This is a genomic window from Pseudonocardia adelaidensis (genome assembly GCF_039543345.1).
Lineage (GTDB): Bacteria > Actinomycetota > Actinomycetes > Mycobacteriales > Pseudonocardiaceae > Pseudonocardia > Pseudonocardia adelaidensis.
This window is the reverse complement of sequence record NZ_BAABJO010000019.1, coordinates 1-114,834: the sequence shown is the minus strand read 5'-3', so window position 1 is coordinate 114,834 and position 114,834 is coordinate 1. Positions and strand designations below refer to the sequence as shown.

Below are 114,834 nucleotides of genomic sequence, written 5' to 3'. Positions count from 1 at the left end.
GCGACCTCCCGGTACAGCGGCGCCCGCGCGTCGAGGAGCGCCTTGAACGTGGCGCGCGGGTTGACGCCCGCCAGCAGCGGCCGTGCCGTGGACATGCCGGTGCGCCGCAGGCCGTCGGCGAGCCCGACGGAGAGGTGCACGACCCGGTGTGCGCGCAACAGCGCGCGGGTCTCGGCGGCGAGCACGGCGCCGCCCCCGAGCGCGAGCACCCCGTCGTGGCTCGCCAGCGCTTCCGCGACGACCTCGCGCTCGATGCTCCGGAACCCGTCCTCGCCGTCCTGGAGGAACAGGTCGGCGATCGGCTTGCCGGTGCGCTCCACGATCATCGCGTCGACGTCGGCGAACGCGACGCCGAGCCGCCGCGCCAGCACCCGACCGACCGTGGTCTTCCCGGCCCCCGGCGGGCCGACGACGACCAGCGTGGGGCGACTCTCGACAGGCACCCGCCCAGCGTAGTGACCGGGGCAGCGGGCCGGCGCAGGCACGTACGGGTGGTCCGCACCCGCTCCCGTCGGCGGCCCGATCGGAGATCAGATATCGTGCGCACGGACCGCGATTCCGCACGATCGGAGCAGCCGTGACCCACCGCGAGAGCGAGCGGCGCAGCGAGGGCGATCGGTGACCCACCCCGACGACATGCCCCTGCCGCCGGACGGGCCCACGCCCGCCCGCGAGCAGCTCCCGCTCCCCCGCCGCCGGCGTCAGTCGCACCTCGAACCGCAGCTGCGCACCCCGGGCGGCACCGGGGCCGGCACGCCGTTCACCGCGTTCGTCGCCGACGGCGACGCCGAGCCCACCGCGACCATCCCGTCCGATCGCCGCGAACGCGGCAGGCCGTCCGGCCGCGCCGCCGCCTTCCACGCGGGAGCCCACCGCGGCCGCGGCACCGCACCCGGCCACGCCGAACCCTGACCGCCGCGCCGGGCGGAGCGCGCATGGCGCCCCGCCGGCTCGGCCTTCGCCGTCTCAGTTCGCGGTGTCGCCCGCGGTGTCGAGGTAGCCGCGCAGGTTGCGACGGGTCTCGGCGAGCGAGTCGCCGCCGAACTTCTCCAGCGCGGCATCGGCCAGCACCAGCGCGACCATCGCCTCCGCCACCACGCCGGCCGCAGGCACGGCGCAGACGTCCGAACGCTGGTGGATCGCCTGGGCGGCCTCGCCGGTGGCGACGTCGACGGTGCGCAGCGCCCGCGGGACCGTGGAGATCGGCTTCATCGCCACCCGGACCCGCACCGGCTCACCGTTGGTCATGCCGCCCTCGATGCCGCCTGCCCGGTTGGACAGGCGCTGCACCGGCTCGCCGGGCACCATCTCGTCGTGCGCCGCGCTGCCCCGTCGCCTGGCCGTGCGGAAGCCGTCGCCGATCTCGACACCCTTCATCGCCTGGATGCCCATGAGCGCGCCGGCGAGCCGCGCGTCGAGCCTGCGGTCGCTCTGCACGTACGAGCCGATGCCCACGGGGAGGCCGTAGGCGATGACCTCGACCACGCCGCCGAGCGTGTCGCCGTCCTTCTGGGCGGCGTCGATCTCCGCGACCATCGCGGCGGTGGCCGCGTCCGTCCAGGCCCGCACCGGGCTCGCGTCGACCCGCTCCAGGTCGCCAGGGCCGGGAACCTCGTCCTCGGGCGCCTCCGCGGCGCCGAGGGCGACCACGTGCGACACGATCGCGACGTCGAAGGCCTGGGCGAGGAACGCCTTCGCCACGGTGCCCAGCACGACCCTCGCCGCGGTCTCGCGGGCGCTGGCGCGCTCCAGGACCGGCCGTGCGTCGTCGAAGCCGTACTTCGTCATGCCGGCGAGGTCAGCGTGACCGGGACGGGGCCGGGTGAGCGGCGCGTTGCGGGCCCGGCCGGCGATCAGCTCGGTATCGACCGGATCGGCCGCCATCACCGTCTCCCACTTCGGCCACTCGGTGTTGCCGATGCGGACCGCGACCGGCCCGCCCTGGGTGACGCCGTGCCGGATCCCGCCGATGACCTCGAGCTCGTCGGCCTCGAACTTCATCCGCGCGCCCCGGCCGTGGCCCAGGCGGCGGCGGGCCAGCTCGGCGGCGAGCTCCTTGGTGGTGATCCCGACCCCGGCGACCATGCCCTCCAGCACGGCGACCAGTGCAGGACCGTGGGACTCCCCGGCGGTGATCCAGCGCAGCACGAGCGCGATTCTCTCACCTCCCCGGACCGCCCGGCCCGACGCCCAGGGCCAGCAGCACGACCGTGACCAGCCAGGTGGCCAGCAGCATCGACGGCCCGTGCGGCACCGCCCGCCCCGTGCGGCGCCACCGCCCCGGCGGTCCGGGCCCTGCGGGGCCCGGACCCGCCCCGGCACGCGCCCGTGCGCACGGGGCGACCGCGGCGAGCACGGTGGTCACCGCGGCGGCCGACGCGGCGTACGCCGCGGTGAACGACGCGGCCGCCACCGCCGCCAGCACGAGTGCGGGCCACGCCACCGCCGCCAGCACCGCGCCCAGCGGGGCGGAGAGCTTCACGTCGCCCGCACCGACCGCCCGGCGGTCGACGAGGTGGAGCGCGACGAGCACCGCGGCGGCCACCGCCGCACCGACCGCGCCACGGACGACCGCTGCCGGGCCCACCGGTAGCAGGAGCAGCAGCGCGACCGGGAACGCGGGCACCGTGAGCGCGTTCGGCAACCGCCGGTGCCGCAGGTCGACCGCTCCGGCCGCGACCGCGAGCCACCCCAGCCCGAGGACGGCGGGCACCCACTCCCCCGGCAAGCCGCCGGCGGCCCACACCGCTCCCGTGGCCGCCCACAGCGCCGCCACCGCGAGCTCGCACCACGGCGGCGGGATCCGCGTACCCCGGCGCAGCCGGCGCAACAACACCCGGGCACCGGCGCCCGCCCACACCCCGGCCCCGGCGGACATCACCACCGGCAACGCGACACCCACCGGCGCCCTACCCGGCAGCGCCTCCTGCAGCAGCGCCTCCTGCAGCAGCGCCTCCTGCAGCACCGCCGCCACCTGCACCGTCGCCTGCACCATCCCGTCCCGCCCTTCCGCGTCCGCTGCCTGCCGTCGATGCTCGGCGTCCGGGCGGCCGCGGCCAAGCGGCGCCGCGGATCTGTGGACGGCCCGACCGCGAGGTGGACAACCGGTGCGCCGCGTGGGCAGGACCGTCGGACCGATGTGCATCCCGCCGGAAGGCAGCGCAGGCGGCGGCAGGGCAGGATCGGGGGGTGCAACGGCGGGAGCTGCGGATGGCGCGGGCGGTCGTCACCGCCGAGGTGGATCACGGCAGGGCCGAGCTCATCGGCGACCCGGACCGGCCCCAGGGCTGGACCCTGCTGCTCGACGGCACGGCGCAGTCGCACGTCGACCTCGACGACCCGACGCACCTCGAGTTCGAGTACGTCCGGCGGCTCGCCCACGTCGCCGACCTCGCGGCCCCGCCCACCGCGCCGCTCCGCACGCTGCACCTCGGTGGCGGTGCGTGGACGCTCGCCCGTTACGTCGCCGCCACCCGCCCCCGGTCTCCCCAGCGGGTGGTCGAGCTGGACGCGGGCCTCGTCGAGCTCGTCTCCTCCCGGCTGCCCGCGGACGACACCGGCATCGAGATCACCGTCGGCGACGCGAGGGCCGCGCTCGCCGGCATGCCCACGGGGTCGGTCGACCTGCTGGTGCTGGACGTGTTCGCCGGCGCTCGCACCCCGGCGCACCTCACCTCGGTGGAGTTCGTGCGCACAGCCGCCGCGGCACTCGCCGGGGGCGGGGTCTACGCCGCGAACGTCGCCGACGGCGGGTCGCTCTCGTTCGCCCGCACGCAGGTCGCGGCGGCCGCCGCGGTGTTCGCCGACGTCGCCGTGCTGGCGGTGCCGCAGCTGCTGCACGGGCGCAGGTTCGGCAACATCGTCCTCGTCGCGTCCGCGAGGCCGTTACCGGTGGGCGAGCTCGCCCGCCGGGCCGCGGGCGACCCGTTCCCGGCCCGGGTGCTCGCGGGCCCCGAGCTGCGCCGGTTCGCGCGCGGGGCCGCCGTGCCCGTGGACGCGGCCGCGACGCCGTCGCCGCTCCCCCCGCCCGGCTTCTTCGGCAGGCCGGCGGACTGAGGCCCCCCGGAACCGGGCGCCTCACACCGAGCGCCTCAGAAGGCGCCGTTCTGCCGCGCCGCCCGCACGTTGGCGTTGTGCTCCTCGATCGTCGCCCCGAAGCACGACGTGCCGTCGGTCTGGCAGCGCACGAAGTACAGCCACGGCCCGGGGGTGGGTTCCAGCGCCGCGGCGATCGCCTCCTTGCCGGGCGCGGCGATCGGCGTGGGCGGGAGGCCTGCGATCGTGTAGCTGTTGTACGGGCCCGGCCGCGCCCGATCGTCCGCCGTGGTGCGCAGCGCCTGCAGGTCCAGCGGGTAGTTGACCATCGAGTCCAGCTCGAGCCGCCGCCCGGCGCCGAGCCGGTTGTAGATCACCCGGGCCACCTTCGGCATGTCCGGGTTGATCGCCTCCTTCTCCACCAGCGAGGCGATCGTGAGCACCTGGTAAGGGCTGGTGCCGATGCTCTGCGCGCCGACGACGAGGCCTGCCGCCTCGAGCCGCGCCCCGGACGTGGCGAGCAGCCCGCGCAGGACGTCGACGGCGGTCTCGCCCGGCGCAACGTCGTACCGCCCGGGCACGAGCAGGCCTTCCAGCCTGCGCCGGGGCTCCGCGGCCGACACGCCCTCCAGCGCCCATTCGGGCACGCCCAGGTCGGCCGGGTCGGTGTCGGTCATGGCCGCGCGCAGCTCGTCCACCGAGACGCACCGCTCCTCGCCGTCCAGTCGGGCGCAGGTGGCCTTCGAGATGAGGCTCAGCACGCCCGGCGCGATCGAGCCGTCGGGCGCCCGCGTGTCGTCGAGCTGCACACCGCCGCGGATGTCCAGCTCGCCGACGCGGGCGGCCGGGTCCAGCAGCATCGCCACGGCCGCTGCCCCCGACATCTGCCGGTGCATCTGGTAGAAGCCCGGCTGCACGGAGCGGATGCGGTCCTCGTCCTCGGCGGCCCGGATGAACGACTCGGGGGCGGCCACCACGCCGTTCTGGGCGAGAACGGCGCCGATCTGCCTGGTGGAGTCGCCGTCCTCCACCTCGATCACGAGGTCGCCCGTGCCGTTCCCCTCGAAGTCGGGCACGGCGAACCAGGTGACGAACGAGTACACGCCGGCTGCCGCGACGCCACCGAGCAGGAGCACCGCGAGCAGGAGCACCGTGGTGCGCCGGCGCTTCTTCCGCCGCGGCTTCGGGGGCGACGTCGGGGGCGCGTCGTCCTGCTCGGGTGCGCGGGGCTCGGGTACGGCCTCGGGGCGCGGGCCGGGCGGGGGCACCTCCCGGCGGGCCGCCCGCGGGCGCTGGGCGGCGTCCGGGGGCCCGGGCGGGCGCAGGCTGCGCGGCCCGACCACCGGCACCGGCTCGGTGGTGGGGCCGGAGTCGTCGACCGCGGCGGGGCGCATCGCCGGGTCCGAACCGTTCCGCGGCATCGGCGGCATCGGCGGCCCTGCCTGCGGCCGCGCCGGCGGGACGGGTCGATGCCCGCGCCGCTCGCCGGTACCCGGGGGGCGGGGCGGCCGTCGGTGGTCCCATCCGTCCGGGTTCACGACACCGGAGAGTAGCCATGGGTCGTCCGGTCGGGCGTCACGGCCCCCGGGCCGCCCCGTGGTCAGCCGCGCGGGTGCGCGTCCAGCCAGCCCTGCAGGATCGCGACGGCGGCGGCCTGGTCCACCACGGCCCGCTGTTTGCGGCCCTTCACGCCCCGCTCGCGCAGCTGCCGGGTGGCCACGACGGTGGTGAACCGCTCGTCGGACAGCTCGACGGGCACGTCCAGCACGCCGCTGAGCGCATCGGCGAAGGCACGAGCGGCCTCCGCGGCCGGCCCGTCGCGCCCGGCGAGGGTGCGGGGCAGCCCGACGACGACCCCGACGGCCTCGTGCTCGGCCACGAGCCCGGCGATCGCCCGCAGGTCGGAGCCGCCGTCGACGTCCCGCGGGACCGTGACGAGCGGGGTGGCCAGCACGCCGTCCGGGTCGCAGACGGCGACCCCGACCCGGACGGCGCCGACGTCGATACCGAGACGGCGTCCGCGGTTCACCTGCGCAGCGCGCGGCGCAGCGCCGTCACGGCCTCGGGGATGCCCGCGGCGTTCGTCCCGCCGCCCTGGGCGAGGTCCGGCTTGCCGCCGCCACGCCCGCCCACGGCGGGGGCGAACGCCGGGATCAGCTTCCCGGCGGCGAGGCCCCGGTCGCGGGCCGCGGCCGTGGTGGCGACCACGAACGACACCTTGCCCCCGTCGGCCGAGAAGAGCGCCACGACGCCGGGGCGGGAGCCCAGCCGACCGCGGACGTCGGAGGCGAGCGCGCGCAGGTCGTTGCCGCCCACGCCGTCCGGGGCGGCGACCGCCACGAGCGCGACCCCGTCGACCTCCTCGGCGCCGTCGGCGAGCGCGCCGGCCGAGGCGAGCACCGCGTCGGCGCGGACCTTCTCCAGCTCCCGTTCGGCCTGCCGCAGCCGCTCGACGACCCCGCCGATGCGCTCGGGCAGCTCCTCCGGCCGGGCCTTGAACTGCTCGGCCAGCTGGGAGACGAGCACGTGCTCCTTGGCGAGGAACCGGAACGCATCGAGTCCGACGAGGGCCTCCACGCGCCGCACCCCGGACCCGATCGAGGCCTCGGACAGCAGCTTGACCAGGCCGAGCTGGCCGGAGCGGTGCACGTGCGTGCCGCCGCAGAGCTCGCGGGAGTAGTCGCCGATCTCGACGATGCGCACCCGGTCGCCGTACTTCTCGCCGAACAGCGCGAGCGCCCCGAGCTTGCGGGCCTCGTCCTGGGAGGTCACGAACCAGCGGACCTCCTCGTCGTTCTGCAGGACGGCGTTCACCTCGTCCTCGACGTCGGTGAGCACGGACGCCGGCACGGCCCCGCCGGGCGAGGTGAAGTCGAAGCGCAGCCGACCGGGCGCGTTGAGCGAACCGGCCTGGGCGGCGGCGTCGCCGAGGTGCTTGCGCATCCCCGCGTGCACGAGGTGCGTGGCCGAGTGCGACCGCGACACCGCGCCGCGACGGGTGGTGTCGACCTCGGCCTGCACGGTCGCGTCGACGCGGGCCTCACCCGCGGTGACGGTGCCCCGGTGCACGATCAGGCCGGTGACCGGCGACTGCACGTCGTCGACGTCGACGGTGAACCCGTCGCCGCGGATCCAGCCGGTGTCGGCCAGCTGCCCGCCGCCCTCGGCGTAGAACGGCGTGCGGTCGAGCACCACCTCCACCTTCGTGCCCGCGCCCGCGGCGGGAACGCCCACCCCGTCGACGACGAGCCCGACGACGCGGGCCTCGGAGGTGAGGTCGGTGTAGCCGAGGAACTCGCTGCCGCCCGCGGCGTCGAGCACGGCCCGGTAGACCGAGGCGTCACCGTGCCCCACCTTGTGCTTGGCGGCGTCGGCCTTGGCGCGGGCGCGCTGCTCCTCCATGAGCGTGCGGAAGCCCTGCTCGTCGACGGCCAGCCCGGCCTCGGAGGCCATCTCGAGCGTGAGGTCGATCGGGAAGCCGTACGTGTCGTGCAGCTGGAACGCCTTGTCGCCGGGCAGCTGGGCGCCCCCGGCCTGCTTCGTGGCGGCCACCGCGGTGTCGAAGATCCGCGAGCCGGCCGTGAGCGTGGCGAGGAAGGCCTCCTCCTCGGCGCGGACCACCGCGGAGATCCGCTCGAAGTCGGTGACCAGCTCCGGGTAGGCCGGGGCCATCGCGTCGCGGACCACCTCGGCGAACGACTGCAGCACGGGCTCGTGCACGCCCAGCAGCCGGGCCGAGCGCACGATGCGGCGCAGCAGGCGCCGCAGCACGTAGCCGCGGCCCTCGTTGGACGGGGTGACCCCGTCCCCGATGATCATCACGCCGGATCGGGCGTGGTCGGCGATCACCCGGAACCGGACGTCGTCGGTGTGGTCGGCGCCGTAGCGGCGGCCCGAGAACTCCTCGGCGCGCGCGATCACCGGCCGGACGAGGTCGGTCTCGTAGACGTTGTCGACGCCCTGCAGCAGGTAGGCGACCCGCTCGACGCCCATACCGGTGTCGATGTTCTTCTTCGGAAGGCTGCCGATCGGCGGGTGCCCCTTCTTCGGGGAGAGCTCACCGCGCTCGTCCTGCATGAAGACGAGGTTCCAGATCTCCAGGTAGCGGTCCTCGTCGGCGACCGGGCCACCCTCGCGCCCGTGCCCGGGCCCGCGATCGAAGTAGATCTCCGAGCACGGGCCACCGGGACCGGGCACTCCCATGTCCCAGTAGTTGTCCTCGCCGCCGCGGCGCTGGATCCGCTCCTCCGGCAGCCCGGCGATGCGGCGCCACAGCGCGATCGCCTCGTCGTCGTCCTGGTAGACGGTGACCCAGATCCGGTCCGGGTCGAAGCCGTAGCCGCCGGCGTCCTGGCTGCCCGTGACCAGGTTCCAGGCGTGCTCGATCGCGCCTTCCTTGAAGTAGTCGCCGAAGGAGAAGTTCCCGGCCATCTGGAAGAACGTGTTGTGGCGGGTGGTCTTGCCGACCTCGTCGATGTCCCCGGTGCGCACGCACTTCTGGATCGACGTGGCTCGCGGGTAGGGCGGCGGTACCTGCCCGAGGAAGTACGGCTTGAACTGCACCATCCCCGCGTTGACGAAGAGCAGGTTGGGGTCGTCGAGGATCAGCGAGGCGCTGGGCACGCGGGTGTGCCCGGCGTCGACGAAGTGGTCGGTGAACCGACGGGTGATCTCGTGGGTCTGCACGGTTGGCTTCCAAGGGTCGAACGGGAGACGGGCGTCCTTGAGGCGGCGCGGCCCAGTCTCCCGCAGCGAACGGGACGCGGAACGGCAGGGGGACGGCGCGCGGTGCGCGGTCAGGCCCCTGCCCTCCGCGCTCGCGCGCGGGGGGACGGCCGGTGCCCGGGCGCCGGCTCCACGAACGCGTCGGCCACCGCCGGCAGCGGGGCTCCGGTGCGGCGTTCCACGAGGTCGGTGAGCTCCCGCTCCCGCTCCGTCATCCCGGCGCGCACCTCCGCACCGAACGCCCCCAGCCCGGCGCCCAGCTCCCGCAGACCGTCGGCGAGGTTGGCGCCGACGCCGGCCGGGGTGAGCGCATGGGCGGCCTCCGACGCCCGCCGCGTGGCGTACACGCCGACGGCGAGCCCCACCCCGAGCCAGAAGAGGCGCTTCACTTCCTCCGCCCCCTCCGGCGGCCGGCGCGGGAGTGGGCACCGGCGTCGCGCCCGGCGCGCCGGGCCTTGATCGCCTTGTTCAGGCCGTAGCTGAACGCCGCGGCCCGGACCAGCGGGCCGCCGAGGGTGGCGGTGAACAGGGACGTGAGCACCGAGACGTTGCTCGACACGGTGCGCGCGCTGGACGTGATGCCGTCGACCCGCTCCAGCTGCGTGTTCACCTGGTGCAGCGTGGTCTGGGCGTCCCGCAGCAGCGGGTCGCCGCCCTCGTGCGCCTTGCGGATGGCGATGGTGGCCTCGTCGAGGGTGCGGCCGAGCTTCAGCAGCGGAACGGCCAGCAGCAGCACGAGGACCACGAAGGCCCCCGCGGCGACGAGCGCCGCGATCTGGCCAGCCGACACGAAGCCTCCCCGGATCCCGCACGGCGCGTCCGTGAGCGCCGCTCTTGATCTCCTCAGGTTACTCCCCGCCCGCAGGCCGTCACCGTCAGGGCTCGCCGGCGCATCCGGTCGGTGACCCGGTGTTTTCTTACTCGTCGTCCGCCTCGGCGCCGTCGTCGACGGCGGCCGCGACGAGCTTGCGCCGCAGCCGGTTGAGCGCCCGGTGCTGGGTGACGCGCACCGCGCCCGGCGTGGAACCGACCGCCAGCGCGGTCTCCTCGGCCGAGAGCCCGACCGCGATGCGCAGCACGAGCACCTCCCGCTGCCGCGGGGTGAGCAGGTGCAGCAGGTCCCCGAGCCGCTCGGTGAGCTCGACCTGCAGCAGGTGGTGCTCCGGCCCGTCGAGGACGAGCGGGGTGTCCGGGATGTCGGCCACGGGCTCGGACCGGTTGCGGCCGATCGCCCGGAACGCGTCGGTGACCTTGTGCGCGGCGATCCCGTAGACGAACGCGCGGAACGACAGCCCGCGCAGCGTGTAAGCGGGCAGCGCGTTGACGACGGCGAGGCAGACCTCCTGCGCGACGTCGTCGGCCGAGCCCATCAGGGTCTCCTGGCGCCCCAGCCGGGCCCGGCAGTAGCGCAGCACGAGCGGGTGGATCTCGGCGAGCAGCCGCTCACGGGCCCGCGGCTCGCCCGCGACGGCGGCCCGGAGCAGGCCCTCCAGCAGCGGCGGGTCGGACTCCGCCACGGTGCCGAGCACCCGCACGGCGAGGTCCGGCAGCGGCGGCGCGACCGGGTCGGCTGCCCGGCCGACCTGCTCGACGGCCACCACGACGTCCGGGACCACGACGTCCGGCACCACGACGTCCGAGGACTCCACGTCGGCGGACACCAGGTCGGCGGCCACCACGCCGGAGGACACCGCGGGGGCGCTCATCGCCCGACTGCCGTGACGAGCGAGGTGGTGCCGGACGTTGCCCCGCGCCGCCGGCGGAAACGGTCGAACAACGGATCGAACGCGTTCATCGGGTTCCCCTCCCCTGCACCTGCGGTCACACCGCGGGCGACGTGCACACCCCCGGTCCACCGGGCGGCGCTACTGCCTTCGTGCGGAGTCGTACTCGGTGTTACTGATCAGCTGCGGCGCTGACCTGCGGTGCTACTGATCTGTGGTGCCCGTGCTGGAGGAGCGGCCGGGGCGGCCGGTGATACCTGCGTCATCCCCCGACTGCAGGCGCCTGCCCGTTCCGGTCCCCTCCGTCCGACCACCGCCGTGCCCTGCGGTGATCGGGTCGTTCGACGTTCAAGCACGGAGTTTGGGTCCAACCCAAGTTGGAGTCAAGAGCAATTCGACCCGAAAGCGGTTACGCTGCGCTCAATGGCAGCCTCCATCGCCGCTGAACCGGACGATCCGCGCGCCCGGGCGGCCCAGACCAAGCGCGACCGCACGCGACGGGCGCTGCTCGATGCCGCCGACGCCACGTTCGGCAGCCGGGGATGGGCGGACACCCGCATGGAGGACATCGCGGCCGCCGCCGGGGTGAGCGCCGCGACGGCCTACAACCACTTCCCGTCGAAGCACGTGCTCGTGGGCTGCGTGTACGAACCGCTGGTGCGTCCGCTGCTCTCCGAGGCCGAGCACGACATCGCCACCGGCCGCCCCGTGGTGGACGCGCTCACCGACCAGATCAGGGCCCTCGCCCGGATCAGCCAGCGGAACCGCAGGCTCACGGCCGCCTTCTGGTCGGCCGTGGAGGAGTACACGATCAAGGTGTCCGGCCCGCCGGACCCGGCCGACGACGTCGACCCGCGCACGCTCGCGCCCGTGCCGACCCCGCTGCGCAAGCTGATCGAGCACGGCCAGCGCACGGGCGAGCTGCGGCCCTTCCCGAGCGCGCTCGACGTGAGCGGGATGATCGTCAACCTGCTGCTGCTGCGCAGCATCAACCGGCAGGACGAGCCCGCGGAGCTCACGGCCGAGCTGCTGCTGACCGCGCTCTTCGGGATGCTGCGCCCCGAACTGCTCGCGGACGCCGGTACCGACGGGCGCCCGTTCCGCCGGTAGAGATCAGGCGCGGTTGCGCTTGCGCCCGGTGATCTGGTTGTAGGCGACCAGCACGATCACCGCACCGATGATCGACCCGATCCACCCGGAGGGCTCGAAGCCGCGCAGCCCACCCGTCAGCAGCCCGAAGATCAGCCCACCGACGACCGACCCGAGGCAGCCGAGGATGATCGTGCGGAGGATCCCGATGTCGTCCTTGCCGGGCACGATGGCGCGCGCGATGAAGCCCGCGATCAACCCGAACACGATCCAGCCCACGATCGTCCAGAACATCCCGGTGCTCCCCTCTCGGCCGTTGCGCCGCCGAGACTACCCGTGAAGATCAGCGGGCGGCGAGCTCGGCCAGTGACTCGGCCAGCGCGCCCACCGCGAAGGCGATCTCCTCCTCGGTCACCACGAGCGGCGGGGACAACCGGACCGTCGAACCGTGGGTGTCCTTCACCAGCACGCCCCGGCGGGCCAGCGCCTCGCTCACGTCCCGGCCGGTGCCCAGGCGCGGGTCGACGTCGACGCCCGCCCAGAGGCCCGCGCAGCGCACCGCCACGACGCCGCGGCCCACGAGGTCGGTCGACCGGGCCTGCAGCACCGCCCCCAGCCGCCGCGCGGCCGCCACCATGCCCTGCGGCCCGTCGTCGGCGAGCAGACGCAGCACCGCACGGCCGACGGCGCACGCGAGGGGATTGCCGCCGAACGTGCTGCCGTGCTGGCCGGGCCGCAGCACCCCGAGCACCTCGTCGTCGGCCACCACCGCCGAGAGCGGCAGGATCCCGCCGCCGAGCGCCTTGCCCAGCAGGTACACGTCCGCGTCGGTCCCCGCACCGCGCGTCGCGAGGACGTGGCCGGTGCGGCCCAGCCCGGACTGCACCTCGTCGGCCACGAACAGCACGCGGGCGGAGTCGCAGATCGCCCGGACGCCTGCCAGGTAGCCCTCGGGCGGCACGACCACGCCCGCCTCCCCCTGCACTGGCTCGAGCAGCACCGCCACGGTGTCGGGGGTGACGGCCGCAGCGAGCGCGTCCAGGTCGCCGTGGGGCACGACGTCGAAGCCGGGGGTGAACGGCCCGAACCCGCCGCGGGCCTCCGGGTCGGTGGAGAAGCCGACGATGCTGATCGTGCGGCCGTGGAAGCCGCCCGCCGCCACGATGATCCGCGCCCGGTCCTCCCGCACGCCCTTGACCTCGTAGCCCCACTTGCGAGCGACCTTGAGCCCGCTCTCGACGGCCTCCGCGCCGGTGTTCATCGGCAGCACCCGCTGCTTGCCGACCAGTGCCGCGAGCTCCGCGCAGAACGGGCCGAGCTGGTCGTTGCCGAACGCGCGGCTGGTGAGCGTGAGGCGGTCGAGCTGGCGGTGCGCCGCCGCGACGAGGTCGGGGTGGCGGTGGCCGAAGTTGAGCGCGGAGTAGCCGGCGAGGCAGTCGAGGTAGTGGCGGCCCTCGACGTCGGTGACCCAGGCGCCGCTGCCCTCGGCCACCACGACGGGCAGCGGGTGGTAGTTGTGCGCGGAGTGCTCGTGGACGAGCTCCTCGTGCACGACCGTCGCCGACTGCATGAGCGTCATGGGCGCACCTCCAACGTGCAGCACTTCGGTCCGCCGCCCCCTCTGAGCAGCTCGGACAGGTCGACGGGCACGGGTGTGTACCCGCGCTCGGACAGCGCGGCGGCGAGGCCCGTGGCCTGCGCCGGGAGCACGACGTGCCGGCCGTCGCTCACGGCGTTGAGGCCGAGCACCGCGGCGTCGGCCGGGTGGGCGACCACCGCGTCCGGGAAGCGCGCCCGCAGCACGTCCTGCGACGCGGCGTCGAAGGCGGCGGGCAGCCAGGCGATGGTCGCGTCGTCGAGCACGGCGACGGCGGTGTCGAGGTGGTAGAAGCGCGGGTCGACCAGCCTGAGCGGAACGACCTCGCGGCCGAGCACGGCGGCGACCTCGGCGTGGGCGCGCGGGTCGGTGCGGAACCCGTACCCCGCCAGCAGGACGTCCCCGACGACGAGGAGGTCGCCCTCCCCCTCGTTCACGAACTCCGGCTCGACGACCGGGTAGCCGGCCGCGGTGAACCAGGCGCCGTACTCGGCCGCCTCCGCCCGGCGCTCGGCGTGGCGGAACCGGGCTCCCAGCACCGTGCCGCCGACGACCGTGGCGCCGTTGGCGGCGTACACCATGTCGGGCAGGCCGGGGACGGGGTCGATCAGGTCGACGCGGTGGCCAAGGTCCAGGTAGGTCTGCCGCAGCGCCTCCCACTGGGCGAGGGCGCGCCCGCGGTCGACGGGCTCGCCGGGGCGCATCCACGGGTTGATGGCGTAGCGGACCTCGAAGTGCGCAGGCCGGCACATCAGGTAGTGCCGGGGACGGGCGACGGGTTCGGGGGCCGCAGCCGGCCGCGGCAGGACGCTGGTCACGTTGATCACGGTAGGAAGCGGCCGGGCGCCCGACAATCGCGAAGTACTGCCCTGTCACGCACGATCGTTGCGTGTTCGGCCCGTCTCCCGCTCGATCCGAGCGCAGTACGCCGAGCGAGGGATCAGGGCAGCGCCGCCGTGCACCCCACGCCGCCGTCGGCGCTGCTCACGAACCGGCCGGCCGGAACCGGCGGGCGCCGTCCCCGCGGACCGTGCCGTCCCAGCGGTAGCGCAGCAGCGTGAACGTCTCCCCGACCAGCCCCGCTGCGGGCGGCGCGGCGGTATCCGGCAGGGCCAGCACGCCCGAGGTCGCGATCGGGTCGTCGTCCGGCACGCGGAACTCGCGGCCGTCCTCGGCCCCACCGACCAGTACGACCAGGACGCTCACGACCCGAGCGTCCCACGCCCGGCCCGCGGTCAGTGCGGCGCCGTCGGGGACGCGCGGCGCAGCAGCGGCGAGAGCACCAGCACCGACTTCGTCCTCGCCACGAACGGCTGGGCCCCGATCTGCTCGAGCACCTGCTCGAAGTGGCGCATGTCGGTGGCGAGGATCCGCAGCACGGCGTCCGCCTCGCCGGAGACGGTGCTGGCGTCGACGACCTCGGGGAAGCGGTCCACGGCCGACCGGATCACGCCCGGGGCGGTGCTGTTGCGGCAGTACAGCTCGACGTAGCCCTCGACCGCCCAGCCCAGCGCGCCGGGGTCGAGCCGCACGGTGAACCCGGTGATCGCGCCGCCCGCCCGCAGCCGGTCGACCCGCCGCTTCACCGCCGACGCGGACAGGCCGACCCGTGCGCCCAGCTCGGCGTAGCTGCGGCGGGCGTCCTCGACCAGCAGCGCGATGATGTCGGAGTCCAGGCGGTCCAGCTGCACGGCGCCCATCGTCCCCCCAGGGTGGCGCCCCGACGCGGCAGGATGGCGGCCATGTACCGCGTGGACTCCGAGGTGGGCGTGCTGCGTCAGGTGATCCTGCACCGGCCTGGCCTGGAGCTGAAACGGCTCACGCCGGGCAACAAGGACCGCCTGCTCTTCGACGACGTGCTGTGGGTGGCGCGAGCGCAGGAGGAGCACGACCACTTCGCGGCGCTGCTGCGGGAGCGGGGCGTCACCGTGCACCTGTTCGGCGAGCTCCTGCGCACCACGCTGGACATCCCGGAGGCGCGCAAGTACGTGCTGGACCGGATCTTCGACGACCGGGTGTACGGGCCGCTCGCCATCGACGCGCTGCGCAACTGCTTCGATGCGATGGACCCCGACACGCTCACCGACCACCTGGTCGGGGGGATCACCAAGCGGGAGGTGCTCGACCGGATCCCGGAGCCGCGCTCGATCGCCTTCCACGTGCTCGAACCCGACGACTTCGTGCTCGAGCCGCTCCCCAACCACCTCTACACCCGCGACACGTCGGCGTGGATCTACGGCGGCGTCGCGGTCAACAGCATGCGCAAGAAGGCCCGCATGCGCGAGACCGTGCACTACGAGGCCGTCTACCGCTGGCACCCGCTGTTCGCGGGCGCGGGCTACGCGGTCTGGTCCGCCGGCGCGGCGAACGGGCCTGCCACCACCGAGGGCGGCGACATGCTCGTTCTCGGCGAGGGAGCGGTGCTGATCGGCCTGTCCGAGCGCACCACCCCGCAGGGGGTGGAGCGGCTCGCGCGGCGCCTGTTCGCCGGCGGCGAGGTGGACCGCATCGTGGCGCTGCGGATGCCGCAGGCACGGGCGTTCATGCACCTCGACACGGTGCTCACGATGGTGGACCCGGAGACCTTCACGCAGTACGCGGGGCTCGGGATGCTGCCCGCGTACACGATCCGGCCCGGCGACACCGAGAAGGAGCTGGACCTGGTCGACCACCCGCCCGAGGACATGCACCGCGCGATCGCCGACGTGCTCGGGCTCCCGGCGATCCGCGTGCTCACCCCGGTGCAGGACGTGCACTCCGCGGAACGCGAGCAGTGGGACGACGGGTGCAACACGCTCGCCGTCGCCCCCGGGATCGTGGTCACCTACGAGCGCACCGTCACCACGAACCGCTTCCTGCGCCGGGCCGGCATCGAGGTGGTCGACATCCCCGGGGGAGAGCTCGGCCGTGGCCGCGGCGGGCCCCGGTGCATGAGCTGCCCGGTCCTGCGGGATCCCGCGTGACACCCTGACGGGTGATCATCCACCACCCGGGCGCGGCACGGACCGGCCGAACCGGCGCGGACGCGCGCCGTGTCGCGCAGGATGCGGAGCGTGATCTCCTGGTGTGCAGCCGCCCTCGCCGCGTTCGTCGCCACGTCGATCCCCACCGTGGCGGGTCCCGTCGCACCCGCGGCCTCGACCGCGCAGGCCGACGGGCCCGGGCGGATCGCCCTGGCGGCCGACGGGAACCAGCACGACGAGGACGACTGGGCGTCGTCGGCGATGACCCTGGCGATCATCGCCCAGCGGGGGCTGCAGAAGAACGTCGTGAACTACATCTACGACAACCACATCTGGGACTCCGACCCCGAGCACCGCGAGAACATGACCGAGAGCGTCCTCGGCGCGGGTGAGCGGTTCGGCTTCGACACCTCCCGCTTCTACGACGGCGCCGACCCGGAGGGGCTGGCCAGGGGCGTCGCCGCCCTGACCGCCGAGATCAACGCCTCCGGCCCCGGCAACGAGCTGACGATCGTGCTCGCCGGGCCGATGGAGACCACGTGGATGGCCCTCGACAAGGCGTCGCCGCAGGCCCGGCGGCACGTCAGGTGCGTGTCCCACGGCAAGGGGAGCTTCAACCAGACCCACGGCAAGTCCGACCACGGCGGCCACGACTACGACGACGTGATCGGCCTGGGCTGCCAGCGCGTCCAGATCCCCGACCAGAACGGCAACCTCGGTCCCACCGACCTGTCCGACTGGGACTACCTGAAGAAGCTCGGCCCGGACATGCAGTGGCTGTACTCCCGGCTCGAGCTGGCGGAGAAGGGGGACGTGTCCGACGCGGGCATGGCCTACTTCGTGATCACCGGGGAGAAGCAGGTCTCGCGGTCGGAGCTGCGGAAGTTCCTCTCGACCCCGCGCGTCCCCTCCGGAGCCGTGGCGGTGTAGCAAGCGGGGCATGGTCGCAGAAGCCGCCGCCCTGCCCGACGACGTCCCGGAGCTCGACGGCTCCCTCCACGTCGACCCCGAGACCCGGCGGCGGTACGCCGTCGACGCCGGCCGGATCGGCTCCGGGCTGCCGGCCGCCGTGCTGCGGCCCGGCTCGGCGGCGGACGTGGCGCGCGTGGTCCGGTACTGCCGGCGCCACGGCGTCCCGGTCGCGGCCCGCGGCCTGGGCAACACCACGGGCGGTCAGTCGCTCGTGGCCGGTGGTGTCGTCGTCGACGCGACGGCGCTGACCGGCATCCGCATCGGCACGGACCGGGCCACGGTCGGGGCCGGGACCACCTGGCTCGAGCTGGCCCGCGCCGCCGCGACGCACGGCCTAGCGATCCCGGCCGCCACCGGCTACCTCGGCCTCACCGTCGGCGGCACGCTGTCGGTGGGCGGCATCCCGCCCGCCGTCGCGGCCGGCGCCCAGGTCGACCACGTCCACGAGCTGGAGGTCGTCACCGGCGAGGGCGAGCTGCGCCGCTGCTCACCGGCGGCGGACCGCGAGCTGTTCGACGCCGTGCTCGCCGGGCTGGGCCAGTTGGGGATCATCACGGAGGCCACGGTCGGGCTCGTGCCCGCGCCGGCGGCGGTGCACGGCTGGTCGCTGCCGTACACCGATCCGGCTGCCTTCTTCGCCGGCCTGCGCGCGCTCGTACGCGGCGGCGAGGCGACCGAGGTGTTCGGCGACTGGTGGCGACCGGGCGAGGCGGGCGAGCTGCACCACATCAACGCCTTCGCGTTCGACCGCCGCCTCGCCCCTCCCCCGGGCGCCGAGGTGTACGAGGCCGGCTACCTGGAGCACGTCACCCGCATCGACGAGGCCGTGGCCGACCTGCGGACCGCGATCGGCTGGGACGCGCTGCCCAAGCCGTGGCTCACGGTGTGGCTGCCCGACTCGCGGGTCGAGGAGGTCGTCGGCGCGACGCTCGCCGAGCTGACGCCCGCGGACGTCGGCGTCGGCGGGTTCGTGCTGCTCTACACCCACCACCGGGCGGCCCTCACGCGTCCCTCGCTGCGGCTGCCCGCCCCGGACGGCAGCGACCTGGTGCACCTGTTCACCCTCATGACCGCGGGACCGCCGGATCCGGGCCCCGGTTTCGGCGCCGCGATGCTCCGGCGCAACCGCCGCCTCCTCGACCGCGTCCTCGCCGCGGGCGGCGTGCGCTACCCGATCGGCACCGTGGCGAGCACCCCCGCCGACTGGCGCGTCCACTACGGCGACCGCTGGCCCCACCTCCTCGAGCTGAGACGCCGGTACGACCCGGCGGGGATCCTGACCCCGGGTCATCCGGTCTTCCGCGGGTGAAAATCACGGCGGCACCGCGTCCAGCCAGCTATCGTCACCCGGTGACTTCCGTCGCGGAACAAATTCCGCCCGCCGCCGACTGGAGCGCGCTCGACGGCAGCCACCAGCGCGTCGCCGTCGAGGTCCTGCGGTTCGGCCCGCTCCCACGGGCGCGGCTCGCCCACCGGCTCGGTCTCTCCCCCGGCTCGCTCACCCGCCTCACCCGCCCGCTGGTGGACTCGGGCCTGCTCGTCGAGAGCAGTTCCGAACACGAGGCGCGCACCGGCCGGCCGTCGCTCCCGCTGGACGTGGGGCCGTCGACGCGCCGGTTCCTCGGCATGAAGATCACCGGCGACACGCTGTTCGCCGTCGTCACCGACCTGCGCGCGCAGGTGCTCGCCGAGCACACCCGCCCGCTGCCCGGCACGGACCCGGCCGCCGTGGCCGGGGCGGTCGCGGAGGTCACCGGGCTGCTGCGGGCCGACCACGCGGACGTCGCCGGGCTCGGGGTCGGGATCGGCGGCCTCGTGGTCGAGCGCCGCGACGTCGCCCGCGCCCACTTCCTGGGCTGGCACGAGCCCGTCCCGCTCGCCGACATGCTGCAGGAGGCCACCGGGCTGCCCGCCGTCGTCGACAACGACGTCCGCGCGCTCACCGCCGCCGAGCACTGGTTCGGGGCAGGCCGCGGGCTGGCGTCGCTGCTCGTGATCACCATCGGGGCCGGCGTCGGGTGCGGGATCGTGGCCCACGACCGCGTGATCGAGGGCGCGCACGGCGGCGGCGGGTCGATCGGGCACCGGCCGGTCGTGAGCTCGGTGGTGTGCGAGGACGGCCACCGCGGCTGCGCGCAGGGCCTCGTCTCGTCCCGCGCGATCACCGGGGCCGTGGCGCAGGCGCTCGGCAGGCCCGTGGACTACGCCGAGGCGCTGCGCCTCGCGGCGGAGGGACACCCGGCGGCCCGCCGGGTGGTCGACGAGGCGGCAGGCGCGCTGGGTGTGCTCGTGGCCGACATCGCCAACCTGATCGACCCCGAGCTCGTGATCCTCACCGGCGACGGCATCGGCCTCGCCGACGTCGCCCGGCCCGCGCTGGACGCGGCGCTGGAGGAGAACCGGAAGGCCCCGCTCGCCCCGGTGCGGCTCGACGTGCGGCCGTTCCCGTTCACGGAGTGGGCGCGCGGCGCCGCGGCGGTGGCGGTGCAGGCCCACGTGCTCGGCCGACGGCCGAGGCGCTGACACACCAACTCCGGTGCCGGCACACCAACTGCAGTTCGTGTGTGAGCACCGAAGTTGGTGTGCGAGCGTCCGGGGCGTGCCGCTCACCCCTGCGTGAACAGGGCGTTGACCTCCTGGTTGGCCGCGGTGAACGAGGACGGGTCGGCGCTGCCGGACATCACCCGCTCCATCGCCGTCTCCATGATCGAGTCGACGTCGGCGGCGTGCTGGGCGGCCGGGTACGGGAACGCCGTGCCCTCGTGCAGCTGGCGGGTGAACGGCGTGATGTCGAGGCCCTGGGCGCCGATGGCCCCCTCGGCGGTGGCGACCACCGACGAGACCGCGGGGACCACCACCCCACCCTGCGCCACCACCGACTGGCACTCCGGCGAGGCCAGGTACCGCACCCACTTCCAGGCGGCGCCCTTGTTCGGCGAGGCGGCCGCGATCGAGTCGGCGAGCGAGTTGGTCATCGTGGCTCGCGTGCCCCGCGGCCCGATCGGCGTGGGGGCGGTGGCCATCTCCACGCCGCCGAGCTTCGCGAACGTGCTGATGTTCCAGGAACCCTCGGTGACCACCGCGATCCGGCCGGCCTGCATGAGCTGCGACGGCTTGTTGCCGACCGCCAGCTCCAGCGGGGGCATGTAGCCCTTGTCGACCAGGCTGCGCCACCAGGCGATCGTCGCCTGGAAGCGGGGATCGTCGTAGTTGAAGTGCGTGCCCCACAGCGGCTTCTCGGTGTGGCTCCACCCCAGCGTTCCGCTGAGGAACGACCACTGGGTCTGACCCGAACCGCCGCCCGGGGGGTAGGCGATCCCCAGCCCGTAGGTGGCGACGTGGTGCGGGTCGAAGCCGGGCTCGTCGCCGCGGACCCCGTTGACGTCGACGGACAGGCGGGCGAGCACCTTCTCGTAGGTGCCGCCGTCCTGCGGGTTCCAGGTGAGGTTCTGCATCTGCTCCGGCGTGATCCCGGCGTCCCGGGCCATCGTCGCGTTGTAGAACAGGCCGATGGCGTCGAAGTCCTTCGGCAGGCCGTAGCGCCTGCCGTCGTCGCCGACCCACAGGTCGGGCGTTCCCTCCACGAACTGCGACAGGTCGGGCCCGTCGCGCGCGATCAGGTCGTCGAGCGGATCGATCAGCCCGCGCGAGGTGTAGTCGCCGTACTTGGACGTGTGGTCCACGAACACGTCCGGTGCCGCGTTCGCGACGAACGCCGCGAACAGCCGTCCCCAGTAGTAGTCCCAGCCGACCTGCTCGATCGCGATGTCGATGTCCGGGTTGCGGGCCTCGAAGTCGTCCGCGCACTCCTGGTAGGCGGGCAGCTGGTTGGCGTCCCACATCCAGTAGGTGACCTCGCCGGTGTCGTTCCACCCACCCGACTCGGCGGGCGGGCGCTCGGCGGCGCAGGCCGGGACCGCCGCGATGACGACGGCGCTGGCGAGGGCGGCGAGCAGGCGGGTGCGCATCACTTGATCCCCGAGAAGCCGATGGAGTCGACGATCCGGCGCCCGAAGGCGATGAACAGCAGGAGCACCGGGAGCGCGGCGATCAGCGTGGCCGCCATCAGCCCGGGCCAGTCCGGGTTGCCCTGAGGGGTCTGCGCGCGGAACACGCCGAGCGCGACGGTCAGGGTGCGCACGCTGCGCTCGCTGCCCACGAGCAGGGGCCAGAAGTACTCGTTCCACGCCTGCACGTACTGCAGCAGGGCGAGCGTGGTGATCGGCCCCCAGCTCATCGGCACGATGATCCGGAAGAACGTCCGGACGTGGCCCGCGCCGTCCAGCCGGGCCGCCTCCTCGATCTCGCGGGAGATGCCGAGGAAGAACTGGCGGAGGAAGAACACCGCGAACGGCGTCATGAAGAAGAACGGCAGCACGAGCGCCGCGTAGGTGTTGACGAGCCCGAGGTCGCGCATCAGCAGGAAGTTCGGCAGCTGCGTGAAGATCGGCGGCACCATCAGGGCGGTGAGCAGCACGAAGAACACCGCGTCGCGTCCCGGCCACCGCATGCGGGCGAACGCGTACGCGGCGAGCGCCCCGAAGAACACCTGCCCGGCCGTGATCAGCGCCGCCACCAGCACCGAGTTGCGCAGGTAGACCCAGAAGTCGACGGCGGAGCCGGTGCCGCCCTCGGCCTGCGCCTCCTCCAGCGTGGCGAGCCCGAGTACGCGCCGGAACGCGCCCCACGTGAAGTCGACCGGGAGCCACGAGCTGCCGGCCGTGGCGAGCGTGGTGCCGTTGGACAGCGCCGTGCGCAGCATCCAGTAGAACGGGAACAGGGTGATCAGGATGATCACGACGAGGCAGGCCCACGCCACGATCCGGCCGGGCGTCGCGCGACCGGCCTCCCGGGCGGGAATGCGGCCGGCCGGGGCGGCGACATCGACGGTGACCATCGTCAGCTCCTCACGCGAGGTCCGACTCGTCCGCCCGCATCAGCCGCAGCTGCACGAAGGCGATGACGGACAGGATCACGAGCAGCACGACCGACACGGCCGAGGCGTAGCCGTAGTCCAGGCGCTCGAAGGCGAGGTCGTAGATGTAGTACTGGATCACGCGGGAGGCGTCGGCCGGTCCGCCCATCGTGGTGACCGCCACCGTGTCGAACACCTGGAACGAGCCGACCACGGTGATCACCAGCACGAGCGCGAGCACCGGGCGCAGCAGCGGCAGGGTGATCCGCCGGAACATCTGCCACTCGCTCGCGCCGTCCACGCGCCCGGCCTCGTAGAGCGTCCGCGGGATCATCACCAGCCCCGCGAAGATCAGCAGCGCGGTGTAGCCGAGGTGGCGCCACGTGTTGACGAACGCGATCGTCGGGATCGCCCACGACTCGCTGCCGAAGAACGAGATCGGGCCGAGCCCGAACCAGGACAGGACCTGGTTCACGATCCCGATCTGCGCGTCGAGCATCCAGAACCACAGCAGCGCGACCACGACGTTGGCCACCAGGTAGGGCAGCAGCACGAGGCCGCGGACCACGACCGAGCGGGTGAGCCGGTGCAGCAGCACCGCGAGCAGGACGGCCAGCACGGTCTGGAAGCCGATGTTGAGCACGACGTACTCGACCGTCACGAGCATCGCGTTCCAGAACGTCTCGTCACCGAGGAGGCGCTGGTAGTTGGCGAGCCCGACGAACGACGTCTCGGAGAAGAACTGGTAGTCGGTGAGGCTGAGGCCCAGCCCGCGCAGCGACGGCCACAGGTAGAACACGACGAACCCGAAGGCCGTCGGCAGGACGAACCCGATGGCCACCCAGGTCTCGCGCCGGTTCCGGCGGGTGCGCCGGGCCAGGGCGGGCGCGCGCACCGCGGGCACGGCCACCGTGGACGTCACGACGCCACCTCCGTCGCCCGCAGGAGCAGCAGCTGCTCGGGGTTCAGCGCCGGTGCGCGCAGCCCGGCGCCGGCGAGGACGCGGCCGGGCAGCTCGACCCCGCGCGTGAGCCAGCCCGGGGCCTGTCGCTGGCGCAGCACGGGGCGGTCCCCCGGCGGCTGGGTGGTGACGCGGTAGCGGCGGTCCGGGTCGAGACCGGGCAGGCGCAGCTGCCCCGGCACCGACGTGAGCGGCGTCGCCAGCTGCACCAGCGCGTAGAGGGCGTCGGAACGGTCCGGGGCGACGGCGCCGTGCAGCGCGAACGACGGGTCGTGCTGGTCGGCCCGGACCACCGTGCCGGTGTGGATCAGCCCGCGCACGTCCTTGTAGAGCTGCACCCAGGCCGCGAGCTCCTTGCGCTCCCCCGGCCCGGTGGTCGTGACGTCCCACTCGATGCCGAACGAGCCGAAGAGCGCGGTGCCGGCGCGGAACGACAGGTCGTGGGTGCGCGCGGTCGAGTGGGAGCGCGGGGCGGCGACGTGGGAACCGACCAGCTCCGGCGGGAGCAGCTGCGTGGTCCAGCGCTGGATCTGCTGGCGCTCGAGCGGGTCGGTCATGTCGCTGCCCCAGATCCGGTCGGTGCGCTCCAGGATCTCCAGGTCGACGCGCAGCCCGCCGGACGAGCAGGACTCGATCTCGACGCCGGGGTGGCGGGCGCGCAGCTCGTCGATCAGGCGGTAGACGGCGAGGGTCTGGGCGTGCACGCCGGGCACGCCCTCGGGGCCGTGGCCCGCATCGACGAGGTCGCGGTTGTGGTCCCACTTGAGATAGCTGATCGGGTACTCGCCGAGCAGCGCGTCGAGCCGTTCCAGGATGAACGCGTAGGCGTCCGGGTGGGCGAGGTCGAGCACCTGCTGGTGCCGGGACGGGATCGGCAGCCGGCCGCCGGTGCGCAGGATCCAGTCGGGGTGGGCGCGGGCGAGGTCGGAGTCGGGGTTCACCATCTCCGGCTCCACCCACAGCCCGAACTCCATGCCCCGCCGCCGCACCTCGCGGACCAGCGGGTGCAGGCCATCGGGCCAGACCTCCTCGTCGACGTACCAGTCGCCCAGGCCTGCGGTGTCGTCACGGCGGTGGCGGAACCAGCCGTCGTCGAGCACGTAGCGCTCGACGCCGACGTCGGCCCCGACCCGGGCGAGCTCGACGAGCCGGTCGAGGTCGTGGTCGAAGTAGACGGCCTCCCACGTGTTCAGCACGACGGGGCGCGGCTGCGCGGGGTGGTGCGGGCGGGAGCGCAGCATCCTGTGGAACCGGGCGGCGATGCCGTCCAGGCCGTCGGTGGCGTGGGCCGCGTAGACCCAGGGGCCGGTGTAGGACTCACCCGGCCGCAGGCGCACCTCGCCGGGCAGCAGCAGCTCGCCGCCGCCCAGCACGGCGGCGCCGGTCGAGAGGCGCTCGGCGTACGTCACGTGGTTGCCGCTCCAGGCGACGTGGACCGCCCAGACCTCGCCGGAGGAGTTGCCGAAACCGGGCGAGCCGGCGGCGAGGATCAGCGGGGCGTCCGGGCCGGTGCGGCCGCGGCGGTTCTCCCGCGAGTGGATGCCGACGACGAACGGCGCCCGCTGCGGCGCGCGCTCGCGTCCCCAGCGGCCGGCCAGGTCGAACAGCTCGGTGGCGACCGGGGGCACCGCCAACGTCAGTACGAGCCCGTCGACGACGAACGGCTCCGCATCCGCCTCGGCCGGAACCGCGACGGTGGCCCGCTGGCGCAGCACGCCCGACGGGAGCAACTCCAGCTCCAGCCGCACGTCGAGGCCGGCCTCGGCGTCCCGGCCGGTCGCCCGCACGCGGCCCCCGCCGTCCGCGGAGTGCTCGACGGCGAGGTCGGCGAGCGTGAAGAGCGGCGACCACGCCCGGCCCGCGCGCTGCCCCGCGAGCCCCGGCCTGCCGTTCCAGCCCGCGGCGTGCTCGGCGAGGATCCCGGCGCGGGTGACCTGGTCGAGGTCGTTCGGGACGGTGGCGGGCTCGCCGGCGCCGGCGAGCTCGGTGAGATCCGCCGCGGTCAGCTCGCCGAGGTCGGCGCCCCAGTGCAGCACCGCGGGCAACCGACCGCCGTCGGCCACGAGGACCACGCTCACCCCGGCCGCCCGCAGGTGGATCGGCTCCGCGGCGGGCTGGGGCTGGGTCATCGGCGCGCTCCGTTCACGTCGTCCCGTTCACGTCGTCGTGGCGGGCTAAGTTCTACGGCAGAACTTATCCGGCGTCAACGGCGGATCTCAACGCTCCCGAACCGCGTCCGCGAGCCGTTCGAGCACGGCGACGAAGGTGGTGCGTTCGCCCGGATCGAGGTCGCCGAGGAACTCCGCCTCCATCTCCCGGATGGCCGCCCGGCACGACCCGACCAGCTCCCGGCCCTCCGGGGTGAGCGCGACGACCCGGTTGCGCCGATCGGCGGGGTCGGGGGTGCGCCGGACCAGTCCGCGGGCCTCGAGGCGGTCGAGGATCGGGATGAGCCGCGTCTTGTCCCGGCCCGACGCCGCAGCGAGCTCCGACTGGGTCGGCGCCGGCCCCCGCTCGAGCGTCGCGAGCACGGCGTAGTCCCACATCTCGACGTCGTGCGCGCGCAGGAGCGGCTCCTCCGCCTTGATCAGCGCACGGGCGAGCCAGAAGAAGGCCGCGCCGAGGTCGTGCCGCCGCTCGCTCACGATTCGACGGTATCCCTTGACCAATCGTCTACGGCGGTAGACCATCTACTCATGGATAACATCGTCGAGCTGCACCGGCGGGCCGTCGCCGGCATCCGCCCCGTCCTCGCCCGGGTCACACCCGCCGACCTCGGTCGCCCCACCCCCTGCGCGGCCTGGGACCTGCGCGCCCTCCTGGAACACATGACGGGCCAGGACCGGGGGTTCGCCGCGGCCGTCCGGGCGGCGCGTGCGGGCGACGAGGTGGGCGTGTCGGCGTTCGAACCGCACCCGCTCGGCCCGTCCCCCACCACCACCCTCGTGGCGGGGCTCGACGAGGTGGTCGCCGCGTTCGCCGCCGGGGCCGACGGCCCCGTCCTGCTGGCCGAGTTCGACCGCAGGCTGCCGCTGGAGGTCGTCGCCCAGATGCACCTGATCGACACGCTCGTGCACGGCTGGGACGTCGCCGCGACGCTCGGCGTGCAGGACGGCTACGTCGCCGAGCTGGACGCCGAGGTCGTCGGCGCGGCGCTCGCCATGTGCGAGCAGATCCCCGACGACGTGTCGCGGGAGACGATCGGCGCGTCGTTCGCCCCGTCCCTCCCGGCGCCGGCCGACGCGGACCCCTGGACCCGCGTCCTCACCTTGCTGGGACGTGACCCGGCGTGGCAGCCGCGCCCGGTGCGCGCCTGACGCCCCCTTGCCGGCGGGCGCGGCCGGTCGACGGGTCGCGCCGGGGAGACGGGTCGCGCGGACCGGAGGGGTGTGCGCGCGTCCCGTTCCGCCCGCGCTACCCGTTACCGCTCACGCGCCCGGTCGACTGGCGGCGCCGGCAGCGAACGGGAGCGTCAGCGCAGGCGGGGTGCGTGGGCGACGGTCAGGGCTCGCCGCGCACGGCGCGGCGCAGCTTCGGCACGCGGTCGGCCAGCACCCGCTCGGCGCCGCGGGTGGTGGGGCGGTAGTAGTCGCGGCCGACGAGCCCGTCGGGCGGGTACTGCTGCGCCAGCACGCCGTCGGGGGTGTTGTGCGGGTAGCGGTAGCCCACCGCGTTGCCCAGCTTCTGCGCACCGGCGTAGTGGCCGTCGCGCAGGTGCGGGGGCACCGCGCCGGTGGCCCCGGCCCGCACGTCGCCCATCGCCTCGTCGATGCCGGTGATCACGGCGTTGGACTTGGGTGCCGTGGCGAGGTGGACCGTGGCCTGGGCGAGGGCGAGCCGGCACTCCGGCAGCCCCACCAGCTGCACGACCTGCGCCGCGGCCACGGCGGCCTGCAGGGCGGTGGGGTCGGCGAGGCCGACATCCTCGCTCGCGTGCACCATCAGGCGCCGGGCGATGAAGCGCGGGTCCTCCCCCGCCACCAGCATGCGGGCGAGGTAGTGCAGCGCGGCGTCCGGGTCGGAGCCGCGGATCGACTTGATGAACGCGCTGATCACGTCGTAGTGCTGGTCGCCCTGGCGGTCGTAGCGCACGGTGGCCTCGGTGACCGCGCGCTCGACCGCGGGGACGTCGACCTCGGTGTCACCCGTTCCCGCGACGCCGTCGGCGGCCGCCTCCAGCGCCGTGAGCGCGCGCCGGGCGTCCCCTCCCGCCAACCGGACCAGTGCGTCCTCGGCGTCCGGGGTGAGTGCGACGGCGCCGTCGAGCCCGCGCGGGTCGGCGACGGCGCGGCGCAGCAGCGAGCGCACGTCGTCGTCGGTGAGCGACTGCAGCTGCAGCACCAGCGACCGCGACAGCAGCGGTGACACCACCGAGAACGACGGGTTCTCCGTGGTGGCCGCGACGAGCAGCACGAGCCGGTCCTCGACGGCGCCCAGCAGCGCGTCCTGCTGGGTCTTGGAGAACCGGTGCACCTCGTCGATGAACAGCACCGTCTGCTGGTCGAGCCGGTCGCGCCGGCGCCGGGCGTCGTCGATGACGGCGCGCAGCTCCTTCACCCCGGACGACAGCGCCGACAGCGCGACGAAGTGCCTGCTGCCCACGCCCGCCAGCAACCGCGCGATCGTGGTCTTCCCCGTGCCGGGCGGGCCGTAGAGCAGCACCGACGCCGCAGCGCCGCCCTCGACCAGGCGGCGCAGCGGGGCGCCGGGGCGCAGCAGGTGGGCCTGCCCGACCACCTCGTCGAGCGTGCGCGGGCGCATCCGGACGGCGAGCGGCGCCGTGGCCCGCGCCCCGGCCTCGTCGACCGGCGGCAGCGAGTCCGGCTCGTCCAGCTCGAACAGCCCGTCCGCGTCGGTACTCATCCCCTCCAGCCTGCCACTCGGGTCCGACAGTCCCCACACGTGCCCGCGGCGCTCGCCCTCGACCCGCAGCCCTCGCTCCGCCATCGGTACAGCCGTCGACCACTGCTGCCTATCGTTCCGGTGTGCGGAAACCGGAGCGGGGGGCGATCAGCTCGGCGGCCGCCGTCCTCGCGCTCGTCCGGCTGCTCGCGCGGCGCGGCTCGGTGACGGTCACCGAGGTGTCGCGCGAGCTGGACGTGGCCGTCTCCACCGCGCACCGGCTGCTCGCCACCTGCGTGCGCGAGGGGTTCGCGCGGCAGGACCACGCGGGCGGGCCCTACACCGTCGGACCGGCACTGCACGAGCTCACCCTCGTCGTCGGGTCCAACGCCGTCTCGCTGCGCGACGCGGGCGCCGAGGTGCTCGCCGGGCTGCGGGAAGAGCTCGGCGAGACCGTCAGCCTGGCGATCCTCGAGGGCCGCCACAGCCGCTTCGTGCAGTCCCTCGAAGGTCCGCGGTCGGTCCGGGTGAGCTCGCGGCTCGGGCTCCTGCTCCCGGCGCACAGCACCTCCGGCGGCAAGGCGATGCTGGCTGCCCTCACCCCCGCCACCCTGCGGGAGCGCTACCCGAGCCACCACCTGGAGGCCACGACCGACCGCTCGATCGCCGACTGGGACGGTCTGCAGCGCGAGCTCGCCCGGACCCGCAGGCGCGGGTGGGCCACGAACCTCGGCGAGACCGACCCCTCCGTCGCGGCGTTGGCGGCCGCGGTGCTGCTCGGCACCGGCGAACCGGTGGCGGCCGTGTGCGTCGCCGCGCCGATGTCGCGGCTCGGCACCGCCGCGCGGCTGCGCGCGCTCGCACCCGCGGTGATCGCCGCCGCGTCGCTGATCCAGCAACGGATGCGCGGGAGCGGACGGCCGCAGTAGGAGGGCCACCAGGACCGGGTCCGGTGATCGGGAGCGACCGTGATCGCCGCTGTCGGACCGGTCCGCGCGGGGGCGTCCCGCGAGCGCAGGGTCTTCCACATCGAGGAAAGGTCGTCGCGCGGGCTTGTCGGCGTCGCGTAGACCCGGCTGTGGTGGGGTCACCGCACCACGAGGGGGTCGACGATGACGAGGTTCCCGCAGCGGGAGGGTGCGCCGGCGTTCGAGGCACCGATGCGCGTGGAGGCCGACATCGCCGGCCTCGAGGTGGTGCAGGGCGAGGTGCCCGAGCACCTGTCCGGCACCTACTACCGCGTGGTCACCGACCGGCAGTGGCCGCCGGCCGTGCTCCCGGACGTGCCGACGTTCAACGACGACGGCATGGCGATGTACTTCCGCTTCCACGGCGGCCGGGTCGACTTCCGCAGCCGCTACGTGCGCACGCCGCGCTACGAGGCGGAGGCGAAGGCCGGGCGGGCGCTCTTCGGGGCCTACCGCAACCCGCTGACCGACGACCCGTCCGTCGCCGGCATCTCCCGCGGACTGGGCAACACCAACGTCTTCTACCACGGCGGGAAGCTGTACGCGTCCAAGGAGGACAGCGCTCCCGTCCTGCTCGACCCGATGACCCTCGAGACGATCGGCGAGTACACCTTCGAGGGCACGCTCACCTCGCAGACCTGCACGGCGCACCCGAAGATGGACCCGCGCACCGGCGAGATGGTGTTCTTCGGCTACGCCGCCAAGGGCGAGACGACCCCGGACATCGCCTACTACGAGGCCGACCCGGACGGCCGGATCACCCACGAGGCCTGGATCCGCGCGCCGTACTCGAGCATGGTGCACGACTGGGCCGTCACCCAGAACTTCGTGGTCTTCCCGATCATCCCGATGCGCAGCGAGTGGGAGTGGCTCGAGAAGCGGCAGCCGCATTTCCAGTGGGACCCGGACCGCGAGGTGTACCTCGGCGTCCTGCCGCGCAAGGGCAGCGCGGACCAGGTGCGCTGGCTGCGCGGGTCCAACCGGTTCGCCAGCCACGTCCTCGGCGCGTGGGACGACGGGCGCCGCATCCACATCGAGACCCCCGTCGGGCAGAGCAACTTCTTCCCGTTCTTCCCCGACGTCACCGGCGCGCCGTACGACCCGGTGCGGGCCCGCGGCCACCTGTCCCGCTGGACGATCGACATGGGATCCGACGCCGCGACGTTCACCGAGCAGCGGCTCACCGAGGTCGCGGGCGAGTTCCCCCGCATGGACGACCGGTTCGAGACGCTGCCCTACCGGCGTGGCTTCCTCGCCCTCAACCACGTGCCCGGCGAGCAACGGCCGGGCGCCGGCTTCCGGTGGGTCGGGGCCTTCGACACCTCCGGTGCGACGGCGCCCCAGATCTACTACCCCGGCGACGACTGCTCGGTCGCCGAGCCGCTGTTCGTCCCCGGGAACGACGACGCGCCCGAGGGCCAGGGGTACGTGTTCGTGGTGGTCGGGCGCCACCAGGAGATGCGCAGCGACCTGGTGATCCTCGACGCCCAGCGCCTCGACGCCCCGCCCGTCGCGACGGTGGCGCTGCCCATCCGCATCCGCCGTGGCCTGCACGGCAACTGGGTGAGCAGCGCCGAGCTCGCCGCCCGCACTACCTGAGAACGAAGGAGTTCCCGAAGGATGTCCACCACCGAAGCATCGACCGACCTGGAAGAGCTGCGGCGCACCGTCGACGACCTCGAGCGCCGCCTCGCCGTCGCCGAGGCGCGCCACGAGGTCCGCACGCTGCACCACAAGTACGGCTACTACCTCGACAAGTGCCTCTACCAGGAGGTCGTGGACCTGTTCTCCCGCGACGGCGAGGTCGTGTTCATCGGTGGGCGCTACCGCGGACGCGCCGGGGTGGAGCGGCTCTACCTGCAGCGCTTCCGGGAGCGCTTCACCCGCGGGCACAACGGCCCGCTCCCCGGGTTCCTCCTCGACCACCCGATGATGCAGGACGTCGTGACGGTGGCACCGGACGCGCGGTCGGCCAAGGCCCGGATCCGTGCGCTCATGCAGGCCGGCGTGCACCACTCGGTACCCGAGCTGGCCGGGCGCACCTCGTTCGAGCAGTGGTGGGAGGGCGGCGTCTACGAGAACAGCTACGTCGTCGAGGACGGCGTCTGGAAGATCCGGGAGCTGCACTACACCCCGTTCTGGCACGCCGACTACGACAAGGGCTGGGCGCGCACCGAGCCGATGAGCCACCTGATCCCGACGACCACGTTCCCGGACGACCCCGCCGGCCCCGACGAGCTGCTACCCGACTTCGCGTTCTTCCCGGCCACGGACGTGGTCCCGTTCCACTACCCGCACCCGGTGACGGGGCAGGCGTGGGAATGACCTACCGGCGGATCGCCACCGAGGAGGCCTTCGCCCCGCCCGAGCTGCTGGAGCTCTACCGCGGGCTGCTGCACGACGGGGAGGGCGACAAGGGGTTCCAGAGCCTCTGGGGCTTCTACCTCGGTAGTGCGGCGGAGCGGCCGCGCGCCGTCATCCGCAGGCTGGCCGACCTGGGCGCCGAACGCATCGCCGACATGGACGCCGCGGGCATCGACCACCAGGTGCTCGCGCTCACCGCGCCCGGCACGAACGTCCTCGACACCGCGACCGCCCGCACGATGGCGACGCTCGCCAACGACGTGGCCGCGCAGGCCGTGCGCGACCACCCGGACCGGTTCACGGCGCTCGCCGCCGTCGCGTGGCAGGACCCGGACGCGGCCGTCGCCGAGCTGGAGCGCGCCGTCAGCCGCCTCGGGATGTGCGGGGTCATCGCCAACTCGCACGTACGGGGCGACTACCTGGACGACCAGCGGTTCTGGCCGGTGCTGGAGGCCGCGGAGCGCCTCGACGTGCCCGTCTACCTGCACCCCAACACCCCGAACGACCGGATGGTCGACCCGCTCTACGAGGCCGGCCTCGACGGGGCGATCTACGGGTTCGCCGTGGAGACCGGGATGCACCTGCTGCGGATCGTCACCTCGGGGGTGTTCGACCGGTTCCCGCGGCTGCGGCTCGTGGTGGGGCACCTCGGCGAGGCCCTGCCGTTCTGGCTGCCGCGCATCGACCACTTCCACGCCGCGCAGGTCGCGTCCGGCCGCTACCCGGCGATGAAGGCGCTGCAGCTGCGCCCGAGCGAGTACCTGCGCCGCAACGTCTGGTACACGACGAGCGGGATGGCCTGGCAGCCGGGGATCATGTTCGTCCGCGACGTCATGGGGCCCGACCGCGTGCTCTACGCGATGGACTACCCCTACCAGTACGTGGCGGACGAGGTCCGCCACCAGGACGAGCTCCCGCTCGACGCGGTCGCGCTCCGTGAGTTCTTCGAGGGCATCGCCACCCGCCTCTTCCACCTGACCGTCTGAGCCGATTCCCCAGCAGCGGGCCGGCGCGCGCCGGCCCGCCGACCCGTCGTGGAGCCAGCCATGAGCACTGCCGAGACGGGCGCGCCGGCGTCGAGCGCCCCCGAGGAGCCCGGCCTGCGGCCGTTGGCGCTGGTCGCGTTCGTCGTGGCCAACCTGTGCGCGTGGTCGGCGATCCTCACGCCGGCCGCGATCACCCTCGCACTGCGCGTGCGCGAGATCGACCCGGCCGGCGCGAGCGCCACGCTCTCGCTGGTCGCCGCGGTCGGCGCGGTGTTCGGGATCATCGGGAACCCGCTGTTCGGGCGCCTGTCCGACCGCACCCGCTCCCGGTTCGGCATGCGCAGGCCGTGGATGCTCGGCGGGGTCGCGGCGGGAGCGCTGGGGCTGTCCGTGGTGGCCCTCGCGCCGTCGGTGCCGGTGCTCGTGCTCGGGTGGGCGATGACGCAGCTGGGCATCCAGGCCCTGCTGGCCGCGATCACCGCGGTGCTGCCCGACCAGGTGCCGAACCGGCTGCGGGGGCGGATCGGCGGCCTCATCGGCATGGGTCAGAGCGCCGCGACGACGCTCGGGACCGGCCTGCTCACGCTGAACGTGACCTCCCTGACGTGGGGCCTGCTCGCCCCGGTGTGCCTCGCCGCGATCACCGTCGGGTTGCTGTGCCTCGTGCTGCCCGACCGCGTGCACGACGGCGGCCCGCTCCCGCCGCTGTCGGTGCGCGAGGTCGCGTCGAGCTTCTGGTCCAGCCCGCGCCGCTACCCCGACTTCGCCTGGACCTGGGTGAGCAGGCTGCTGGTCTTCATGGGCATCACGATCCTGATCGTCTACCAGACCTACTTCCTGCTGGCCCGCATCGGCGTGCCGCCCGCGTCGATCGCCGCGGTGATGTTCGGCGTGCTGCTGCTCGAGAACGGGGTGAGCATCGCGGCGAACCTGGTCTCGGGCCACCTGTCCGACCGGGCAAGCCGCCGCAAGGTCTTCGTCGCCACCGCGGCGGGCCTCGGGGCGCTCGGCTTCGCCGTGGCGGGCATGTCGCAGACGCTGCCGGTGTTCCTGGTGGGCGTCGCGCTCCTCGGCGCGGCCAAGGGCGTCTACGTCGCCGTCGACCTCGCGATGGCCACCGACCTGCTCCCGGCAGGCCGCGCCGAGGCGGCCAAGAACATGGGCCTCTTCACGATCGCGAGCCTGTTCCCCAACCTCCTCGCCCCGATGCTCGCCCCGCTCGTACTCGGGATCGGCGCGGGCGCCGTCACCCCGGGCGCGCCGAGCGGGAACTACCCACTGCTGTTCCTCACTGGTGGGATGTTCATGTTGGTCGGCGCGCTGGCGGTGCGGCCGATCCGGGGAGTGCGCTAGTCGGGAAGTTGCGCCGGCGCACCCGGTGTCGCCCGTCGCGAACGTGCGACGGGCCGCGGGGGCGGAAAGGGGGTGCGCGAGCGGACGCCACGGCGGGCTGGTCGTTGCGGGCAGTACCTCACGGTTGCCGGGTCCGCCCTGAGGTACCGCTCGTGGCGATCAACCGGGATTGATCGATCTGCGCAGCACGCCGGCGCGGCATGCACCGCGCCGTCGTGCACCTACCGGTGCCGCCGTCGGACCTCCGGACCTACCGCTCGACGCATCTCCCAGCGCCAGGGTCGTAGACGAACCCGTCGTCACACTTCGATTGCGTGCCGGCTCGTCCGGCACCCTTCCTGGCCCGCTCCCGCTCGGCCTGCGCAGCCTCCCGCTTCCGCTCGGCCTGCGCAGCCGCCTTCTTCCGCTCGGCTTCTTTCCTCAGCTTGGCCTGCTCGGCTTCTTCCTTACGCTCAGCCTCGGCAGCCGCCTTCTCCCGCTCGGCTTCCTTCTTCCGCTCGGCCTCCGCAGCTGCCTTCTCCCGCTCGGCCGCCTTCTCCCGCTCGGCCTCCGCAGCTGCCTTCTCCCGCTCGGCCTCCGCAGCTGCCTTCTCCCGCTCCGCCTCCGCAGCTGCCTTCTCCCGCTCGGCCTCCGCAGCTGCCTTCTCCCGCTCCGCCTCCGCGGCCGCCTTCTCCCGCTCGGCCGCCTTCTCCCGCTCGGCCTCCGCAGCCGCCTTCTCCCGCTCCGCCTCCGCAGCTGCCTTCTCCCGCTCCGCCTCCGCAGCTGCCTTCTCCCGCTCCGCCTCCGCAGCCGCCTTCTCCCGCTCGGCCGCCTTCTCCCGCTCGGCCTCCGCAGCCGCCTTCTCCCGCTCGGCCGCCTTCTCCCGCTCGGCCTGCTCGGCGTCCTTCTCCTCGGCCTGCTCGGCCTCCCGCTTCCGCTCAGCCTCGGCAGCCGCCTTCTCCCGCTCGGCCGCTGCGGCCGCCTTCTCCCGCTCGGCCTGCTCGGCATCCCTCTTCCGCCCGGCCTCCGCGGCCACCTTCTCCCGCTCCGCCTGCGCGGTCTCCTGTTTCCACTCAGCCTGGGCAACATCAGGCGCTGCGCAGCCGCTGTACGGCCCGTTCGACAGAGCGACTCGGACCATGCCCGAAGGGCAGGAATCCGGGTTGCTCTCCCCCACGCTCGAACCGTTCGGAAGCCGCGGCTCAGCCGCCGCTGCGACCGGGGGCGGGACGAGGCCCGGCCCGGGGCGCGGGGCCGCTACGGAGGAGGCGATCACCGCACCGCTGCTGCTGGCGACGGCGACGCCAACGAGAGTGGCGATGACCCTCCGACCGGCCTTCGTGCCGTGCCCCGTGGTCCAGCTCGGCCGGTACTCGGTGCCTCGGTCCTGGTACCACCGCGGCGGTATCTGCATCACGCCCCCCAAAGTCATGCTGGTCGACGGCACGACCGGAAGTCGGCGAGCGGCCGACCGGCGGGCACCGATCTCACGAGAGGCGAGCAGCGCTCCTCCCGCACGACGCGACCGCAAGCGCCGAACGCGCCGGCCGAGGACCGGCCGTCCAGCAACCGTTCGCCGACGCGATCCGCGCCGCCGTTCCCAGTGTGCTGCAGGTCCCGCACGAATGTCACCCGTTGGAGCGAGCCGCGGGCTCGGGGGCTGCGCGGCGGAGTGGTCCGCGCCGTGCGAGCCCGGGCCGCCTTCGACGCAGCGAGGTAGATCGTGCACGGCCAGGCCAAGAAGCCCTGCTGGCCGCCGACTGTGCAGGTCCGGCAATGACCCCGGCCGTCATCGACATGCTGGACCAGTAGCCGACCGATCGCCGTCGGCTGATCCGTCCTCCTGCCGGCCGGACGCCCGCGGGCCGCAGTCCCCACCGAGCCCGTAGACCCGGCCCGGCCCGGACCACGGCGTGCGCGCGTCAGTCGAAACGGACGTGCCGCAGGCTGACGGCGTAGCGGCGCAGCCGCCGCCGCACCGGGCCGTCGAGGTTCGGCTCGATCGCCAGCCCCGCGACGTGGGCGATGCGGGTCGCGACGTCGGGGACGGGGAGGTGGTCGGTGCGGATGTGCTCGGCGAACTCCGGCGCCCGGAGGCGGTCCAGGCACTCGTCGAGCTTCGCCACGGCAAAGCTGTCCCACCGCACCCCGCGCCCCCACCCGCGCTCGCGCAGCCTCCCCAGCACCGTGGCGCGCTCGGCGAGCAGCGCGAAGTGCCGCACCTCGTGCCCGTCCTCGCGCAGCCGCCCGACCACCTCGTCGAAGTAGCCGGCGTTCACCAGCGTCATCGGCGCGATCACCGGGCCGCCGTGCTTGCGGAGCACCAGGTCGAGCACCTCCCGCACCCCGTGCCGCCACGCCGCGAGGTCCTGGAAATCGCCGCGCAGCGGGCGGGGGGTCATGCGGTGCAGCCCGAAGCCGACGTGCTCCGGGTCGCACACGACGCTCCCCGGCAGTCGCCGGTGCAGCTCGTACGCGGTCTGGGTCTTCCCGCCGCCGAACGGTCCGTTGATCCACACCAGCACCGGGCGGAGCCTAGGGGATCTCAAAATCCGGGATTCTGTTCCGCATCCCAGGATCCTTGAGGCATCCTCTGCGTGCGGGCGCCACCCGGCCCGCCACCCCGCTCGCCCTGCCGACCCAGGACGACCGTCCCTCCTGGATCGACGACGCGAAGGCCACCGGCATGTCCCTCACCCTCTCCACCCGGCTGCGCGACGTGCGCGGCTCGGCCATCCGCGACCTGCTCGCGCTGACCGCCCGGCCCGAGGTCGTCTCGCTCGCCGGCGGCCTGCCCGGCATCGACCTGCTCCCCCGCGAGCGGATCGCCGCCGCCCTCGGCGCGGCCGTCGCCGACCCGGCCGCCGTGCAGTACGGCGAGACCGCGGGCCTGCGGCCGCTGCGCTCGGTACTGGCGGCGCACGAGTCCGAGCGGATCGGGCGCTCCGTCGCCCCCGCCGACGTCGTCGTGACCAGCGGCTCGCAACAGGCCCTCGACCTCGTCGCGCGCGCTCCTCGACCCCGGCGACCCGGTGGTCGTCGAGGACCCCGTGTACGTCGGCGCCCTGCAGGTCTTCCAGGCCGCGGGCGCGGCGCTGCACCCGGTGCCCGTCGACGCCGACGGGATGGCGGTCGACGTGCTCGCCGACCGGCTGGCCGCCGGCCTGCGCCCGCGACTCGTGCACACCGTGTCGAACTTCCACAACCCGCGCGGCGCCACGCTCAGCGCGCAGCGCCGGGTGCTCCTCGCAGAGCTCGCCGAGCGGTACGGCTTCCTCGTGGTCGAGGACGACCCGTACGGGCTCCTCGTGTTCGACGGCCCGCCGCCCGTGCCGGTGGCCGCGCACGGCGAGCGGGTGGTGCGGCTCGGCAGCGCGTCGAAGGTGCTCGCCCCGGCGCTGCGGGTCGGCTGGCTGACCGGACCAGCGCCGCTCTGCGCCGCCGTCGAGCGGCTCAAGCAGAGCACCGACCTGTGCACGTCCAGCCTCACCCAGCTCGTCACGCCCGAACTGCTGGCCGATCGGGCCTGGTTCGCCGGGCACCTCGACCGGCTCCGCACGGCCCTGCGCGAGCGGGCCGCCGCCCTCACCGGCGCGGTCGCCGCCGTCTTCGGCGACGCCGTCACCCGCTCGGTCCCCACCGGTGGCATGTTCTGCTGGCTGGAGTTCGCCGACGGCACCCGTCCGGCCGACCTGTTGCCCGCGGCCCTCGAGTACGGCGTCGGGTACGTGCCGGGCACGGCGTTCGCCGTCGGGCAGGACCTCTCGGCCGCGGCGCGGCTCTGCTTCGCGTCCAACCCGCCCGCGGAGCTCCACACGGCCGTGGAACGGCTCGGCGCCGCCTGGCGGGCTCGCGCGACGTAGGGTTTCCCGGGTGCGCGAGATCCTCGAACTGCTGGAGCGCGACGCCCAGCTCTCCCACGACACGATCGCGACGATGACCGGCCTCCCGGTCGCCGAGGTCAGCGAGGCGATCGCGACGTGGGAGGCATCCGGGGCGATCCGCCGCTACAAGGCCGTGATCGACTGGGACGCCGTCGACGAGGACCCGACCAGGGAGACCGTCACGGCGTTCATCGACGTCTCCCTCGCACCGGCCCGCGGCGTCGGGTTCGACGACGTCGCGGCCCGGATCGCGCGGTTCGACGAGGTCCGCAGCGTGTACCTCGTCTCGGGCAGCCACGACCTGCGCTGCACGGTGATCGCCCGCACGATCCGCGCGGTCTCGGACTTCGTGTCCCAGAAGCTGTCGACGATCGAGCGGGTGCAGTCGACGACCACGCACTTCGTGCTGAAGACCTACAAGCGCGACGGCGACGCGTTCACACCGCCGGAAGCCGACCACCGACTGCCGGTCACGCCGTGAGGCCGCTCAACAGCGTGATCGCCGCGTGCCCCCCGTCGGGCATCCGGCGCTTCTTCGACATCGCCGCGGAGATGGACGACGTGATCTCCCTCGGCGTCGGCGAGCCCGACTTCGTGACGCCGTGGCGGGTGCGCGAGGCCGGCATCTACGCCCTCGAGCAGGGCTACACGACCTACACGTCCAACGCGGGCCTGCCGCGGCTGCGCGAGCTGATCTGCGCCGATCTCGCGAAGCGCTACGGCGCCGGCTACGACCCCGGCACCGAGTGCCTGATCACCACCGGCGTCTCGGAGGGCCTCGACCTCGCGCTGCGGGTGCTGCTCAACCCGGGCGACGAGGTGATCGTCCCCGAGCCCTGCTACGTGGCCTACGAGCCCTGCGTCGCGTTCGCGGGCGGCACCACGGTGCGGGTCCCGACGCGGTGGGAGGACGGGTTCGCCGTCGACGCCGAGGCCGTCGCGGCCGCGATCACGCCGCGCACGAAGGCGATCCTCATCGGGTCCCCCGCCAACCCGACCGGCGCGGTGCAGCCGCGTGCCGCGCTGGAGGCCCTCGTCGCGCTCGCCGAGCAGCACGACCTCTACCTGGTCTCCGACGAGATCTACGACCGGCTCACCTACACCGGCTGCCACACCTGCCTCGGCACCCTGCCCGGCGCCCGTGACCGGACGGTGCTGCTCGGCGGCTTCTCGAAGGCGCACGCGATGACGGGGTGGCGGGTCGGCTGGATCTGCGCGCCCGCCCCGGTCGCGGAGCTCGCGGTGCGGGTGCACCAGTACACGATGCTCTGCGCGCCGCACGTCTCCCAGCTCGCGGCCGTGGAGGCGCTCTCGGCGCCGGACGACGAGGTCGACGCCATGGTCGCCGACTACGACCGGCGCAGGCGCGTGTTCGTGAAGGGCCTGCGCGAGACCGGCCTCGACTGCCCCGAGCCCGGGGGCGCCTTCTACGCGTTCCCGTCGATCCGCTCGTCCGGGCTGGACTCGGAGACGTTCGCGGAACGCCTGCTGCACGCCGAGCACGTGGCCGTGGTGCCCGGCAGCGTCTTCGGCCCGTCCGGCGAGGGGCACGTCCGCTGCTCGTACGCCACGGCGCTGCCCCTCCTGGAGGAGGCGCTGGTGCGCATCGACCGCTTCCTGCGCGGCAGCCGGCGAAACGCCCCGCGCTGATCACGCGGCGGCGCCCTCGTCGTCCTCCGCGCGCGGGAAGAACGGCAGCTCGACGCGCACCCGGTCGGCGGCGGCGAGGATCGCGTCGGCGTCGTCGACCGGCGGGTGGATCGCCAGGTTGATCCGCCTCTTGATCTCCCCGCCGTCGGCGCCGGACGCCATCACCCTCCGGTCCCAGCCCCGCGTGAAGATCCCGCCCGCCCCCCCGAGGTCCAGGCAGGTGACGTACGGGCCCGGGGTGAACTCGCGCGGCACGATCCCGAGCAGGTCGGCCGCCGCGTTGTACCCGGCGACCTTGCCGAGCGGCGTGGCGTGCTGGCAGGCCTGCATGACGGTGTGCTCGGCGTCGAGGGCCGCCGCGGCCGTGTCCCCGGCGACGAACACCTCGGGCCGGGCACGCAGGTGGCGATCCACCGGCACCCGGCCGAGGTGGTCAAGCTCGTCGGCGATCTGCCGGGTGAGGTCGCTGGCCCGCAGCCCCACGGACCACACGACGGCGTCCGCGTCCACCCTGCTGCCGTCGGACAGCACGGCGTAGCCGTCGCCGACCTCCGTCACGGTCGTCCCGAGCCGGCGTTCGATGCCCAGCTCGTCCAGCGCCGACTCGATCTCCGCGCGCGGGCCGGGACCGAGCTGGTGCCCGACCACGTCCGCCCGGTCCACCAGCAGGACCCGGCCCCGATCCGCCAGCGCGGTCGCCGCCTCCAGGCCGACGAACCCGGCGCCGGCGACCACGACCGAGTAGCCCTCGCGACCGCGCAGGTGCTCGGTGAGCCGGCGGGCCCCGTCCAGGGTGTCGATGTCGAAGAGCCGCTCGGCGCCGGGCAGGCCCTCGGGCCGGACGAGCCTGCTGCCCGCGGCCAGCACGAGGCGGTCGTAGCCGATCTCCCTGCCGTCCGCCACCACCACGCGGTGCTCGGTGTCGATGGTGCTCACGGTGGCCCGCACGTGCTCGACGCCGATCGGCTCGAGGATCCTGCGCAGCTCGACCGTGGCCAGGTCCGGCTCCGGCTCGTACAGGCGCGGCCGCAGCACCAGGTGCTCGTTCGGCGCGACGAGCGTGATGCGCAGGTCCGCGTCCCCGCGGGCCAGCGCCGCACCCGCCGCGCTCCACACGCCCGCGAAACCGCCTCCGATGATCACAATGCGCGGCATCGTGTCGTCCTCCCATGCTCGGCCCCCGCCGTCCCGGGGGTGTCGGCAGGGAGTCAAGACAGCGCGCTCATGTGTGACCGAGGCGCGCGAGCTTCTCGGGGTTGGCCAGCCTCCGGAACGCCGTGATCCGCCCGTCGGCGACGTCGACGGTGTCGAGCCAGACCAGCGCGCCGCCGCGGTACGTCGCCAGGGCCGGGTGGCCGTTGACCTCGACGATCCGCAGCGCGTGCGGGCGCCGGATCGCGATCTGCCGGGACACCAGCAGGGCGATCCGCGCGGCGCCGAGGACCGGCACGCGCGCGGCCGGGACCTTGCCGCCGCCGTCGCCGACGTACACGGCCTCGGGGTCGAGCAGCTCGACCAGCCCGGCCATGTCCCCCGCCTCGGCGGCCGCCTTGAACGCCCTGAGCACGCGTTCGGTCTCGGCCCTGGACGCCCGCGGGCGCTCCTGGACCGCGGCCACCCGCGCCCGCGCCCGGGACGCGAGCTTGCGGCTGGCGGCGGGCGTGGTGCCGAGCACCTCGGCGATCTCGCCGAACGGGAGGTCGAACACGTCGTGCAGCACCAGCGCGACACGTTCGGCGGGGCCGAGCGTCTCCATCACGACGAGCATCGCGGTGCTCACCGACTCGTCCACGAGCACCTGGGCGCCGGCGTCCGGCCCCGTGAGCAGGGGTTCGGGCAGCCACGGCCCCACGTAGGACTCGCGCCGGACGCGCGCGGACTTGAGCACGTTGTAGGACGTCCGCGCGGCGACGGTCACCAGCCAGGCCCGCAGGTCCCGCACCTCGGACAGGTCGGCGGCCGCGGCGCGCAGCCAGACCTCCTGGGTCACGTCCTCGGCCTCGGCCACGCTGCCGAGGATCCGGTAGGCCGCCCCGAAGACCGCGGCGCGATGCGCCTCCCACTCGGCCTCGGCAAGCGTGCCGCTCCGCCCCACCCTCGAGCCCCCTCGTCGTCGCCCTGCCGGACAGGGCCATACTGCCCCGGTAGACGAGCGAGGACCTCCAGTAGTCGGACATCCACGCAGCGTAACCTTTATCCTCGGTTCACCGGACCGCAATGCGGGCCCGGGAGGCTCGGGTGTCATGAACAGAACCGCATGCCCGCTCTGCGCCCTGGAGCGCACCCCGGCCGACGCCGCCGGGCTCGCCTGGAGCAGCCAGCACGAGCCGGACGGGTCGATCACCTGGATCTGTCCCACCTGCACCCGGGCCCAGCTGTGGCGGATCGAGGCGCTGCTCGCGATCGCCACGCCCACCGCGCCCGCGGCTCCGGTGCCGGCGCGCCGGGCCGCCTGACAAGTCGGCGGCCCCTCCACGCCGCGCGAAGCTCGCCCGCGAGCCCCTGCACGATCACCGGGCCGAGGTCCCGGCCGCGCCGCACCAGCCACGGCACGCCCTTGAACACCAGCCACGCGGCCCGGTGCAGGACCGTCACCTCCCGTCCGCCGCCGCACCGCAGGCTCACCGGGCCCGGCACCGCGAAACCGGCATCGGCGACGAGCGTGGCGAGCCCGGCGGCGAGGATCCGGTGCCCCAGCTCGGAGGGGTGCAGCCGGTCGATCGCCCACGCCGCGGGCTCGTACCCGCCGGGCAGCGCGTCCAGGTCCAGGACGCCGATCCCGCCGCCCGCGGCGACCACCCCGTCGGCCGCCCCGTCGACCGCCCCGTCGACCACTGCGTCGACGGCCGCGTTGAGCGCCACCACCCGCCGCCACAGGGCGCGCCGCAGCGGCGCCGGCAGCGGGAAGACCCGCGTGTGGTCGTGGTAGCGCATCAGCACGACGTGCGCTCCGGCCGACCGCAGGGCACCCACCGTCGCCGCGAGGTCGGCCCGCATCCGGGCCGGGTCGAAGTCCGAGCGCAGGGTGTCGTTCATGCCGACGAAGACCACCGCGACGTCCGGCTCCGCGGCGAGCGCCACCGGCAGCTGGTCGCGCCGGACGTCGGCCACACGGGCCCCGGTGACCGCGGGGTTCACCAGCCGCGCACCGAGCGCCTCGGCCAGCAGCACCGGGAAGCCGCGCCACCCGCCTCCCGGCATCGGGTCGCCGAGCCCGGCGGCCGTGGAGTCGCCGAGCGTCACCAGGGTGTGGACGCGCGGCGCGACGAGGGAGAGTCGGGGCCGGTGGGGTTCGGGCGGTGGCACGATCGCCGGCTGCACGCTCACACCGACACGATCATCGACGTCGGCTCACCCGGGGTGTGCGCGGGATGACGCGCCGAGGGCAGGTGGGCGAACGCTCGGCGCGCCGCGGTCCGACGTTGCTCGCACACCACGCTCGTCGCTCGCACAGCAACTGCAGTCGGTGTGCCGGCGCCGGAGTCGGTGTGGGATCAGGCGACCGAGCGGAACGCGGGGTAGACCGGCAGCGTGCCGGGCGCATCCGGGAACCGCTTGCCGAGCGCATCGGCCACCGCGTCGCCGAGCTCGGCGGTCGCCGGCAGGCCGCCGGTCTCGGCGGCCCTGGCCATCTGGCGCCAGTAGTGCCCGAGCGCGCTGCTGATCCGGGGAGAGCGGGTGGCGTCGGGGCCGATCGGGCGGTCCCGTTCCCGGATCCGGGGCAGGAGCCACCACGTGGTGAGCCACACCCACAACAGCTGCGCGTGCAGCAGCCTCCGTTCGAGCACTGCCGGTTCGTCGAGGTCCGGCCAGACCGCGGCGATCTCGTTGCGCCAGGCCTCCAGCATCGTGTCGGACAGGCCGGGCGGCAGCGCGAAGCTCGCCTCGCAGCCGGGGAACGGCACGCGGAGGTACGCGGCGTCGAGGGCGACGTCGCGGAAGCACCCCCACTCGAAGTCCACGAACCGCACGCCCCTGCTGGTGACGAGGTTGTTGTCCGGGCAGGTGTCGGACGGGCTGAACGCCCGGTACCGGGTGCCGCCGAGCAGGCGGGCGGTCTCGTGCGCCTCCAGCACCGCGGCGGACGATGCGTCGACCCCCAGCTCCCGGGCCAGCAGGGCCGGCCCCTTGGCGAGCGCCACGCGCGCGTCCTCGGCCACCGGATCACGCCATGCCCGCTCCCCCAGCCTGCGCAGCAGCGCGCCGAAGTCGCCCTCGCGCCCCGCCGTCGCGGCCTGCATCCGGCCCAGCGCCCGCGCCCAGCTGAGCATGTTGCGCCGTGCGGCGGCCGGGTCGGGCCCGAAGAGCTTGTCGGCCAGCGTGGAGCTGCGCCCCAGGTCCTCCAGCACCAGCAGCCGGGTCTGCGGGTCGTGCGCGATCAGCACGGGGCTGGGGCGGGCATCGGCCGGGAGCGCGGTGAACAGCTGGCAGCTGGCCACCTCGTAGTGGAACGGGTCCGGCCGGTCCGGATCGGGCTCGCCGAGGTAGTGCTTGACGACGATCGTGCGCGGCAGCGAGAACGGGTTGCGCGCCAGCCGGGCCCGCGCCACCACCGACCGCTCGCTCCCCCCGAGGTCCTCGGGATCGGCGAGCACGACACCGGCGCCGGACCGGCGGGTGAGCAGTCGCTCGGCGGCAGCCAGCGCGGCCAGCACCGGCCTGGGGAAGCCGCCCAGGTCGCGAACCATTGGTCAGACCCTACCCCGCGGACAGCTTCCGGCTGCCCCGCTGCGAACGGCTGCGGGCGAGCAGGAGAACGGCGGCGGCCGCGACGACGATACCGATCAGGTTGATCGCCAGCTGCAACCCGGACTGCATCGCCTGCGTGTAGCGGCCCTCGACGAGCGCCACCGAGGCGAACGCGGCGGCCGGCACCGTGGTGACCGAGATGAACACCCCCACCAGCGACCCCGACTTCGCCGACGTCAGCGCGAGCATCCCGGCGGCGCCTGCGAGCAGGGCGACGATCAGCGAGAACGGTCCGACCTCGAAGATGAACGCCACCTGGCTGAGGTCGGCCAGTGCGGCCGTGGACAGCAGCCCCGTCGCGTCGAGCACCACGGACCCGAGCGCCGTCACGGCCATCGCCAGCGGGAACCCGGCGGCCAGCGCCAACGCCCCGCGGCGCAGCAGGTCACCGCGGCGCAGGGCGAGCCCCACGGCCACGGCCGCGAGCGGGCCGAACTCCGGCCCCAGCACCATCGCCCCGACCACCGTGACCGGCGAATCGGTGATCGCGCCGATCGCGGCCAGCAGGCACGCGATGGTCAGGAAGGCCTGGAAGCTCAGTGAGAACCGGGACTCCTCGCCCGTGCGCGCCACCACCTCGTCCCAGATGACCGCGTCCTGCGGATCACCGGGGGCGGCCTCCTCGGCGGCGTCGGCCGCGTCGGAGAGGCTGGTGTCGATCAGCTCGAGCGTCACGCCGCCCGACCGGTCGATGCCCAGCGCGCAGAGCTGCCCGAGCAGCCCGTCGGTGGCCTCGCGGGCGACGTCGGCCTCGACCACGTCCCCGGCCGGCTGCACGGCGGCGCCCGGGAGCACCGTGACGTGGGTGGCGCCCGGCTCGGCCACGAGCAGATCCCGCACCGCGTCCGAGCGGTCCGCCGGCGCGATCACCCTCATGTGCAGCACGGGGCGCTCACTCCCGCGGCTGCACCGCTCACAGCTTCGTCGGCGGCTCGTCGGCTGCCGGCGACGCCGCTGCAGGCGCAGGCGGCGGCACCGCGTCCACGCCCGCCTCCTTGCGCTGCTCGGCCGTGATCGGCGCGGGCGCGGCGGTGAGCGGGTCGTAGCCGCCACCGGTCTTCGGGAACGCGATCACGTCGCGGATCGAGTCGCCGCCCGCGAGCAGCATGCAGGTGCGGTCCCAGCCGAACGCGATGCCGCCGTGCGGCGGCGGCCCGTAGGCGAACGCGTCGAGCAGGAAGCCGAACTTCTCCCGCTGCTCGGCCTCGTCCATGCCGAGCAGGGCGAACACCCGCTCCTGCACGTCCGAGCGGTGGATACGGATGGACCCGCCACCGATCTCGTTGCCGTTGCAGACGATGTCGTAGGCGTAGGCCAGCGCCTGGTCCGGCGCCTCCTCGAAGCGGTCGGTCCAGTCCGGGTTGGGTGAGGTGAACGGGTGGTGGACGGCGGTCCAGCCCAGCTCGTTGCCCTTGTCGTCCCGGACCCGCTCGAACAGCGGCGCGTCCACCACCCACACGAACGACCACGCGCTCTCGTCGACCAGCCCGCAGCGGCGGGCGACCTCGCCGCGGGCGGCACCGAGGAGGTCGCGGGCGTCGGACGGGTGGCCGGCGGCGAAGAAGATCGCGTCGCCCGGCGCGGCGCCGACGGCCTTCGGCAGGCCCTCCCGCTCCGCCTCGGACAGGTTCTTCACCACCGGGCCGCGGTCGCTGACCGCGCCGTCGTCGTCGACGAGCACGTAGGCGAGGCCACGGGCCCCACGCTGCTTGGCCCACTCCTGCCAGGCGTCGAGCTGCTTGCGCGGCTGCGAGGCCCCGCCGGGCATCACGACGGCCCCGACGTAGGGCGCCTGGAACACCCGGAACGACGTGTCGGAGAAGTACTCGGTGAGGTCGGTGAGCTCCACGCCGAAGCGCAGGTCCGGCTTGTCCGAGCCGTAGCGGGCCATGGCATCGGCGTAGGTGAGGCGCGGGATCGGGCGTGGGATCTCGTAGCCCGCGAGCTCCGACCACAGCGCCGCGACGATCGCCTCGCCGAGCTCGATCACGTCGTCCTGGTCGACGAAGCTCATCTCGATGTCGAGCTGCGTGAACTCGGGCTGCCGGTCGGCGCGGAAGTCCTCGTCGCGGTAGCAGCGCGCGATCTGGTAATAGCGCTCGGTGCCGGCCACCATCAGCAACTGCTTGAACAGCTGCGGGCTCTGCGGCAGCGCGTACCAGGACCCGGGACGCAGCCGGGCGGGCACGAGGAAGTCGCGGGCACCCTCGGGCGTGGACCGCGTGAGCGTGGGCGTCTCGACCTCGACGAACTGCCGCTCGTGCAGCACGGTGCGCGCGATCCGGTTGGCCTCGCTGCGCAGCCGCAGCGCCGCGGCGGGCCCGCTGCGACGCAGGTCGAGGTAGCGGTGCTTGAGCCGGATCTCCTCGTTCGCGTCACCGTGCTCGTCGACCGGGAACGGCAGCGGCGCCGACTCCGAGAGCACCGTGAGCCCGGTGGCGGTGAGCTCGATCTCGCCGGTGGCGAGATCGGGGTTCTCGTTGCCCGCCGGGCGGCGCACGACCTCGCCGGTGACCTGCACGCAGAACTCGGCGCGCAGCCGGTGGGCGCGCTCGGCCATCTCACCCTCGCGGAACACGACCTGCGCCGAGCCGGACGCGTCCCGGAGGTCGATGAAGATCACACCGCCGTGATCCCGGCGGCGCGCCACCCACCCGGCGAGGGTCACGGACTGTCCGGCGTGGTCGGCACGGAGCGTGCCGGCGGGGTGGCTGCGCATCACGACGAAAGAGGCTATCCGGCGAAGGTGGAAGGGCTACCTGCACCCCACGCCCGACTCCGCACACCCAGCGCGCACTTCGCACAGCGCCCGCCTTGTGTGACGTGCCTACTCGATGTGCGAAGTGCGGCTACAGGAGCGTCAGCTGCTCGGCGGGGGGCGTGCTCGGGGCCTCCTGAGCTCGACCGCGGGGCATCCCCACGCCGCGGTCCAGGCCGTGCTCGCGCAGCAGCGGGCGGACGCGCTCCGCCAAAGCGCGCCGGTAGTCCGCGTCGACGTAGGAGCCGCGTCGGTAGAGCCGGGCATAGGGCTCGACGAGGCGCGGATACTCGCGGGCGAGCCAGCCCCGGAACCACTCGCGGGCGCCCGGACGCAGGTGCAGGGCGATGACGCTGGCACCGACCGCACCCGCCGCCCTGATCTGCGCGAAGAGGGCATCGAGGGCATCGGTGGAATCGGTGAGCAGTGGCAGCACCGGCGCCACCATCACGCCGCAGTCGAAACCCGCATCGGTGATGCGGCGAACCAGATCCAGGCGGGCCGCGGGCGACGGCGTGCCCGGCTCGAGGCGGGACTGCAGCGACCGGTCCACGAGGGCTATGGACACTCCGAGCGACACCGGCACGTCGGCGGCCGCCGCGGCGAGCTGCGGCAGGTCGCGGGCGAGCACCGTGCCCTTCGTGAGCACCGAGAACGGGGTGCCCGAGCGCGCCAGCGCCCCCACGATCCCCGGCATCAGCCGGTAGCGGCCCTCCGCGCGTTGGTAGGGGTCGGTGTTGGTGCCCATCGCCACCGGCTCCCGCTGCCACCGTGGCGACCGCAGCTCGCGCTCCAGCACCCGCGCCACGTTGACCTTGACGACGATCTGGCTGTCGAAGTCGGCACCCGCGTCGAAGTCGAGGTAGGTGTGCGTATTGCGAGCGAAGCAGTAGGAGCACCCGTGGGTGCATCCCCGGTACGGGTTGACCGTCCAGGTGAACGGCATCCGCGAGGCGCCCGGGACGCGGTTCAGCGCCGACTTCGCCTCCACCTCGTGGAACACCGTGCCCGCGAACTCCGGGGTGCGCACCGATCGGAGCAGCCCGCGCATCCCCGGCAGCGCGGCCGCGGCCCCGACCGCCTCGTCGAGCACCTGCTGCCCGCTCCACCGGAACTCGGAAGCCATACCGGTATCGAACACGCGTTCGAGTCGATGTGCAAGCGCATTGCCCGCCGATGCGCGAAGCTGCCACCATGACCGACACCTCGACGACCAACACCACGACGACTCACACCGTGGTGGTGATGGGCGTGTCCGGGGTCGGGAAGTCCTCGGTCGCCGCCGAGATCGTCGGGCGCACCGGATGGTCCTTCGTCGAGGGCGACGACCTGCACCCCGAGGCCAACCGGGCGAAGATGGCGGCCGGCACCCCGCTCGACGACGCCGACCGCTGGCCGTGGCTGCGCCGCATCGCGGCCTGGATCGGCGAGCAGGAGGCCGCGGGCCGCGACGCCGTGGTCACGTGCTCCGCGCTCAAGCGCAGCTACCGCGACGTACTGCGCGACGGGCACCCCTCGGTGCGCTTCGTGCACCTCCTCGCCACGCGCGAGCTCCTCCAGAGGAGGGTCGACAACCGCCGCGACCACTTCATGCCGCCTTCGCTCCTGGGCAGCCAGCTCGCCACGCTCGAACCGCTCGAGGCCGACGAGCCCGGCTTCGGCGTCGACACCGACGCTGCCGCGGCCGCCATCGCCGACGACGTCCTCGCCCACCTCATCGGCGACCGGACCAGCCCCGATGCGCCGAGCGGACGCCAGGCGCACTGACGATCGCACGCACAACCGTTTACCCCCAGGTGAAGGGCCGGTGGCCGCGCGGCACCCACCGGCGAACGGACGGGACGAGAAGCCGGCGGCACGCGTTGACAGGATGGGAACGTGGCCGCTGACCATCCGGACCAGACCACCGGTGCGGTGCGTGGCAGACGCGCATCCGGCCGACACCGCACCGACCGCCCCGCCGAGCCGCCGCAGACGCCCGAGGTCGGCTTCCCCGCCGTCCACCAGCCCGACCGCCCGCGCCACGCGCGGGGCGCGGAGCCGCCCGCGGACAGCGCGTACGACCGCCGGTACGGCGGCACCCCGAACGGCACCCCGAACGGCGGTGCCAACGGCCGCGCGAACGGCCGCGCGAACGGCGGTGCCAACGGCCGCGCGAACGGCGGCGGCCGCAGCGGCACCCGCGACCGCGGGCCGTGGCACGACGACTGGACCGACGGCGGCTGGACCGACGAGGGCTGGACCGACGAGGGCTGGACCGGCGGGGGGTGGGCCGGCGAGGGCTGGACCGCGGTCGACCGGCCCGACGACCAGTCCCGGTCGGCCACGCGGGCGGGGCCCGATCGCGGAGCCGGACGTCGCGCCGACGGCCATCGGGACGCTCCCCACCCCGGCGACCGGTACGCAGACGCGTCCACCCCCGACCCGTACGCGGCCCCCGGCGACCGCTACCCCGCGGATGGACCACCCGCCCGCTACACCGCCACGCCCGACCCCTACGTCGACCACCCCGCGGCCCCCGCCGCGAGCAGCTCGGCGACCTCGGTCCCGGGCGAGCGCGACCGCGTCGAGCCCGCCGGGCCACCTCGCCGCAGGCCCGCCGCCGGGATCGCGCCCGAGATCGACGACGAGTACGACCACGAATCCGACCACGAATCCGACCACGAATTCGACCACGAGTTCGAGGCCGAGTTCGAGGCCGGCCCCGAGCCCCCGGGCCGAGGGCCCGCCCGCCCCCGGGTCCGCGGCCTGCCCCGCCGCCCGGGCCGGGGCCCGGTCGGCCCGGCCGCACCAGCCCCCATGCCCAGCCGCCGCCCGGGTGACCCGCCCGGCGCGCCCGCCGAGCTCTTCGTCGAGACCACCATGGAGACGCCCGCGCTGACCCCGGAGCTGCTGGGCCGCCACGACGCGGCGCGCGCGGCCGCGGAGTCCGACGCCGAGGCGGTCCCGGACGGCCCGCCCGGCCGCCCGCGGGTGCTCGGCCTCGCTCTGCCGTTCGGGCTTCCCGCCTGGGCCGGCCGGTTCCGGCGGCCCACGCAGGACGCCGCCACACCGGGTGGGCACGGCCACGGACACGGACACGGGCCGGCCCGTCCCGCCGGGCGGCGGGTGCGGATCCTCATCGCCGCCCTGCTGGTCCCGTGCGCGCTCGCCACGCTCGTCGGGCTCGTCCTGCTCCGGCCCACCGGCGGCCCGCCCGACACGGCCCGCCCGGGCAACCAGCAGCCGGTGCGGGCCCAGGTCACGGCGACCACGGCGGCCGACTGCTCGCCCGGCTCCGGCACCGGCGGCTGCGTCGCGCTGGTCGTGCACATGGCGGACGGGCCGCGGCCGGGCCGGGACCTCGTGCAGGTGGTGCCGCTCGAGCCGGGCACGCCGACGTTCGCGGTCGGTGACCGGGTCGTGCTGAGCTGGTCCGGCGCCGACGCCGACGACGCGGGGTCCTACCAGGTCGTGGACTTCCAGCGGGACAGCCCGCTGATCTGGCTCGCGGGCCTGTTCGCGGTGGCGGTGCTCGTGCTGGGCCGGTGGCGCGGTCTCGCGGCGCTCATCGCGCTCGGCCTCAGCTTCGTGGTGCTGCTCTTCTTCGTGGTCCCGGCGATCCTCGCCGGCCGCGACCCCCTCGCCGTCGCGGTGGTCGGCGCCTGTCTGATCATGTTCGCGGTGCTGTACCTGACGCACGGCCCGTCCGCCCGCACCTCCACGGCCGTGCTCGGCACGCTGCTGTCCCTCGCGCTCATCGGCGCGCTCGGCGCCGGGTTCTCCGTCGCGGCGCGGCTCACCGGCCTCGACGACCAGACGAGCAACCTCATCGCCACGCTCGGCACCGGCGTCGACGCCCGCGGCCTCCTGCTCGCCGGGGTCGTGATCGGTGCGCTCGGTGTGCTCGACGACGTGACCGTCACGCAGACGAGCGCGGTGTGGGAGCTCCGTCACGCCAACCCGGAGCTGAGCGCCCGCCGCCTGTTCACGGCGGCGATGCGGATCGGGCGGGACCACGTCGCGTCCGCCGTGAACACCCTCGTGCTCGCGTACGCCGGTGCGGCGCTGCCGCTGCTGTTGCTGTTCTCCCTGTCCGGCCGCGGGTTCGGCGACATCGTCACGTCGCAGGACGTGGCCACCGAGATCGTGCGGACCCTGGTGGGCAGCATCGGGCTCGTCGCGTCGGTGCCGATCACCACGGCGCTCGCGGCCGCGGTGGCGGCGCGGGAGACCGTGCCCGCTGCCGGGAAGGCGGGCTAGTGTCCGTCACCTGGGACAGCGCTTGCCCCGGACGCCCGCCAGCGGTGATCCTCGAGTCGTGACTCCCCTCTCCGTTCAGCTCTACACCGTCCGCGAGCTGCTGGCCGAGGACCTCCCCGGCACCCTCGACCGCCTCGCCGGGCTGGGCCTCGCGCACGTCGAGCCCTTCCGCCTCACCGACTACGCCGCGCAGCTCGGGCCGGCGCTCGCGGCGAGCGGGCTCACGGCACCCACGGCGCACCAGCACGTCGTCGGCGTCGACGGAGCGGACGAGATCTTCGCCACGGCCGCGGCGCTCGAGGTGGGCACCGTCTTCGACCCGCGGATCGACCGGGAGCGCTTCGAGAGCGCCGACGGGGTGGCCGCGGTCGCCGACGACCTCAACGCCGCGGCCGCCGTCGCCGCGAAGCACGGGGTGCGCCTCGGCTACCACAACCACGCCCAGGAGCTCGAGATCGTCCTTCACCCCACTGAGGGCATGCCTCGGGACGGCACGCCGGCCCTCGAGGTGCTCGCGGGGCACCTCGACGAGGCGGTGGTGCTGGAGGTCGACACGTACTGGGCGGCGGTCGGCGGGCAGGACCCGGTGGCGCTGCTGAAGCGGCTCGGGGAGCGGGTCACCGCCGTGCACGTCAAGGACGGGCCCGCCACGCCGGACCCGATCGACCAGGTGCCGGTCGGGCAGGGCGGGCTCGCGGTGCGGGAGATCCTCGCCGCCGCCCCGGACGCCCTGCGGGTGGTCGAGCTCGACGACACGAGGGGCGACCGGTTCCAGGCCGTCGCCGACAGCGTCGCGTGGCTGCGGGCCGAAGGCCTGGCATGAGCGGCACCAACGGCTCGGGGCCGGTCCGGGTCGGCGTCATCGGCGCCGGGGTGATCAGCACGGAGTACTTGCGCAACCTCACCGCCCTGCCCGACCTCGACGTCCGCGTCGTGGGCGACCTCGACGCCGAGCGGGCCCGCGCGCAGGCCGCCGCGTTCGGTGTGGCCCGCGGTGGACCGGTGGCCGATGTGCTGGACGACGACGACGTCGAGCTCGTCGTCAACCTGACGGTGCCGCAGGCGCACGTCGACGTCGCGTTGCAGGCGCTCGCCGCCGGCAAGCACGTGTGGAACGAGAAGCCGATCGGCCTCGACCGCGCCAGCACCCGCACGCTGCTCGACACCGCGCGCGCGAGCGGGTTGCGGGTGGCGACGGCGCCGGACACGTTCCTGGGGCCCGGCATCCAGACCGCGCGCCGGCTCGTCGAGTCCGGGGCGATCGGCACGCCGCTCACGGCCCTGACGCTCCTGCAGAGCCCGGGGCCGGAGTCGTGGCACCCCAACCCGGACTTCCTGTTCCAGGAGGGTGCGGGCCCGCTGTTCGACCTCGGGCCGTACTACCTCACGGCGCTCGTCCAGCTGCTCGGGCCGGTCTCACAGGTCTCGGCGGTCACCTCGCGGGCGCGGGCCGTGCGCACGATCGGCTCGGGACCGCGCGCCGGGCAGACGTTCGACGTCACCGTGCCCACCCACGTCGCCGCGATCTACCGGTTCGCCGGCGGGGCGAGCGCCCAGAGCACCTTCAGCTTCGACTCGGCGGTGAAGCGGCGGATGCTCGAGATCTCCGGGACGGAGGGCACGATCGCCGTGCCGGACCCGAACACGTTCGCCGGCGAGATCGTCGTGCACCGCATGGACGGTGACGTGGTCACCACGCCGGCCGTCCCCGCTCCGGCCACCCGCGGCACGGGGGTGCTCGAGCTGGCGCGGGCGGTGCGGGCCGGGCGGCCCGCGCGCGCGTCCGGCGAGCTGGGCGAGCACGTGCTGGACGTCATGATCTCCACAGCCGAGGCGGCCGAGCGCGGGGCGCCGGTCGAGCTCGCGAGCACGGTCGAGGTCGGCCCGGCCCTGCCGGAGGACTGGGACCCGACGGCACCGACACTTGTCCGATGAGCGAGCTTGCGAGCGAACCGATGTCACAGCCCCCGCGCGAAGCGCCGGCCGAGCGCAGCGAGGCCGAGCGATGAGCTCCCCCACAGCACCGTCGGGTCGCCGGATCGCGATCGCCAGCTTCGTCGGCACGGCGATCGAGTTCTACGACTTCTACATCTACGGCACGGCGGCGGCGCTCGTGTTCGGCGCCGTGTTCTTCCCGTCGTTCTCCCCGCTCGCCGGCACGCTCGCATCGCTCGCGACGTTCGCCGTCGGGTTCGTCGCCCGGCCGCTCGGCGCGATCCTGTTCGGCCACTTCGGTGACCGGATCGGGCGCAAGCGGATGCTCATCGTCTCGCTGGTTCTGATGGGCGGGGCGACGGTCGCGGTCGGCCTGATCCCGTCGTACGACACCATCGGGGTGCTCGCCCCGGTCCTGCTGGTGATCGCCCGCTTCCTGCAGGGCATCGGCCTGGGCGGCGAGTGGGGCGGCGCGGTGCTGCTCGCCACCGAGTACGCGCCGCCGGGCAAGCGCGGTCTCTACTCGGCGTTCCCGCAGCTGGGTCCGGCGGTGGGGTTCGTGCTCGGGAACGCGCTCTTCCTGCTGCTGGACGCGACGATGTCCGACGAGACGTTCCGCGCGGTCGGCTGGCGCATCCCGTTCCTCGCCTCGGCCGTGCTGCTCGTCGTGGGCTACTACATCCGGATGCGGATCGCCGAGACCCCGGTGTTCCAGGCCGCGATGGACCAGCAGGAGCGCTCCCGCGTGCCGTTCGCGGACCTGCTGCGCAGCCAGCCGCTGGTGCTGCTGCTCGCGACGCTGTCGTTCATCCTGGCGCACACGCTGTTCTACACGGTCACCACATTCGTGCTGTCGTACGGAACCAGCACCCTGCACGTGGACCGCACCACGATGCTGCTCGCCGCGATGGTGGCCGTGGCCGTCATGGGCGTGGCGACGCTCTGGTTCGCCGTGCAGTCCGACCGCATCGGGCGCAAGCGGCTCTGCCTCGCGTCGGCCGTGCTCGCGGCGGTGTGGGCGTTCCCGCTCTTCTGGCTGGTCGACACCGGGCAGCCGCTGCTGATCACGCTCGCGATGACCGGCGGGCTGCTCTGCTTCGCGATGCTGTACGGCCCGATGGGGGCGTTCCTGCCGGAGCTGTTCCGGGTGCGCTACCGGTACTCGGGCGCCTCCTTCGCCTACAGCGCGAGCGGGATCGTCGGGGGCGGGATCAGCCCGCTCGTGGCCACCGACCTGCTCGCCAAGACCGGGTCGAGCGCCGCGGTGTCGGCGTACGTCCTGGTGATCGCCGTGATCTGCATCGTCAGCCTGGCCCCGCTGCGCGAGACCAAGGACGCCGACTTCACCGACGGCCTGGCACCGACGCGGGCCCGCTGACCCGGGCCACCAGGCTCGCCTCGCCCGCGCGCTCGACGTGGTGGAGCACCTCGAGCGCGCCGAACGCCGCCCGCAGCTCGCCCGCTGCCGCGCGGAACGGGCCCGGTCCCTCGTCCACCTCGGACAGCACGGTGATCACGAGCAGCCCGCCCGGCGCGAGCAGGGCGGGCAGCTCCGGGTACCGGGCGGGGTCACGGAACCGCTGGCAGACGACCACGTCGTGGGCGCCGCAGCTGTCGGGCTCCGAGGCCGGCAGCCCGGCGTCGAGGTCGTGGAGCACCCACCGCACGGTCACGCCTTCCCGCGCGGCGAGCTCGCGCCCGGCGTCCAGCGCGACCGGGGACACGTCCACGGCGTCCACCGCGAACCCGCGCGCCGCCAGCCAGACGGCCACGGCGCCGCGGCCGCACGCCACGTCGAGGGCGCGGCCGCCGGCCGGGAGCAGCTCCGTCCGGCCACGCAGCGCGTCGGGCGGGGCGGGTGCCCCGGCGTCGGCGGCCACGTCGACGGCGTGGCGGGCGTCCCAGCGCTCCCGGTCGGCAGAATGTGTGTGAGAAGCCCGCATGTGGGCCGCAGACTCCGGTGATCCATCAGGTCCCGGCTGCCCCGGGCGGCCCGCTCCGCGCTTCTCGAACACATTCTCGGTCACGCGACGACCTCAAGACACCTCGTCATCAAGACACCTCGTCATCCAGAAGATCCTCGATCGTGATCGGGAGGTGCCGGACGCGGATGCCCGTGGCGTTGTGGATGGCGTTGGCGACGGCCGCGGCCATGCCGACCGTGCCGATCTCGCCGACGCCCCGCGCGCCCACCGGGTTGTGCAGCGTGTCCGGGTGTTGCACGAAGTGCACGTCGACCTCGGGGATGTCGGCGTTGACCGGGAGGAGGTACCCGGCCAGGTCGGCGTTGGCGAGCCGGCCGTTCCCCTCGATCTCCAGCCCCTCGTGCAGCGCCGCGGAGACACCCCAGATCATCCCGCCCATCAGCTGGCTGCGGGCGGCCTTCTCGTTGATGATCCGGCCGGCGTCGAACACCCCGAGCATGCGCGACACCCGTGCCTCCCGGGTCCAGCGGTGCACGCGGACCTCGCAGAACTGGGCGCCGAAGGAGCTGAACGAGTGCTTGGTCAGCTCCTCGCCGGGGGCGGAGGAACCGGTCGCCGAGACCGACTCGCGGCCCAGCGCCGTCAGCAGCTCGCCGAACGTCATCGACCGGCCGCCTGCGAGCACCCGCCCGTCCGCGTAGGTCACGTCCTGGCCCTCGAACGGCCCGCCCGGCGCGCTCGCCAGCGCCTGCAGGTCGTCGATCACCGCCGACGCGGCGACCATGATCGCCGAGCCCACGCTGGCCGTGGCGGTCGACCCGCCGGACAGCCCGCCGGGCGGGTACGCGGAGCGACCCAGCCGCGGCGTGATCCGCTCCACGGCGATGTCCAGCGACTCGGCTCCGATCAGCGACATCACGGTCAGCAACCCGGTACCCGGGTCCGCGCCGCCGACCGAGACCACCGCCGTGTCGTCGGCCCGCAGCGTGATCTCGGTGGTGGCCGGGAACCGCAGGGCCGGGAAGAACGCCGACGCCATGCCCATCCCGACCAGCCAGTCGCCGTCCTCCCGGCCGGTGGCCGAGCGCTGGGACCAGCCGAAGCGCTCGGCGCCGATCCGGTAGCAGTCGTCGAGGTACTTGCTCGACCACTGCAGGTCGCTGCCGACCGGGCCGGTGGAGCTGTTGCGCATCCGCAGCTCGATCGGGTCCATGTCCAGCGCGACGGCCAGCTCGTCCATCGCGCTCTCCAGCGCGAACGAGCCGGGTGCCTCGCCCGGCGCCCGCATGAACGTGGTCCGCGGGATGGTGAGCGGCACCACCTTCTGGGTGGTGGCCAGGTTGCGGGTGGCGTACCACTCCCCCGACGTGGTGTGCGACGTCTGCTCCACGAACGACCGGTCCAGTGCCGCGCTGCACCACGAGTCGTGGCGCACCGCGATCAGCGTGCCGTCCCGGTCGGCACCGAGCGCGACCTTCTGCAGCGTCTCCGCGCGGTTCGCGGTGGCGGTGAACACCTGCTCCCGGCTCAGCGCCGCCTTCACCGGCCGGCCCAGGGCCCGGGCCGCGGCCGCCGCCAGGAACGCCGGGACCGACGTGCTGCCCTTCCCGCCGAACGCGCCGCCCACGAACGGGTTGATCGTGTGCACCGACGACGGCTCGACCTCGAGCGCGGCGGCCATGTCCTCCTGCTGGAAGCTCGCGCCCTGGTTGCCGCTGTAGATCGTCAGGCCGTTGTTGGTGTCATCGTCGTCGTTGGCATCGTTGTCGTTGGCATCGTTGTCGTTGGCATCGTTGTCGTTGGCATCGTTGTCGTTGGCATCGTCGTCCCAGACCGCGACCGCGGAGTGCGGTTCCATCGCCGCGTGGTTCTGGGTCGCCGTGGAGTAGGTGCCCTCCACCACGACCGGGCTCGCCGCCAGCGCGTCCTCGATGGACTCCACGCCCGGCGCGAGCACGGCGTGCGTCGGCGGGGTGCCGTCCATGGCGGGCGGCCCGTCCTCGGCCAGGTCGAGGTTGTCCACGAGCGACGTGCGGGCGGGCCGCTCCGCGTAGGACACCTCGACGAGCATGGCGGCGTCCCTGGCCTGCTCGTAGGTCTGCGCCACGACGAAGCCGACGGGCTGCCCGTAGTAGGCGACGTCCCGGTCCTGCAGCGGCACCCACGTCTCGCCCAGCATCGGGCTGTTCGGCCTGCGCAGCGTCAGCGGGTCGAACGGCGAGTAGACGGCGACCACGCCGGGAGCGCTCTTGGCGGCGGTCACGTCCATCGCGACGATCTCGCCGTTCGCGATCGTGCTCGTGACCACGTAGCCGTACAGCATGCCCGGGAAGTTGTGGTCCAACCCGTACTGCGCGCGGCCGGTGACCTTCAGCGGACCGTCGATCCGGTTCGTCATGCCCGGCTCCCTTCCGTCAGTTCCCGCAGCGCCCGCACGATCGTCCGCCGCAGCAGCGGCAGCTTGAAGCCGTTCCCGGACAGCGGTGCGGCGCCCTCGGTCGCGACGGCGGCGGCGCTCTCGAAGGCCTCCTGGGACACCGGCGCACCGCGCAGGGCCGCCTCCACCGGACGCAGGCGCCACGGCACCGTCGCCACGCCGCCGACGGCCACCCGGGCGTCGACGATGCGCGCGTCGCGCACGTCCAGCGCGACCGCGGCGGAGCACAGCGCGAACTCGTACGACTGGCGGTCGCGCACCTTGACGTAGGTGGAGTTGGCCGCCCAGTCGAGCCGCGGCACCACGACCTCGGTGATCAGCTCGCCGGGACGAAGGTCGTTCTCCACCTGCGGGGTGTCGCCGGGCAGCCGGTAGAAGTCCGCCAGCTCCACGGTCCGGGTTCCGCCGGCACCGGCCAGCGTGACCCGCGCGTCCAGCGCGATGAGGGCGACCGCGACGTCGCTGGCGTGCGTCGCCACGCACGAGTCGCTCGTACCGAGTACGGCGTGCATCCGGTTGGCGCCCGAGCGGGCCGGGCAGCCGCTGCCCGGGTCCCGCCTGTTGCACGGCATCGCCACGTCGCGGAAGTAGGTGCACCGCGTGCGCTGCAGGAGGTTGCCGCCGATGCTGGCCATGTTGCGCAGCTGCTGGGATGCGCTCTGCAGCAGGGCGCGCGACACGGCGGGGTAGACGCCGGGGTGCCGCGCGATGTCGCCCATCCGCTCCAGCGCGCCCAGCCGCAGCCCGTCGCTCGTGTCGATACCGCGCAGGGGCAGCGCGTTGATGTCCAACACGTGCTGCGGTGTGAGCACGTTGAGCTTCATCAGGTCGACCAGGGTGGTGCCGCCTGCGAGGAACGTGCCCGGCTCGGCGAGGGCGTCCTCGACGGTGGCGGGGGCGGTGAGCTCAAACGGACGCATCGGCCCGCCTCACCTGGTCGATCGCCGCCACGATGTTCGGGTAGGCGGCGCAGCGGCAGACGTTGCCGGACATGAACTCCCGCACGTCCGCCACGTCCTGTTCCACCGCGGCGACGGCGGACATGATCTGGCCGGACGTGCAGAACCCGCACTGGAGCGCGTCCTGCTCGACGAACGCCTGCTGCACCGGGTGCAGCCGGCCGTCGGCGGCGAGCCCCTCCACGGTGGTCACGGGCCCCCGCACGGTGGCGGCGAGCGTCAGGCACGACAGCACGGGGCGCCCGCCCACGTGCACCGTGCACGCACCGCACTGGCCGCGGTCGCATCCCTTCTTGGGGCCGGTGACGTCCAGCCGCTCACGCAGTGCGTCGAGCAGCGTGACACCGGGTTCGACGTCGAGGTTCTCGGTACTGCCATTGACTTCGATGGAGATCTGCACGGGACTTCTTCCCGGTCGGCTTCGTGTGGTGGTGGCTCGTCGAGCTCGTACGCTGGAACCGGATGAGCATCCGGTCGACGCCGCCACGCTAGCGGATAGTTATCCGTTCGGCAACGTTCCCGCTGAGCGGGCCGTCGATTACCGTGCGGGGGACCGTCCGGGAGGTGACGACGATGACGACGGGATCGGTGAGCCCGAGGCGTGCGGACACCCGGCGCAACAACGAGCGCATCCTCGGCGCGGCGGCGGCGTCGCTGACCTGCTCGGGCGAGCTCTCGTTCAACGCCATCGCCAAGGCGGCGGGCGTCGGCGTCGGCACCGTCTACCGGCATTTCCCCACGCCGGAGGCGCTCGTGCTGGCCGTCTACCGGCGGGAGGTGCAGCACCTGGTCGACCTCGTCCCCACCCTCCTGCGCGACCTGTCGCCGGAGGAGGCGTTCCGGGTGTGGACCACCGACCACCTCGCCCGGTACATGATGACCAAGCGCGGCCTGGCCGAAGCCCTGCGCGCCGCCACGGCCTCCCACGAGGACGTCGCGGGCAAGGCCTACGAGGCGATCGCCGGCGCGGTGGCCACGCTGTTGGCGGCCAACGTCGAGGCGGGCACCGTGCGCCCCGACCTGGAGCCGGAGACCGTGCTGCGCGGCCTCTCCGGCCTCCTCCATCTCGACCGGAGCGGCGACTGGCGCCACCAGGCCGAGGCCCTCACCGACCTGCTCTGGCACGGCATGTGCCACCGACGAACCTGAAACCGCCAGGGCGCGTCACACACCAACTTCGGTGCTCACACACGAACCGCAGTTGCTGTGCGAGCACCACGGTTCGTGTGTGACGCCGTTGCGTCGGCGCCGCGGCCCCCATCAGGCGAGGGCCGCGACCACCGTGTCGACGACCGCGTCGAGGGCCACCGACTGCTGGTCGCCGGTCGCCAGGTCCTTCACCCCGATCGTGCCGGCCTCCAGGTCGCGCTCCCCCAGCACGAGGGCGAGGCGGGCGCCGGAGCGGTCGGCGGCCTTCATGGCGCCCTTGAGACCCCGGCCGCCGTAGGCGAGGTCCACCCGGACGCCTGCCCGGCGCAGCCGCGCCGCGAGCCCGACGAGCCGGCGCTTCGCGGCATCGCCCATCGGCACGCCGAACACCTCGCAGCGGGCCTCCGACCAGGGCGCCACGCCCTCCACCCTGCAGGCCAGCAGCGTGCGGTCGACGCCGAGCCCGAACCCGACGCCCGACAGCGGCTTCCCGCCCAGCGTGGCCATGAGGCCGTCGTAGCGGCCGCCGCCACCGATGCCGGACTGCGCGCCGAGCCCGTCGTGCACGAACTCGAACGTGGTCTTCGTGTAGTAGTCCAGGCCGCGCACCATCCGCGGGTTCTCGGTGTAGCGCACGCCCAGGTCGTCGAGGTGCTGCCTCACCGCGGCGTGGTGCTCGGCCGAGGCCGCCGACAGGTGGTCGATCAGCAGGGGCGCGTCGGTGAGCAGCTCCCGCACCTCCGGCCGCTTGTCGTCGAGCACCCGCAGCGGGTTGAGCTGAGCGCGGGCCCGGGTGGGCTCGTCGAGCGGCAGCCCGGCCAGGAACTCGCGCAGCATCCGCCCGTACTCGGGGCGGCACTCGGCGTCGCCCAGGGAGGTGATCTCCAACCGGTAGCCGGTGAGCCCCAGCGCGCGGAACCCCTCGTCGGCGACCGCGATCACCTCGGCGTCCAGCGCCGGGTCGTCCACACCGATCGCCTCGACGCCCACCTGCTGCAGCTGCCGGTAGCGCCCGGCCTGCGGGCGCTCGTAGCGGAAGAACGGGCCCGCGTACCGCAGCTTCACCGGCAGGCCGTGCCGGTCCAGGCCGTGCTCGATCACCGCCCGGACGACGCCGGCGGTGCCCTCCGGCCGGAGCGTGACCGACCGGTCGCCGCGGTCGGCGAACGTGTACATCTCCTTGCTCACGACGTCGGTGGACTCCCCGACGCCGCGGGCGTAGAGCGCGGTGTCCTCGAAGACCGGCAGCTCCAGCAGGCCGTACCCGGCGTGCTCCGCCGCCGACTCGAGCGTGGCGCGCACATGGGCGAACCCGGCCGACTCCGGCGGGTAGTACTCCGGGATGCCCTTTGGCGCCGCGAAGGCCGACTTCTCCGCCACCTTCTCCTCCAGCGCGGTCACAGGCCTCGTCCCTTCACCGGCGCCGTGATGCCCTGCAGGAACGGGTTGCCCACCCGCTCGCGCCCCACCGTGGTGGTGGGGCCGTGGCCGGGAAGCACGACGGTGTCGTCGGACCTGGTCAGCAGCTTGTCGCGCAGGCTCGCGAGCATCTGCTCGTGGTCGCCGCCGGGCAGGTCGGTGCGCCCGATCGACCCGGCGAACAGCGTGTCACCGGCCAGCACGACCTCGACGCCCTCCTCGGTGGGGGTGGTGAACACGACGGAACCGGGCGTGTGGCCCGGGGTGTGGTCGACGCGCAACGTGAGCCCGGCGAGGTCGAGCGCGGCGCCGTCGTCGAGCGCGCGGACCTCCCGGGGCTCCCGCAGCTCCAGCCGCCCGCCGAAGAACGCGGCCGCATCGGCCGAGACGCCCTTCAGCGGGTCGGCCAGCAGATCCCGGTCGTCCGGGTGGATCCACGCCGGGACGTCGTGCCCGTCGCAGACGGGGGCGACGCTGAAGGTGTGGTCGAAGTGGCCGTGGGTCAGCAGGACCGCCACCGGGGTGAGCCGATGCTCGGCGAGCAGCGCGTCCAGGGGCTCGACGGCGTCCTGGCCGGGGTCGACCACGACGCACGCCTCGCCCGGACCCGCTGCCACCACGTAGCAGTTGGTCTGGAACGAACCGGCGGGAAATCCTGCAACGAGCACGTCACCAGGGTAGAGGGACGTGACCTCACCGAATCCTCTCAGGGTCGCTCGCTATCCTGCCGCCGTTCGGCGGAAGTGAGGGAGTTGTCGGTGGCGACCAACCAGATGCGGCGTGAAGCGGCCAAGCGCAAGCTGGAGAACCAGCAGAAGCGACGGGCCGAGCGGGCGCGCCGCCGGCAGCGCACCGCGATCATCACATCGGCGTCCGTGGTCGTCGTGGTCGTCGTGGCCGTCGTGCTGCTCTCCACCGTCGGCCTGCCCGGCGGCGGCAACGACACCGCCGCTCCGCCCGCCGACGCCCCCACGCCGTCGGCCGCCCCGGCGGCGCTCGGCGACTGCACGTTCACGCCGACGCCGGACGAGCCCGCCGCGAAGCCCGCGCCGGTCCCGAGCGTCACGACCGCGAGCACCAGCGGCACGGCCGCGGTCTCCCTGCAGACGAACCGGGGTCCCATCCCGCTCACCCTCGACCGCACCACCGGCCCGTGCGCGGTGGAGAGCTTCCTGAGCCTGGTGCACGCCGGCTACTTCAACGACACCCCCTGCCACCGCCTCACCACGGGCGAGGGTCTCAAGGTGCTGCAGTGCGGCGACCCGACCGGCCAGGGCACGGGCGGCCCGGGCTACACGATCAACGACGAGCCGCCCACCAACCTCGCGCCGGCCGCCAACGGGTCGGTCGTCTACCCGCGCGGCACCCTCGCCATGGCGAAGACGTCGGCCCCCAACTCCGGTGGGAGCCAGTTCTTCCTCGTCTACGCCGACTCCACGCTCCCGCCGGACTACACGGTGTTCGGAACCGTCGATCCGGAGGGCCTGGCCACGCTCGACGCGATCGCCCAAGGCGGATCGGACGACAAGAACGGCCCCGGTGACGGCGCCCCGCGCAGCCCGGTGACCATCCAGACCGCGACCGCCGCCTGAGCGGGGTGATCTGGGCGCGCGTCGCCGTCGCGCTCTGCGTGCTCGCTCTTCTCACCGGCTGCACGACTGCGGGTACCGCTGCACCGACGGCCCCGCTCGGCGAGCTCGTCGCCGTCGACCAGGGCGAGCTGCTCGGCACCACCGACGGGCCGGTGCTGCGCTACCGGGGCATCCCGTACGCGGCGGCGCCGGTGGGCGAGCGGCGCTTCGCGCCCCCGGCCCCGCCGCCTCCGTGGAGCGGCACCCGCCCGGCCACGGATCCGGGAGCGCGGTGCGCGCAGCTGCCGGCCACGCCCGGCACCCCGCACGCGACCGCAGGCAGCGACACCGAGGACTGCCTCACGCTCGACATCACGGTGCCGGCGGGCACGGCCGCCGACGCGCGGCTGCCGGTGCTGGTCTGGGTCCACGGCGGCGGGTTCAACGCGGGTGCGGGCACCGACACCGATCCGCGTCGCCTCGCCGAGGTGGGCCCGCTCGTCGTCGTCACCGTCAACTACCGGCTCGGCATCTTCGGGTTCTTCGGCCTCCCGGGCCTGGAGGGGTCGGGCTCGTTCGGCCTGCTCGACCAGCGGGCCGCCCTGGTCTGGATCCAGCACAACATCGCGGCGTTCGGCGGCGACCCGGACAGCGTGACGCTCGCCGGCCAGTCCGCCGGGGCCGACAGCGTCTGCGCGCACCTCACCTCGCCGGCGTCCACCGGGCTGTTCCACCGGGTGATCATGCAGAGCGGCGAGTGCGGCGCGACCGAGCTCGTCGACGTGATCCACCCCGGCGCAGGCCCCGCGGGTGACACGTGGAAGCCGCTCCCCCTGCTCGAGGCGGCGGGCGTCGCGGCGGCGGGCACCCTCGGCTGTCCCGCACCCGCCGACGGCCGGGACATGGCCGACGTGATCACATGCCTGCGCGCGCTGCCGACGGCGACGCTCGTCGGGGGCACCGGCTACTACTGGAGCCCGGCCACCGGCACGTCGACGCTGCCGCGCCGGCCGTCCGACGTGCTGGTGGGCCGGGACGTCCGCCCGGGCATCCCCGTCCTCGCCGGCACCACCCGCGACGAGGGCACCCTGTTCACGGTCGCGTTCTTCGACCGCGCCGGCGCCCCCATCACCGACGCCGGGTTCCGCGACCTGGTCGCGGCCGCCACGGGCGCCCGGGCCGCGGAAGCGGGCGCGGCCTACCGCACCGCGGACCGCTCCCCCGGCCGGGCGTGGTCGGACATCATCACCGACCGCGCGTACGCCTGCACCGGCCTCGGGAACTACCGGGCCCTGGCCGACCGGGGTCCGGTCTACGCCTACGAGCTCGCGGAGCCGGCCGCGCCGTCACCGTACGTCGCGCTGCCACCCGACCTCGCAGGCGGCTCTCCGCACGGTGCGGAGATGCCCTACCTGTTCGACCTCGTGCCCGGCGGGCCCGACCTCACGCCCGGCCAGGAGGCCCTCGCGGCCGAGCTCGTGGGCCGGTGGGCGCGCTTCGCGACGACCGGCGACCCCAACGGCGGCCCGGGTCCCGGCACCGCGTGGCCGCCGTGGTCCGGCGAGGGCCTGCTGCTCACGATCGCCGGTCCGGGCACGGCCACGACCGTCACCCCGGCCGCGGAGTTCGCCGCGGCGCACCGGTGCGCGCGGTGGGGTGTCCGCTAGCCGGCCGCACCCGTCAGATCCCGGTCGACCCGGCGGTGGTAGCGCATCCCGGCGAGACCGCCGAGCACCGCACCCACCAGCGTCACCACCAGCACGCCGACGGCGAGTGCCGCGGCACCGGCGGACAGCACGCCCCCGCTCATCGGGAGCCGGACCAGGTCGTAGAGGCTCGGGACCGGGACGGCACCGGTCACCACCGTGGTGATCACCGCCCCGATCACCGCCAGGAACAACGTCCACAGCCACACCGCCACGCCCTGCCGCGCGCCGGCGAACCGTGCCATCCGCCCGGCGACGTAGCCGCCGCAGTAGTAGGCGACGAAGATGGCTGCCAGCAGGACGAGCGCGCCCACCACACCGATGGTCCGGCTCGTGGCGGCGGGATCCACGGCCATGGGGTTCACCAGCCCCAGTGCGGCGCCTGCTGCCGCCGCGAGGGCACCCAGCAGCGCCGCCATGCCCGTGGCCGTCACCCAGCCGAAGAAGGCCGAGCCCCACCGGATGCCGCCGAACCGGCGTGCCTGCTCGGACGTCAGGGGGTTGCGTGCCCGCGTGAAGGTGGGGAAGGGTTGCGTGCGTTCCGCGTCGGGGACCGTACTCATGGGTTCTCCTCCCTCTGTGGGAAGGAGGTACCCCGATCGAGTGTGCGGCACTCAGCTCGCGCTGGTCACCCGGTACACGTCGTAGACGCCCTCCACGTTGCGCACCGCGCGCAGCACGTGCCCGAGGTGCTTCGGGTCGCCCATCTCGAAGGTGAACCGGGAGACCGCGACCCGGTCGCGGGAGGTCTGGACGGACGCGGAGAGGATGTTGACGCGCTCGTCGGCGAGCACCTTGGTGACGTCGGACAGCAGCCGGTGCCGGTCGAGCGCCTCCACCTGGATGGCCACGAGGAACACCGAGCCCGGCTGCACCGACCACGCGACCTCGACGAGCCGCTCCGAGCGGGCCTGCAGGTCCTTGGCGTTGGTGCAGTCGGTGCGATGCACGCTGATGCCGCCGCCGCGGGTGACGAACCCCAGGATGTCGTCGCCCGGCACCGGGGTACAGCAGCGGGCGAGCTTGGTGTACATGTCGCCGACGTCCCCGTCGGGGCCGCGCACCACGACGCCGGCGTCGCCACTGGTGCGCCGCAGCCGCACGATGGACGGGGTGGCGCGCTCGGCGAGGTCCTCCTCGGCCTGGTCCTCCCCACCGAGCAGCGCGACCAGCCGCTGCACGACGTGCCGGGCGCTGGCGTGGCCCTCCCCGACCGCCGCGTACAGGCCGGAGACGTCGGGGAAGTGCATCTCCCGGGCGAGCGCGGACATCGCGTCGGCCGAGACGAGCCGCTGCAGCGGGAACGAGGTGCGGCGGGCCTCGCGGGCGATCGACTCCTTGCCCGCCTCGATGGCCTCCTCGCGGCGCTCCTTGGCGAACCACTGCTTGACCTTCGTCTTCGCCCGCGGGGACGCGACGAACGTGAGCCAGTCGCGGCTCGGCCCGGCGCTCTCCGCCTTGGACGTGAAGATCTCGACGACGTCGCCGGACTCGAGCTTGCGTTCCAGCGCCACGAGCTTGCCGTTGACGCGGGAGCCGATGCAGCGGTTGCCGACCTCGGTGTGCACGGCGTAGGCGAGGTCGACCGGGGTGGACCCGGCCGGCAGCGTGACGACGTCGCCCTTGGGCGTGAAGACGAAGATCTGCTGCGCACCGAGCTCGTTGCGCAGCGACTCCAGGAAGTCTCCGGGGTCGGCGGCCTCCCGCTGCCAGTCGAGCAGCTGGCGCATCCACGCCATCTGCTCCACCTCGACGGCCTGGCCGCTGTGGGAGCCGCGGGTCTCCTTGTACCGCCAGTGCGCCGCGATGCCGAACTCGGCCGTGTTGTGCATCTCGCGGGTGCGGATCTGCACCTCGAGGGGCTTGCCGTCCGGCCCGATCACGGTGGTGTGCAGCGACTGGTACACGCCGAACCGGGGCTGGGCGATGTAGTCCTTGAACCGGCCCGGCATCGGCTGCCACAGGGCGTGGACCATGCCCATCGCCGCGTAGCAGTCGCGCACCTCGTCGACGAGCACGCGGACGCCGACGAGGTCGTGGATGTCGTCGAAGTCGCGGCCCTTGACGATCATCTTGCGGTAGATCGAGTAGTAGTGCTTGGGCCTGCCCTCGACCGTGGCCTGGATCCGGGCCGAGTCGAGCTGCTGCATGACCTCGTCGATGACCTGCTTGAGGTACGTGTCGCGGGACGGTGCGCGTGTGGCGACCAGCCGCACGATCTCGGAGTACTTCTTCGGGTGCAGGATCGCGAAGGACAGGTCCTCCAGCTCCCACTTGATGGTGGCCATCCCGAGCCGGTGGGCCAGCGGGGCCAGCACCTCGAGGGTCTCGCGGGCCTTCTTGGCCTGCTTCTCGGGCGGCAGGAAGCGCATCGTGCGCATGTTGTGCAGCCGGTCCGACAGCTTGATCACCAGCACCCGGGGGTCGCGGGCCATCGCGACGATCATCTTGCGGATCGTCTCGGCCTCGGCGGCGGTGCCCAGCTCGACCTTGTCCAGCTTGGTGACGCCGTCGACGAGGTGGGCCACCTCCTCGCCGAAGTCCTTGCGCAGCCGGTCGAGCGAGTAGTCGGTGTCCTCGACCGTGTCGTGCAGCAGCGCCGCGACGAGCGTGGTGGTGTCCATGCCCAGCTCCGCCAGGATGCTGGCCACGGCGAGCGGGTGGGTGATGTACGGGTCGCCGGACTTGCGCTTCTGGCCGGCGTGCTTGGCCTCGGCCACGTCGTAGGCGCGCTGCAGGAGGCCCAGGTCGGCCTTCGGGTGCAGGGTGCGGTGCACGCTGGCGAGCGGTTCGAGCACCGGGGCGACGACGGCCACCCGCTGCGGCGTCATGCGCCGCGCGATGCGGGCGCGCACCCGGCGCGTGGCGGACGGCCGGGCCGCGTTGCCGCTCGGGTCGGGAGGGGCCGGGCTCGCGGCCGGGGGCGCGGGCTGTTGCAGCTCCGTCATCCCGTCGCGCCTTCCACCCGCACCAGTCTAGGCGCCCCCGATCAGACCGCCAGCAGGGCGTGCACCGGGAGGCCATCCAATCGTGACCGGCCGTTCAGCGCGGTGAGCTCCAGCAACGCGCCGAACCCGACGACAGTGGCGCCGACCTCGCGCAGCAGGTCGGCGGACGCCGCGGCGGTGCCGCCCGTGGCGAGCACGTCGTCGACGAGGAAGACGCGGGCCCCTGGGGAGACCGTGTCGGCGGGCAGCTCCAGGGTGGCGCTGCCGTACTCCAGGTCGTAGCGGCGCGACGCCGCGACGCGGGGCAGCTTGCCCGCCTTGCGGACGGGGACGACGCCCGTGCCCGCCACCACCGCGACCGCGGCGCCCAGCAGGAACCCGCGCGCCTCGATGCCCGCCACCAGGTCGGCCTCTCCCACCAGCGCCGCGAGCTCGGTGGTGACCACCGTGAACGCCTCGGCGTCGGCGAGTACCGGCGTGACGTCACGGAACAGGATGCCCGGGGACGGGTAGTCGGGAACGTCGCGGACCAGGCCGGCCACCCGCTCCAGGTCGGGCCCCGACCCGGTGTCGGCGCCCGCCACGGTGACGGGGCCGCTCACCGGTGACGCTTGCCGGACGGACGGCCCGACTTGCCGGACGGCCGCGCCGCCCGCTGCTGGCCGCGGGCGTGCCGCGCCGGCACGGTGCCGGCCGCGGCCATGGCGCGCTCCTTGCGCAGCTCCCCCGCGAGCACGGTGTCGTCGGCGAGGTCCGGGTCGACGTCGGGCGCGGCACCCCCCGCGGCCTGAGCGGCGGCGCTCGCCGCCTTCTGCCGCCGCGCCCTGACGCGCTCCGCCTGCTGCTGGTACCGCGGGTCGCGCATCTTGAGGTCGACGAGGATCGGCGCGGCCAGCAGCAGCGACGACAGCGCGCCGGCGATGATGCCGACCATCTGCACGAGCGCCAGGTCGGCGAGGGTGCCGACCCCGAGCACGCCGACCCCGATCACCATCAGCGCCATGACCGGCAGCACCGCGAAGAGCGACGTGTTGAGCGACCGGATGAGCGTCTGGTTGAGCGCGAGGTTGGCCGTCTCGGCGTACGTGCGGCGGGTGAGCCCGAGCAGCCCGCGGGTGTTCTCCTTGACCTTGTCGAACACGACGACCGTGTCGTACAGGGAGAACCCGAGGATCGTCAGCAGGCCGATCACCGTGGACGGGGTGACCTCGAACCCGATGAGCGAGTAGATGCCCGCGGTGACGACCACGTCGTGCAGCAGCGCGACGAGCGCGGCGAGCGCCATGGCGCGTTCGAAGTAGAACGCCAGGAAGATCGTGACGAGCACGAGGAACACGGCCAGCGCGATGAGCGCCTGCCGGGTGATCTGCCCGCCCCAGCTGCCGCTCACCGCACTGTCGCTGATGGCCTCCGGCGCCGGTGTGCCACCCGTGCCGATCGGCTGGAACGTGTCGAACAGCGCCTGCTTGAGCGGCACGAGCTGGGCCGGTCCGAGCGGCTCCGACCGGATCAGGATCGATGCCGAGTCACCCGTGCCGGCGGCCTGCACGGCCTCCGGCTCGTTGCCGATCACCCGCTCGTACACCGCCCGCACCGACTCGACGTCGGCCGGCGCGGCCGCGCTCTTGGCCGGGAACTGGATCTGGGTGCCGCCGGTGAAGTCGATGCCGAGGTTGAAGCCGCGGAACACGATCGACCCGATGCACACCAGCACCAGCACCGAGAACGCGATGTACCAGACGCGCTTGCGTCCGACGATGTCGAACGCGCCCGTGCCCGTGTAGAGCCTGTTGAGGACCCCGGCCACGTCAGGCTCCCTTCGATCGGCCGGATGCGGCGGCGAGCGCGCGCCTGCGCTCGGCACCCGTGCGGGCGGCCTCGCCCAGCCCGGACAGTCCGGGGTTGCTGAACACGCGCGACTTGGCCACCAGCGCCACCAGCGGGTGCGTCACCAGGAACACGACGATCAGGTCGAGCACGGTGGACAGGCCGAGGGTGAAGGCGAAGCCCTTCACCTGCCCGACGGCCAGCAGGTAGAGCACCGCGGAGCACAGGAAGCTCACGGCGTCGGCGGACAGGATCGTGCGCCGCGCCCGCACCCATCCGCGCGGCACGGCCGAACGGAACGTGCGCCCGTCGCGCATCTCGTCCTTCAACCGTTCGAAGAAGATGATGAACGAGTCGGCCGTGATGCCGATGGCGAGGATGAAGCCGGCCACGCCCGCGAGGTCGAGGGTGAACCCGATCCAGCGTCCGAGCAGCACCAGCACCGGGTAGACGATCGCCGCGGACAGCGCCAGCGACAGGATCAGGAGTATCCCGAGGACCCGGTAGTAGAACAGGCCGTAGATGAACACGAGCCCCAGCCCGATCAGGCCGGCGATCAGCCCGGCCTCCAGGGACGCGAGCCCGAGCGTCGCGGACACCGTCTGCGCCTCCGACGACTCGAACGACAGCGGCAGCGAGCCGTAGCGCAGGACGCCGGCCAGCTGCTCGGCCTCCTTCTGGCTGAACTGGCCCTCGATCTGGGTGGCCCCGAAGATCGGCTGGTTGATCTTGGGCGCGGACACGACCTCGCCGTCGAGCGTGAACGCCGTCAGCTTGCCGACGTTGTTGGTGGTGTAGTCGCCCCACACCTGCTGGCCGTGGGCCTCGAACGTCAGGCTGACGACCCAGCCGACGCCGGTGGTGTTCTGCTGCGCCTGCGCGCTGGCGATCTCGGTGCCCTCGAGGAACGACGGGCCGAGGATGTACTTCTCGGTGCCGTCCTCGTTGCACGCCACCAGGGGCTTGGTCGGGTCGTCGTAGCCGCGCAGCGGGTCCCGCGCGTGGCAGTCGAGCGTGAGCAACGCGGTCTGCTGCACCGTGGGGTCGGTGCTCTGCCGCATCTGACGCACGGCGTCGACCTCGGCGGCGAGCCGGGGGTCGGCGGGCGCGGCCGGGGCCGCGGCCGGCGGCGGGGGCGCGGGCGGCGGCGTCGGGTCCTGCAGCGGACGGCTGAAGGCGGCCGGGGCGACATCGCGTTCGACGGCGTCACCCGAGGCACCCATCCCCTGCGGCTGCCCCGTGGGCGGGGCCTGCCCCGCATCCGGCGCCGGTTGCGCGGGGTCGGCCGGCGGTGCCCCCGGATCCGCGGGTGGGGCGCCCGGCTGCTGCTGTGGCTGCTGCTGCGCGGCGTACGGCCCGCCGATGACCTCGCGGAACCGCAGCTGGGCCGTCTGGCCGAGCGAGCGCGCCTGGTCGCCCTCCTGGCCGGGCACGGTGATCGTCAGGTTGCTGCCGTCGATCACCACCTCGGCACCGCTCACGCCGAGGCCGTTGACGCGCTCCTCGATGATCGCCTGTGCCTGCTGCAACTGCTCACGCGGCGGCTCGGCACCGGTCTCGGTGCGGGGCTGCAGCGTGACGCGCGTGCCGCCCTGCAGGTCGATGCCCAGCTTCGGCGTCGGGCTGCCGCCGCCGGTGAAGAACACCAGCGCGTACAGCGCGGCGACGACGGCGACGAACGCCGCCAGGTGACGCCAGGGGCGGATCTGCCCCGGGGTGGATGCCACTGCTCGCGATCTCTTCCTTCTCAGGTGCGGCCCGCCCGGCGCAACGGCCGCGCGGGCGCCGTCAGCTGCGGGCCGTGCCGTTCGTCGACTCGTCCTTCTCCACGGTCGACTTCTCGAGCGACGGGGCCGCCGGGTCCTCGGACTTCTCCTCGGTGGCCGCGGCCGGGGTGGTGGCCGGGTCGACGGCCGGCGTCTCCTCCACGGGGGTCTCGTCCTCGGTGGCGACCGGGTTGACCTTCTCCCGGACCGCACCTCGCACCCAGGTGGTGACGACGCCGTCGGCGATCTCGATGTCGAGCGTGTCCTCGTAGGAGGCGTCGACGATGGTGCCGCGCAGGCCCGACGTGGTGATCACGACGTCTCCGGCCTCGAGGGCCGCCTGCATCTTCTGCATCTCCTGCATCTGACGCCGCTGCTTGCGCCCCGATAGGAAGATCGGGATGAACAGCAGCAGGATCAACAGGGGGAACAGCAGTTCCATGGTTTCGGTCTCCGAATCTCCGCACGTCGTGGAGCCACCAGAGTCTGCCAGCCCCCGGTTCAGAACAACGCGGGAGGGCCACCCGGAGTGACGTCGGGTGGCGCAGCGATGCCCAGATGTGACCAGGCGGCTGCGGTGGCAACCCGGCCCCGTGGCGTGCGCGCCAGCATGCCGGCCCGCACCAGGAAGGGCTCGCAGACCTCCTCGACGGTACCCGGTTCCTCCCCCACCGCCACTGCCAGCGTCGATACGCCCACCGGGCCGCCGCCGAACGACTTCACCAGTGCGCCGAGCACCGCGCGGTCGAGCCGGTCGAGGCCGAGCTCGTCGACGTCGTAGACGGCAAGCGCTTCGCGGGCCACGGAGCGCGTGACGGCGCCGTCGGCGCGCACCTCGGCGAAGTCGCGCACGCGGCGCAGCAGCCGGTTCGCGATGCGCGGCGTGCCCCGGGACCGCATGGCGATCTCCTCGGCGCCGTCCGGACGCAGGTCGACGTCCAGGATCGCGGCCGCGCGGCGCAGCACGAGCTCCAGCTCCACCGGCTCGTAGAACTCCATGTGCGCGGTGAACCCGAAGCGGTCGCGCAGCGGGCCGGTGAGCGCGCCGGACCGGGTGGTGGCGCCCACCAGCGTGAACGGGGCGATGTCGAGCGGGATGGAGGTGGCGCCGGGTCCCTTGCCGACGACGACGTCGACGCGGAAGTCCTCCATCGCGAGGTAGAGCATCTCCTCGGCGGGCCGGGCCGTGCGGTGGATCTCGTCGATGAACAGGACGTCGCCGGGCTCGAGGTTCGACAGCATCGCCGCGAGGTCACCGGCGCGCTCCAGCGCGGGGCCGGAGGTCAGCCGGATCGCCGCGCCCATCTCGGCGGCCACGATGAGCGCGAGGCTCGTCTTGCCCAGCCCGGGCGGCCCGGACAGCAGGATGTGGTCGGGCGGCTGCCCGCGGCGGCGCGCGCCCTCGAGCACGAGCTCCAGCTGCTCCCGCACCCGCGGCTGCCCGATGAACTCGGTCAGCGTGCGCGGGCGCAGCGACGCGTCGACCTCGAGGTCCTCCGGCTCGGGCCCGGGCGTCAGCGAAACCTCGCTCACCGCCCGCCCTCGCCGGAGCCCGGGCGACCGCTTCGCGGACGCGCTGTGCCGATGGTTCGCTCGCTCCGCTCGCTCACCGTCCCTTCCCACCACCCAGCCTCGTGAGTGCGGCCCGCAGGAGTGCGCTCGCGTCCGCGGTGCCGTCACCGGCCAGCACGGCGTCGACCGCCCCCTCGGCGGGCTTCGCGGCGAAGCCGAGACCGACCAGCGCCTCCACCACCTGGTCGCGGCGCGGGTTGGTCCCGTTCCCGGCGACCGGCAGCGTCGCGGCCGACGGGGCGGGGGCGACGACCTTGTCCCGCAGCTCGAGGGCCAGCCGCTCGGCGCCCTTGCGGCCGATCCCGGGCACCCGGGTGAGCGTGGTGAGGTCGCCGTCGACGAGGGCGCGGCGCAGCGCGTCCGGGCTCAGCACGGCGAGGGTGGCGAGCGCGATGCGCGGCCCGATCCCGCTCACGGTCTGCAGCAGGCCGAAGAGCTCCCGCTCCTCCTCGTCGGCGAACCCGAACAGGGTGAGCGAGTCCTCCCGCACCACGAGCGCGGTGGCGAGCCTGCCCTGCTCGCCCCGGCGCAGCCGCGAGAGCGTGCCCGGCGTCGCCTGCACGGCGAGGCCGACGCCACCGACCTCGACGACCGCGTGGTCGAGGCCGATCTCCAGCACCTCGCCCCGGACGGAGCTGATCATGGCACCTCCTCGCTGACGCTCGTCGGCACCATGATCTTCGATGCTGTGTTCGATGGTGACCTCGCAAGCTCGGTCACGATGCCTCCCTCGCACGTCGCGCCGCATCGAGCCGCGCCTTGTGGGCGCGGGCGAGCTCGGCCGACCGCGCCTGCGCCTGCGCCATCCGGTCGAGCATCGGCGCGCGCCAGCAGTGGCAGATGGCGAGGGCGAGCGCGTCGGCCGCGTCGGCGGGCCGTGGCGCCTCCTCCAGCGCGAGCAACCGCGTGACCATCGTCGTCACCTGCTGCTTCCCCGCGCGACCCTCGCCGGTGACCGCGGCCTTCACCTCGCTGGGCGTGTGGAACGCGACCGGAAGGCCCGCCTTCGCCGCGAGCATCGCGACGACCCCGCTCACCTGGGCGGTGCCCATCACCGTGCGGACGTTGTGCTGGCTGAACACCCGCTCGACCGCCACGACGTCGGGCCGGTGTCGCTCGATCCACCGCTCGACGACCGCACCGACGGCGAGCAGCCGCTCCGGCAGCGGCGCGTCCGCCGGGGTGCGCACGACGTCGACGTCCACGCACCGCACACGCCGCCCGCCCGCGCCGTCGACGACGCCGAGCCCGCACCGGGTCAACCCCGGGTCGACGCCGAGCACCCGCACCCGATCTCCCCACCCCGTCATCGCCGAGCCGATCGTCGCCAGCCGATCATTTCCGCGAACAGCCGTTCGAGGTGGCAGGCTACCGGCGTGCCCGCGGAGCGTCGCAGGGGCGCGCCGACCCCGGATCCGATCCCGCTCAGCCGGCCGGCTGGGTGAGGCTGAACCAGTTGCCGGAGTCGTCGCGGAAGATCGCCTCCACGCCGTAGGGCCGCGCGGCGGGCTCCTGGGTGAACACGACCCCGCGCGCGGACAGCTCCTCGTAGGTCGTCCGGATGTCGTCGGTGGCCATCGCCCCGGCGCCCAGCGCCCCCTTCGCGACGAGCACGCGGATCTGGTCGGCCGTGGCGTCGTCGTTCACCATCCGCGGGTCGGCCAGGATCATCTCGACGTCCGGCTGGTCGGGCGGACCGACCGTGAGCCAGCGGAACCCCTCTCCCGCTCCCTCGAAGTCGGCACCCATCCGCACGTCGCTGCGCACCTCGAAGCCGAGCTTCTCGGTGTAGAACTCCTTAGCCCGGTCCTGGTCCAGGACGAACAGGCACGCGTGCGACAGCCGTCTGATCATGTCGTCGACGGTAGGACCTGCGGCTCCCCGGTGCTTCTTCGAGATTGCGGTATCCGGGACGGCTCCACGCCATCACGAAGCAGCCCGGCACCCGCGGCGCGCCGCGCTCGGCGTGCAGGCGCCGGTACCCGGTGGGCGAGGCCCCGACCAGCTCCGAGAACCGCGCGCTGAACGACCCGACGCTCGAGAAGCCGACCAGGTGGCAGATCTCGGTGACCGTGAGGTCGGCCGAGCGCAGCAGGTCCTGGGCGCGCTCGACGCGACGGCGGGTGAGGTACCGGCCCGGCGTCTCCCCGTAGGCCGCCTTGAAGGCCCGCACGAAGTGGTAGCGGGAGAACCCGGCCACCCGGGCCATCGCGTCGACGTCGAGCCGCTCGGCGAAGTGCCGGTCGATCAGGTCGCGCGCCCGCCGCAGGTGGAACACAGCGGGGACGACGGGCGCCGGCACCGGACCATCACACCACGGGTGCCCGCTCCGCCGCGCTGCGCCGGTCCCACTCGGCGAGCACGTCGGACGCGGTGGGACGGGACGCGGCGCTCCCGGCCACGAACGCGACCAGGCCCGCCGCCAGCCCCACGTAGACCGGCTCGTTCGCGTAGATGTCGCCGACGACGGCCATCGTCGCCAGTGTCGCGACGGTCCCGACGGCCATCGCGGCCACGGCGCCGACGATCGTGGCCCGCCGCCACACGAGCCCGCCGAGGATCGGCACGAGCAGGCCGCCGACCAGGATGTCGTAGGCGATCGTCAGCGCGGCCACCACGTCCTGCAGCAGGCACGAGATCACGATCACCACGGCGCCGAGCCCGACGATGAGCAGCCGGTTTCCGCGCACGTGGTCCTCCTCCCCGCCCGCGGGTGCGCGCCCGCGCAGCCGCTGCAGGATGTCCTGGCCGAACACCGTGGCGTTCGCGATCAGCGCACCGCTCGCGGTGGACATGACGGCGGCCAGCGCCGCCGCGAGCACCAGCCCCGCCAGCGCCGGGGGCATGGTCGCGGCCACCACGGCGGTGAAGGCGTCGTCGCGCTCCGCCAGGCCCGGGACGAGCACGCTCGCCCCCATCCCGACCAGCGCGCCGGCCACGCCGTACAGCAGGCAGTAGACCCCTGCCGCCGCCCCGCCCCAGCGGGCCACGCCCGGGCTGCGGGCGGTGAACACGCGCTGCCAGATGTCCTGCCCGATGAGCAGGCCGAACGTGTAGACGACGAAGTACGTCACGATCGTGTCCCCGCCGATCGTGGTGAGCGAGAGCGCCTCCGGCGGCACCGCCGCGAACCCGCCCGCCCGCACGAGCACCACCGGCAGCAGGATCAGGAAGATCCCGACGGTCTGGATCAGGAACTGCACGAAGTCGGTGAGCGTGATCGACCACATCCCGCCCAGCGCCGAGTAGACCACCACGACGACGCCGCCCACGATGATCGACGGCACCCGGGGGAGGTCGAGCAGCGCCGCGAAGATCGTGGCGTACGCGATCGTCGAGGTCACGGTCAGCATCAGCGTGTAGCCGAACATCACCACCCCGGACAGCACGCTCGCCCCCGGCCCGTACCGCAGCTCGAGCATCTGGCTCACCGTGTAGACGCGCAGCCGCTGCACCCGCCCGGCGAACAGCAGCGACAGCAGCAGGACGCCCGCCCCGATGGCGACCACCAGCCACATGCCCGACAGCCCGTACTCGTAGCCGAGACCGACGCCACCGATCGTCGACGCCCCGCCGAGCACGAGCGCGGACATCGTGCCGGCGTAGAGCAGCGGGCCGAGCCGCCTGCCGGCGACGAGGAAGTCCGCTTCGGTCCTGGCCCTGCGCTTGCCCCAGAAGCCGAAGGCGATCATGGCGACGAGGTAGGCGGCGACGATGGCGACGTCCACGTCTCACTCCCGGTTGTTCAGGTGGATGAGGGTCGGGCGGTCGGCCGACAGCGCGTCGGCCACGAGCGCGGTGAGCGCGCCCGGGTCGGTCGTGCGCACGCCGAGGGCGCCGAAGGCCCCGGCGAGCGCGGTGAGGTCGGGCACGGGCAGGTCCACGCCGACGGGTGGGATGCCCCGTGCCTCCTGCTGGTCGCGGATCTCCCGGTAGCCGCCGTTGTCGACCACGACGATCGGCAGCGGCAACCGCAGGTCGACGGCGGTGGCCAGCTCCTGCACGGAGAACAGGAACGCCCCATCCCCCAGCAGGACCGCGGCGGGGTGGCCGGGCCGGGCGAGCGACGCCCCGATCGCCGCCGGCAGACCGTACCCGAGCGTGGCGTAGCCGGGGGTGTAGCAGAACCGCCGCGGCGCCGGGACGTCGAAGAAGTGCACCGAGCCCAGGTACGTGACCTGTGAGCTGTCACCCGCGAGCACGGCGTCGGCCGGCAGCCCGGCCCGGACGGCGGCGTTGATGCGCTCGTAGCCCCCGGCGCCGGCCCGCGCCTCGGCGCGGCACGCCTCCCGCAGCCCGTCCACGTCGACCGGCGCCTGCACGCGCTCCGGGAGCGCGGCGAGCAGCGCGCGCAGGGTGGCCGCGGCGTCGCCGAGCAGCGCGACGTCGGCCCGGCAGTTCTTGTGCAGCTGCCCGCGGTCGATGTCACAGCGGATCACGGCCTCGGCCCCGATCCGGCCCTCCCACAGGTCGGCGTCGCCGAGCTCGCTGCCCACCACGAGCAGGGCGTCGCTGTCCGCGGCCGCCTTCTGGAGGGCGCGCAGCCGCACCGCGGCGCCGACGGCGAGCGGGTGTGACTCGTCGAGCACCCCCTTGCCGTTGACGGTGGTGGCGACGGGCGCTCGCAGGGCCTCGGCGAGCCCCCGGACCTCCGCGGCCGCGTCCACGGCGCCGCCGCCCGCGATCACCAGCGGGCGGCGGGCGCCGGCGAGCAGGGTGGCCGCCCGCCGGACGTCGGCGGCGTCGGGGGCGGGCACCGGTGTGACGGCACCGACCCACGGGCTGCCGCCCCACGGCTGCTCCAGCACGTCCAGCGGGATCTCGAGGTGCACCGGCCGCGGCCGCGTCCCGCGGAACGCGGCGAACGCCTCCGTGACGGCGTCGGCGGCCTCCTCGGGGCTCGCCACGCGCCGGCTCCAGCGCACGAGGCGACCCATCGCGCCGCTCGCGTCCTTGGTCTCGTGCAGCAGGCCGAGGTCGGCGCCCTCGGCGCCCGTCGGGACCCCCGGGGAGAGGACGAGCACCGGCTGCGACTCGGCGTAGGCGGCGGCCGCCGCCGTCATCGCGTTCGTCAGCCCGGGACCACTGGTGGTCAGCACGACACCGGGCCTGCCGCCGACGCGCGCGTACCCCTCGGCGGCGTAGCCGGCGCCCTGCTCGTGCCGCGGCGTCACCGCGCGGATCCCGCACGGCGCGAGGTGCCGGTAGAGCTCCAGGTTGTGGGTGCCCGGGATGCCGAAGACGGTGTCGACGCCGTGCGCGGCGAGGGTCTCGACGACGGCCGCACCGCCGTTGGGGGCACCGCCGTTGCGCGTGCTCATGTCGCCCCGGTCGTCGCCGCCAGCACGGCCAGCAGCTCGTACGCCACGTGTGCAGCCGCGATCCCGGTGATCTCCGCGTGGTCGTAGGCCGGGGCGACCTCGACGATGTCGGCCCCGACGATGTCGGTGCCCGCCAGTGCGCGCAGCGCGTGCAGCAGCTCCCGGCTGGTGAGCCCGCCCGCTTCGGGCGTGCCGGTGCCGGGCGCGTGCGCGGGGTCGAGCACGTCGATGTCGACCGAGACGTAGACCGGCCCGTCGCCGAGCCGGGCGCGCATCCGCTCGACGACGGCGGCGAGCCCGTCGGTCTGGAAGTCGTCGGAGCCGATCACCTGGAAGCCGAGCGCGCGGTCGTCGCGCAGGTCGCTCGCCGCGTACAGCGGCCCACGGATCCCGACGTGCAGGCAGCGCTCCGGGTCGAGCAGGCCCTCCTCGCTCGCCCGCCGGAACGGCGTGCCGTGGGTGTAGGGCGCGCCGAAGTAGGTGTCCCAGGTGTCGAGGTGGGCGTCGAAGTGGAGCACGGCGACCGGTCCGTGCTCGCGGTGCACCGAGCGCAGCAGCGGCAGCGCGATCGTGTGGTCGCCGCCGACCGAGAGCAGCCGCGCGCCGTTCCCCCGCAGCTCGTCGGAGGCGCGCTCGACCGCCCGGATCGCGTCATCGAGGTCGAACGGGTTGATCGCGACGTCCCCGGCGTCGACCACCTGCTGGGCGGCGAACGGCGACACGCCCAGGCCGGGGTGGAACGGGCGCAGCAGCTTCGACGACGCGCGCACGTGCGCCGGTCCGAAGCGGGCGCCGGGCCGGTAGGACACGCCCGAGTCGAACGGCATCCCGAGCACCGCCACGTCCACGTCCGTGACCTGGTCGAGGCGCGGAATGCGGGCGAACGTGTCCGGGCCGGCGAAGCGGGGCGTCACGGTCGCGTCGACTGGTCCCAGCGGCATCGGCCCAGGGTGGGCTCCCCATGCTTCCCGGCACATCGCCATGGCGTCTAAAGTGACAACTCCTGATTGGCCGGAACGTCCAGGAGGCCGGGCTGCTGACCGTCGCCGACCTCGCCGCGGATCCGGCGCTGGGGCTCGGCGTCGTCGCCGGCCGCGGCGGCCTGGACCGCGAGATCGAGGCCGCGGCCGTGTCCGAGCTCGCGGAGCCGGGACCGTGGCTGCAGGGCGGGGAGCTGTTGCTCACCATCGGCCTGCTGCTCGACGAGTCCGACCCGGGCTGCGCCGCCTACGTGGCCGGGCTGCACGCCGCGGGCGTGCGGGCCCTCGGCCTCGGGCTCGGCGCGGACCTGCGCTACCAGTCGGCGCCGCCCTGCCTGGTCCGCGCGGCCGACGACGCCGGCCTGCCGCTGCTCACCGTGCCGGACGGGGTGCCCTTCATCGCCGTCACCAAGGCGGTGTTCGCCTGGCGGGCGCGCGAGGAGCGCCACCGGCTGGAGTGGGCGCTGCACACCCAGCGCGCGCTCACCGCGGCCGCCGTCCAGCCCGGCGGGCTCGCCGGCATCCTCGGCGCGTACGAGCGGGCCACCGGCCGCACCGCGCTCGTCGTCGACCTGCTGGAACGCCCGATCGCGAGCTCCCGCGCGGGCCACGAGGCCCTCGCGGGCGAGTTCACCGGCATGCTCGCCATGGTCCGCGCCCAGGGGCTGCTCGGCGCCGCCGTCGACACGACCGCCGAGCACCGGCGCGAGGTGCACCCACTGGGGTCGCGCAGGCTGCGCGCCTGGCTGCTCGTCACCGGGCCGCCCGAGCGGGCCGGGGCCGACCTCGTCACCGGCGACCTCGTCTCGCTGCTGTCGCTCGAGCTCGAACGCGTGCACGGGCTGGGTGCAGCGCGGCAGCGCGACCGCGCACAGGTGCTGGCCCGGCTGGCCCGCGGCACCGTGGAGGACGTCGCCGCCGCCCGCTGGCTGGACGCGGTGGGCCTGCCCGACGGCGACCTGCGGGCCGCGGTCGTCGCCGCGCCCCGGCCTGTGGAGCTCGCCGCCGACATCGCGGGCGCGCTGCCCGACGCTCTGACCCGCGTCGTCGAGATCGGGCAGGAGCCGTGCGTCGAGATCGCCGTTCCCGTCAGCGTGGATCTCGCCGCGGTACTGGGCACCCTCGCCCCGGCGCGCCCGGCCGGGATCGGGATCGGCGTGCGCCCGGGGGCGCTCGCCGTGTCGCTCCGGCAGGCGCGCTCCGCCCTGCCGGAGAGCCGGATCGCCGGCCGCCACGTGCACGCCGCCGACGTCGCGAGCAGCCGCCAGCTCCTCGCGACCGTGCCCGGGGAGCGGCTGCAGGGCTACGCGGACGCCGTGCTCGGGCCGCTCGACGCGGACGAACGGTCCGCCGAGCTCGTGCGCACCCTCACCGCGTTCCTCGAGCACAACGGCCACTGGGAGGGGGCCGCGGCCGCGTTGCAGGTGCACCGCCACACGGTGCGGAACCGGATCGCGACCGTGGAGCGGCTCACCGGCCGCAGGCTGGGCTCGGCGCACGACCGGCACGAGCTGTGGCTCGCGCTGCGCGCCCGCGACCTCGCGCGCGTGCCCGACGGCTGATGTTCCCCTGCGCGTCACCCCACCCGCCCGGCCCGCTCCCTAGGGTCACGGCGTGGGTGACGGCCGAGTGTTGTTCCAGGAGTTCCTGCGCGCGCCGACGCGCGTCGCCACCGTGACGGCGAGCTCCGACGCGCTGGTCACGGCCATGCTCGCGCCGCACCGGCTCGACGGCCCGCGGGTCGTCGTCGAGCTGGGCGCCGGCACCGGGCGGGTCACCGGCGCGCTGCAGGGCCACCTCCGCGGCACCGGGCGGCACATCGCCGTCGAGATCAACCCGGTGCTCGCCGAGCGGCTCGCCGACCGGCACCCGGGCGTCACGGTGGTGCGCGCCGACGCGGCCCGGCTGCCGGCGGTCCTGGGCGAGCACGGCGTCGACCGGGCGGACGCGATCGTGAGCCTGCTGCCCTGGGCGGCGTATGCGGCCGCGCCGGTGCCGCGGCTCGTCGCGGACGCCCTCGCCCCGTCCGGCACGTTCACGCAGGCCACCCTCCGCGGCTTCCACCTGCTCGCGCCCGCCCGGAGGCAGGCCGAGGACCTGCGGGCGGCGTTCGGCTCGCTCACCGCGAGCCCGACGGTCTGGCGGAACCTCCCCCCGGCCCGCGTGCTGATCGGCCGCGAGCCGCACTGAGCCGGTCAACACACCAAGTGTGGCGCCGGCACACCAACTGCAGTCGGTGTGTGAGCTCCGAAGTTGGTGTGTGACGTCCACCAGGTCTCCCTGACAGCTGCTGTCACTGTTGGTCTCTAGCGTCGCCGCCATGAGCACCTGGGACGAGTTCACCGACGGCGCGCCGCGGATCGCCGAGGTCTTCACGCGCCGGCACGCGAAGACCGGGAACCTGTGCATGCTGGCCACGCTGCGCTCCGACGGCTTCCCGCGGATCAGCCCGATCGAGCCGCGGATCTTCGAGGGGCGGCTGGTCGTCGGCGGCATGCCGGGCACCACGAAGTTCTCCGACCTCGCCCGCGACCCGCGCTTCTGCCTGCACACCGCAACCGTGGACACCCATGTGTCGGACGGCGACGCGAAGCTCTTCGGGCGCGTGCGCGACGAGCAGGACGATGCCCTGCACCAGCGGTACGCCGACTGGCTCTACGCGCAGATCGGGTTCGACCTGCGGGGGCGGGAGTTCCGGCCCTTCTACGTCGCGGACCTGACCGGCGCCTCGTCGGTGGAGATCGTCGACGGCGCGATGGAGGTGACGATCTGGAAGCCGGGTGAGCCGGAGCGGGTGGTCCGCAAGTAGCGTCGGGCTGGTGGAGATCCCGGTCGAGATCGTCGGCCTCCTCGTCTCCCCGGTCCACGCCTACGAGGGCCGGCCCGACGACGGACCCCGCCCCGACCCGGACGGCCGCCGTCCGGATTCGGTCGAGGTGCGCGCCGGGCTCGGGCTCGTCGGCGACCGCTACTTCGGCCGGCCGGCGCACCGGCACGCCGCCGTCACGCTGATCGCGGCCGAGTCGCTCGACACCCTCGCCCACCAGCTCGCCCTCCCCGCTGTCCCGGACCCGCGGCTGACGCGCCGCAACGTGGTGCTGCGCGGCTACCCCGTCGACCGCCTCGCCGCCGGCCGCGACCACGCGGGCGCCGTGTTCGGCCTCGACTCGGGCGACGGCCCCGTGCGCTTCCGGGCCCACCGTCCGGCCAACCCGTGCCGCTGGATGGATGTCGTGCTCGCCCCCGGCGCCTTCCGGGCGCTGCGCGGCCGCGGCGGCGTGCGGTGCGAGCCGCTCGACGACGGCATCCTCCGGCTCGGCCCGGCCCGCCTGACCGTTCTGGAGCCCGCGCGCGCCGCCGCATGACCACCCGTCGCGACACGTCGACCGAACCGCGGACGACAGCCCGGCCGCGGGACGCGATCCCTTTCCTCCCCTACTCACCGGTCCGTGTGCCGGACCGACCTGCACGTCCGGGACGGGTGGTTCGCTCCCGCGGTCCCCACCGAGCTGCCGATCACGCTGGGGCACGAGAACGCCGGATGGGTGCAGGACGTCGGCTCGGCGGTCGAGAACGTCGCCGTCGGGGACGCGCCGAGATCATCGCCGTCGACCGCGACCCGGACGCGTTGAAACTCGCCGCCGGCTGCGGGGCGCACCACGTCGTGGCGGCCGACAGCCGAGCGGGCGAGCGGGTGCGGGCGCTGACCGGCGGCGCGGCGCCGAGGCCGTCATCGACTTCGTCGGCGAGGGCGACGCCGGCGAGCTGCGGGTGCCGACGTTCGCCGTGGTGCCGGAGATCAGCATCGTCGGGAACGCGGTGGGCACCCATGACGACCTGCGCGAACTCACGGCCCTCGCCGCTGCAGGAGCGGTGCAGGTGCACACGCGCACCTACCCCCTCGGCGCGTTCGCCGACGCCATGGCCGACCTGGAGCAGGGCCGCGTGCACGGCCGGGGTGGGCTCGTGCCCTGACCGCCTCGGTAGCAACCGCCCGCGAGCCGGACCTCCCGCCGTCAGCCGTGCACGACCGAAGGGCGGACGGCAGACCGAGTGGTGTCAGCCGCTACTGTACGGATCGTCGATGACGTCGAGCCACGAGCCGTCGGGCTGCTTGCGCATGACGTCCGTGGCTCGGCCCTCCAGGTTGACGGTGTTCCCGTCGGGGTCGGTGCCGCCCTTGAGGGTCCACGAGCCGTACCCCACGGCGATGTCGCCGCACTCGACCACAGCGTCGGTTCGCAGTTGGAACTGCCCGTGCAGCGCGAGGAAGCCACCGAGCGCCTCACGTATCGCAGCGTGTCCTGTCACCGGGTTCCCGGGCTGCGGGATGACCGTCGCGCCCGGCTCGTAGAGCGCGACGAGACCGTCGATGTCGCCGCCGTTGAACGCCTTCTCCCACTCCTGGTGGAGCTGCCCGGGATTCTGCACTGACACCGCGCGGCCTCCTCGATGACGTGATGGCCGACCAGTCGGCCGCCCATCGTCTCGCAGTCTGCGGGTGGCGTCGAGGCTCCGTCCGCCCGAGCGACGCCGTACATCCGCAGGGCATGATCGGATGCGCAGGCCGGCTCGCGGGGGGCGGTCAGTGGGCCGCGTCGTCCCAGCTGCGCCCGTAGCCGACGGAGACCTCCAGCGGCACCGACAGCTTCGCCGCCGCCCCCATCTCGCGCCGGACGAGCTCCTCCACGCGCTCGCGTTCGCCCTCGGCGATCTCGAGCACGAGCTCGTCGTGCACCTGCAGGAGCATGCGGCTGCGCAGACTCTCCGCGGCGAGGGCGCGGTGGACGCCGAGCATGGCCACCTTGATGATGTCGGCGGCGCTGCCCTGGATCGGCGCGTTGAGCGCCATCCGCTCGGCCATCTCCCGGCGCTGGCGGTTGTCGCTGGTGAGGTCCGGCAGGTACCGGCGGCGCCCCATGATCGTGGCCGTGTAGCCCTCCTTGCGGGCGACGCCGACGATGCTGCGCAGGTAGTCGCGCACCCCGCCGAAGACCTCGAAGTAGTCGTCCATGAGCGCGCGGGCCTCCTCGGTGGAGATCCGCAGCTGGCCGGAGAGACCGAACGCGGACAGGCCGTAGGCCAGCCCGTAGTTCATCGCCTTGATCTTGGCCCGCTGCTCGACCGACACGTCGGTGGGCTCGCAGCCGAACACCCGCGCCGCGGTGTCGGCGTGGAAGTCGTGGCTGGACCGGAACGCCTCGATGAGCGCCGAGTCCTCGGACAGGTGCGCCATGATCCGCATCTCGATCTGGCTGTAGTCGGCGGTCATCAGCTCGGCGTGCTCCGGGCCCACCACGAACGTCTCGCGGATCCGGCGGCCTGCGGCGGTGCGGATCGGGACGTTCTGCAGGTTGGGCTCCGTGGACGACAGCCGGCCGGTGGCCGCGATCGTCTGGCTGTAGGTGGTGTGGATGCGCCCGTCGTCGGCCACCGACTTGAGCAGGCCCTCGACGGTGACCTTGAGCCGGGTGGCGTCGCGGTGCAGGAGCAGGTGGGACAGGAACTCGTGGCCGGTCTGCTCGAAGAGCGTCTGCAGCGCGTCGGCGTCGGTGGTGTAGCCGGTCTTGGTACGCTTGGTCTTCGGCATGCCCAGCTCGTCGAACAGCACGACCTGCAGCTGCTTGGGCGACCCGAGGTTGATCTCCTTGCCGATCACCGCGTAGGCGTCCTGGGCGGCCTGCTTGACCTGCGCGCCGAACTCCGCCTCCAGCGCGGAGAGGGCGTCGCCGTCGACGGCGATGCCGGCGGTCTCCAGGTCGGCGAGCACGTACTCGAGCGGGAGCTCCAGCTCGGCGAGCAGCTCGGTGCCGCCGCGCTGCGCCAGCTCGGCGTCGAGGGCGTCGGCCAGCTCGGCGACGGCGGACGCGGCGACCATCTGCACCTGCGCGTGGGCGGCGTCGGCCTCCTCCTCGCCGCCGAGCAGCGACAGCTGGCCGTTCTCGGCCTCGCCGTCGGAGCGCAGCTCGCGACGCAGGTAACGCAGCGCGAGGTCGGCCAGGTCGAAGCTGCGCTGGCCCGGCCGGGCGAGGTAGGCCGCGAGCGCGGTGTCGCTGGTGAGCCCGCCGAGGGTCCAGCCGCGCCCGCGCAGCGCGTGGAGCGCGGACTTGGCGTCGTGGGCGGCCTTCGGGACGGACGGGTCGGCGAGCCACTCCCCCAGCGCAGCCTCGTCGTCCGGGGTGAGGCGGGTGACGTCGAGGTAGCCCGCCTGCGGCACACCGGCGGCGGCACCTTCCGCACGGTCCTCGACGGTGGGCTCGCCGACGGCGAGGCCGATGCCGGACAGATCGGCGGTGGTGACGCCGCCGCGGATGCCGGCGAAGGACACCCCGACGCGCCGGCCGTCGCGGGCGTGCTCGTCGAGCCAGGCCCGCACCCCACCCGGCTCGATCGCGCCGCCCTGCACCTCGATGCCGCCCTCGGCCTCGGGCTCGGCGCTCTGGAGGGTGGAGAACAGCCGCTCGCGCAGCACCCGGAACTCCAGCTCGTCGAACAGCCGGTGCACGGCGTCGCGGTCCCACGGCCGCACGACGAGGTCGGCGGGCCGGGCGTCGAGCGGCACGTCGCGGATGAGCTCGGTGAGCTGGCGGTTGAGCAGCACGCCCGCCAGGTGGGCCCGCAGCGCGTCGCCCGCCTTGCCCTTGACCTCGTCGACGCGGTCGGTGAGCTCGGCGAGCGAGCCGAACTCGCGCACCCACTTGGCGGCCGTCTTCTCCCCCACGCCGGGGATGTTCGGCAGGTTGTCGCTGGGGTCGCCGCGCAGCGCGGCGAAGTCGGGGTACTGCGTGGGGGTGAGGCCGTAGCGGTTCATCACCTCGTCCGGGTCGACCCGGGAGAGCTCGGAGACGCCGCGCTTCGGGTAGAGCACCATGACGTTGTCGCTGACCAGCTGGAACGCGTCGCGATCGCCGGTGGTGATGAGCACCTGGAAGCCATCGGCCTCGGCCTGGGTGGCGAGGGTGGCGATCAGGTCGTCGGCCTCGTAGCCCTCGACGCCGAACTCGGGGATGTTGAGCGCACGCAGGACCTCCTTGATGAGGTCGACCTGCCCCCGGAAATCATCCGGAGTGGTCGTGCGGTTGGCCTTGTACTCGGCGTAGCGCTCGTTGCGGAACGTGGACCGCGAGACGTCGAAGCACACCGCGAGGTGCGTGGGCTGCTCGTCGCGCAGCAGGTTGATCAGCATCGAGGTGAAGCCGTAGACCGCGTTGGTGGTCTGCCCGGTGCCGGTGCGGAAGTTCTCCGCGGGGAGCGCGAAGAACGCGCGGTAGGCCAGCGAGTGGCCGTCGAGCAGCAGCAACCGCCGCCCCGTTGACGGCGGCGCGTCCTGCGCGGCGCCGGGCTTGCTGGAGGAGGTGGTGGCGGTGCTCACGGGACGCGAGTGTAGGACCACACCCCGACGGTGTTGCCCGGCCTGTCGGGCGGCGCGCACCTGCGCTCGGTGCTCAGCCGTCCGATCGCGTCTCCCCCGACGTGCGGCCGCCGTGCAGCGCGGTCACCGCGTACACCGGCACCTCCACCCCGACCGGTGCGGCGCCGTCGTCCCACGAGGTGGTGCCGGTACGGGCCAGCACCTGCCAGCGGCCGTCCGGGCCCCGCCTGCTCACCCGGTACTCGACACCGGGGGTGGTGGACGCCGCCCACAGCACGAGCACGTCACCGCGGGCGTCGCGGGCCGCGCTGACCCACGCCGGGGCGGCGACCGGGAGCCGCTCCAGCGCGGCGCGCGCCTCGCGCAGCAGCTCGTCGAGGGCGGCGCCACCCGGTCCGGGCACGTCGGACGCGGTGCGCCGGAGCTCGTCCAGCAGGTCGACGGCCTCGCCCCAGCGACCGGCGCGGTGCGCGGCCACGGCGGCCTGCCAGCGCGTGTCCGCAGCCGCCAGCACGGTCGCGACCTCGTCGGCCACCGCGCGCACCGGGGTGCGCCCGTCGTCGCCCGCGTGCTGCTCCGCCACCCGGCCGAGCCGTTGCGCCTCCACGGCGCGGCCCGCCCGCAGCGCGGCACGGGCCGCCTTCAGCGGTTCCTCCCACCCCCGCCCGCGCGGGGCCGGCGGGTCGGCGGCCGCCGCCAGCTCGTCGGCCAGCGCCGCGAGCACCGCCTCCGCCCGGGGGCGGTCCAGCCCGAGCGCGAGCGCCTCCTCGACCAGGTGCTCCCGGTCCTGCGCCACCAGCCGGTCCTCGACCAGCACCGCGGCGCGGACCCGCGGGCGCAGGTGCTCGGCGACGTCGGCCGCCACGGCGTCCAGGTAGGCGTCGACGGCCGCGCGCCCCGGCTCGACCAGCTCGGCGACGTGGACGAGCAGCTCGTCCACCACGACGCGCAGCCGCTCCGGTGGCAGCTCGCGGGCGCGCGCCCGCCACGCACCGGCCGCGGTGGCCACCTGCTCCGCGGTGGCGTCGGGCCCGAGCCCGAGCAGCGCGAACAGCGTGGGCGGCGGGGCGTCGCCGGTGAGCCGGCCGAACTCGTCCAGCAGGGCGCGCACCTGCCGCCGCCGCTCCGGCCCGACCACCGGCCGTCCCGGCGGCGCACCGGCCGGCAGCACGCGGCGCCCCCGCAGCCGCCCGTCCACCTCGGCGCGGCTCAGCCCCGCGAGCGCCCCCACCTCGTACAGGCCCTCCACCTTGTTGGCGGGAACCCCGCGGTGGCGCTGCACCAGGCGCCTGATCGCCGCGTCGAGCAGCTCGTAGCGCGCGGCGTCGCGCTGCGCGCGCTGCGCGCGCACCCGTGCCGCTGCGGCCCGGCGGCGCTCGGCGTCGAGCAGCTCGGCGCTGCATTCCGCGTGCCGGCGCACGAGCAGCTCGACGAGCACGCGGTACTTGGGGTGGTCGCGCTGGCGCTGCCAGGCCGCCCAGACCTGCTCGATCCGCTCGGCGACGGCGGCGTCGTCCAGGTCGTCGGCCGGGGGAAGGTCGTAGAGCTCGAACGGGTCCGACGCGTCCGGCCCGCCCCGCTTCTCGACGGCCGCGAGCACCCGCTTGCGGTACTCGTTGGGGTCGAAGGGGTCCAGCTCACGCACGGCGGCGGGTCTTCCCCAGCTGGTCGCGCTCGCGCGCCACCTCGGCCTGCGAGAGCGTGGCCCCGGTGGTGGCGGTGAGCTGCAGCGGGATGCCCGCGTCGACGTGGAACGCGTGGACGTGCAGGACGCCGTCGAAGCCCATCTCGAACGTCACCCGCACCTCGCTGCCCTCGTCGTAGCCCGGCGGGATCCCGCTGATCTCCCCGGCGATGAGGACCTTCACGTCCTCCGGCCGGGCCGACTCCGCCTGGCCCTGCTGCTCGACGACGGTGACCTGGATCATGTCCTGGTCAGCGCGCATGGTGCCGAAGGACCGGCTCGTGCGGATGGGCAGCCGGTCGTTGCGGTGCACCAGCCACGTCGCCTCGAGCCGCCCCGCCACCGCGTTGATCGCGAGCACCCCGAACCCGCGGGACACGACCGTGTCGACCTGGATCTCCACGGCCCGGCGCACCTGCGCCAGCGGCACCCCGTAGGCCTCGGCGACGCGGCGGCAGGCGTCGTCGAGGTCGGTGGCGGCGGCGTCCTCGATGGGGGTGCCGTCCCGCAGCCGGCCGCGCGTGCGCAGGTCGGCGGCCACCATGCGCTCGAGCTCCTTCTTCTCCCCGTACAGCGCGGCGCCGTGGGCGACGGCGAGCTCGGGGTCGTGCAGCCGCGGCTCGAGCCCCAGCTCGTCGCCCAGTGCGGCGGCGACGGCCGGCATCCGCGAGGACCCGCCGACCAGCAGCACCCGGTCGACGTGGTCGACGCCACGGCGCGCCGCCTCGGCGAGGCACGCCCGGGTGAGGTCGAGCGTGCGGCGCAGCAGCGGCGCCGTCATCTCCTCCAGCTCGGCGCGGGTGAGCCGCACGGTGGCCATGACGCCGTCGTGGGTGACGACCACGTCGGTGCTGTCGGCGTCGGTGAGCCGGTGCTTCGCCCGCTCAGCGGCGAGGACGAGGGCCTGCGAGCCCGCTGAGTCGTCCAGGGGGTCCTCGGCGTCGGGGTTCTCGGCGCAGAAGCGGCGCGACAGGTGCAGCGCGATCCGCTCGTCCCAGTCGGCGCCGCCGAGCTGGTGGTCGCCCTCCACGGCGAGCACGGAGATGCGCCGGTCGGCCAGCTCGATCACCGTGGCGTCGAACGTGCCGCCGCCGAGGTCGTAGACGAGCACCGTCTCGTGCGAGTCGCCCGTCGCGGGGCTGCCCTCCAGGCGCCCGAACCCGTACGCCAGCGCCGCCGCGATCGGCTCGGACAGCACGTCGACGACGTCCAGCCCGGCGTAGCTGCCCGCCAGCACCGTGGCGCGCCGCTCCTCGTCGCCGAAGTAGGCGGGCACGGTGATCACGGCCGCCGACGGGGCCTCGCCCGTGGCGAAGCCCGCATCGGCGACGAGGCTCTTCAGGATCAGCGACGACACCGCGGGCGCCGACCACGACCTGCCGTGTGCCACGAACCGCCACTCCGCGTCGCCCATCCGGCGCTTCACCAGCGCGCAGACGTGCTCCGGGTCGAGCCGCGCCTCCCGGCGCGCCCCCTCCCCGACGACGTGCTCGTCCGGGCCTGCGAACAGCACCACCGACGGGGTGGTGGGCGAGCCGCCCAGCCCCGCGAGCACCACGGGCCGTCCGTCGATGTCGGTGTGGGCGATGGCGGAGTTCGTGGTGCCGAGATCGATACCGTGGACGGCCACGACCGCAGGGTAGCGATAGGTTCCCCCGGGTGGTGGACCTTCAGGAGCTCGTCGACAAGATCGACGACCTGTCCCGGATCGTCACCCGCCAGTCCGCCGCGCTCGCGCGGCTGGCGGAGGGCGGCTCCCGGGCCGCACCGGACGTACCGCTGCTCGTGGAGCTGCACGCGCTGCGCTCCGACGCGGTCGCCTGCGCGGCCGCGACCCGCGCCCGGAAGGAGCGCTCCGCGTTCGAGGCGATCGCGGCCGGGCTGGAACGGCTGCTCGCCGGCCGCGGCGGCGCGCTGGTCTCGCCACGGCCCGGGCACCCGTTCAGCGCCGCCATGATGGAGGCTGCGGAGGTCGTGGCCACCGACGACGCGGCGCTCGACCGCACGGTCGCCGAGCTGCTGGAGCCCGGGCTGGAGGTCGACGGCCGCTCGGTGCGCCCGGCACGCGTCCGGGTGCACCGGCACCAGCCCCCGGACACGGCGAACGGCACCCTCGTCGGCTAGGTACCGGCGAAGGTGCCGTTCGTCAGCTGCTGCGGGCTCAGCCGACCTCTGCCATCACCTCGTCGGAGACGTCGAAGTTGGCGTAGACGTTCTGGACCTCGTCGGAGTCCTCGAGGGCCTCGATCAGCCGGAACACCTTCTTGGCCGCCTCGGCGTCCAGCGGCACCGACATCGACGGCAGGAAGGTGGGGTCGGCCGAGTCGTACTCGATCCCGGCCTCCTGCAGCGCGGTGCGCACGGCGATGAGGTCGGTGGCCTCGGACACGACCTCGAAGCTCTCGCCGAGGTCGTTGACCTCCTCCGCGCCCGCGTCGAGCACGGCCATCAGCACGTCGTCCTCGGTGAGCCCGTTCTTCGGGACGATCACCACGCCCTTGCGCGTGAACAGGTAGGCGACGGAGCCCGGGTCGGCCATCTGGCCACCGTTGCGGGTCATCGCGAGGCGCACCTCGGTGGCGGCGCGGTTGCGGTTGTCGGTGAGGCACTCGATGAGCACCGCGACACCGTTGGGGCCGTATCCCTCGTAGGTGATGTTCTGGTACTCGGCGCCCCCGGCGTCGGCGCCCGAGCCGCGCTTGACGGCGCGCTCGATGTTGTCGTTGGGCACCGAGCTCTTCTTCGCCTTCTGGATGGCGTCGTAGAGCGTGGGGTTGCCGTCGGGGTCACCGCCGCCGGTGCGCGCGGCCACCTCGATGTTCTTGATCAACTTGGCGAACATCTTGCCGCGCCGGGCGTCGATGACGGCCTTCTTGTGCTTGGTCGTCGCCCATTTGGAGTGGCCGCTCACCGTTCGTCCCTTCGCCGTGCACAGATCCCGTCGATGGTACCGGCGGCGGCAGTCGCGGCCGCTCGGACTCCTCCGTGGCCGCGCCCCGTAATGCCAGCATGGTGGCTCTACTGGCATAACCCGGCAGTATGGCCACCACGCTGGCACACGGGGCAACAGCGATGGGGCCTCAGTTTCCTCGTTCGCCTCCGTACATCGGGGCTGCCGCGCATCATCGGGCCATGCGGATGCGCGCCGGCAGCCCTCATCCTGACGACCTGTTCGCGGCAGCGGTGGCCGGGGTGATCCGCGCCCGGCAACTCGTGGAGCTCGGTCTGCCGGAGACCACCGTGTACCGGCGCTGCCGCGACGGCGGCCCCTGGCAGCGGCTCGCACCCGGGATCCTCCTGATGGCGACGGGGCACCCGACGCCCGACCAGCTCGCGACCGCCGCCGTGATGCACGGGGGCCCGGGCAGCATGATCACGGGCCTGCACGCGTGCCATCGGTACGGCGTCCGCCGGGGCCCGGCGCTCCCGCCCGCGCTGCACCTGCTCGTGCCCCACGCCCGCCAGGTCCGCAACACCGAGTTGATGCACGTGGAGCGGACCGCTCGCCTTCCCGCACCCATCGTCCGGGGCGGCTTCCCGCTCGCACCGCCCGCCCGTGCCGTGATCGACGCCGCCCGACGTCTCCGGTCGCGACGCGAGATCACCGAACTCGTCTCGGATGCCGTGCAACGCCGGTTGTGCACGGTGACCCAGCTGTCGGCCGAGCTGACGGAGAGTGGGCGACGCGGCTCGTCGACACCGCGGAAGGTCCTCCAGGACGTCAGCGCCGGAGTGCTGTCCGCTGCCGAAGCGGACGCGAAGAAGCTGTGGCAGCGCTCCGGGCTACCGGAGCCGTGGTGGAACGCCCGGGTCCACGACGCCGACGGGAACCTGCTCGGGATCGCCGACGCCTGGTGGGACGACGTGTGCCTGGCGTGGGAGATCAATTCCTTCGAGTGGCACCTCGCCCCACAGGACTACGCGCGTGAGCAGGAGAAGCGGGCGCGGTTCGCCGCCGCCGGCGTCACCGTGCTGCCCACGCTCCCGAGGCGGCTGCGCACCCACCGCGCGCAGGTCATCGACGAACTGCGCAAGTCCTACGCGTCAGCCGCCAGCCGCCCGAGGCCCGACGTGCGGGCCTCACCACGCGACGACGGACGCCAGCATGGTGGCCTTACTGGCGGAATACGGCAGTAAAGCCACCATGCTGTCATCGGGGGCGCCGCTTGCCGGGCTAGTTCCTCGCCCGCTTCACCAGGTCGCAGAAGAGGCCGTGGACGCGCAGGTCACCGGTCAGCTCCGGGTGGAACGCCGTGGCGATCACCGCGCCCTGCCGCACGGCCACCGCCCGGCCGGCCGCGGGACCGGCGTCGGCTCCCGAGAGCGTGCGGGGTGGCACCGCGGCGAGCACCTCGACCGCCGGCCCGACCGACTCGACCCACGGGGCGCGGATGAACACCGCCCGGACGGGACCGTCGGGGAGGCCGGCGAACTCCAGGTCGGTCTCGAACGAGTCGACCTGGCGGCCGAAGGCGTTGCGCCGAACCACGACGTCGAGGCCGCCCAGCTGCTGCTGGTCGGGGCGGCCGTCGAGGACCTCGCTGGCCAGGAGGATCATCCCGGCGCACGAGCCGTACGCCGGCATCCCGTCGACGATCCGCTTGCGCAGCGGGTCGAGCAGCTCGAACGTCTGCAGCAGCCGGCTCATCGTCGTGGACTCGCCGCCCGGGATCACGAGGGCGTCGACCGCGTCGAGCTCGGACGAGCGCCGCACCGGCACCGCGCGCACGTCGCCACAGGCCTCGAGGGCCGCCACGTGCTCGCGGACGTCACCCTGCAACGCGAGCACGCCGATCACCGGAACCACGCTCTCCAGCGTACGTCGCCGGCAGCACCGCGATCGCCGGCACGGCCTTCAGCTCGCCCAGGAGCGCCGCGGTGGCCGCCACCGGGTAGTCGTCGAGCGCGAACAGGCGCTCACCGACCCGGACGTGCACCGGCACGTCGCCGCGGTGAGCGAGGAGCGTGCGCCGCAGCTCGTCGACGGCGTCGGCGTCGAGGCGCTCCGGCGCGCACGACAGCACCAGGGGCTCGGGCCCGGTCACGGCCAGGTCGAGCACCGTCAGGGACTCACCGAACACCGACATGCGGTCCTCGCGCCAGCTCACCCGCCCGGTGACAGCCACCGCGGCGTCCTCGGCGAGCTGCGCGCCGACCACCGCGTACGCCCGGGCGAAGAACAGGACCTCCAGGCTCGCGTCGAGGTCTTCGACGGTGCAGATCGCCCACGGCTCGCCCCGCTTGTCGACGCGCCGGTCCACCGCGGTGATCAGCCCGGCGATCGTGACCTCCCACTCGCGGGGCCGGTCGGCGAGCAGCGCGGCGATCGAGCGGTCGGCGTGGCGGCGCAGCAGGTGCTCTGCGCCGTCCAGGGGGTGGGCCGTGACGTAGAGACCGAGCATCTCCCGCTCGTGGGCGAGCAGCTCCGCCCGCGAGTACTCGTCGGGGAGCAGCCGCAGGTGCGCGAACGGCGAAGCGGACTCCGGCTCCGCCGCGTCGTCCCCGAACAGGTTGTACTGGCCCGCTGCCGCCCGCCGCTCGAGCGGGACGACGGCGTCGACGGCCGCCTCGTGCACCTCCACCACGGCTCGGCGGGTCGCGCCCAGCGATTCGAAGGCGCCGGCCTTGGCGAGGGACTCGAGGGCCCGCTTGGCGCAGACCGCGAGCTCGGAGCGGTCGAGGAAGTCGGGGAAGGAACGGTAGGGCCCGCCGCGCTCGCGGGTGGAGAGGATCGACTCCACGACGCCCGCGCCGACGTTGCGCACGGCCTCCAGGCCGAAGCGGATGTCGTCGCCGACGGCGGCGAAACGCCGGGCCGAGGAGTTGACGTCGGGCGGGAGCACGCGGATGCCGAGCCGCCTGCACTCGGCGAGGTAGACCGCGGACTTGTCCTTGTCGTTGCCCACCGAGGTCAGCAGCGCCGCCATGTACTCCACGGGGTGGCGCGCCTTGAGGTACGCCGTCCAGTAGCCGACCAGGGCGTACCCGGCGGCGTGCGACTTGTTGAACGCGTACCCGGCGAACGGGAGGATCGTGTCCCACAGCGCCCGCACGGCCTCGTCGGAGAACCCGGAGGCGCGCATGCCGGCCCGGAACCCGTCGAACTCCTCTTCGAGCACCTCCTTCTTCTTGCCCATCGCCCGGCGCAGGACGTCGGCGCGGCCCATCGAGTTGCCGGCCACGCGCTGCGCGATCTGCATGATCTGTTCCTGGTAGACGACCAGGCCGTGGGTCTCGGCGAGGATGTCGCGCAGGGGCTCGGCGAGCTCGGGGTGGATCGGCTCGACGCGCTGGCGACCGTTCTTGCGGTCGGCGTAGTTCAGGTGGGTGTTCATCGCCATCGGCCCCGGCCGGTACAGGCGTTGACCGCGATGATGTCGCCGAACCCGGTGGGCCGCAGGCGGCGCAGCAGCTCCCGCATGGCCGCGCCGTCGAGCTGGAAGACGCCCAGGCTCTCGCCGCGGGCCAGCAGCGCGTAGGTGTCCGGATCGTCCAGCGCGAGGTTCTCGAGGTCGACGTCGACGCCGCGGTTGGCGCGGACGTTGTCGATCGCGTCGCCGATGACGGTGAGGGTGCGCAGCCCGAGGAAGTCCATCTTCAGCAGGCCGATCGCCTCGCAGGACGGGTAGTCCCAGCCGGTGATCAGCGCGCCGTCGTCGCGGCGCCACAGCGGAACGGTGTCGATCAGCGGCTCGGCCGACATGATCACGGCGCACGCGTGCACCCCCGCGCCGCGGACGAGGCCCTCGAGCCCGCGGGCCGTCTCCATGATCGTCGCCACGGTCTCGTCGCGCTCGACGCGCGCGCGCACCTCCGCCGCCTCGGTGTAGCGCTCGTGCGCCGGGTCCACGATCCCCGACAACGGGATGTCCTTCGCCGCGACCGGCGGTGGCAGCGCCTTGGAGATCCGGTCGGCGATCGCGTAGCCGGCCTGCCCGAGGTGGACGCGGGCGGCGTCCTTGATCGCGGCCTTTGTCTTGATCGTGCCGAACGTGATGACCTGCGCGACCCGGTCGGCGCCGTACCTCTCGGTGGCGTAGCGGACCATCTCACCGCGGCGGCGGTCGTCGAAGTCCATGTCGATGTCGGGCATCGACACGCGTTCGGGGTTGAGGAAGCGCTCGAACAGCAGGCCGTGCCGGATCGGGTCCAGGTTGGTGATGCCCAGCGCGTAGGCCACCAGCGAGCCGGCCGCGGACCCGCGGCCGGGGCCGACCCGGATCCCGACGTCGCGGGCGTGCGCCATCAGGTCGGCGGTGATCAGGAAGTAGCCGGGGAAGCCCTTCTGGACGATGACGTCGATCTCGAAGCCGGCGCGCTCGCGGTAGGCGTCCGGGACACCGGCGGGAAGGCGCCGGCCCAGCCCCTCGGCCACGACGTGGCGCAGCCAGGACGCCGCATCGTGCCCCTCCGGCACGTCGTACACCGGCATCCGGTCCCGGTGCTCCCAGACCTCGGCGTACGACCCGATCCGCTCGGCCACCTCCAGGGTGTTGTCGGCCGCGTCCGGCACCTCCGCGTCCCAGCGGGCACGCATCTCGGCGGGCGAGGCGAGGTGGTAGCCGTCGCCGTCGAAGCGGAAGCGCGCCGGGTCGGTGAGCGTCCGGCCCGACTGCACGCACAGCAGCGCGGCGTGCATCGCCGCCTGGTCGCGGGTGACGTAGTGCGAGTCGTTCGTGGCCAGTGGCGGCAGGCCCAGCTCACGGCCGATCTCCAGGAGGCCCTCGCGCACCGACCGCTCGATGGCCAACCCGTGGTCCATCAGCTCCAGGTAGACGTTCCCGGCGCCGAACAGGTCCTTCAGGTCGGACGCCGCCTGCATCGCCTCCGCCCGCTGCCCCAGCCGCAGCCGCGTCTGCACCTCGCCGGACGGGCACCCGGTGGTGGCGATGATCCCGGTCGCGTGCGCGGCGAGCAGGTCGTGGTCCATCCGCGGCTTGCGGTAGTAGCCCTCGATGCTGGCCAGCGACGAGAGCCGGAACAGGTTGCGCAGCCCCGTCGCGTCCTGCGCGAGCAGCGTCAGGTGGGTGTACGCGCCGCCCCCGGAGACGTCGGTGCCGCGCTGGTGCGGCTGGCCCCAGAACACCGGCTTGCGGTGGAACCGGCTGGCCGGTGCCACGTACGCCTCGATCCCGATGATCGGCGTGACGGCGCTGCGGCTCGCGACCCGGTGGAACTCGTCGGCACCGTACAGGTTGCCGTGGTCGGTCATCGCCACCGCGGGCATACCGAGGCGCTCGGCCCCTGCGACGAGCGCGGCGATCTTCGCGGCGCCGTCGAGCATCGAGTACTCGGTGTGGACGTGCAGGTGCGCGAACGAGTCCACGTACGCTCCTCGGTGGTGGGCTGCCGATCTTTAGTCAGGCATCCCAGCCAGCGCAGCGCCCTGCGGTCCAACAGCGGACACGCCGGAAGCGACAACCAGCGGTTGTGCGAAGAGGTGATCGTGGAGCTCGACGTGGGAGCGGTGCGCGCATTCGTCGCGGTGGCGGGCTGCCGCCGCTTCGGCGAGGCCGCCGACGAGCTGGGGATCAGCCAGCAGGCCGTCTCCAAGCGGGTAGCGAAGCTCGAGTCCGACCTCGGCGCCACGCTGCTGCGCCGGACGCCCACGGGCGCGGAGCCGACCGACGACGGGGCGGCGTTCCTGCTGCCGGCCCGGGCGCTGCTCGCCACCGCCGACCAGGCAGTCGACGCGGTCCGGTCCCGCAGGCGCGCGCTGCGCGTGGACGTGCTCGGCACCCGGCTGGCCAGCACGGAGCTGGTCCGGCGGTTCCACGAGAGCACCGGCGCCGACGTCGAGACCATCACCTCGGACGGCCTGCGTACCGCGATCCCGGCGTTGCTGCACGGCTCGGTCGACGCCGCGTTCGCCCCGGGTGCTCGGCCCGCTGGACCCCGCGCTGGCGCACACCACCGTCTGCCTCGACCCGCTGCACGTCCTCGTCGGCGCCGCGCACCCCCTCGCCGGCCGCAGGCTGGTGACGATGGCCGAGCTGGCCGGCTCCACCGCGTGGATGCCCGGGAACACGCCCGGCACGGAGTGGACCGCCTGGTTCACCGACCTCGCCGCCGAGTTCGCCCTGCGCATCGAGACCCGCGGCCCGAACTTCGGGTTCGACCACCTGCTCGACGAGGTGGCCCGCTCGACGCAGACCGTCACGTTCGCCGGGGAGGGCGTGCGCGTGCCGTGGCACCCCGACCTCGTCCGGATCCCGGTGGCATCACCGGTACCCGTCTACGCCCACTCACTGCTGTGGCGGCGCGACAACCGCCATCCCGGCCTACCCGCGCTCGTCACCCACCTGAAGGCCGGCTACCGCCCCCCGACCCGTGCGGAGTGCTGGCTCCCGGCGGTCGAGCAGCACCTGTTCACCGGCGGATGATTCAGACCGGGGCGACGTCCTTCTTCCGCGTGGCCTCGCGCACGGCCTCCGCGACGGCGGGGGCGACGGCGGAGTCGAACACGCTCGGCACGATGAACGACGGGTTCGGTTCGGTGACGACGTCGGCGATGGCGTGGGCCGCCGCGATCAGCATCGCGTCGGTGATGTCGCGGGCCTGCGCGTCGAGCAGCCCGCGGAACACGCCGGGGAACGCGAGCACGTTGTTGATCTGGTTCGGGTAGTCCGAGCGGCCCGTGGCCACGACCGCGGCGTACGCGGTGGCGATCGCGGGGTCGATCTCGGGATCGGGGTTCGCGAGCGCGAACACCACGGCGTCGCGGGCCATCGTCTTCAGCTCGGCGGCCCCGAACAGGTTGGGCGCCGACACGCCGATGAACACGTCGGCGCCGACGAGCGCGTCGGCGAGCGACCCGGTGGCGCCCTCGACGTTCGTGTGCTCGGCGATCCAGCGCAGGTTGTCGTCGAGCCCGGGGCGATCGCGGTGGACGATCCCCTCGATGTCGACGGCCACGACGTCGCCCGGCCCGCCGTTGGACTGCAGCAGCCGGATGATCGCCGAGCCGGCCGCACCGACCCCGCAGACCACCACCTTGCAGTCGGCGATCGGCTTGCCGACCACGCGCAGCGCGTTGCGCAGCGCGCCCAGCACCACGACGGCGGTGCCGTGCTGGTCGTCGTGGAACACGGGGATGTCGAGCAGCTCCCGCAGCCGGGCCTCGATCTCGAAGCAGCGCGGCGCGGCGATGTCCTCCAGGTTGATGCCGCCGTAGGCCGGGGCGAGGATCTGGACGGTCCGGATGATCTCCTCGGTGTCCTGCGTGTCGAGGCAGACCGGCCAGGCGTCCACCCCGGCGAACCGTTTGAACAGCGCCGCCTTGCCCTCCATCACGGGCATCGCGGCGGCGGCGCCGAGGTTGCCCAGCCCGAGCACGGCCGACCCGTCGGTGACCACCGCGACGGTGTTGCGCTTGATCGTCAGCCGGCGCGCGTCGGCCGGGTTGGCCGCGATCGCCTGGCAGACCCGGGCGACGCCCGGGGTGTAGGCGCGGGAGAGGTCGTCGCGGTTGCGCAGGCTGACCTTCGACTGCACCTCCAGCTTCCCGCCCAGGTGCACGAGGAACGTGCGGTCGGAGACCTTGCGGACCCGCACGCCGGGCAGCGCCTCGAGCGCCGCGGTGATCTCGCCCGCGTGCGCCTCGTTGAGCGCGTTGCAGCTGATGTCGACCACGAGCGTGGCCGTGTGCGACTCGACGACGTCGAACGCGGTGACGACGCCGCCGACGCGGCCGACCGCCATCGTGAGGTCGCCCGCGGCGCTGGCGGAGGCGGGCACCTCGACCCGCGCGGTGATGGCGTATCCGGGACCGGGAACTGGCACCTCCGCACCTTATCCGCGCGCATGTGACGTGACGTGCGCCACAGCACCCAACGCCCCGTCCCCGGTCCAGGTCGTCCGAGGTGTCCCGCCCCCCGCACCACGGAGGTACCGATGACCGCCGTCCCGCCCGCCGAGCCCGTCCCGACCGCCGAGCCCGTCCCGACCGCCGCACCCGCCCGGCCGCGCCCGATCAACGGACTGGGCACCGCCGCCGCCGCGCTCCTCGCGGCCACCGGCCTGCTGTACGTGCTGCCGCTCTTCCAGGACTGGTCCACCTACGGGCTGATCTCCGACCACGTCAGCGGCTGGATCGGTGAGGACGCGTTCTGGCAGCAGTACTCCGCGTCCTCGTCCCTCACGTTCGTGCTGCTGATGCTCCCGATCATCGTCGCGGCCGGCATCACCTGGCTCGTCTGGGTCCACCGGGCGCGCACCAACGCGGGGGTCATGTCACCGGAGTACCGCTTCCGCTACTCCCCCGGCTTCTCCGTGGCGGGAATGGTGGTGCCGTTCGCGAACTACTGGTGGTCGCGGCCCATCCTCGAGGACATCTGCATCGGCAGCAGCCCGGACCACCCGGCCGACGACACGGTGCGCCTCGTGCGGGTCTGGTGGGGGATCGTGACCGGGGGCACGCTGCTGGCGCTGTTCGGCCGGCCCCTGTTCCCGGTCCACGTGCTCACCTACACACCCGACGGCCGGCTCGTCGGCGGCGGCGCCGAGGCGGTGCAGGGTGTCCTCGGCACCGCGCTGTACAACACCATGCTGGCGCTGGTGTTCGCGCCGACCGTCGTCCTGCTCGCCGTGATCGTCCGCCGGGTCAGCCGGCAGCAGACCGAGATCCTGTTCCCGGCGCAGCAGGCGTGAGCGGGAGGACGACCGACATGACGCAGATGACGACGCCCCACCCGGCCGCCCCCGGCCGCCGGCCGGTCGCCCCGCTGGTCTGCTGCACCATCGCCACCGTCGTCGTCACCCTCCTCGCGCTCGTCGCGACCGGCGGCGCCCTGGTCTGGCTGCAGTCCGGCGGCCCGGCCACCGACCGGGCGATGGCCACCCTCCTCGCGGTGCTCGGGCTCGTGTTCCTCGGCACGCCGGCCACGCTCATGTGGGTCGCGCTGATCCGGCTCTTCACGCAGCCGCCGCGCGGTGCGACGCTCATGATCGGGTGCCTGCGCGCGGTGGGGGGGTTCGTCCTGGTGGTGGCGTTGCCGACGATGAGCCGCAGCGGGAGCGTCGCCGTGATCGGCGCAGTGGCCGGCATCGCGCTGGCGTTCCTCGGCGCGGCCCAGCTGCTCGCCTCGGCAACCCGCGCACCTGCGTGAACCGCCCCGCCCCTGCCGGCCGAAGCGAGCCGGCAGGGGGTTGTGGGCGTTCCGGGACGGGTGTGTGATGGCGGGCACGTCACACGCAGCGTCGCGGAGGTGGTCCTCGATGGCGGTCAGAGCAGAGGCCGGGCAGCGCGCGGGGAGCCGTGGGACGGCCCCCGCCGCCAGTGATCCGGCCCGGGTGCGCAACGCGGTTCTCGTCGGACCGTCCGGCTCCGGGAAGACGACGCTGGTGGAAGCGCTGCTCGCGCACACCGGCGAGATCCCGCGCGCGGGCACCGTGCTCGACGGCACCACCATCTGCGACCACGACCCGGCGGCCGTCCGCCAGCAGCGATCGGTCGCGCTGTCCGTCGCTCCCCTCCTCCACGCGGACACCAAGATCAACCTGATCGACACGCCCGGGTACGGTGACTTCGTCGGTGAGCTGCGCGCCGGGCTGCGCGCCGCCGACGCCGCGCTCTTCGTCGTGCCGGCCAACGCGGGCCGCGAGGGCCCGATCGACCCCACGATCGTGGCCCAGTGGGAGGAATGCGCCGCGGTGGGCATGCCCCGCGCGGTCGTCGTCGCCCGCTGCGACAACCCGCGCGCCGACATCGAGGCGACGATCGCCGCCTGCCAGGAGGCGTTCGGCACCGGCGTGGCCCCGCTCTACCTCCCGCTGCGCGACGGTGCCACCCTCACCGGCCTCTACGGCCTGCTCAGCCAGACCCCGGCCGGGCAGGCCCCTCCCGGCGCCGACGACGCGCGGGCCGGGCTGATCGAGGGCATCATCGAGCAGTCCGAGGACGAGACGCTCATGGACCGCTACCTCGGCGGCGAGGACATCGAGGTCGGCACGCTCATCGACGACCTGGAGACCGCGGTCGCCCGCGGCACGTTCCACCCGGTGATCCCCGTCTGCGCCGCGTCCGGCACCGGCCTGGACGCGCTGCTGGAGGTCATGGTCGGCGGGTTCCCGTCGCCCCTCGAACACCCGCTGCCCGGCGTCACCGGCGTCGACGGGGCCGAGCACGCGCCGCTCGTCGCCGACCCGGACGGGCCGCTCGCCGCGGAGGTCGTGCGGACCTCCGCCGACCCCTACGTCGGCCGCGTGTCACTCGTGCGGGTGTTCTCCGGAACGCTGCGCCCCGAGTCCACCGTGCACGTGAGCGGCCACCCCACCGGTATCCCGACCCAGCGCACGGGCGAGGCCGACGGCCACGACGCCGACGAGAAGCTCGCCCACATCTACGGGCCGCTCGGCGCCACGCTCCGCGAGGTCGACGAGTGCATCGCCGGCGACATCTGCGCGCTCACGAAGCTCGGCAGCGCCGAGACCGGCGACACCGTGTCGGCGGCGGACCACCCGCTGCTGCTCTCGTGCTGGAACCTGCCCGAGCCGCTGCTGCCCGTCGCCATCGTGGCCCGCACGCGCGGCGACGAGGACGCCATGGTCAAGACCCTCGCCAAGATCGTCGCCGCCGACCCGACCCTGCGTCTGGAACGCAACCAGGAAACCCACCAGACCGTGCTGTGGTGCATGGGCGAGGCCCACGCCGACGTCGTGCTCTCCCGGGTTCGGGCCGGCGGGGCCGAGGTCGACACCGAGCCGGTCCGTGTCCCACTGCGCGCCACCCTCGCCAAGCAGGCGAAGGTCACGGGCCGGCACGTCAAGCAGTCCGGCGGGCACGGGCAGTACGCCGTGTGCCACGTCGAGTTCGAGCCGCTCCCCCGGGGCGCGGGCATCGAGTTCGTCGACAAGATCTTCGGCGGGGCGGTCCCGAACCAGTTCATCCCGAGCGTCGAGAAGGGGATCCGGGCACAGGCCGACCGCGGCCTCACCGACGACCACCAGCCCGTGGTCGACTTCCGCGCCACGCTGGTGGACGGCAAGGCCCACAGCGTCGACTCCTCCGACGCCGCGTTCCAGACCGCGGGCGCCCTCGCGCTGCGGGAGGCCGCGCAGGCCTGCGGGGTGGTCGTGCTCGAGCCGTACGACGAGGTGTCGATCCGGGTGCCCGACGAGCACCTCGGGTCGGTGCTCGGCGACCTGTCCGGCAGGCGCGGCCGGGTGCTGGGCACCGATGTCGCCGGCCAGGGCCGCACCCTCGTGCAGGCCGAAGTGCCGAGCGTCGAGCTCCTGCGCTACGCCGTCGACCTGCGCGCCCTCACCGCGGGCGCGGCGACGTTCACGCGCCGGTTCGCCCGGTACGACGTGGCGCCCGGGTAGGGGATCACGGCACCCCGAGCACCCGCAGCCCGGCCGCCGTGCCGGCGGCGAGCACCACGACCAGGACGAACGGCACGCGACGCCACGCCGCCACCGCCCCGACGAGCACGCCCGCCGGCCGCGCCCAGCCGGCGAACCCGCCGCCCTCGGTGAGGGTGGCGGTGGCGACGAGCGCCACCAGCAAGGCGGTGGCGGCCAGGTCGAGGTAGCGCTCCACGCGCTCCGGTACCGAGAGCCGGTCGCGCAGGACGATGCCGGCGAGGCGCATCAGGTAGGTGCCCGCACCGAGGACGAGAACGGCCGCCCAGCTCACGACTCCCCCCTCGCGACTGTCGCCGTGCGCGCCGCCAGCAGGCCGACGAGACCGACGATCACCGGCACGCCGGCCGGCAGGAACGGGGCGGCGGCCAGCGCCACGACCGCGGCGGCGAGCCCGACCCGGCGGGCGTCCGCCCGGCGCAGCGCGGGCAGCAGCAGGGCGAGCAGGGCCGCCGGGAATGCGGCGTCGACGCCGAACGCGGCCGGGTCCGGGATGGCCGAGCCGGCCAGCCTGCCCACGACCGCACCCGCGTTCCAGAAGGCGAACAGCAGGAACCCGCAGGTCCAGTAGGCGGTGCGCCCGCGGGGTCCGCTCCCCCGGGCCCGGGAGAACGCGACCACCTCGTCGACGAGCAGGTGCGCTCCCAGCAGCCGCGCCGGCCAGCGGTCGGCGATGGTGCCGCCGATGGCCAGCCCGAAGGGCACGTGCCGCGCGTTCATCAGCAGCCCGGCGGCCACGGCCGCGAACACGTTGCCGCCCGCCGCCACCACGGCCACCACCAGGAACTGCGACGCGCCCGCGAACACCACCACCGACAGCGCGACCATGAGGACGAACGGCACCCCGGCGGTGCCGGCCAGGGCACCGAACGACGCGCCGACCACGGCGATCGCCGCGGCCAGCGCGAGTGCGTCGCGGAGGTCGTCCCGGTGCAGAGCCGCGAGTGTTCGGCTGAACGAACGCATGTCCGATAGAGTGAACGAGCCCGAGCGTGTTCGTCAAGCCGAACAAGGAGTCCGATGGACCGAACAGGCCCGCTCTCCGTCATCGCGGCATCGCTGCGCCGCGAGCGCGAGCGGCACGGGATCTCGCTCACCGAGCTCGCCCGCCGCGCCGGCATCGCGAAGTCGACGCTCTCCCAGCTGGAGGCGGGCACGGGCAACCCGAGCGTGGAGACGCTCTGGGCGCTCGCCGTCGTGCTCGACATCCCGTTCAGCCGCCTGGTCGACCCACCGGCCGCCCCGGTCCAGGTGCTGCGCGCGGGCGAGGGGATCACGATCCCGTCCGAGCACGCCCCGTTCACCGGCACCCTGCTCGCGGCCTGCCCGCCCGGTGCGCGCCGCGACCTGCACGTCATCGCGGGCGAGCCGGGGCCGCAGCGCGCCGCCGACAGCCACATCCCCGGCACCACCGAGCACATGGTCGTCACGGCCGGGCGGTGGCGCGCCGGGCCCGTCGGCGGCGAGGTGGAGCTCGGCGTGGGCGACTACGCGCGCTTCCCGGGCGACCGCCCGCACACCTACGAGGCGCTCGCGGCGGGGTGCACCGCGGTGCTGGTGATGGAGTACGTCTGACGCATCGCGGCTACCGCGCCACCCCCAGGAGGCGCTCGACCTCCTCGGTCGCCGGATCGCCGCGCTCGAGGCACAGCCGATGCGCCTCCCGCCACACCTCCATCGCCTCCTCCTCCGCGCCGGCCGCGGCCAGCTGACGGCCCAACCTGATCCGCAGCGGGACCGTCTCGTACCTGACGTCGAGGCGGTCCGCCGCCGCGACCGCCTCCCGGTAGGTCCGGACGGCCGCGTCGTGGTCTCCCCGCGCCGCGTGGACGCCTGCGAGCGTGACCAACGCCGGCACCAGCCGGAACGGTTCGGGGCCGTCCCGGATGACCTCGACGGCACGACGTGCGTGGCCGAGCGCCTCGTCGGCCCGGCCGAGATCCACCAGCAGCCCGGCCAGGTTGTTCAGGGCGAAGGCGGCGTAGAGCTGGTTGCCCTCCTCCAGGTACAGGTCCCTCGCCCGCTCGAGCGCCTCCCGCGCCTCCTCAGGCCGTTTCGCGTCGCGGTAGGAACTCCCGAGGTTCAGCAGGCTGCTCGCCTGCCCCCTGCGGATGCCCAGCCGCTCGAAGATCGCGAGGGCCGCGCGGCTCGTCTCGATGTCGTCCTTGCCGGCACAGCCGGGAAGGTGGCCGTACGGCTTGCTGAGCCCGTTGCGGATCTTCGCCTCGAGGAGGGCGTCCCCGATGGCGACGGCGTGGTCGACCCCCGCCTCCCCGACCAGCCGCATCTGGTGCCAGAGGCCGCGCACGTAGAAGTGCGGCCAGGTCAGCTGGCCGAGCACGGCAGCGGCTTCCCGCTGGCGGGGGTCGCCGGCCCACCGCACGATCTCGACGATCGCGTCCTGCTCGGCGTCGAACCACTCCGCGGCGGCGCGCTGACCGGCGAACCGCTCGGGCGTGATGCCCTCCGGCGGATCGGGCGGGATCGGCAGCTCGTGCGGGGTCGCGGCGAGCTGGGCCCGCGCATCCGCCGCGGTGTAGACGTACCACTGCAACAGGCGGCCGCGGGCGGGCGTGCGGAGGCCCGCGTCCTGCCCGGCACGGGCGCAGGAGTACTCGCGCAGCAGGTCGTGCAGCTCGAACCGGCCGGGGAACGGCTCCTCGAGCATGCTGGCGTTCACCAGGCGCCCGAGCGCCGCGGCCGCTCGCGCCGGCGGCACCCCGGCGAGGGCGGCCGCGGCCGACACGCCGATGCCGTTCCCCGGATGGAGGCCGAGGACGTCGAACATGCGTGCCGACTCGGGATCGAGCGCGTCGTAGGACCACGCGAAGACCGAGCGCAGGTCGGTGTCCGGGCTCTCGTCGATCGACAGCGCCGCCAGGCGGCCGCGGTGGTCGGCGAGCTCGGCCGCGAGCTCGCGGAGCGGCCTGCCGGGCATCCCGCCGGCCCGCTCGGCGGCCAGGCGCAGCGCGAGCGGCAGGCGCGCGCACAGCCGGACGATCGCGGACGCCTCCTCCGGCTCGGCCGCCACGCGGTCCCGGCCGATCGCCTCGGCCAGCAGCTCCAGCGCGTCGTGCTCGGGGAGCAGGTCCAGGGTGAGGTGGCGGGCGCCGTGGCGGACCGAGAGCGCGCGCAGCTTCCGCCTGCTCGTCACGAGCACGACGGCGGCGCTCCCCGGCAGGAGCGGCCGCACCTGGTCGCTGTCCTTCGCGTTGTCGAGCACGATCAGCACCCGCCGCGTGGCCAGCGTGCTGCGCAGCAGGGCGGAGCGCTCGTCCACCCCGGCCGGGACGCGGTCGGGGTCGACCCCCGACGAGCGCAACAGCGCCGCCAGCGCGTCGGCGGGGCGCACCGGCTCACCCGGCCCGTACCCGCGCAGGTCGAGGTAGAGCTGGCCGTCCGGGAAGTGCTGCTTCGCGTGATGGGCCCAGTGGACGGCGAGGGCCGTCTTCCCGATCCCCGCGGTTCCGTCGATCGCCGAGATGACGATGGGCGCCGAGTCGTCCCCGCCGAGATCACCCATGATCTTGTCGAGCCGGGCGATGTCGTCGTCCCGGCCGACGAACCCGTGGACGTTCGACGGGAGCTGCCGCGGCGTGGCCCACCCGTCGGAGGCCGCCGGCTCACCGGGGCCGGCCGTCCGGTCCGGCGCGCCACCCACCGCCGCCGCGAGCGTCGCCCGGTCCGCCTCGCTCAGGTTCAGCGCCGCGGCCAGCAGCTGCAGGGACGTGCCGTGCGGGTGTGCCGTCGGGTCGCCGGACTCCAGCCGCCGGATCGTGCGCGCGGAGAGCCCGGCCCGCTCCGCCAGCTGCTCCTGCGTGAGCAGCGCCCGCCTCCGCCATCCGCGCAGCAGGGGGCCGACCAGCCGATCGTCATCCCGCGATCCCACGGCACCGTCGCCCGAGTCCACGGCCCACACTCTGCCGTCCCCCGGGGGCCCGGTGCCAACGGGCCTGCCTACCTCCCCGACGGTGCCCGCTGCGACGACTGCAGCACGCGGTTCGGGTCGGGCGCACCTTCCCGCAGCGGGGCGCCCTCGTCGTCGGCCCCCGGGTACGGGTACTGCTTCACCCAGTCGACCAGCATGTGCGACTCCTGGACCTCACCCTTGCCGTCCTCGGGGAACCAGTCGAGCTGGACGCACAGGTGCATGGCCCGCGGCGGGAGGATGTCGACCTTCTCGGTGCGCCACCACTCCTTGCCGTCCACGAACGCCGCCACGTGGGTGGGCGCCCATTCCACGGCCCAGTTGTGCCATTGGGTGGCGTCGATCTTCACCTTGCCGCCGACCTGGTCGTTGTCCTTGCCGTAGTGCAGGAACAGGTTCGTGGTCTGGCGGGTGTGGTCCATCATCTCCATGAAGTCGATCTCGCCGCCCTCCGGGAAGTCCTCGGCGTCGGGCCACAGCAGCAGCAGGGCGTTGTAGGACTCGTCGCTCGCGGGCGCCTTGACCCGGCCCTCCCAGCGGCCGTAGCGCTGCCCCGGGTCCCATGCCATGCCCGCGGTGTCGCCCTTCGGGCTGCCCGTGATCGTCATGATGCCGTCGGCGAAGCTCAGCGCGTCTGGGGTGCGGCGCCCCTGACCGGCGTGGCCGGGCCCGTCGTAGACGTTCCAGCCCTCCCCGAGCTTCCCGTCGAACTCGTCGACGCGGTTGGGTTCGCCCCAGCCGTGCAGCACGGCGGCGCTCGTCTCCTGCCCCGCGGACCCGGCCGGGGCGGCGGGCGGCGGCGCAGGCGCGGGCGACGCACCGGCCGTCGAAGCGCTCCCGAGCACGACCGTCCCGACGATGGCCGCGATGGTCAGAGATCGCCTCATCCGTCTCCCCCGCACCTCGAGTCACAACTCGGACACGGCGGACACTAAGCAGCGATCACTGCTCCGGCCGGGTCGATCACCTCACCGGGGGCGAACTCGACCGGATCGAGGGACGGGCCGCGTCACCAGCCCCGCGCGGCGTAGCGCTGCTCCGCGGGGAGTTCGGCGACGTTGATGCCGACCATCGCCTCGCCGAGGCCACGGGAGACCTTGGCGATCACGTCGGGGTCGTCGTGGAAGGTGGTGGCCTTGACGATGGCCTCGGCGCGCTGCGCCGGGTCGCCGGACTTGAAGATGCCCGAGCCCACGAACACGCCCTCGGCGCCCAGCTGCATCATCATCGCGGCGTCGGCGGGGGTGGCGATGCCGCCCGCGGTGAACAGCACGACCGGGAGCTTGCCGGCCTTCGCGACCTCGGCAACCAGCTCGTACGGCGCCCGCAGCTCCTTCGCCGCGACGTACAGCTCCGCCTCGTCGAGCGCGGCGAGCTTGCGGATCTCGGAGCGGATCGACCGCATGTGCCGGGTGGCCTCGACGACGTTGCCGGTGCCGGCCTCGCCCTTGGAGCGGATCATGGCCGCGCCCTCGGAGATGCGGCGCAGCGCCTCGCCCAGGTTGGTGGCGCCGCACACGAACGGCACGGTGAACGCCCACTTGTCGATGTGGTGGGCCTCGTCGGCGGGCGTGAGCACCTCGGACTCGTCGACGTAGTCGACGCCGAGCGACTGCAGCACCTGCGCCTCGACGAAGTGGCCGATGCGGGCCTTGGCCATCACCGGGATCGAGACCGCCTCGATGATGCCCTCGATCATGTCGGGGTCGCTCATCCGGGCCACGCCGCCCTGGGCGCGGATGTCGGCCGGCACGCGCTCGAGCGCCATGACGGCCACGGCGCCCGCGTCCTCGGCGATCTTCGCCTGATCCGGGGTGACGACGTCCATGATCACGCCGCCCTTGAGCATCTCCGCCATGCCGCGCTTGACGCGCGCGGTTCCCAATGCGGGGGCGGTGGTGGGCGTTTCGGGGGAGGACACGGCCGTCTACCTCTCGGTTCTGCTGGCGGTTCACCCGATGGTACGTCAGGCCGGGGGCCTCATCGGTGGGCGTGCGGGGGCGGCCGTCGTCACACCGGCCGGCGGCGCGGGGTCGGCGATCTCGGAGTACTCCGCTATCTCGAAGTACTCGGGCATCGGCGCCGTGCCCGCGAGGTGCAGCCAGCGCACCAGCCGCCGCGAGCGCAGCTCCCGGGTGTCGCGGACGGCGTCGTTGTGCACCCGCCGGGCGAGGACGAGCAGCTGCTCGGCGTCCACCAACTCCTCGAACACGGGGCCGGGCAGCGCCGACCGTGGCGCGCCGGCGAGCGCACGTCCCAGCACGTTCTCCGCGGCCTCGCGGTCACCCTCGCCCGCCTGTGCGGCGCGGGTCCCGGCCACGGCGGCACGCAGTCCCCGCGCACGGTCCCGGAGGGCCGGCACCGCCTCCAGCACAGCCGCCACCTCGAGCGCCTGGGCGGCCCGGCGCTCGAGCGCCGACTCGAGCGCCGCCCGCGCGGCGTCCGTGCGCACGTGCAGCCGGTGCAGCCGCCGGATCCGCCCGGCGACCAGCGTCGCGAGCCCCACCAGCACGACGACGGCGAGGCCGAGGAGCAACCACAGCAGAAGGTTCACCGGAACCGCGCCCCCAGCGCCGGGCGAGCGCACACATCGAGTGGCGACGGTACAGAGCGCCGGGCATGTGTGCCGTCCCGATCGGGTGTGTGCCGTCGCATCATCGGGGGAGTCATCGGGCCCACTGCGCCGCCACCCGGCGCGGGTCCGCGGCGATCGCCGCCCGGTAGACCCGTAGCACCGCGGCCGCGACCACGGGCCAGCCGAACTCCTCCGCGCGCCTCCGGCCGGCCACGCTGAGGGCCGCCCGGCGCGCGGGGTCGTCCAGCAGGGTCGCGAGCCGCTCGGCGAGCGCCGCCCCGTCGCCCACCGGGAACAGCTCGCCGGCCGGCCGCTCCTCCCCCAGCACGGCGCGGAAGGCGTCCAGGTCGCTGGCGACCACCGGCGCGCCCGCGGCCAGCGCTTCGGTGAGGACGATGCCGAAGCTCTCGCCGCCGAGGTTCGGCGCACAGAACACGTCGAGCGACCGCAGCGCGGCCGCCTTCGTGGCATCGGCGACCGGGCCGAGGACGTCGAGCCGGTCGGCCACCGGCCCGGCCTGGCGCCGCAGGGCCGCGGCGTCACCCCGCCCCACGACGAGCACCCGCAGGTCCGGCCGGTCCGGGGCGAGCCGGCGCACCGCGTCCAGCAGCACCGGCATCCCCTTGCGGGGCTCGTCGAACCGGCCCACGAACCCGACGGTGCCCGGCCGGGGGTACCCGGCGAGCGGCGGCCCCTCGGCGAACGCCGCCACGTCGACGCCGTTGGGGATCTCGACGGCGTCGCCCCCGAGGTGCTCGACCTGCACCCGGCGCGCGAGCGGCGACACCGCGATCCGCGCGGTGACCTTCTCCATCAGCGGCCGCAGCACCCCGCCGAACGCGGCGAGCGCCCGCGACCGCTCGGTGGAGGTGTGGAACGTCGCGACGATCGGGCCCTCCGCTGCCAGGAGCGCCAGCACGGAGACGCTGACCGTGGTGGGCTCGTGCAGGTGCAGCACGTCGAACGTGTGCTCGGCGAGCCAGCGCCGCGTCCGCGCGTAGGTGAGCGGGCCGAACGCCACCCTGGCCACCGACCCGTTGTAGGGCACCCCCAGGGAGCGCCCGGCCGGCGTGACGAACGTCGGCACCGGGGTGCCCTCCCCCGCGGGCGCGAGCACGCTCACCGCGTGCCCGAGCCGCTCCAGCGCGGCGGCCAGCCCCACGACGTGCGCCTGCACCCCGCCGGGGACGTCCAGGGAGTACGGGCACACGATCCCCACCCGCAGCGCCGCGCCGTTGATCAGCACGGGGTTCACCGGGACTCCACGTCGGCCGTCCACAGCGGCTGGAGCGCGTGCCAGTCCTGCGGCGCCCGCGCGATGAGGCAGGCGAACGCGTCGGCGATCGCCTGCGTGGCCTTCGCCACCGACTCCGGGGTGCGGTCCACCGGCACCGGTTCGGAGATCGGAACCAGCCAGCCGTCCCGGCTGAAGTGCGGGTACGCCGGCATCAGCACCGCACCGGTGAGCGCCGCCAGCCGCGCAGGCCCCGCCGGGAACCGCGCGGGCTCGTCGAAGAACGAGACCTCGACCCCGGAGCCGCTGAGGTCGCGGTCGGCCACGAGGCAGACCACGCCGCCGGACCGCAGCCGCCGGGTGAGGGCCCGGTGGGCGGTGGTGCCCGCCTCCGCGGCCACCACCTCGAACCCGAGCGCCTCCCGGTACGCGAGGAACCGCCGGTAGAGCGACTCCGGGCGCAGCCGCTGCGCCATCGTGGTGAACACGGGCTCGCGGCCGAGCCTGCGCAGCGTCTCCACCACCCAGACCCCCGCAGCGTCCCAGTTGCCGCTGTGCGGCACCGCGAACACCACCCCGCGGCCGTCCTCCATCGCCGCGTAGAAGGGCGCCGTGCCGCTCATGCCGCGGTCCATCAGGGCGTGCACGGCGGGCGCGTCCCCCGGCCTCAACCGGAACATCTCGCACCAGTAGCGGGCGTAGCTGCGCAGGCCGGCCCGCACCAGCGCGTCCAGCTCGGCGGGCGTGGCCGACGGCACGACGCGCGCGAGGTTGCGCCGCAGCCCCACGGCGGGCCCACCGCCGTGCCGGGCCGCGAGGTCGGCCGCGAGCCGGAACCCGCGCCCGGTGACGCCGGCCGGGAGGGTCCGCGCCAGCCGCCACGCCAGCGCGTACCGGATGTCGTCGAGCCGCTCCGCGCCGTGCCGGTGACTCGCTCGCCGACGCTCCGCGCCGTGCCCGTGACGCGCTCGCTGACGCTCGCTCATGGGTTCGGCGCCGGGTCGGGTGGGGGGACGGAGCCCGCGTCGCGCGCGCTGCGGTACACCGCCGCGATCCGCTGCCCGACCGTCCACACCGACGCCACCGCGAGCAGCCAGAGCGCGACGTGCAGCGCGTACGGCACGCCGAGCCCGTGCAGCCCGGCGCCGACCAGCGCCACGATCAACCGCTCGGCGCGCTCGACGAGACCGCCGTCGGCGGACAGGCCCGCGCCCTCCGCCCGCGCCTTGATGTAGGAGACCAGCTGGCCCGACACCAGGCACAGCAGCGCCGCGACGCCGAGCACCCGCTCCCCGCCCGCGCCGAGGCACCACCAGGTGAGCCCCGCGAAGAGGGCGCCGTCGGCGACCCGGTCACAGGTGGAGTCGAGCACGGCCCCGAACGGTGTGCTGTACCCGCGGGCGCGGGCCATCGCCCCGTCGACGAGGTCGAGCAGCACGAACAGCGTGACCACCGCGGCGCCGGCGAACAGCTCGTCCCGCGGGAGGAACCACAGCGCAGCGGCGACCGAGCCGACCGTGCCGATCACCGTGACCACGTCGGGCGCGACCCCCCGCGCGACGAGCCAACGGCCGACGGGTTCGGTCACGCGGTTGACCTGCACACGGGCGAAGACGTTGAGCATGGACTCCTGCTTGATCGCCGGGACAGCCGGCCACGCCGCCTCTAGTGCAATCAAGCCTACTGCCGCTCGCCCGACCGCCTCTCCGCCGTCGGCCACGCGTCGGCGAGCAGCGACCGGGTCTCGGACAGCAGCTGCGGGATCACCTTGGTCTGGCCGATCACCGTGATGAAGTTGGCGTCGCCGCCCCACCGCGGCACCACGTGCTGGTGCAGGTGCTCGGCGAGCGACCCGCCCGCCACGGTGCCCAGGTTGAGCCCCACGTTGAACGCGTGCGGCGCCGCCACCCGCCGCATGGCCCGCACCGCCGCCTGGGTGAACGCCATGAGCTCGCCCGCCTCGTCCGGTTCGAGGTCCTCCAGCTCCGCGACGTGCCGGTAGGGCAGCACCATGAGGTGCCCGGGGTTGTAGGGGTGCAGGTTCAGCACCGCGTACACGGTGACGCCGCGGGCCACGACGAGCCCCTCCTCGTCGGAGAGCGTCGGGATGCGGCAGAACGGGCAGCCCTCCGCACCGGCCTCCTTGATGTAGGCCAGCCGGTGCGGCGTCCACAGCCTGCGGAACCCGTCGGGCGTGCCGATGCCGTCGCGCGCCTCGTACGCCGGCTCGCCCGCCTCACCCATGCGCCGATCCTAAGCGCCGTGCGACGCGCGCCGCGGCCCTCCCGGGACCCAGCGCCGACGGGGTTGGCCCTGCGGCCGTGCTACGCCGGTGGGCCCACCACTCCGGCGTTCATGGTGCGGGCGTCGCGGCGAAGACCTCCGCCGTCGGCGAGGTGTTGGTGCGGCTCCCGATCCACTCCGTCACGGCGGCCACGGCGTCGGCGGTGGGCACCCCGTTGCGCTGCGTGCCGTCGCGGAACCGGAAGCTGACCGCGCCCGCCTCGGCGTCCCGGCCGCCCACGAGCAGCAGGAACGGCACCTTCTGCATGGTGTGGGTGCGGATCTTCTTCTGCATCCGGTCGTCGCTCGCGTCCACCTCGACGCGGACCCCGCGGGCCCGCAGCTGCCGCGCGACGTCCTCGACGTAGGGCACCTGCTCGTCGGTGACCGGGATGGCCACGACCTGCACCGGGGCCAGCCACGCCGGGAACGCGCCCGCGTAGTGCTCGGTGAGCACGCCGAAGAACCGCTCGATGGAGCCGAACAGCGCGCGGTGGATCATGACCGGCTGCTGGCGGGAACCGTCGGCCGCGGTGTACTCCAGGCCGAACAGTCCCGGCTCCATGAGGTCGACCTGGATGGTTGACATCTGCCAGCCGCGCCCGATCGCGTCCTTGACCTGCACGCTGATCTTCGGGGCGTAGAAAGCGGCGCCACCCGGGTCGAGCACCAGGTCCAGCCCGCTGGCCTCGGCGGCCTCGCGCAGGGCGTCGGTGGCGCGCTCCCAGTCCTCGTCGGAGCCGATCGACTTCTCCGGGTCCTTCGTGGAGAGCTCGAGGTAGAAGTCGTCGAGGCCGTAGTCGGCCAGCAGGTCGAGCACGAACTTCAGCAGCGACCGGATCTCGCCCTGCATCTGCTCCTGGGTGCAGTAGATGTGGGCGTCGTCCTGGGTCATGCCGCGGACCCGGGTCAGCCCGTGCACCACGCCCGACTTCTCGTACCGGTACACGCTGCCGAACTCGAACATCCGCAGCGGCAGCTCGCGGTAGGACCGCCCGCGCGACCGGAAGATCAGGTTGTGCATCGGGCAGTTCATCGGCTTCAGGTAGTAGTCCTGGCCGGGCTTGCGCACGGTGCCGTCGGCGTTCAGCTCCTCGTCGAGGTGCATCGCCGGGTACATGCCCTCGCGGTACCAGGACAGGTGCCCCGAGGTCTCGAACAGCTGCGCCTTGGTGATGTGCGGGGTGTTGACGAACTCGTAGCCCGCCTCCTCGTGGCGCTTGCGCGAGTAGTCCTCCAGCTCCCTGCGGATCACCCCGCCCTTCGGGTGGAACACCGCGAGGCCGGAGCCGATCTCGTCCGGGAAGGAGAACAGGTCCAGCTCGGCACCCAGGCGGCGGTGGTCGCGGCGCTCGGCCTCGGCGAGGCGCTCCAGGTGCGCGTCGAGGGCCTCCTGGCTCTCCCACGCGGTGCCGTAGATGCGCTGCAGCTGCGGGTTCTTCTCGTCACCGCGCCAGTACGCCGCCGCGGTGCGCATCAGCTTGAACGCCGGGATGAACCGGGTGGTGGGCACGTGCGGGCCGCGGCACAGGTCCGACCAGACGGTCTCCCCGGTGTGGGCGTGCACGTTGTCGTAGATGGTGAGCTCCCCGGAGGCGTCGACCTCCACGACGTCCTCACCGGGAGCGCCCTTGAGATCGATCAGCTCCAGCTTGTACGGCTCGTCGGCGAGCTCCTTGCGGGCGTCGTCGCGCGAGTCGAAACGGCGGCGGGAGAACCGCTGGCCGGCCTTGATGATCTTCTTCATGGACGACTCGAGCTTGCTCAGGTCGTCCGGGGTGAACGGCTGGTCGACGTCGAAGTCGTAGTAGAAGCCGTCGGTGATGGGCGGGCCGATGCCCAGCTTGGCCTCCGGCCGCAGCTGCTGAACGGCCTGCGCGAGCACGTGCGCCGCGGAGTGCCGGATGACGCTGCGACCCTCGTCGGTGTCGGCGGCGACCGCCTCCACCTCCACGTCGGACTCCGGCGCCCAGGCGAGGTCGCGCAGCTGCCCGCCGGCGTCGCGGACCACGACGACCGCGGTGGGCCCGGTGGTGGGGAGGCCCGCCTCGCGTACCGCCGCCCCGGCCGTCGTCCCGGCCGGCACCCGGACAGGGGCGGACGCGGGACGGGATGCGGGCGCGGGCACGGGAGACCTCCACGGGTTTCGGGCTCGGGCGCCGACCGCCCGAGGTCCGTCGATGCTATCCACCGGGGAGAAGCCGGTTTCCGGCAGCCGGTGGTCGCCGCCGGGAGTATCGGTGCGTACATCGGCGGATCCGGGAAGCTGGGCCGTCCAGATGCGTGCCGTACTTCCGGCGGGGGCCACTAGCTCATCCGGTGCAGGCCGGCGAGCATCCGCCGCATCGTGGCCACGTCCGACACCCACGGCTGCCGGAGCACCGGCGGTGTCACGAACCCACGCGGGGACGGGGCGGCGGTCCGCGCAGCCGCCACCCGGCGGCGGCGCGGCAGCGTGGCGACGGGCGGGAGCGCGAGCACGGCGAGCGCGCCCGAGCCCGTGAGCGGCACGCTGCCGTCGACCGCGACGAGCGCGGGATCCCGGCCGTCCGGGACCGGACCGCCCGCGGGCCGCGGCAGCGGAACCCGCGGCGGCTCCGGCACCCGGCTCGTTCGCGGCTGGGGCGTCGGCCGCGGGACCGGCTGTGAGACCGGCTGTGAGACCGGCTGTGAGACCGGCTGCGGGGCCGGCTGGGGCGTCGGCTGCGAGATCGGCAGGGGCGTCGGCTGCGAGATCGGCTGCGGGCGCGCCGCGGCGGGCCGCGGACGCGGTGGGACCGGACGCATCGACGGCGCCGTGGCCATCGCGTCGACGCCGCGTCGGGGCCCGTCGGCGCGACCACGCGCGGCCGGTTCGGCGGCCCGTCGCGCCTCGGCCGCGTGCGCGGGGCGCCGTCCCGGCTGCGGGGACGGCGCGGGGGACGGGTCCGGGAGGGAGTACGGCCAGCCGGTCCCGGCCGCGGGACGCGCGCGGGGGGCCGGCGGCTCGGCCTCCCGGCGGTGCGTCGGCCGCGGGCGCGGTACCGGGGGCGCGGGTGGCCCGGCCGGAGCGGCGGTGCCGGCGGCGGCAGTGGCGGCGGCAGCGCGGCGCACCTCGGCCGAGGCCAGGCCGCGCCGCACGGGCCC

At 74.1% G+C, this 114,834-nt stretch carries 105 protein-coding genes and 3 pseudogenes (1 of these 108 only partly in view); 38 read left to right on the top strand and 70 right to left on the bottom strand.

Annotation, left to right across the window (positions count from 1 at the left end; genetic code table 11):
• Positions 1-443, bottom strand: partial view of a shikimate kinase gene (locus tag ABEA81_RS24335; RefSeq protein ID WP_345607623.1) — the 5' portion only. 178 nt of this gene lie to the left of the window's left edge; the window shows 443 of its 621 coding nt (coding positions 1-443); its start codon is at positions 441-443; its stop codon lies beyond the left edge, outside the window.
• A gap of 175 nt (positions 444-618) precedes the next feature.
• Here ABEA81_RS24335 and ABEA81_RS24330 point away from each other — a divergent pair, with 175 nt between their 5' ends.
• Positions 619-912: a hypothetical protein gene (locus ABEA81_RS24330; protein ID WP_345607622.1), complete on the top strand. Its 294-nt coding sequence runs from the start codon at positions 619-621 to the stop codon at positions 910-912.
• A 54-nt stretch (positions 913-966) separates the two neighbouring features.
• On the opposite strand, the gene aroC is transcribed toward ABEA81_RS24330, so the two are convergent.
• Positions 967-2,148 (bottom strand): chorismate synthase, encoded by a 1,182-nt coding sequence (gene aroC / locus ABEA81_RS24325; RefSeq protein ID WP_345607621.1) that lies wholly within the window; start codon positions 2,146-2,148, stop codon positions 967-969.
• A gap of 13 nt (positions 2,149-2,161) precedes the next feature.
• Positions 2,162-2,995 (bottom strand): A24 family peptidase, encoded by an 834-nt coding sequence (locus ABEA81_RS24320; RefSeq protein ID WP_345607620.1) that lies wholly within the window; start codon positions 2,993-2,995, stop codon positions 2,162-2,164.
• Between the two features lie 194 nt (positions 2,996-3,189).
• On the opposite strand from ABEA81_RS24320, the gene ABEA81_RS24315 reads away from it, so the two are divergent.
• On the top strand, positions 3,190-4,056 hold the full coding sequence (locus tag ABEA81_RS24315) for a spermidine synthase (RefSeq protein WP_345607619.1): 867 nt from the start codon (positions 3,190-3,192) through the stop codon (positions 4,054-4,056).
• 35 nt (positions 4,057-4,091) lie between these two features.
• Here the strand turns inward: ABEA81_RS24315 and ABEA81_RS24310 are convergent, their stop codons facing one another.
• The 6 genes from ABEA81_RS24310 to shbA form a co-directional block, all read right to left on the bottom strand.
• Positions 4,092-5,456 carry an endolytic transglycosylase MltG gene (locus tag ABEA81_RS24310; RefSeq protein WP_345607618.1) on the bottom strand — a complete coding sequence of 455 codons (1,365 nt, stop codon included), beginning with the start codon at positions 5,454-5,456 and terminating at the stop codon, positions 4,092-4,094.
• A gap of 179 nt (positions 5,457-5,635) precedes the next feature.
• Positions 5,636-6,064: a Holliday junction resolvase RuvX gene (gene ruvX, locus ABEA81_RS24305; RefSeq protein WP_345607617.1), complete on the bottom strand. Its 429-nt coding sequence runs from the start codon at positions 6,062-6,064 to the stop codon at positions 5,636-5,638.
• Positions 6,061-8,721 carry an alanine--tRNA ligase gene (gene alaS / locus ABEA81_RS24300; protein ID WP_345607616.1) on the bottom strand — a complete coding sequence of 887 codons (2,661 nt, stop codon included), beginning with the start codon at positions 8,719-8,721 and terminating at the stop codon, positions 6,061-6,063. Before alaS ends, ruvX begins: the two co-directional genes overlap by 4 nt.
• A 110-nt stretch (positions 8,722-8,831) precedes the next feature.
• Positions 8,832-9,149, bottom strand: a complete 318-nt coding sequence (locus ABEA81_RS24295; protein ID WP_345607615.1) for a hypothetical protein — start codon at positions 9,147-9,149, stop codon at positions 8,832-8,834.
• Positions 9,146-9,550, bottom strand: coding sequence for a DUF948 domain-containing protein (locus ABEA81_RS24290; protein WP_345607614.1), 405 nt, complete (start codon positions 9,548-9,550; stop codon positions 9,146-9,148). Before ABEA81_RS24290 ends, ABEA81_RS24295 begins: the two co-directional genes overlap by 4 nt.
• 127 nt (positions 9,551-9,677) lie before the next feature.
• Positions 9,678-10,310, bottom strand: a complete 633-nt coding sequence (gene shbA / locus ABEA81_RS24285) for an RNA polymerase sigma factor ShbA (RefSeq protein ID WP_425570648.1) — start codon at positions 10,308-10,310, stop codon at positions 9,678-9,680.
• Between the two features lie 597 nt (positions 10,311-10,907).
• Here shbA and ABEA81_RS24280 point away from each other — a divergent pair.
• Positions 10,908-11,594 carry a TetR/AcrR family transcriptional regulator gene (locus ABEA81_RS24280; RefSeq protein WP_345607613.1) on the top strand — a complete coding sequence of 229 codons (687 nt, stop codon included), beginning with the start codon at positions 10,908-10,910 and terminating at the stop codon, positions 11,592-11,594.
• A gap of 3 nt (positions 11,595-11,597) precedes the next feature.
• On the opposite strand, the gene ABEA81_RS24275 is transcribed toward ABEA81_RS24280, so the two are convergent.
• From ABEA81_RS24275 to ABEA81_RS24255, 5 genes are all read right to left on the bottom strand, one after another.
• Entirely contained in the window at positions 11,598-11,867 is a 270-nt protein-coding gene (locus ABEA81_RS24275; protein ID WP_345607612.1) for a GlsB/YeaQ/YmgE family stress response membrane protein, read from the bottom strand.
• Between the two features lie 49 nt (positions 11,868-11,916).
• Positions 11,917-13,152, bottom strand: a complete 1,236-nt coding sequence (rocD, locus tag ABEA81_RS24270; protein WP_345607611.1) for an ornithine--oxo-acid transaminase — start codon at positions 13,150-13,152, stop codon at positions 11,917-11,919.
• On the bottom strand, positions 13,149-13,994 hold the full coding sequence (gene ddaH, locus ABEA81_RS24265; RefSeq protein WP_425570647.1) for a dimethylargininase: 846 nt from the start codon (positions 13,992-13,994) through the stop codon (positions 13,149-13,151). The genes rocD and ddaH overlap by 4 nt, the downstream gene beginning before the upstream one ends.
• Positions 13,995-14,154: 160 nt before the next feature.
• Positions 14,155-14,376 carry a hypothetical protein gene (locus ABEA81_RS24260; RefSeq protein ID WP_345607609.1) on the bottom strand — a complete coding sequence of 74 codons (222 nt, stop codon included), beginning with the start codon at positions 14,374-14,376 and terminating at the stop codon, positions 14,155-14,157.
• A gap of 29 nt (positions 14,377-14,405) precedes the next feature.
• Positions 14,406-14,861 carry an Lrp/AsnC family transcriptional regulator gene (locus ABEA81_RS24255; RefSeq protein ID WP_345607608.1) on the bottom strand — a complete coding sequence of 152 codons (456 nt, stop codon included), beginning with the start codon at positions 14,859-14,861 and terminating at the stop codon, positions 14,406-14,408.
• A gap of 51 nt (positions 14,862-14,912) precedes the next feature.
• Here ABEA81_RS24255 and ABEA81_RS24250 point away from each other — a divergent pair, with 51 nt between their 5' ends.
• The 4 genes from ABEA81_RS24250 (at position 14,913) to ABEA81_RS24235 (ending at position 19,628) form a co-directional block, all read left to right on the top strand.
• Positions 14,913-16,133: an arginine deiminase gene (locus ABEA81_RS24250; protein ID WP_345607607.1), complete on the top strand. Its 1,221-nt coding sequence runs from the start codon at positions 14,913-14,915 to the stop codon at positions 16,131-16,133.
• Between the two features lie 90 nt (positions 16,134-16,223).
• Positions 16,224-17,063, top strand: coding sequence for a hypothetical protein (locus ABEA81_RS24245; protein WP_345607606.1), 840 nt, complete (start codon positions 16,224-16,226; stop codon positions 17,061-17,063).
• A gap of 10 nt (positions 17,064-17,073) precedes the next feature.
• Positions 17,074-18,414: an FAD-binding protein gene (locus tag ABEA81_RS24240; RefSeq protein ID WP_345607605.1), complete on the top strand. Its 1,341-nt coding sequence runs from the start codon at positions 17,074-17,076 to the stop codon at positions 18,412-18,414.
• Positions 18,415-18,455: 41 nt separating this feature from the next.
• Complete coding sequence (locus ABEA81_RS24235; RefSeq protein WP_345607604.1) at positions 18,456-19,628, top strand: ROK family protein; 1,173 nt, start codon at positions 18,456-18,458, stop codon at positions 19,626-19,628.
• An 83-nt stretch (positions 19,629-19,711) separates the two neighbouring features.
• On the opposite strand, the gene ABEA81_RS24230 is transcribed toward ABEA81_RS24235, so the two are convergent.
• The 5 genes from ABEA81_RS24230 to ABEA81_RS24210 all read right to left on the bottom strand — a co-directional run bounded on the left by ABEA81_RS24230 (position 19,712) and on the right by ABEA81_RS24210 (position 25,626).
• Positions 19,712-21,073: an ABC transporter substrate-binding protein gene (locus tag ABEA81_RS24230; protein WP_345607603.1), complete on the bottom strand. Its 1,362-nt coding sequence runs from the start codon at positions 21,071-21,073 to the stop codon at positions 19,712-19,714.
• Positions 21,073-22,002, bottom strand: a complete 930-nt coding sequence (locus tag ABEA81_RS24225) for a carbohydrate ABC transporter permease (RefSeq protein ID WP_345607602.1) — start codon at positions 22,000-22,002, stop codon at positions 21,073-21,075. The genes ABEA81_RS24230 and ABEA81_RS24225 overlap by 1 nt, the downstream gene beginning before the upstream one ends.
• 10 nt (positions 22,003-22,012) lie before the next feature.
• Positions 22,013-22,942 carry a carbohydrate ABC transporter permease gene (locus ABEA81_RS24220; protein ID WP_345607601.1) on the bottom strand — a complete coding sequence of 310 codons (930 nt, stop codon included), beginning with the start codon at positions 22,940-22,942 and terminating at the stop codon, positions 22,013-22,015.
• Positions 22,939-25,110, bottom strand: a complete 2,172-nt coding sequence (locus ABEA81_RS24215) for an alpha-galactosidase (protein WP_345607600.1) — start codon at positions 25,108-25,110, stop codon at positions 22,939-22,941. The genes ABEA81_RS24220 and ABEA81_RS24215 overlap by 4 nt, the downstream gene beginning before the upstream one ends.
• Before the next feature lie 87 nt (positions 25,111-25,197).
• Positions 25,198-25,626 (bottom strand): MarR family winged helix-turn-helix transcriptional regulator, encoded by a 429-nt coding sequence (locus tag ABEA81_RS24210; protein WP_345607599.1) that lies wholly within the window; start codon positions 25,624-25,626, stop codon positions 25,198-25,200.
• Positions 25,627-25,677: 51 nt separating this feature from the next.
• Between ABEA81_RS24210 and ABEA81_RS24205 the strand changes: the two genes are divergently transcribed.
• Entirely contained in the window at positions 25,678-26,298 is a 621-nt protein-coding gene (locus ABEA81_RS24205) for a TIGR03086 family metal-binding protein (protein WP_345607598.1), read from the top strand.
• A 184-nt stretch (positions 26,299-26,482) separates the two neighbouring features.
• On the opposite strand, the gene ABEA81_RS24200 is transcribed toward ABEA81_RS24205, so the two are convergent.
• The gene (locus ABEA81_RS24200) at positions 26,483-27,844 is read right to left on the bottom strand and encodes a replication-associated recombination protein A (RefSeq protein ID WP_345607597.1); all 1,362 of its coding nucleotides are present in this window, start codon (positions 27,842-27,844) and stop codon (positions 26,483-26,485) included.
• 122 nt (positions 27,845-27,966) lie between these two features.
• Between ABEA81_RS24200 and ABEA81_RS24195 the strand changes: the two genes are divergently transcribed.
• The 5 genes from ABEA81_RS24195 to ABEA81_RS24175 all read left to right on the top strand — a co-directional run bounded on the left by ABEA81_RS24195 (position 27,967) and on the right by ABEA81_RS24175 (position 33,494).
• Positions 27,967-28,752 carry an IclR family transcriptional regulator gene (locus ABEA81_RS24195; protein ID WP_345607596.1) on the top strand — a complete coding sequence of 262 codons (786 nt, stop codon included), beginning with the start codon at positions 27,967-27,969 and terminating at the stop codon, positions 28,750-28,752.
• 183 nt (positions 28,753-28,935) lie between these two features.
• Positions 28,936-30,390 carry a carotenoid oxygenase family protein gene (locus ABEA81_RS24190; RefSeq protein WP_345607595.1) on the top strand — a complete coding sequence of 485 codons (1,455 nt, stop codon included), beginning with the start codon at positions 28,936-28,938 and terminating at the stop codon, positions 30,388-30,390.
• Between the two features lie 21 nt (positions 30,391-30,411).
• Complete coding sequence (locus ABEA81_RS24185) at positions 30,412-31,116, top strand: nuclear transport factor 2 family protein (RefSeq protein WP_345607594.1); 705 nt, start codon at positions 30,412-30,414, stop codon at positions 31,114-31,116.
• Positions 31,113-32,141 (top strand): amidohydrolase family protein, encoded by a 1,029-nt coding sequence (locus tag ABEA81_RS24180; protein WP_345607670.1) that lies wholly within the window; start codon positions 31,113-31,115, stop codon positions 32,139-32,141. Before ABEA81_RS24185 ends, ABEA81_RS24180 begins: the two co-directional genes overlap by 4 nt.
• Before the next feature lie 60 nt (positions 32,142-32,201).
• The gene (locus tag ABEA81_RS24175) at positions 32,202-33,494 is read left to right on the top strand and encodes an MFS transporter (protein ID WP_345607593.1); all 1,293 of its coding nucleotides are present in this window, start codon (positions 32,202-32,204) and stop codon (positions 33,492-33,494) included.
• 250 nt (positions 33,495-33,744) lie between these two features.
• On the opposite strand, the gene ABEA81_RS24170 is transcribed toward ABEA81_RS24175, so the two are convergent.
• The 3 genes from ABEA81_RS24170 to ABEA81_RS24160 all read right to left on the bottom strand — a co-directional run bounded on the left by ABEA81_RS24170 (position 33,745) and on the right by ABEA81_RS24160 (position 36,396).
• Positions 33,745-34,614: a hypothetical protein gene (locus tag ABEA81_RS24170; protein ID WP_345607592.1), complete on the bottom strand. Its 870-nt coding sequence runs from the start codon at positions 34,612-34,614 to the stop codon at positions 33,745-33,747.
• 781 nt (positions 34,615-35,395) lie between these two features.
• Entirely contained in the window at positions 35,396-35,998 is a 603-nt protein-coding gene (locus tag ABEA81_RS24165; RefSeq protein ID WP_345607591.1) for an AAA family ATPase, read from the bottom strand.
• Between the two features lie 20 nt (positions 35,999-36,018).
• Complete coding sequence (locus ABEA81_RS24160) at positions 36,019-36,396, bottom strand: hypothetical protein (protein ID WP_345607590.1); 378 nt, start codon at positions 36,394-36,396, stop codon at positions 36,019-36,021.
• 127 nt (positions 36,397-36,523) lie between these two features.
• On the opposite strand from ABEA81_RS24160, the gene ABEA81_RS24155 reads away from it, so the two are divergent.
• The 3 genes from ABEA81_RS24155 to ABEA81_RS24145 are packed head-to-tail and all read left to right on the top strand — an operon-like array spanning position 36,524 to position 39,007.
• Entirely contained in the window at positions 36,524-37,336 is an 813-nt protein-coding gene (locus ABEA81_RS24155) for an aminotransferase-like domain-containing protein (RefSeq protein ID WP_345607589.1), read from the top strand.
• A gap of 10 nt (positions 37,337-37,346) precedes the next feature.
• Positions 37,347-37,838, top strand: a complete 492-nt coding sequence (locus tag ABEA81_RS24150) for an Lrp/AsnC family transcriptional regulator (RefSeq protein WP_345607588.1) — start codon at positions 37,347-37,349, stop codon at positions 37,836-37,838.
• Positions 37,835-39,007, top strand: coding sequence for an aminotransferase class I/II-fold pyridoxal phosphate-dependent enzyme (locus ABEA81_RS24145; RefSeq protein WP_345607587.1), 1,173 nt, complete (start codon positions 37,835-37,837; stop codon positions 39,005-39,007). The genes ABEA81_RS24150 and ABEA81_RS24145 overlap by 4 nt, the downstream gene beginning before the upstream one ends.
• Here ABEA81_RS24145 and ABEA81_RS24140 read toward each other — a convergent pair whose 3' ends face one another.
• The 7 genes from ABEA81_RS24140 to ABEA81_RS24110 all read right to left on the bottom strand — a co-directional run bounded on the left by ABEA81_RS24140 (position 39,008) and on the right by ABEA81_RS24110 (position 47,640).
• Complete coding sequence (locus ABEA81_RS24140; protein WP_345607586.1) at positions 39,008-40,162, bottom strand: NAD(P)/FAD-dependent oxidoreductase; 1,155 nt, start codon at positions 40,160-40,162, stop codon at positions 39,008-39,010. It abuts the gene before it with no gap.
• A gap of 67 nt (positions 40,163-40,229) precedes the next feature.
• Positions 40,230-41,102 (bottom strand): RNA polymerase sigma factor SigJ, encoded by an 873-nt coding sequence (gene sigJ / locus ABEA81_RS24135; protein WP_345607585.1) that lies wholly within the window; start codon positions 41,100-41,102, stop codon positions 40,230-40,232.
• Positions 41,103-41,347: 245 nt separating this feature from the next.
• Positions 41,348-42,334, bottom strand: a complete 987-nt coding sequence (locus tag ABEA81_RS24130) for an SGNH/GDSL hydrolase family protein (RefSeq protein WP_345607584.1) — start codon at positions 42,332-42,334, stop codon at positions 41,348-41,350.
• Between the two features lie 167 nt (positions 42,335-42,501).
• A complete protein-coding gene (locus tag ABEA81_RS24125) occupies positions 42,502-43,695 on the bottom strand; it encodes a hypothetical protein (protein WP_345607583.1) in 1,194 nt (397 codons plus the stop codon).
• A 10-nt stretch (positions 43,696-43,705) separates the two neighbouring features.
• Positions 43,706-44,641, bottom strand: a complete 936-nt coding sequence (locus ABEA81_RS24120; protein ID WP_345607582.1) for a DUF389 domain-containing protein — start codon at positions 44,639-44,641, stop codon at positions 43,706-43,708.
• A 28-nt stretch (positions 44,642-44,669) separates the two neighbouring features.
• On the bottom strand, positions 44,670-46,478 hold the full coding sequence (gene aspS / locus ABEA81_RS24115) for an aspartate--tRNA ligase (RefSeq protein WP_345607581.1): 1,809 nt from the start codon (positions 46,476-46,478) through the stop codon (positions 44,670-44,672).
• Between the two features lie 127 nt (positions 46,479-46,605).
• Positions 46,606-47,640 (bottom strand): Rv2578c family radical SAM protein, encoded by a 1,035-nt coding sequence (locus ABEA81_RS24110; protein WP_345607580.1) that lies wholly within the window; start codon positions 47,638-47,640, stop codon positions 46,606-46,608.
• 68 nt (positions 47,641-47,708) lie between these two features.
• Here ABEA81_RS24110 and ABEA81_RS24105 point away from each other — a divergent pair, with 68 nt between their 5' ends.
• The 5 genes from ABEA81_RS24105 to ABEA81_RS24085 all read left to right on the top strand — a co-directional run bounded on the left by ABEA81_RS24105 (position 47,709) and on the right by ABEA81_RS24085 (position 54,069).
• Complete coding sequence (locus ABEA81_RS24105; RefSeq protein WP_345607579.1) at positions 47,709-48,281, top strand: gluconokinase; 573 nt, start codon at positions 47,709-47,711, stop codon at positions 48,279-48,281.
• A 111-nt stretch (positions 48,282-48,392) separates the two neighbouring features.
• Positions 48,393-50,756 carry a YibE/F family protein gene (locus ABEA81_RS24100; protein ID WP_345607578.1) on the top strand — a complete coding sequence of 788 codons (2,364 nt, stop codon included), beginning with the start codon at positions 48,393-48,395 and terminating at the stop codon, positions 50,754-50,756.
• A 58-nt stretch (positions 50,757-50,814) separates the two neighbouring features.
• The gene (locus ABEA81_RS24095) at positions 50,815-51,579 is read left to right on the top strand and encodes a sugar phosphate isomerase/epimerase family protein (RefSeq protein WP_345607577.1); all 765 of its coding nucleotides are present in this window, start codon (positions 50,815-50,817) and stop codon (positions 51,577-51,579) included.
• Positions 51,576-52,691: a Gfo/Idh/MocA family protein gene (locus ABEA81_RS24090; protein ID WP_345607576.1), complete on the top strand. Its 1,116-nt coding sequence runs from the start codon at positions 51,576-51,578 to the stop codon at positions 52,689-52,691. Before ABEA81_RS24095 ends, ABEA81_RS24090 begins: the two co-directional genes overlap by 4 nt.
• Positions 52,692-52,761: 70 nt before the next feature.
• Positions 52,762-54,069 carry an MFS transporter gene (locus ABEA81_RS24085; RefSeq protein ID WP_345607575.1) on the top strand — a complete coding sequence of 436 codons (1,308 nt, stop codon included), beginning with the start codon at positions 52,762-52,764 and terminating at the stop codon, positions 54,067-54,069.
• Here the strand turns inward: ABEA81_RS24085 and ABEA81_RS24080 are convergent.
• The 4 genes from ABEA81_RS24080 to ABEA81_RS24065 form a co-directional block, all read right to left on the bottom strand.
• Complete coding sequence (locus ABEA81_RS24080) at positions 54,035-54,634, bottom strand: class I SAM-dependent methyltransferase (protein ID WP_345607574.1); 600 nt, start codon at positions 54,632-54,634, stop codon at positions 54,035-54,037. The genes ABEA81_RS24085 and ABEA81_RS24080 overlap by 35 nt on opposite strands.
• Positions 54,635-54,743: 109 nt before the next feature.
• Complete coding sequence (locus ABEA81_RS24075) at positions 54,744-57,014, bottom strand: xanthine dehydrogenase family protein molybdopterin-binding subunit (protein ID WP_345607573.1); 2,271 nt, start codon at positions 57,012-57,014, stop codon at positions 54,744-54,746.
• Complete coding sequence (locus ABEA81_RS24070) at positions 57,011-57,973, bottom strand: FAD binding domain-containing protein (RefSeq protein WP_345607572.1); 963 nt, start codon at positions 57,971-57,973, stop codon at positions 57,011-57,013. The genes ABEA81_RS24075 and ABEA81_RS24070 overlap by 4 nt, the downstream gene beginning before the upstream one ends.
• Complete coding sequence (locus ABEA81_RS24065; RefSeq protein WP_345607571.1) at positions 57,960-58,412, bottom strand: (2Fe-2S)-binding protein; 453 nt, start codon at positions 58,410-58,412, stop codon at positions 57,960-57,962. The genes ABEA81_RS24070 and ABEA81_RS24065 overlap by 14 nt, the downstream gene beginning before the upstream one ends.
• Before the next feature lie 173 nt (positions 58,413-58,585).
• On the opposite strand from ABEA81_RS24065, the gene ABEA81_RS24060 reads away from it, so the two are divergent.
• On the top strand, positions 58,586-59,161 hold the full coding sequence (locus ABEA81_RS24060; RefSeq protein WP_345607570.1) for a TetR/AcrR family transcriptional regulator: 576 nt from the start codon (positions 58,586-58,588) through the stop codon (positions 59,159-59,161).
• Between the two features lie 111 nt (positions 59,162-59,272).
• On the opposite strand, the gene hisS is transcribed toward ABEA81_RS24060, so the two are convergent.
• Positions 59,273-60,541 (bottom strand): histidine--tRNA ligase, encoded by a 1,269-nt coding sequence (gene hisS / locus ABEA81_RS24055; protein WP_345607669.1) that lies wholly within the window; start codon positions 60,539-60,541, stop codon positions 59,273-59,275.
• 17 nt (positions 60,542-60,558) lie between these two features.
• Positions 60,559-61,248, bottom strand: a complete 690-nt coding sequence (locus ABEA81_RS24050) for an MBL fold metallo-hydrolase (RefSeq protein WP_345607569.1) — start codon at positions 61,246-61,248, stop codon at positions 60,559-60,561.
• A gap of 90 nt (positions 61,249-61,338) precedes the next feature.
• Between ABEA81_RS24050 and ABEA81_RS24045 the strand changes: the two genes are divergently transcribed.
• Entirely contained in the window at positions 61,339-62,172 is an 834-nt protein-coding gene (locus ABEA81_RS24045; protein ID WP_345607568.1) for a peptidylprolyl isomerase, read from the top strand.
• Between the two features lie 5 nt (positions 62,173-62,177).
• Positions 62,178-63,818 carry a carboxylesterase/lipase family protein gene (locus ABEA81_RS24040; protein ID WP_345607567.1) on the top strand — a complete coding sequence of 547 codons (1,641 nt, stop codon included), beginning with the start codon at positions 62,178-62,180 and terminating at the stop codon, positions 63,816-63,818.
• Here ABEA81_RS24040 and ABEA81_RS24035 read toward each other — a convergent pair.
• From ABEA81_RS24035 to speB, 14 genes are all read right to left on the bottom strand, one after another.
• Entirely contained in the window at positions 63,815-64,420 is a 606-nt protein-coding gene (locus tag ABEA81_RS24035) for a hypothetical protein (protein ID WP_345607566.1), read from the bottom strand. The two genes, ABEA81_RS24040 and ABEA81_RS24035, sit on opposite strands and share 4 nt — an antisense overlap.
• A gap of 51 nt (positions 64,421-64,471) precedes the next feature.
• Positions 64,472-66,805, bottom strand: a complete 2,334-nt coding sequence (locus ABEA81_RS24030) for a RelA/SpoT family protein (RefSeq protein ID WP_345607565.1) — start codon at positions 66,803-66,805, stop codon at positions 64,472-64,474.
• A gap of 41 nt (positions 66,806-66,846) precedes the next feature.
• Positions 66,847-67,407: an adenine phosphoribosyltransferase gene (locus ABEA81_RS24025; protein WP_345607564.1), complete on the bottom strand. Its 561-nt coding sequence runs from the start codon at positions 67,405-67,407 to the stop codon at positions 66,847-66,849.
• Positions 67,404-68,612: a protein translocase subunit SecF gene (gene secF, locus ABEA81_RS24020; RefSeq protein WP_345607563.1), complete on the bottom strand. Its 1,209-nt coding sequence runs from the start codon at positions 68,610-68,612 to the stop codon at positions 67,404-67,406. The genes ABEA81_RS24025 and secF overlap by 4 nt, the downstream gene beginning before the upstream one ends.
• A gap of 1 nt (position 68,613) precedes the next feature.
• Positions 68,614-70,359, bottom strand: coding sequence for a protein translocase subunit SecD (gene secD / locus ABEA81_RS24015; protein ID WP_345607562.1), 1,746 nt, complete (start codon positions 70,357-70,359; stop codon positions 68,614-68,616).
• Between the two features lie 61 nt (positions 70,360-70,420).
• Complete coding sequence (yajC, locus tag ABEA81_RS24010) at positions 70,421-70,840, bottom strand: preprotein translocase subunit YajC (protein ID WP_345607561.1); 420 nt, start codon at positions 70,838-70,840, stop codon at positions 70,421-70,423.
• A 59-nt stretch (positions 70,841-70,899) separates the two neighbouring features.
• The gene (gene ruvB / locus ABEA81_RS24005; protein ID WP_345607560.1) at positions 70,900-71,931 is read right to left on the bottom strand and encodes a Holliday junction branch migration DNA helicase RuvB; all 1,032 of its coding nucleotides are present in this window, start codon (positions 71,929-71,931) and stop codon (positions 70,900-70,902) included.
• A 73-nt stretch (positions 71,932-72,004) separates the two neighbouring features.
• On the bottom strand, positions 72,005-72,613 hold the full coding sequence (gene ruvA / locus ABEA81_RS24000; RefSeq protein ID WP_345607559.1) for a Holliday junction branch migration protein RuvA: 609 nt from the start codon (positions 72,611-72,613) through the stop codon (positions 72,005-72,007).
• Positions 72,614-72,686: 73 nt separating this feature from the next.
• A complete protein-coding gene (gene ruvC, locus ABEA81_RS23995; protein ID WP_345607668.1) occupies positions 72,687-73,259 on the bottom strand; it encodes a crossover junction endodeoxyribonuclease RuvC in 573 nt (190 codons plus the stop codon).
• Positions 73,260-73,395: 136 nt separating this feature from the next.
• Positions 73,396-73,824: a VOC family protein gene (locus tag ABEA81_RS23990; protein WP_345607558.1), complete on the bottom strand. Its 429-nt coding sequence runs from the start codon at positions 73,822-73,824 to the stop codon at positions 73,396-73,398.
• Positions 73,769-74,272 carry an AraC family transcriptional regulator gene (locus tag ABEA81_RS23985; RefSeq protein WP_345607557.1) on the bottom strand — a complete coding sequence of 168 codons (504 nt, stop codon included), beginning with the start codon at positions 74,270-74,272 and terminating at the stop codon, positions 73,769-73,771. The genes ABEA81_RS23990 and ABEA81_RS23985 overlap by 56 nt, the downstream gene beginning before the upstream one ends.
• Before the next feature lie 7 nt (positions 74,273-74,279).
• Positions 74,280-75,698: a sodium:solute symporter family protein gene (locus ABEA81_RS23980; RefSeq protein WP_425570644.1), complete on the bottom strand. Its 1,419-nt coding sequence runs from the start codon at positions 75,696-75,698 to the stop codon at positions 74,280-74,282.
• A gap of 3 nt (positions 75,699-75,701) precedes the next feature.
• Complete coding sequence (locus tag ABEA81_RS23975; protein WP_345607556.1) at positions 75,702-77,291, bottom strand: thiamine pyrophosphate-binding protein; 1,590 nt, start codon at positions 77,289-77,291, stop codon at positions 75,702-75,704.
• A complete protein-coding gene (gene speB / locus ABEA81_RS23970; RefSeq protein ID WP_345607555.1) occupies positions 77,288-78,232 on the bottom strand; it encodes an agmatinase in 945 nt (314 codons plus the stop codon). The genes ABEA81_RS23975 and speB overlap by 4 nt, the downstream gene beginning before the upstream one ends.
• Before the next feature lie 62 nt (positions 78,233-78,294).
• On the opposite strand from speB, the gene ABEA81_RS23965 reads away from it, so the two are divergent.
• The 6 genes from ABEA81_RS23965 (at position 78,295) to ABEA81_RS23940 (ending at position 82,246) form a co-directional block, all read left to right on the top strand.
• On the top strand, positions 78,295-79,833 hold the full coding sequence (locus ABEA81_RS23965; protein ID WP_345607666.1) for a PucR family transcriptional regulator: 1,539 nt from the start codon (positions 78,295-78,297) through the stop codon (positions 79,831-79,833).
• A gap of 52 nt (positions 79,834-79,885) precedes the next feature.
• Positions 79,886-80,461: a class I SAM-dependent methyltransferase gene (locus ABEA81_RS23960; RefSeq protein ID WP_345607554.1), complete on the top strand. Its 576-nt coding sequence runs from the start codon at positions 79,886-79,888 to the stop codon at positions 80,459-80,461.
• Between the two features lie 130 nt (positions 80,462-80,591).
• On the top strand, positions 80,592-81,080 hold the full coding sequence (locus tag ABEA81_RS23955) for a pyridoxamine 5'-phosphate oxidase family protein (RefSeq protein ID WP_345607553.1): 489 nt from the start codon (positions 80,592-80,594) through the stop codon (positions 81,078-81,080).
• 10 nt (positions 81,081-81,090) lie between these two features.
• Positions 81,091-81,636, top strand: a complete 546-nt coding sequence (locus ABEA81_RS23950; protein ID WP_345607552.1) for an MOSC domain-containing protein — start codon at positions 81,091-81,093, stop codon at positions 81,634-81,636.
• An 84-nt stretch (positions 81,637-81,720) separates the two neighbouring features.
• Positions 81,721-81,903, top strand: coding sequence for an alcohol dehydrogenase catalytic domain-containing protein (locus ABEA81_RS23945; RefSeq protein WP_345607551.1), 183 nt, complete (start codon positions 81,721-81,723; stop codon positions 81,901-81,903).
• 139 nt (positions 81,904-82,042) lie between these two features.
• Complete coding sequence (locus tag ABEA81_RS23940; RefSeq protein ID WP_345607550.1) at positions 82,043-82,246, top strand: zinc-binding dehydrogenase; 204 nt, start codon at positions 82,043-82,045, stop codon at positions 82,244-82,246.
• A gap of 84 nt (positions 82,247-82,330) precedes the next feature.
• Here the strand turns inward: ABEA81_RS23940 and ABEA81_RS23935 are convergent, their stop codons facing one another.
• From ABEA81_RS23935 to ABEA81_RS23920, 4 genes are all read right to left on the bottom strand, one after another.
• Positions 82,331-82,708 carry a YybH family protein gene (locus ABEA81_RS23935; protein ID WP_345607549.1) on the bottom strand — a complete coding sequence of 126 codons (378 nt, stop codon included), beginning with the start codon at positions 82,706-82,708 and terminating at the stop codon, positions 82,331-82,333.
• A gap of 148 nt (positions 82,709-82,856) precedes the next feature.
• A complete protein-coding gene (gene polA, locus ABEA81_RS23930; protein WP_425570643.1) occupies positions 82,857-85,643 on the bottom strand; it encodes a DNA polymerase I in 2,787 nt (928 codons plus the stop codon).
• Positions 85,644-85,716: 73 nt separating this feature from the next.
• Positions 85,717-87,288 (bottom strand): hypothetical protein, encoded by a 1,572-nt coding sequence (locus tag ABEA81_RS23925; RefSeq protein WP_345607548.1) that lies wholly within the window; start codon positions 87,286-87,288, stop codon positions 85,717-85,719.
• Positions 87,281-88,957, bottom strand: a complete 1,677-nt coding sequence (locus tag ABEA81_RS23920; protein ID WP_345607547.1) for an Hsp70 family protein — start codon at positions 88,955-88,957, stop codon at positions 87,281-87,283. Before ABEA81_RS23920 ends, ABEA81_RS23925 begins: the two co-directional genes overlap by 8 nt.
• A gap of 29 nt (positions 88,958-88,986) precedes the next feature.
• Here ABEA81_RS23920 and ABEA81_RS23915 point away from each other — a divergent pair, with 29 nt between their 5' ends.
• Positions 88,987-89,451 (top strand): nucleotide exchange factor GrpE, encoded by a 465-nt coding sequence (locus ABEA81_RS23915; protein WP_345607545.1) that lies wholly within the window; start codon positions 88,987-88,989, stop codon positions 89,449-89,451.
• A 37-nt stretch (positions 89,452-89,488) separates the two neighbouring features.
• Here ABEA81_RS23915 and ABEA81_RS23910 read toward each other — a convergent pair whose 3' ends face one another.
• Positions 89,489-90,238 (bottom strand): YebC/PmpR family DNA-binding transcriptional regulator, encoded by a 750-nt coding sequence (locus ABEA81_RS23910; protein ID WP_345607544.1) that lies wholly within the window; start codon positions 90,236-90,238, stop codon positions 89,489-89,491.
• Between the two features lie 221 nt (positions 90,239-90,459).
• Between ABEA81_RS23910 and ABEA81_RS23905 the strand changes: the two genes are divergently transcribed.
• Entirely contained in the window at positions 90,460-91,464 is a 1,005-nt protein-coding gene (locus ABEA81_RS23905) for a hypothetical protein (RefSeq protein ID WP_345607543.1), read from the top strand.
• A gap of 37 nt (positions 91,465-91,501) precedes the next feature.
• On the opposite strand, the gene pdxT is transcribed toward ABEA81_RS23905, so the two are convergent.
• Both pdxT and dnaE read right to left on the bottom strand, forming a co-directional pair.
• On the bottom strand, positions 91,502-92,134 hold the full coding sequence (gene pdxT / locus ABEA81_RS23900; RefSeq protein ID WP_425570642.1) for a pyridoxal 5'-phosphate synthase glutaminase subunit PdxT: 633 nt from the start codon (positions 92,132-92,134) through the stop codon (positions 91,502-91,504).
• Positions 92,097-95,653: pseudogene (dnaE, locus tag ABEA81_RS23895) on the bottom strand (DNA polymerase III subunit alpha). The gene pdxT and the pseudogene dnaE overlap by 38 nt, the downstream one beginning before the upstream one ends.
• Between dnaE and ABEA81_RS23890 the strand changes: the two are divergent.
• Together ABEA81_RS23890 and ABEA81_RS23885 are read left to right on the top strand one after the other, a co-directional pair.
• Positions 95,624-95,902, top strand: a pseudogene (locus ABEA81_RS23890) (helix-turn-helix domain-containing protein); the annotation flags it as partial. The pseudogenes dnaE and ABEA81_RS23890 overlap by 30 nt on opposite strands.
• A 301-nt stretch (positions 95,903-96,203) precedes the next feature.
• Positions 96,204-96,710, top strand: coding sequence for a LysR substrate-binding domain-containing protein (locus ABEA81_RS23885; RefSeq protein WP_345607542.1), 507 nt, complete (start codon positions 96,204-96,206; stop codon positions 96,708-96,710).
• Position 96,711: 1 nt separating this feature from the next.
• On the opposite strand, the gene ABEA81_RS23880 is transcribed toward ABEA81_RS23885, so the two are convergent.
• Complete coding sequence (locus ABEA81_RS23880; RefSeq protein ID WP_345607541.1) at positions 96,712-98,109, bottom strand: NAD-dependent malic enzyme; 1,398 nt, start codon at positions 98,107-98,109, stop codon at positions 96,712-96,714.
• A gap of 111 nt (positions 98,110-98,220) precedes the next feature.
• Between ABEA81_RS23880 and ABEA81_RS23875 the strand changes: the two genes are divergently transcribed.
• The 3 genes from ABEA81_RS23875 (at position 98,221) to ABEA81_RS23865 (ending at position 101,649) form a co-directional block, all read left to right on the top strand.
• Entirely contained in the window at positions 98,221-98,976 is a 756-nt protein-coding gene (locus ABEA81_RS23875) for a DUF4328 domain-containing protein (protein ID WP_345607540.1), read from the top strand.
• A gap of 17 nt (positions 98,977-98,993) precedes the next feature.
• Positions 98,994-99,434 carry a hypothetical protein gene (locus ABEA81_RS23870; RefSeq protein WP_345607539.1) on the top strand — a complete coding sequence of 147 codons (441 nt, stop codon included), beginning with the start codon at positions 98,994-98,996 and terminating at the stop codon, positions 99,432-99,434.
• 109 nt (positions 99,435-99,543) lie between these two features.
• Positions 99,544-101,649 carry an elongation factor G-like protein EF-G2 gene (locus tag ABEA81_RS23865; protein ID WP_345607538.1) on the top strand — a complete coding sequence of 702 codons (2,106 nt, stop codon included), beginning with the start codon at positions 99,544-99,546 and terminating at the stop codon, positions 101,647-101,649.
• Positions 101,650-101,653: 4 nt separating this feature from the next.
• On the opposite strand, the gene ABEA81_RS23860 is transcribed toward ABEA81_RS23865, so the two are convergent.
• Both ABEA81_RS23860 and ABEA81_RS23855 read right to left on the bottom strand, forming a co-directional pair.
• The gene (locus ABEA81_RS23860) at positions 101,654-101,962 is read right to left on the bottom strand and encodes an AzlD domain-containing protein (protein ID WP_345607536.1); all 309 of its coding nucleotides are present in this window, start codon (positions 101,960-101,962) and stop codon (positions 101,654-101,656) included.
• Entirely contained in the window at positions 101,959-102,654 is a 696-nt protein-coding gene (locus ABEA81_RS23855) for an AzlC family ABC transporter permease (protein WP_345607535.1), read from the bottom strand. Before ABEA81_RS23855 ends, ABEA81_RS23860 begins: the two co-directional genes overlap by 4 nt.
• Before the next feature lie 54 nt (positions 102,655-102,708).
• Here ABEA81_RS23855 and ABEA81_RS23850 point away from each other — a divergent pair, with 54 nt between their 5' ends.
• Positions 102,709-103,263 (top strand): XRE family transcriptional regulator, encoded by a 555-nt coding sequence (locus ABEA81_RS23850; protein WP_345607534.1) that lies wholly within the window; start codon positions 102,709-102,711, stop codon positions 103,261-103,263.
• Between the two features lie 10 nt (positions 103,264-103,273).
• On the opposite strand, the gene ABEA81_RS23845 is transcribed toward ABEA81_RS23850, so the two are convergent.
• The 10 genes and pseudogenes from ABEA81_RS23845 to ABEA81_RS23800 form a co-directional block, all read right to left on the bottom strand.
• Entirely contained in the window at positions 103,274-105,598 is a 2,325-nt protein-coding gene (locus ABEA81_RS23845; RefSeq protein WP_345607533.1) for an ATP-binding protein, read from the bottom strand.
• 47 nt (positions 105,599-105,645) lie between these two features.
• On the bottom strand, positions 105,646-106,503 hold the full coding sequence (locus ABEA81_RS23840; RefSeq protein ID WP_345607532.1) for a glycoside hydrolase family 16 protein: 858 nt from the start codon (positions 106,501-106,503) through the stop codon (positions 105,646-105,648).
• Between the two features lie 122 nt (positions 106,504-106,625).
• Positions 106,626-107,537 carry a pyridoxal 5'-phosphate synthase lyase subunit PdxS gene (pdxS, locus tag ABEA81_RS23835; RefSeq protein ID WP_345607531.1) on the bottom strand — a complete coding sequence of 304 codons (912 nt, stop codon included), beginning with the start codon at positions 107,535-107,537 and terminating at the stop codon, positions 106,626-106,628.
• 45 nt (positions 107,538-107,582) lie between these two features.
• Positions 107,583-108,170, bottom strand: a complete 588-nt coding sequence (locus ABEA81_RS23830) for an NUDIX hydrolase (RefSeq protein ID WP_345607530.1) — start codon at positions 108,168-108,170, stop codon at positions 107,583-107,585.
• Between the two features lie 112 nt (positions 108,171-108,282).
• Positions 108,283-109,416, bottom strand: a complete 1,134-nt coding sequence (locus tag ABEA81_RS23825; protein ID WP_345607663.1) for a glycosyltransferase family 4 protein — start codon at positions 109,414-109,416, stop codon at positions 108,283-108,285.
• 26 nt (positions 109,417-109,442) lie between these two features.
• Positions 109,443-110,411, bottom strand: a complete 969-nt coding sequence (locus ABEA81_RS23820; RefSeq protein WP_345607529.1) for a phosphatidylinositol mannoside acyltransferase — start codon at positions 110,409-110,411, stop codon at positions 109,443-109,445.
• Positions 110,408-111,049 carry a phosphatidylinositol phosphate synthase gene (pgsA, locus tag ABEA81_RS23815; protein ID WP_345607528.1) on the bottom strand — a complete coding sequence of 214 codons (642 nt, stop codon included), beginning with the start codon at positions 111,047-111,049 and terminating at the stop codon, positions 110,408-110,410. The genes ABEA81_RS23820 and pgsA overlap by 4 nt, the downstream gene beginning before the upstream one ends.
• A 56-nt stretch (positions 111,050-111,105) precedes the next feature.
• Positions 111,106-111,669 (bottom strand): HIT family protein, encoded by a 564-nt coding sequence (locus tag ABEA81_RS23810; protein ID WP_345607527.1) that lies wholly within the window; start codon positions 111,667-111,669, stop codon positions 111,106-111,108.
• A 109-nt stretch (positions 111,670-111,778) separates the two neighbouring features.
• On the bottom strand, positions 111,779-113,836 hold the full coding sequence (gene thrS, locus ABEA81_RS23805; protein WP_345607526.1) for a threonine--tRNA ligase: 2,058 nt from the start codon (positions 113,834-113,836) through the stop codon (positions 111,779-111,781).
• A 179-nt stretch (positions 113,837-114,015) separates the two neighbouring features.
• Positions 114,016-114,834: pseudogene (locus tag ABEA81_RS23800) on the bottom strand (hypothetical protein); the annotation flags it as partial.

Bases quoted from the DNA above. Each gene is read 5' to 3' on its own strand.
- ABEA81_RS24320 (WP_345607620.1), bottom strand. From the start codon at position 2,995: ATGGTGCAGGCGACGGTGCAGGTGGCGGCGGTGCTGCAGGAGGCGCTG.
- ABEA81_RS24310 (WP_345607618.1), bottom strand. From the start codon at position 5,456: ATGCCGCGGAACGGTTCGGACCCGGCGATGCGCCCCGCCGCGGTCGAC.
- ABEA81_RS24280 (WP_345607613.1), top strand. From the start codon at position 10,908: ATGGCAGCCTCCATCGCCGCTGAACCGGACGATCCGCGCGCCCGGGCG.
- ABEA81_RS24275 (WP_345607612.1), bottom strand. From the start codon at position 11,867: ATGTTCTGGACGATCGTGGGCTGGATCGTGTTCGGGTTGATCGCGGGC.
- rocD (WP_345607611.1), bottom strand. From the start codon at position 13,152: ATGACGCTCATGCAGTCGGCGACGGTCGTGCACGAGGAGCTCGTCCAC.
- ABEA81_RS24250 (WP_345607607.1), top strand. From the start codon at position 14,913: ATGTACCGCGTGGACTCCGAGGTGGGCGTGCTGCGTCAGGTGATCCTG.
- ABEA81_RS24240 (WP_345607605.1), top strand. From the start codon at position 17,074: ATGGTCGCAGAAGCCGCCGCCCTGCCCGACGACGTCCCGGAGCTCGAC.
- ABEA81_RS24230 (WP_345607603.1), bottom strand. From the start codon at position 21,073: ATGCGCACCCGCCTGCTCGCCGCCCTCGCCAGCGCCGTCGTCATCGCG.
- ABEA81_RS24225 (WP_345607602.1), bottom strand. From the start codon at position 22,002: ATGGTCACCGTCGATGTCGCCGCCCCGGCCGGCCGCATTCCCGCCCGG.
- ABEA81_RS24215 (WP_345607600.1), bottom strand. From the start codon at position 25,110: ATGACCCAGCCCCAGCCCGCCGCGGAGCCGATCCACCTGCGGGCGGCC.
- ABEA81_RS24205 (WP_345607598.1), top strand. From the start codon at position 25,678: ATGGATAACATCGTCGAGCTGCACCGGCGGGCCGTCGCCGGCATCCGC.
- ABEA81_RS24200 (WP_345607597.1), bottom strand. From the start codon at position 27,844: ATGAGTACCGACGCGGACGGGCTGTTCGAGCTGGACGAGCCGGACTCG.
- ABEA81_RS24190 (WP_345607595.1), top strand. From the start codon at position 28,936: ATGACGAGGTTCCCGCAGCGGGAGGGTGCGCCGGCGTTCGAGGCACCG.
- ABEA81_RS24185 (WP_345607594.1), top strand. From the start codon at position 30,412: ATGTCCACCACCGAAGCATCGACCGACCTGGAAGAGCTGCGGCGCACC.
- ABEA81_RS24180 (WP_345607670.1), top strand. From the start codon at position 31,113: ATGACCTACCGGCGGATCGCCACCGAGGAGGCCTTCGCCCCGCCCGAG.
- ABEA81_RS24175 (WP_345607593.1), top strand. From the start codon at position 32,202: ATGAGCACTGCCGAGACGGGCGCGCCGGCGTCGAGCGCCCCCGAGGAG.
- ABEA81_RS24170 (WP_345607592.1), bottom strand. From the start codon at position 34,614: ATGGTCCGAGTCGCTCTGTCGAACGGGCCGTACAGCGGCTGCGCAGCG.
- ABEA81_RS24140 (WP_345607586.1), bottom strand. From the start codon at position 40,162: ATGCCGCGCATTGTGATCATCGGAGGCGGTTTCGCGGGCGTGTGGAGC.
- ABEA81_RS24125 (WP_345607583.1), bottom strand. From the start codon at position 43,695: ATGGTTCGCGACCTGGGCGGCTTCCCCAGGCCGGTGCTGGCCGCGCTG.
- ABEA81_RS24110 (WP_345607580.1), bottom strand. From the start codon at position 47,640: ATGGCTTCCGAGTTCCGGTGGAGCGGGCAGCAGGTGCTCGACGAGGCG.
- ABEA81_RS24105 (WP_345607579.1), top strand. From the start codon at position 47,709: ATGACCGACACCTCGACGACCAACACCACGACGACTCACACCGTGGTG.
- ABEA81_RS24090 (WP_345607576.1), top strand. From the start codon at position 51,576: ATGAGCGGCACCAACGGCTCGGGGCCGGTCCGGGTCGGCGTCATCGGC.
- ABEA81_RS24085 (WP_345607575.1), top strand. From the start codon at position 52,762: ATGAGCTCCCCCACAGCACCGTCGGGTCGCCGGATCGCGATCGCCAGC.
- ABEA81_RS24080 (WP_345607574.1), bottom strand. From the start codon at position 54,634: ATGCGGGCTTCTCACACACATTCTGCCGACCGGGAGCGCTGGGACGCC.
- ABEA81_RS24075 (WP_345607573.1), bottom strand. From the start codon at position 57,014: ATGACGAACCGGATCGACGGTCCGCTGAAGGTCACCGGCCGCGCGCAG.
- ABEA81_RS24070 (WP_345607572.1), bottom strand. From the start codon at position 57,973: ATGCGTCCGTTTGAGCTCACCGCCCCCGCCACCGTCGAGGACGCCCTC.
- ABEA81_RS24060 (WP_345607570.1), top strand. From the start codon at position 58,586: ATGACGACGGGATCGGTGAGCCCGAGGCGTGCGGACACCCGGCGCAAC.
- ABEA81_RS24035 (WP_345607566.1), bottom strand. From the start codon at position 64,420: ATGAGTACGGTCCCCGACGCGGAACGCACGCAACCCTTCCCCACCTTC.
- ABEA81_RS24030 (WP_345607565.1), bottom strand. From the start codon at position 66,805: ATGACGGAGCTGCAACAGCCCGCGCCCCCGGCCGCGAGCCCGGCCCCT.
- yajC (WP_345607561.1), bottom strand. From the start codon at position 70,840: ATGGAACTGCTGTTCCCCCTGTTGATCCTGCTGCTGTTCATCCCGATC.
- ruvA (WP_345607559.1), bottom strand. From the start codon at position 72,613: ATGATCAGCTCCGTCCGGGGCGAGGTGCTGGAGATCGGCCTCGACCAC.
- ABEA81_RS23990 (WP_345607558.1), bottom strand. From the start codon at position 73,824: ATGATCAGACGGCTGTCGCACGCGTGCCTGTTCGTCCTGGACCAGGAC.
- ABEA81_RS23975 (WP_345607556.1), bottom strand. From the start codon at position 77,291: ATGAGCACGCGCAACGGCGGTGCCCCCAACGGCGGTGCGGCCGTCGTC.
- speB (WP_345607555.1), bottom strand. From the start codon at position 78,232: ATGCCGCTGGGACCAGTCGACGCGACCGTGACGCCCCGCTTCGCCGGC.
- ABEA81_RS23955 (WP_345607553.1), top strand. From the start codon at position 80,592: ATGAGCACCTGGGACGAGTTCACCGACGGCGCGCCGCGGATCGCCGAG.
- ABEA81_RS23905 (WP_345607543.1), top strand. From the start codon at position 90,460: ATGCGGATGCGCGCCGGCAGCCCTCATCCTGACGACCTGTTCGCGGCA.
- ABEA81_RS23875 (WP_345607540.1), top strand. From the start codon at position 98,221: ATGACCGCCGTCCCGCCCGCCGAGCCCGTCCCGACCGCCGAGCCCGTC.
- ABEA81_RS23870 (WP_345607539.1), top strand. From the start codon at position 98,994: ATGACGCAGATGACGACGCCCCACCCGGCCGCCCCCGGCCGCCGGCCG.
- ABEA81_RS23865 (WP_345607538.1), top strand. From the start codon at position 99,544: ATGGCGGTCAGAGCAGAGGCCGGGCAGCGCGCGGGGAGCCGTGGGACG.
- ABEA81_RS23855 (WP_345607535.1), bottom strand. From the start codon at position 102,654: ATGCGTTCGTTCAGCCGAACACTCGCGGCTCTGCACCGGGACGACCTC.
- ABEA81_RS23850 (WP_345607534.1), top strand. From the start codon at position 102,709: ATGGACCGAACAGGCCCGCTCTCCGTCATCGCGGCATCGCTGCGCCGC.
- ABEA81_RS23840 (WP_345607532.1), bottom strand. From the start codon at position 106,503: ATGAGGCGATCTCTGACCATCGCGGCCATCGTCGGGACGGTCGTGCTC.
- ABEA81_RS23820 (WP_345607529.1), bottom strand. From the start codon at position 110,411: ATGAGCGAGCGTCAGCGAGCGCGTCACGGGCACGGCGCGGAGCGTCGG.
- pgsA (WP_345607528.1), bottom strand. From the start codon at position 111,049: ATGCTCAACGTCTTCGCCCGTGTGCAGGTCAACCGCGTGACCGAACCC.
- ABEA81_RS23810 (WP_345607527.1), bottom strand. From the start codon at position 111,669: ATGGGTGAGGCGGGCGAGCCGGCGTACGAGGCGCGCGACGGCATCGGC.